We start from the raw sequence: 115,343 nt of genomic DNA on the forward strand, positions 1-115,343 counted from the left end.
AACGGCGATTTTACGCTGGAAGAAAACGACGATGACGAAGTAGACTTCATTGACGAAGTACGGCAAAAAATCAAGAACAGGCGACTGGGGCGGGTTACCCGGGTCGAAATTGAAGCGGGGGCGATCAGCAAAGATGGCGTTTCGGCTCCGGCCTCGCCCTGGATGATCAATCTGCTCAAAAAACGCTGGGAAATAGATGATCTGAATATTTTCGAATCGCGCACGCTGCTCGACTTTTCGGCCTTCTGGCAAATTATCGGTCTGCCCGATTTTAAGGACGACATGCCCCCGCCCCACCCGCCCGTTCCTCCGCTGGGCCTGGGCCGGGATAAAACAGACAACATTTTTGACCTGATCAAGCAGCGCGATCTGTTGCTGCACCACCCCTATAATAATTTCGAGCCTGTCCTGCAATTGCTCGAGCAGGCCGCCGAAGACCCGAACGTACTGGCTATAAAAATTACTGTTTATCGGCTGGCCAAACGCTCCCGAATTACCGAAGCGCTGCTGAAAGCCGCCGAAAACGGAAAACACGTATCGGTACTGTTTGAGGTGAAAGCCCGGTTCGATGAAGAGAACAACATCCGCGAAGCGCAGCGCCTTCAGAAAGCGGGTTGTTTTGTCATTTACGGCATCAGCCGGTACAAGACGCATACCAAACTGCTGCTGGTGGTACGGAGCGAAGGTACCCGGGTTGTTCGCTATGCCCACATGGCTACCGGCAACTACAATGAAGACACGTCTAAACTGTATACCGACATTGGTCTTTTAACTACTAACGAGGTATACACGCAGGACATAGCCGAGTTCTTCAACGTCATTACGGGTCACTCCCTGCCGAACGAATACCAGTATTTGATTACCGCTCCGCGCGACATGCGGGAGCAACTCCTGCGCCTGATCCGTCTGGAAGCCGAAAACGCGCGCCGTGGCTTGCCCAGCGGCATCTGCATAAAAGTAAATTCGCTGGAAGACAAAGAGGTCATTGACGAACTCTACAAAGCCTCCGAAGCCGGCGTGCCCGTGCGGCTCATTGTCCGCAGCATCTGTTGCCTCCGCCCCAAACGCGCGGGTCTCAGCGACAACATTACCGTTCGGTCAATTGTGGGCGATTATCTGGAGCACACTCGTATTTACTACTTCCATAACAACGGCGATCCGAAAGTGTACGGGGGCAGCGCCGACGTTATGGTCCGCAGTTTTGACCGGCGCATAGAATCGCTGTTCTTCCTGGCCGACCAGCGGGTTAAACAACTGGCGATGCTCATTCTGGACTACAACCTGCAGGACAACGTGAACGCCTACGAACTAAACGAAGACGGCTCGTTTACGAAGTGTGAAGTCCCCGCCGGAAGCCAACCGTTTAACATGCACAAACGCTTTTTCGACGTAACAGAAAAGCAGGTTACCGAAGCTCATCTTTTCGACCCGGAAATTAAACCGGCCGAGGTGGCCCAAATTGAAGAAGAATACCAGGAAGGTGCCGAACGGGCTATAGCTGACATTTAACCAGCCCTCCAGAACTAACCATATAAGCCGACAGGATTTGTATTTTCCTGTCGGCTTTCATTTGTTTGCCGGGTTGATATTCTGCACTCGTTCCTGCCTTTTTCTTTCTATCTTCGCCATCTTAACTGCAACTGTGTATTTAACCGAATGGATCGTTTTACCGGCCTGATTGGCATCGTTTTAATTCTGGGCATTGCCTACGCCCTTTCCGACAATCGTAAAGCAATCAATTATCGTACTGTTGGCGTAGGGCTGGGTCTGCAGTTTGGCCTTGCCGTATTTGTCCTGAAAACCGACATTGGCCAACAGCTCTTTCAGGGACTGGGCTATTACGTAGACCGCCTGCTTCAAAAGGCCAACAAAGGAGCCGAATTTGTTTTCTCATCGCTTGTCAGAACTGACGTACTGACCCGGGCATTCGGGCCGGGCAATGACTTTATTTTCTTTTTTAAGGTCATACCAACGATCATTTTTGTAGCGGTACTGGTCAATATTTTCTACCACCTCGGCATCATGCAGCGCGTAGTAGCCGTTATGGCCCGGGCTATGAAATGGCTCATGGGGGTTAGCGGAGCCGAAGCCCTCTCCAACGTTGCCAGCACGTTTGTAGGTCAGGTAGAAGCCCAGATTATGATTAAGCCCTATCTCAACGGCATGACCAACTCCGAGCTGCTGGCCAGTATGACAGGCTCGTTTGCCTGCATTGCCGGTGGTGTACTGGCGGTCTATATTTCGCTGGGTGTACCAGCTCCCTATTTGCTGGCCGCCAGCATTATGGCCGCTCCGGGCGCGCTGGTCATCAGCAAAATCGTTATGCCCGAAACACAGATGTCCGAAACCCAGGGCACCGTTAAGGTCGAGATCAAAAAAGCGCACGCTAACCTGCTCGACGCTATTGCCGCCGGAGCCAGTGAAGGTCTGAAAGTTGGGTTTAACGTCATAGCCATGCTGATTGGCTTCATTGCCCTGATCGCCCTGATCGATAGTCTCTTGTTCCGGCTGGGCTTTTATGTATTCAGCATCGACAACCTGAGCCTGAATTTCCTGCTCGGAAAACTCTTCTCCCTGTTTGCCTGGGCAATGGGCGTCCCGGCCAAGGATATTGAAGCGGCTGGGGCCCTGATGGGTACCAAAATGGTTGTCAACGAGTTTGTGGCTTACCTCGACCTGGTCAAGATCAAACAGACACTCGACCCCAAAACCATTGCTATTGTCAGCTTCGCCCTGTGCGGATTTGCCAACTTCAGCTCGATTGCCATTCAGGTGGGAGGTATCGGCGAGCTGGCGCCCAATCGCCGGAGTGATCTGGCCCGGCTCGGCTTCAAAGCGCTGATCTGCGGCACGCTGGCCAGCTACATGTCTGCCACATTAGCCGGGCTCCTGCTGTAGCGGTAACGGAACGGCTTACTGACCCAGCGTTTTCAGCATGTTGATGTGCGAACTGAGCGCCTGCTGAAAAGAGGGCTTGTTGTTGTATGGGATCCCATACTCTTCGGCCGTTTGCTGCACAATTGGAGAAAGCGCCCGGTAGTGTATGTGCGAGATATTGGGGAAAAGGTGGTGCTCTACCTGAAAGTCAAGCCCGCCAATATACCACGACAGGAGCGCCGGACAGGAGAAGTTCGCTGTTGTATACATTTGATGAATTGCCCAGGTGTTGTATACGCACCCACTCTCGTCCGGCTCAGGCTGGCAGGCTCCCTCCACGACGTGCGCCAGCTGAAAAATCGTACTCAGGACAAGCCCGGCGGTAAAATGCATAACGGCAAACCCAAGCAGCCACTGGCCAAACGTCAGATCGGTGACTGCCAGCGGCAAAACGGCAATAAACAACACATATAACAGTTTACTGGTAATTAGCGTCAGGATATTACGTCGGGTAAACGGCTTCACAAGTTTCTGATTGCCCGAGTGGTTGTACTTGTAGGCCGACCGGAAATCTTTCACGAAAAACGAGAACGTCATCAGCCCGTACAGCATGAAAGCGTAGATATGCTGATACCGATGAATCTTCCAGCGCCGATCCCCCTGCGATAAACGTAGTAGAAACTTACCCGTAATGTCCTCATCGACATCGTGAATGTTGGTGTAGGTATGATGCAGGGTATTATGCTGCACTTTCCAGTTCAGCACATTACCACCGAGCAAGTACAGGCAGGAACTGAAGAATGTATTCACCCAGGGAATGCTGGAGAACGAGCCATGGTTGGCATCGTGCATGACCGACATGCCTACGCCAGCCGTTCCCAGCCCCATCAGTATGGCCAGACACAAATCCACGCCGGGTGAGAACTGGTTGCTGAGAATCAACCCATAGGGTACCAATAGCAACCCTAACATAAAAATGCCCTTCCAAACCAGGAGTTGATCCCCCTGTTTGAGAAGAGCCTTTTCTTTAAAATACTGGTCTATTCGCTCACGCAATACCGGAAAGAAAAGAGACTTATCCTTATTTACAAACCTGATTGTCTCTTTCCTCATAGGTCTACCTGTACCCGCGTTGTATGAACAGTCTTTTTATAACTAAACGTGAAAAAGAAGAATTCTGTATTTAACTAGTAGACTATTAGTGAAGATATAGCTACCGTTTCCGCGGCTCATCACTATTTAATTCACGATCATAAAGTCCGGCTTTGCTGCCATTTTATCTTCTTTGGCTACCGGCAGTCTCATAATCTCGTGTGCATCAACCCGAATGCGGTGCGCCAGCTGGCTCAGCGGCAAATCGTTTCGGTCCGTACCAAAAGGTTCTTCTATTTCGACGCCAATCATTTCCAGACCGATCAGGAAATAAGAGGTGATCAGCATTATTGGAATGGTCATGTAGCCAAACCACTCGATGACCGTAAATGGCAATATGCCTAGATAAAAAACCGTGAAGAGTTTGATAAACAGGCTGTAAGAAAACGGAATGGGTGTACTTTTTATACGTTCACAAATACCCGACACGTCGAGCAACCGGTTTATCTGGTCGTTGAGGTTGATCAACTGCGCATCCGTCAGTATCCGGTTGGCGTATAATTGCTCTACCCGCCCCCTAAGCTGGTTAACCACCTCGTTAGGCCAGTTGTCGACCGACTCGAATTCCTTCTGCTGCCAGTCCTCAACCAGCTCCAGTTCGGCAAGCTGTGGCATCTCGCGCAGATGGTTTTTGAGCGCAACCGCAAAGTTTGAAATCGTTTTTGTCAGAAAAAGCCGGTCGGCACGTACTTCCTGCGGTAGCATGGTATTAAACATCACAGACAGGTTTCGCATGGTATTGACCAAAGCGCCCCAGGTGCTGCGGCCTTCGTAGAAGCGATCGTAGGCCGTATTCGTGCGAAAAAGCAGCAGCAAGCTAAGCAGAATGCCCAGGGCCTGCACGTACTGCGATGGCGTGTCTGTCAGACGCAGGTCGAGGTATCGCAATTCGATTACCGTGACAACTGTAACATAGATGGTAACAACACTTAAACGCTTAAGTAACGAAACCGCCGAACTGCCCGTATGAAAGTGCCAGATGGCATCGAGCCAGCCCTTTGTTTTATAAATGATCATGAGTGCGCTGAGCTTTTGCCAGCTGATGTGCCTGACAGCTACCTTATCAACCTGGTACAGCGCGTAAGTGTTTGTACACTAGCTATAGGTTATAATTTTTGTCTAGCGCACTGAATCTCAGTTAATTGTCTTATATCAAGAGAATATTGTAATTTGCTCCATCCAATACAAACAACTGACGCGCCCGAGCGCAGTCATAACTCACGAGTATGATTCAGACCAAACTCATTCCACGAACGGCCGAGGCCATCGAGCCTCCGATGCTGATTAAAAACCTGCTGGCTCAGTCGCTGAAATACGAACCACACCGCGAAATTATTTACCGCGACCTCTTCCGGATGAACTATGTTGAGTTTAACCGACGGGTTCGTCAGCTGGCCAATGTGTTGACCGAGCGCGGCATAGGACCCGGCGATACCGTCGCGGTATTTGACTGGGATAGTCACCGCTACCTCGAATGTTTTTTTGGGGTGACCAGCCTCGGGGCCGTTCTGCATACGGTTAACGTTCGGCTGTCGCCCGCGCAGATTCTTTATACGATGAATCACGCCCAGGATAAAGCGGTACTCATTCACGAGGATTTCCTGCCGATTCTGAACGCCGTCCGCGACCAGCTAAGCACAGTCGACGAGTTTATCCTATTAAGCGACAAGGTGTATACGGGTGAAGAGCCAGCCATTCCGGCTGGGTTCGCAGGCGAGTATGAGCAATTGCTCAAATCGGCATCCGATGTATATGCGTTTCCGGATTTTGATGAAGATACCTGGGCGACTACCTTCTACACGACCGGCACAACGGGTAATCCCAAGGGTGTGTACTTTTCGCACCGTCAGCTGTTCATGCATACCATGGGGCTGATGACCTATCTGTGTGGTTACCAGGCGGTACCTTTTTCGTCAGTGCAGGACGTGTACATGCCGATTACACCTATGTTCCATGTGCATGCCTGGGGGTTTCCGTTTCTGGCAACGATGCTCTCAACCAAACAGATCTACCCCGGACGCTACGAGCCAGAGATGCTGCTCAAGCTATTGATGAAAGAAGGGGTCACGATTTCACACTGCGTACCCACCATCCTGAACATGCTGGTCAACAGCCCCGTAGCCAAACAGGTTGACCTCAGTCGCTGGAAGGTAATTATTGGCGGCTCAGCGCTGACGAAGGGCCTGGCTAAGGCAGCACTCGATCTTGGTATTCAGGTGTATCAGGGCTATGGCATGTCAGAAACGGCGCCTGTCATGTCAATAACCCACCTGAACGATCTGGAACGTCAGCTGCCTATCGATCAGCAGATCGACCTGCGCACCCGCGCGGGACGGATAGCGCCCTTCATTGAGATGCGCCTGATGGACGATAACGGTAACTTTGTACCACACGATGGGCACTCCATCGGCGAAGTCGTGGCTCGTGGGCCATGGCTTACCCAGGGGTATTACGAAGACCCCGAACGTGGCTCCGAACTTTGGAAAGGCGGCTGGCTTCATACCGGCGACTTGGCCAGTTTAACCCCCGACAACTGGCTTCAAATAGCCGATCGTACCAAAGATGTGATCAAGACCGGTGGCGAATGGGTTTCTTCGCTCGATATTGAAGACTTATTATCGCAGGTCGAGGGCGTTGCCGAAGCGGCAGTAGTAGGCTTTCCTGACGAGCGCTGGGGTGAGCGGCCTCATGCACTCATCGTACAGAAGCCAGACGCCGGTCTGACGGTAGCCGGTATAAAAGCGAGCTTACAGGCTAAAATTGATCAGGGCCATCTTAACAAGTGGTACCTGCCCGACCAGATCGTGTTTGTACCTGAAATCCCTAAAACCAGCGTTGGTAAAATTGACAAGAAGCAGATCAGAAGCGAGATGAAAACCCTCATTTTAGGGTAAAAAGCGGTATTTTAACGCCCATTATGACGCGTATAGGCCTTCTTTCGGATACTCACTCTTATCTGGACCCTAAGCTGTTCGACCACTTCAACGATTGTGATGAAATATGGCATGCGGGCGATGTTGGGGCCATGACTGTTGTCGATGAGTTACGCGCATTCAGGCCCCTGCGCGTTGTATGCGGCAACATAGATCAGGAGAGTAGTGACCTCCAGGCACATCAGCGGTTCACGCTGGAAGGCCTTGACATATGGATTACGCACATTGGTGGTACGCCCCCCAAGTACAACCCAATCGTTCGCCCTAACCTGCAGATAATGCCCCCGGATATCTTTATTTGCGGCCATTCTCACATCCTGAAGGTGACGCGTGATCCGGGTTTAAACAACCTGTTGTTCATCAACCCGGGAGCCGCTGGCAAGACCGGATTCCACCTCGTCAGAACGGCCATTCGATTCACGCTTGACACGGGTCGGATCAGCGATATGCAGGTCATTGAACTCGGTAAAAAATAAAACGGGTGGGAGACTAATCTCCCACCCGTTTTGTATAAGGTATCATGACTTATAAGGGCAATGATTCCGGCTGCGTTTCGGCAGGTTTGGCTTCGGGGCCAATTTCCTCCTTAATCTCTTCAGCCGTCTTTTTGTTCTTGTAAGCCTGGTAAACCGTTTCCCGTTCAAAAGGCCGCTTACCAATCAGACGAACCAGATCGTTTTGGTACAGAATCTCTTTCTCAAGAAGCTCTTTCGCAATGACCTCAAGTGCCTCCCGTTTGTCGGTGAGCAGATCTTTGGTCCGGCTGTAAGCGATGTCTACAATCTTACGCACCTCTTCATCGATAAACTTGGCCGTTTCTTCCGAATAAGGCTTGTTGAAGCTGTAGTCAGACTGCTTGGAGTCGTAGAACGATACGTTACCGATTTTGTCGTTCATACCGTACATGGTCACCATGCTGTAAGCCAGCTTGGTAATCCGCTCCAGATCGCTTAAGGCGCCGGTCGACACTTTGCCAAAGATCAAATCTTCAGCGGCCCGACCACCCAAAGCCATACACATTTCGTCCATGAGTTGCTCCGTCCGATACAGGTACTGCTCACGGGGCAGATACTGGGCGTATCCGAGCGCTGCTACGCCACGCGGCACGATCGTAACCTTAACGAGCGGATCGGCATGTTCGAGGAACCAGCCCGCAACGGCGTGACCCGCTTCGTGATAGGCTACGATTTCTTTCTCCTCGGGCGAAATCAGCTTGTTCTTCTTCTCAAGACCACCAATAACACGGTCCATCGCGTCCTGGAAGTCTTTCATATCCACCGCTTCCTTGTCGCTCCGGGCGGCAATCAGAGCCGCTTCGTTACAAACGTTGGCAATCTCGGCACCAGCGAAGCCGGGGGTCTGAGCGGCCAGCTCTTTCGGATCAACGTCAGCAGCCAGTTTGATTGGCTTCAGGTGCACCCGGAAAATGGCTTCACGACCAACAATATCGGGCTTATCGATGCTGATCTGGCGGTCAAAACGACCAGGGCGCTGCAGGGCTGAGTCCAGTACGTCGGGGCGGTTGGTAGCGGCCAGAATAATAATCCCGGAATCGGTAGCGAAACCATCCATCTCTACCAGCAGTGAGTTCAGCGTATTTTCACGCTCGTCGTTGGCGCCGGGCATAGACCCGCGGCCCCGCGAACGGCCTACCGCATCGATCTCGTCGATGAAGATAATACAGGGCGCTTTCTCTTTGGCTTGTTTGAACAGGTCGCGCACCCGGGCAGCTCCTACCCCGACAAACATCTCGACAAAGTCAGAACCCGACAGCGAGAAGAACGGCACACCTGCCTCACCGGCTACGGCTTTCGCCAGCAGCGTTTTACCGGTACCCGGAGGGCCGATCAGCAGCGCACCTTTCGGGATTTTAGCCCCGAGTTTGGTGAACTTGGTCGGATTTTTCAGGTAGTCGACAATCTCCTTGATCTCTTCTTTGGCTTCATCGAGGCCAGCTACATCGTTGAATGTAATTTTGACCTTGTTGTCAGCGTCGAACAGCGCGGCTTTCGACTTGCCGATGTTGAAGATTTGCCCACCTGGCCCGCCAGCGCCTGACATCCGGCCCAGCAGGAAATACATGGCCAGAATCATGACGATCAGGAAGCCCCAGGTGCTGATGATACTTCCGATATCGCTTCGTTGCTCAAAGCGGTACTCGATTTTTTCATTATCGGGCACCCCCTGCTGAATGGTATCGAGGTCTTTCTTGAATGTTTCTCCAGACGCAACCTGGAACTGAAAATGCGGACCCTGGTTGGTGCCAAAGTAGGGTTTATCGGCAAACAGGCCCCGGTATTTGGGGCTTTGTGCAGCTTGCTGGGAGAGCGTTACTTCGGCAATCTTGTCGTTTACGACCACTACTTCGGAGACTTCGCGGTCTTTCACCATGCGCTCAAACCGCTTCTGAGAAATCTCACGAGTGGCGGAACTGCGGTTAAAGAACGTTATCCCCAAGATAGCGGCAATCAATAGAGCGACAATCCATCCCTGGAAGTTGGGCTTGCGCGGCCCTCCCCGGGGTACTAACGGATTTCTATTATTGTTTTCTGCCATTTCCTCAGGTTGTACAAACGGATTTCAAAGGGTAACACCGTTTTAATGACTAATGTTTCTACCTTAAAACGGTTAGGACAAACGGTTTATATGCCCTACAAGCGGCCCCGAAACGGTAGTGAGTTTATTTCGGTCGGGCAGCCCTTCACTCAGGCCGCTTCCGAAAAAGCGTTATCGTCAATCAGCTGTATCTCGGCGTCGCCCCAGAGCTGTTCCAGGTCATAAAATGAACGCCGATCTTTCTTAAAAACGTGTGCCACTACGTCTACATAATCCAGCAAAATCCACTCGCGGTTCAGTTTCCCTTCCCGATGCCACGGATCCTGATGGCTGGCTTTATAGACTTCTTCTTCAATAGACGTTGAGATGGCATCGATCTGGGTATCGGAAGTCCCCGAACACAGGACGAAGTAGTCACAAATAGCGTTCTTCACATTCCGCAGGTCCATCACAACAATGTCCTGCCCTTTCTTTTCCTGCATGCCTCTGACCACAAAATCGCGGATCTGTTCAGGCGTAAAATCATTGCTTTGCTTAATTCTCATGCTTTCGGTTTAACATTGCACGATAAGCTAATCAGCGGGTACTTTATCGGTAAAGTAGTGAGCATTGCTCACAGCACCATGTATTAGCTTCCTACTACTAAACTAAACAAAGATTTGTACAAAATCCATCCCAAAACGCATTTTGTCGGGCAAATTTACCAATACCTGCCAAGCTGTCAGTCTACGAACGACGAAGCGTCTGCTTTACTCGCTCATTCCGACGTCGTTGAAGGACTTCTCATCGCAACTGACAATCAGACGGGTGGTCGGGGGCAGCGCGGTAACACCTGGGAAGCCCAGCCAGCCCAGAACCTGACCTTCTCTTTGCTATTTAAACCCACCTTTTTAACCGCCACCGAACAGTTCTGGCTCAATATGGCCGTATCACTGGGGGTGCATGACACCATAGCCCCCCTGGTAAATGGAGACTGTCGGGTCAAATGGCCCAACGACCTGTATATCGGCTTCCACAAGACAGGAGGCATCCTGATCGAGAACACGCTCCAAGGCTACAACCTGGCCTGGTCAGTGGTGGGCATCGGTCTCAATGTAAACCAAACCGAGTTCAGTTATTCAACTGCTACCTCGCTCCAGCAGGAAGCCCCCTTACCCAACGGCTACGATCGGGCCGGGCTCCTGACCATGCTGTGCGAAAAACTCGAAAAGCGGTATCTCCAGCTGCGCGCTGGTCAACGTCAGGTGCTGAAGGCCGACTACATGCAGACGCTGTACCGGTACCAGCAGGAAACCCGCTTCAGCACCGAAGACCGGACATTTATGGGTATGATTATCGATGTCGACGAGACGGGCAGGCTAGTCGTTGCCGAAGCCGGACGAACCCATCGCTTTGGCTTCAAGGAAGTGTCGTTTGTACCCATGACCAGCGAGTAGTTAGTCATTACTCGCTGGTCATGGCAAATTGACGGCTTACCGGATTCCTTCGCCTACCGGATCGCCGATGCAGCCGCTTGGCTCAAGAACGCCCAGTAAAGCGGTGATCGTGGGGGCAATGTCGTGGATATGGGTCCGCCGGAACGTCTGACCCGGACGAACGCCCCACCCGTACAACAGAAAAGGCACGTGTGTGTCGTAATTATAAACCGTTCCGTGAGTTGTTCCGCGGTTGCGCCCTTCAAACCAGCCTGCCTGCTGCATCACGTACATATCTCCGCTACGATTGGGGAAATACACGTTACGGAACAAGTTGGTCTGAATATCGGGCAGCGACTCCGCATGTATGTTGTGCAGATTGATTACATTCACAACCCCGCGCTGTTTGAGCAGTACGCTACTGATCAGTTCGTAGACTTCCTGAATCGCAATTTTCTTCTCCACCAGCAGTGGATGATTCAGGTAGATTTGCTGATTGAAGTAGGTCAGCATCCACTTGCCTGGTCCGTACGCCTTTTCGAGAGCGGCTTTAACGGCATCGCTAACTTCTCCATAGGATTTCACATCGGCCGGAATGCGGTACTGCTGGGAGAAACCTGGCACATCGGCAGCGCCATGATCAGCGGATAAAAACGCCAGCCACTCCCCTTTGCCAACGGTAGCATCGAGCTGAGAAAACAGTTCGGCCAGCTGCCGGTCGAGACGCAGGTAATTATCTTCGGTTTCGATCGCATGTGTCCCGAAAGCGTGGCCGATATAATCCGGCGAGGAGAAACTGACACACAGCATATCCGTCACGCCACTCTGGCCCAGCTTTTCGCCTTTGAGGGCCGCCAGCGCAAACTCCTTCGTCAGCTGATCACCATACGGGCTGGTGCGCAACACTTCGTATTTGCTGCTGCCCGCCTGTACAACGAACTCATGCGGAAAAACCGATTTGGATTCGCCGGGCAGAGTTGCCTCATAGGCCTCATCATCAACGGTACTCTCCGTATACTGATCCAGCGGTAATAAGAGCTCCCACTTCTGGCCGATATAAGTCTCGGGCAGCTTCCGGTCGTTGAACGCCTGAACCCAGCGGGGTAGCTCTTTCTGATAAAAAGAACTGCTGATGAACTTACCGTCTTTCGAGTCGAACCAGTAAGCCCCGTTGGCCGCGTGGCCAGCGGGCAGAATAGCGCCCCGGTCTTTGAGCGCTATACCGACTACCTTGGACCGGCCGTCAGTAGCCAGCTTGAGCTGATCGCCAATGGTGGTAACAAGCATATTGCGGGGCGACATCTTGCCGGCAGTACCCGTGTTTCCAATTGTGCTGACGCTGGTATCTTCGGCGCAGTACACCATCCGGCCCAGGTTGCGGTCGTAAAAATCGTTGCCAACAATACCGTTCAGCGCAGGGGCAGAGCCGGTATAAATAGCCGCATGCCCGGGCCCGGTATAGGTGGCCGCATAGTGGTAATGATTATTACGGGCATTGAACCCCTCGTCCATCATCCGGCGAAAGCCGCCTTTCCCAAATTTGTCGTAATACCGGTACAGATAATCATACCGCATCTGGTCAACCACAATACCGACCACCAGCTTGGGCCGTTTCAGGGGCTGGCCGTCGGCGTTGGCTGCCGCCGGCGAAATAACTTTACGAGGACTTGTAGAGCGTTTTGGTTGAGATGGCGTTTGAGCAAAGACCGCTGCCGTGGTCAGTAGCCACCCCAGAAAAGTAAGCAGGCGCATGAAGCCGTATTGTTTATAGGTTCTTGAAACTACCAACAAACATACGAACAAAAGACCGGGCGCCCGTTTATGTATCGTAAACGGAATGTTATCAGCCAGCGCGTATTAACCGAATTTCGTTTACACCTATATCCACCGGTTATACCCGGATATAGTGATTAAACGGGTACTTGTATCAGGAACTGGAAAGGCTGCAAACTTTTTCTAACATTGCCCGTCTTATTACGTTGCTGTACTGGATACAACCCGGGAGCACCTGCTCTCCTACCCCTATGATTCAACTAACCAACCCGGCTACGTTCTGGCTCACCGGGCTATTTTTTTTCCTGGCTATATTTGGGCGGTATGTCTTGTTTTCCCTTGCTTTCTGGTGGCTCTTCAATGTATCTATGAAAGAGCAGTTTGCCAGCCGTGCCGTACAGACCCGGCCCCGAAAAAACGGGCAGGATCGGCGGGAGATTGGGTGGTCGCTCCTCACCTCGCTCATTTTCACGGCCATTGGGCTGAGTGTCATGCTGGCCTATCAGGCTGGGTATACGCAAATCTATACCCGCCTTACCGATTACCCGCTTATCTGGTACCCGGCCAGCATTATACTGACTTTATTTCTGCACGAGACGTACTACTACTGGCTCCATCGGTGGATGCACCGACCGGGTGTTTACCGCTGGGTGCACAAGACCCATCACGACAGTATCACCACATCGCCCTGGACGGCCTTTTCGTTTCACCCGCTCGAAAGTACGCTGCAGGCTATCGTGATTCCGGCGCTGCTGTTCGTGTTTCCGCTTCACGTATCGGCCGTGGGGATTATCCTGATGATCATGACCGTATCGAGTGCCATTAATCACCTCAATACCGAGATTTATCCCCGCGATTTCGATCAGCACTGGCTGGGCCGCTGGCTGATCGGGGCCACGCACCACAGCCTGCACCACGCGCAGTTCCGCTTCAACTACGGCCTTTATTTTACCTTCTGGGATAAATGGATGCGTACGGAGAGTCCGGATTTTCACCGTCTGTTTGGTGAGAAAACGAAGCCGAAGCTGACCAGCGAGCAGGAAATGGTTCATCAAGAATCCTGATCCATCACTTGCTGCGTTCGATCGTATACTGAACCAGCTGATGCAGCGACTGCCGGTACGACGAGTCGGGAAACGAGTTCAGCAACTGCTGCGCTTCGGCTACGTATTGATTCATCGCTTCGGTGGCGTACTCGATACCGCCCGACTGCTTAACGAACTGGATCACCTCGTCTACCTTTTTGGGATTCTCGCTCTCGTTTTTGATGATATTGATAATCCGTCGTTTTTGCAGAAACCCCGCCCGGTTAAGCGCATAGATGAGCGGCAGGGTCATCTTCTTCTCTTTGATATCGATGCCCAGCGGTTTGCCTACTTCTGCCGTACCATAGTCGAACAGATCATCCTTAATCTGAAAGGCAATGCCGACTTTTTCCCCGAATGCGCGGGCCTGCTCGATCCGGTCTTTACCGACGCCCGCCGACCGGGCACCTACGGCGCAGCAGGCGGCAATCAGGGAAGCCGTTTTCTGACGGATTATTTCGTAGTATACATCCTCAGTGATATCGAGCCGACGGGCTTTTTCGATCTGTAGCAACTCGCCCTCACTCAACTCCCGTACAGCCGTTGAAACGATCTGTAACAACTCGAAATCGCCATTATCGACCGATAGCAGTAACCCTCTGGAAAGCAGATAGTCGCCGACCAGTACGGCTACTTTATTTTTCCAGAGCGCATTGATAGAAAAGAAGCCACGCCGGTAGTTCGACTCATCGACAACATCATCGTGAACGAGGGTAGCCGTGTGCAGCAGTTCAATCAGCGACGCCCCGCGGTAGGTCGATTCGGTAATTTCGCCACAGACTCCGGCCGTCAGAAAGACAAACATTGGTCTGAGCTGCTTGCCTTTCCGTTTCACGATATAATTCATGATCTGGTCGAGCAGCATGACATCGCTCTTCATCAAGTCCCGGAATTTGTGCTCGAACAGTTTCATTTCGGCAGCAATCGGGGCTTGGATGTCGGCGACGGTGAGGGGCATCTTCGATGAGTAGTAGGCAGTTCTTACGTAATCAGTTGGCAGACCGTAACTGGATCAGCTGGGTAAAAATCGCGCTGCGAACTGCTTACTGCCAACTAAATTTCCGGCAAGTATAGTAAGGAAAGCGGAGACGGGGAAAAACAAGCATAAAAAGGCCGTTGGGTAAACGCAGAATACCGGGTAGCTCGTTTTGATTGTGGTCTAAAAATCATCAATTTACCCGCCCTGATTTCTTCCATTCATCTGCATATGGTCAATAATCCAACGCCCCCTACTCCAACCCATAGTCCTGCTTTTTCAAACCCCAGACACAAAGCGCTTGTGCTGGGTGGTGGTTCGCTCAAAGGCGCCTTTCAGGTAGGAGCCGTTATGGCCCTGTTTGAGTCGGGCTTTGTACCGGATCAGCTCTATGGTATCTCGGTCGGCAGTCTGAACGCAGCTTTTCTGGCTAACGAAGCGGCTCATCAGCACGCCAGTACGGGGCAGGTCGACTGGCCCAAAGCGGGTAAGGCGCTCATCGAATTCTGGATCCGACACATTACCAAACCCGACGATGTAGCCGTAATCCGCTCCCGGTTTGTGATGGGTTATAACACGCTGCTGAGCCGATTTGACGGCCTGCTCGACAACTCCCCCATTCAGAACCTGATCCGGAACCACCTCGACCTGGAAGCGCTCAAAACCGGCCCTGTCAGAATAAAAGTGGGTGCTGTCGATATTATTGAAGGCGACATGCGTTATGCCGACGCCAGCGACCCGAATTTCCTGGATTATATCTACGCCAGCAGTTCATTGCCCTTTTTGATGCCAGCCATCCAGATCGGGGGCGACCACCGTCGGGCGTTTCTGGATGGAGGCCTACGCGAGGTGGCTCCGCTCCGGGTTGCGATTGAAGACGGGGCGGGCGAGATTGCCTGCGTGGCCTGCCACGCCAAGCGCATCTACAACGAGAAGTTTAACTACCGCAATCTGCTTAACCTGATGGATCGGGTGAAAGACATTACGGTTAATCAGCTCGTTAACAACGACATTGCCTGGGCCGAACGCTATGCCGAACGGGAACACCTGCACGGGCGCCAGCTCCACCTGACTATTATCCGGCCTACCGAGCCACTTCATCTAAACATGATGAAATTTACTTCCGATGACATCGGGCGGCTCATTGTCATGGGGTATCAGGCCGGTACAGACGTCATGAAGCTCAGAAAGGGCGATGGTCAGGCAGCCGTTTTGCCATAGTTATCATTCATTACATAAAAAAGCACCGGCTACATTGTAGCCGGTGCTTTTTTATGTAATGAGTTGGGTTAGTTATGAATAACTACGCCCGCCCCCAAAGAATTGTTGCGACGCAGACCACGGGCATACATCGTATAAATTTTACCAGTTTCCAGCGTCACATTTGGCACCGTCAAAGCGGGAGTTACCGTTGCAGATGTCGGCACGGTTGCACCTGTATACACTTGTACCGTGTATGTTGCCGCTGATACGGGGGTAAAGTTAGCATAATTCGTCACGGCCGTTCCTGAACCTACTGACGTAACCCGATAAGCACGGTTTAAGAAAGCTGGTGTAGCCGTTACAGAGGCAGGGGCTGTAGGCACTAAACGAACCGACACAGCAGGAGCGTCTGGTGCCAGATGGAAGAAACGGACATGCGCGTTTCCAGCAGCGGGCGTAGCCAGGTTATCGGTGACTGTCAAAAACTGCGGCCCACCTGGATTCGTTCCGTTTGTTGTTGTAGGACGGGGCCGATTCAACGTATCTGTTACGAACACAGTATAGTTTGTATTGGCCGCAGCGGCAAAGTTATTCTGGTTGGTAGCTCCTGCCCGGAACAGGATATCTCCGCTTCCTATCACACCGCCAATTTGGCCAGAAGCCGCTTTAGCCCGCAGCTGAATATTGCCAACCTGTGAGGGTATGTAAGCAGAAGCCTGACCGAACCCTAATGACTGGCCTGCCTGGGTATTCTCAACAAAGAAGTTGAGTGCGGGAGCGCCTGGAGCTGCGTTTACAAACAGGAAGCGCGCCTGATTTGTCGACGGAGTTGTTGCGGGCTGCGCAGCCGGATAGTCAGTATCCTCGCAACCACTCAGTAGTACTGCCGAGAGCAGCATTACCGAAGCGACCGTACCAATAAAATTTATATCCTTTTTCATGAAGTCATTAATGTTTTGTCTACAACGAACCCTTAGAAAATATAACGAGCACCTACCTGTAGCTGCCAACGTGACGACAAACCGAAGTTGTTTGTATAGGTAGTTGACAAGGCCTGACCTGGAGACGCTTCCGCAAACGAATAGATAGGACGACCCGTGGTTGCGGCAGTGCCGGTATTCGGCGTTTCGTAACCCAGGAAGTTCAGCAGGCTGGTGCGGTTAGCCGACTGGGCAACACCCCAGTTTGAATTCAGCAGGTTCAGCACGTTTGTCACGTCGGCCGACAGTTGTAAAGTATGCCGACGACCGTTTCCAGCGGAGATGTAGAAATCTTGCAGCAACCGGAAGTTTAACAGGTTTTGCCAGGGCAGATAAGCACCATTCCGCTCGGCATATTGTCCACGGCGCTTGCTCAGATAAGGATCCTGTTCGATGTAAGCATTCAGCTGATCCCAGATTTGCTGCGTTGAACGAGTGTCCTGAGCATTAGTTGTGGCCAGAACAATTTCATTCTGACTACGTGGCACGTAGATCAGATCATTACCGTTTATACCATCGCTGTTTGGGCTGTTCAGATACGTATACGAGAAATTGCTTATGTTCTGACCCGTATAAATGAGCGAAGCTGTTGTGGCAAAATTGCGAAGGTATTCGCGACGATACTGTATAAAGCCAACGATCCGGTGAGGAATCAGGTTGTTCGCATACGACAGGTTCGGCAGGTTGGGCGTACCAACAATAGGCTGACCTGTATAAATAGTACCAGCTGTCGAAGCAGATTGCGCGTTGATATCCTTCGAGTCCGTGAAGGTATAAGCTAATGATCCCTCAAACCCGTTGGAGAAGCGCTTTTGAAGTTGAGCCGTCAGGCTTAGTGCGTATCCCCGGTTAATATTATCGAGCACCAGTGCCTGAACAACGCGATCGTTGATACGACGGTCGAAGGGCGGATTGTCAGCCGTACCGGCAACCCCACCAAATACAGGGCGTCCATCACCAGCCAGCGTGCCGGCCGGAGCTGCCAGGTTGGCATCCCGAATATAAACGGCATTGATATCTTTGGTATAGATAGCATCGAACGTAGCTACCCATCCTCCCGGCAGGGTTTTGTCAACCCCGAAGCTGGTGCGCCACACCTGTGGAAACTTAAAGTTTGGCACCGTAGCATTGATCGAGAACGTCTGTGCCAGCGGAGTGCCGGGCTCGCCGGTTAGTGCTGGTACATAAGTGGCAGGGTCTGGATTGAAGGGGGTGGTAGCGTTGGCGGCCTGACCAACTCGTGCAATCGTTCCGAACAGTACCCCATTGTTGCTGATCTGGTTTGAGATCCACACGAATGGAACACGTCCCGTGAAGATACCCGTACCACCGCGTAGCTGCAGGCTACGGTTACCGAATACATCCCAGTTCACACCAACCCGTGGCGACCACAACAGTGTTGAGTTAGGTAACTTATCAACGTTGATTTTCTCGCCGTTGCTGAAGGTCATAGCGTCTGTGACGGTATTGGCCAGCAGACCGTTGTCATTGAACGTAGGAATATCGACACGCAAACCTGCCGTTAACCGGAACCGTGACGTAACGTTAAATGCATCTTGTGCGTAGAAACCCAGCTGAGCCGACCGGAATTTAGCGATCGGGACAGGCGTACCCGGAATGGCAGAGTAGAGGGTTGTAAAGCCCGTTGGCGCATTAGCGGCCGTAGGCGCAGTTGCGTTGTTGATGAAATCATCAACACTGTTGAACGTATAAATATTTCGGATGGCAGGCGTAAAGCCATTCTCGAAGCTATAAAATTCGTTGGCAGTACCTACTGAGACGGTGTGTTTACCTAGGAAGATATCAAACCGATCGTTCAGCTGAATGACATCCTGATTCAGTAAGTTGTTCGGCGTAAACGGCTCTGCTCCGAAGCTTGTCAGGGTTGTTCCATTTGTTCCGGCAATATCGACCGTTGGGAAGTTAGGGGTATCAACTCCACCTCCGCCCTGACGGAAGTCGCGGAAAGCGGTGTAACCAACCTGCAGGTTATTAGCGTATTTATTGCTGAACGTCGAGTTTAGTTCCGCAATGACTGACTTCAGGTTGTTGTTGATGCGATACCAGGTATTGGAGAATGGAATCGTGTTTACGTTGTTTTGACGACCGCTCTGCGGATTGACCCCGTTTGAGCCTGAGTTGCTCGGTGGAATATCACTGTACGAATTCAACTGATTATAACGAACAGTCAGTTTGTGCTTATCACTGATGTTCCAGTCAATTTTAGCCAGAAACTTGGTGCTCTTGTTGAGGGCATCGAACGGATTCAGCGTACCAGGGTTATATGTCCAGGTTTTGTTCGGCCCGGTCGTCGTTAAAAACGTCTGCAAACGCTCTAAATCGGCAGCGGCCTGCGTCTGCTGAAACGCAACGCCATTAGCATCTGATCCTCCCACCGGGAACAGAACAGCCGGACTTGACCGTTGTTCCTGTTCGGCATTGACGAAGAAGAAAAGTTTGTTTTTAATAATTGGGCCTCCTAAACGGAAACCTGCGTTGTAGAAACTGAAGTTTTGCTGTTGAGCGGCTGGCACATCCAAACCTGCTACTTTTTTACCAACAAAACTTTGATTTCGATAAAACCCGTACGCTGACCCTTCGAAACGGTTCGTTCCTGAGCGCGTTACAGCATTAACACCAGCGCCCGTAAAGGACCCCTGCGTTACATCGAACGGAGAAATCGACACGTTCAATTGCTCGATCGCATCGATACTAACCGGTGTTGCGCTTGACTGACCACCTGGCAGTGCAGATAAGCCAAACACGTTGTTGGCTGTCGATCCATCAATGGAAAAATTATTGTAAAGCTGCGAGCGGCCTCCAAACGAAAAACCTGGACCAGCTTGTGGGGTTAGCGTGCTGAAATCAGTGAAACTACGTGATAGAGTAGGCAAACGCTCGAAGCTCTGGCGGCCAATGTTCGTTGAGGCACCGTTGCGCTCCGAATCGATAATTGAACCCCGTTGTGAGGTAATGACAACTTCGCTCAACTGTTTGCCTTCCTCAGTCAACTTGAAATTAGCCACAGTAGGCGTATTTAGCTCCGCCGACTGGATCGTGCGTTTTTGTTCCTGGAAGCCCACAAACGATACGGTGATTTCATAAGGACCACCAATACGAACCGCCGGAAAATTATAGCGTCCCTGCGTATTAGTCGTAATACCGTACCGCGTGCCAGAAGGTGTATGAACAGCTACAACCGTAGCCCCGGGTAATTCAGCCCCGCTGTTATCCGTAACAACGCCGTTGATCGACGAGGTGGTTACACCTTGGGCAAAAACTCCGCTACCGCTGAGTAAGGCGAATAGCATACTGCAGAACAACGGGAAAGCTGTCCTGAATTGCAGTAGTTTTCTGTACATAGAAGTGTTTGATTTGGTTTGTAGTTCTGCGAAGCGCATACGGTTAGCTCAAGCCTCGATTCGGCCGCAAAGATGGCATAATTTCTCTCGGGTTACAAAGCAAGCCTTCTTTAAAAAGTACCAACTTAAGTTATTATAAAGGCCAGCATCACGGAATAAGCCAAAAAGGGTCGCTTTACGTTCTATTCGCTAATGTTAAGTTTTTGTTAAGTCCAGCATACCAGTCTGGTACTCTTCTGACCAATTTCGAACCAACCTTTCTGTTCAGGCGTATTACTATCGATTTAGTTGCCATTAAGTAGTCCGTTCCGACTTAGTTTTGTCCCTGCTATGACCCCAATCGAAACAACAGCCGTTAAGCTTACTCAGTATAGTCACGGCGCTGGCTGCGGCTGTAAAATTTCTCCAAAAATTCTTGACAAAATCCTGCATACCAACGCCACGGCCTCGCAGCCTCAATACAGTCAGCTGCTCGTTGGTAATGACTCGCGCGATGATGCAGCCGTTATGGATATGGGCAATGGAGAAGCCATTATCAGTACCACCGATTTCTTTATGCCCATCGTAGATAATGCATTTGATTTCGGCCGTATTGCCTCTGCCAATGCCATCAGCGATATCTACGCGATGGGTGGTGAACCGATTATGGCCATTGCCATTCTCGGCTGGCCCATCGACAAACTGCCGCCGGAGGTAGCCGCTCAGGTACTCGAAGGGTCGCGGGCGATTTGCCGCGAAGCAGGTATACCCCTGGCTGGGGGCCACAGCATCGACTCGCCTGAGCCTATTTTCGGACTGGCCGTGACGGGAAAAGTCCGCATCGACCACCTGAAACAGAACAACACAGCAACTGCCGGCTGCAAACTTTATCTGACGAAACCGTTGGGCGTTGGTATTTTGACCACAGCGCAGAAAAAAGGCATCCTCAAGCCTGAACATGCTGACCTGGCTCCGGCTCAGATGGCCAGATTGAACAGTTTCGGAGCCGTACTGGGGCGCCTGCCCTATGTTAAAGCCCTTACCGATGTGACAGGCTTCGGTTTGCTGGGCCACCTGACCGAAATGGCCGAAGGGTCTGGCCTGACGGCTCTCGTTGAGTTCGATGCTGTGCCTACGCTGCCGGTTGTTAACGAGTATCTGGCCCAGAAAAGCTTTCCGGGCGGCACCGTTCGTAACTGGGACAGCTACGGACACAAAATCAGCGACTTGACCGAAACACAGCGGTATGTGCTGGCCGATCCGCAAACGTCGGGAGGTCTACTTATTGCCGTTGACCCGGGCAGTACGGTAGAATTTGAACGCGTAGCCCGGGAAAACGGCTTTACTTTGCAGTCCTTCGGCGAGCTGGTCAACCAGCGCGACAAAGTTGTTTATGTACACTAGACCGCGATGACGTGGCAAAATAGTTGATACTGCTCCGTCATCCACTCGTTACTGGAATGAAACTATTCTTCCGCCAGGTCGGCGATACAGGCCCGGCTATCGTTATCCTACATGGCATCTTCGGCTCGTCTGATAACTGGCTGACCGTGAGCAAGACTATAGCGGCTCAGGGATACCGGGTGTTTGCTCTTGATCAGCGCAACCATGGCCAGTCGCCCCGGGCCGATGAGCAGGACTATCAAAACATGGCCGCCGACCTGCGTGCCTTTCTGATCGACCAGAACCTGACTGATGCTATCCTGCTGGGCCACTCCATGGGTGGTAAAACGGTGATGCAATATGCCATGAGCTACCCGAGCGACGGTAAGCCGGGTTCGTACAGCAAGCTCGTTGTGGTTGATATTGCACCCAAGTTCTATCCCGTTCATCACAGCGATATTATCCGGGGACTGAAAGCCATTGACCTGCTTGGTCTGAAAAGCCGTAACGAAGCTGATACGATTCTGAGTCAGTACGAACCCGCTCTTTCGGTGCGGCAGTTCCTGCTCAAAAACCTGTACCGGAATGAACAGGGCCAATTTGACTGGCGGCTCAATCTCCGCATCATTGAGCGGGAGCTGCATGGTGTGGGCGAAGAACTGACCAACCCGCGCATCGTTACGGAGCCGACGCTGTTTATCCGCGGGAGTGAGTCGCCCTATATCCTGGATGATGACGTACCGTCTATCAGGCGCATTTTCCCGAATGCAACGATCGAAACCATTCAGGGAGCCGGCCACTGGGTGCAGGCCGAGAAACCAGCGGAGTTTGTTGACACGCTGCTCCGTTTTTTACAAGCCTGACCAACCCCCTGCTCTTCTTCAGGGTATTGTACACAAAACCGAATCCCACTTGCCGGATGCCGACGCTTTATCTTATACCGACGCTTCTTGCCGATGACACGGCGGCTGAGGTTCTCCCTCCCTACGTCCGAGAGGTGATCGAAAAAACCGACGCTTACTTTGTTGAGAACGTACGCACAGCCCGCCGGTTCATCAGTGGTCTGAAAACCAGCCGGATCATTGACGAAACAACGTTCTTCGACCTTGATAAGGATACCCCCCCAACGGATACCCGCCGGCAGATCCAGGAACTGATGGAACGCAAACGAAACGCCGGGGTACTGTCTGAAGCAGGCTGCCCGGGCGTAGCCGATCCGGGTTCTGTGGTCGTTGGCATGGCTCATACGCTGGGCTGGCGGGTCGAGCCACTTGTAGGCCCATCCAGCCTGCTGCTGGCCCTCATGGCGTCGGGCCTGAACGGGCAGTCGTTCGTATTCCAGGGGTATCTGCCGATCGAAAAGGCAGACCGGGTCCGGACCATACGGCATCTGGAAAAAGAAGCCCAGCAACGGCAGCAAACCCAGATTTTTATCGAAACGCCATACCGAAACGATGCGCTCATGGCCGATGTGCTGGCCAGCTGTCAGGGGAACACGCGCCTGTGCGTAGCCTGTAATCTGACTGCTTCCGATGCCTTCGTTCGGACCCTGACCATCCGCGAATGGAAATCGCAGGTACCCGATCTGCGCAAAAAACCAACGGTGTTCCTACTTTTGTAGGGCAAAGGCGGAGCTGACTCCGCTCGTTTTTATTCATCAGCACGGGCTTTTCCCACCTGGCAGACTGTCTGCATCGTTTATGATTCAAGCCTTTGAGTTTTCTCCCTTCCAGGAGAACACCTACGTTATTGCTGACGAGACATCGGGCGATGCCATCGTGATTGACCCTGGCTGTTACGAGCAGGCCGAGAAAGAGGCCCTAAGCCAGTTCCTCGACGCTCGCAAGCTTACGCTGAAATACATCCTGCTCACCCATGCTCATCTCGATCATGTATTCGGGCTGGCATATCTGAAGCGCCGGTACAAGGTTCCGGCGTATCTGCATGAGCGCGAACAGGTTATCTATGCCGATGTGCCAACCCGCTGTGCGCTGTATGGTCTGCGCGGCTACGAGCATAGCGAGATCGATGCCTGGCTCAAGGAAGGCGATCAGTTTCGGATCGGTGGTTTGACACTCGACGTTCTTTTTACGCCAGGCCATGCGCCGGGGCATGTTGCGTTTGTCAACCATGCCGATCGGTATATAGTTGGGGGCGATGTCTTGTTTCGGGGAAGCGTTGGTCGCACCGACTTTCCGTACTGCAACCATAGTGATTTACTCAACAGCATCAGAACCAAGTTTTTCACCCTGCCTGACGACTATACGGTCTACGCGGGCCATATGGATCCTACTACCATTGGCCATGAAAAACGGACTAACCCTTTTGTAAAAATCACCTAGCCAGGCTGGGTATCGGTCAACTCCCGAGGGCTGACCGATACCCAGCCTGTTTTTAACCAGCCTGCTCACCAACGAACTCATCCGTTCGTTCGCCCATGAAAGCCCTTCTTAAACATATCCCAAACGCCATGACCTGTGGTAACCTGCTTTGCGGGTGCATTGGTCTGGTCATGGCCCTGCGGGGACAGCTCGAACTGGCTGCGTGGCTGATCGGGCTGGCGGCCATCCTCGACTTTGGCGATGGGTTCGTTGCCCGACTCGTTAACGTGTCGGGTCCTTTCGGCAAAGAACTCGACTCCCTGGCCGATGTCGTTACATTTGGCGTATTACCCGCTACCCTTGTTTTTCAGCTTTGCTGGTTTCAGCAACTGGGTTTAATCTCGTACGGAGCCTTTCTGATTGCCGTACTGTCGGCCCTCAGGCTTGCCAATTTCAACATCGATACCCGTCAGTCCGAATCGTTTATCGGGCTGCCGGTACCGGCAAATGCTATGCTGATTGCGGCTTTTCCGCTCATGGGCCGGTATCAACCCCAGTTCGACGCTATCTGGCAAAATGATATTGCGCTGGGTATGATGATCGCGTTTTCATTCATGCTGGTATCCGACCTGCCTTTGTTCGCGCTGAAGTTCAAGTCATTTGGCTGGGCCGAAAATCGGGCAAAGTTTCTTTTCCTGATCGCATCCGCGCTGCTGCTGCTATTTTTGCAGTTTGCAGCCATTCCGCTCGTTATCTTACTGTACATCGTTGTTTCACTTTTTACCAATGACCAAACCCGTGATCGGGTCACGAAGTAACTCTTGCGTGGACCGTTCACTTGTTCATTCTTTACCATGAAATACATAGCCGAGATCAACATCATGACTCGTCCGGAGATTCTGGACCCGCAGGGGAAAGCCGTACAATTAGGGCTGCACAATCTTCAGATGGATACAATAGACAGCGTTCGGATCGGAAAGCACATCCGGCTTCAGGTCGACGCCGAAACTGAAGAGAAAGCCCGGGAAACCGTCGATGCAGCCTGTCGCCAGCTGTTGGCTAATCTGATCATGGAAGACTATTCCTTTGAGCTTCGGGCCGCCTGATATCCAGACGCAACGGGTTTTATGGGGCTACTAGGTTTAGTACCTTTGCTCCTGTTTTAGCGTCTGCGGTTGCAGACATCAACGAATGAATACACTTCACTCAAAAATTACGGGTTTAGGCTACTACGTGCCCGAAACGATTGTCAAAAACGACGATCTCAAGCAATACATGGACACGTCTGACACCTGGATTCAGGAGCGGACAGGCATACAACAACGGCGCTGGTTCACGTACGGCAAGGATACCAATGCCAGTATGGCCACGGCTGCGTCACGCATGGCTCTCGACAGGGCCGGTCTGGATGCGTCGGCGGTTGACCTTATCGTATACGCAACTCTTTCGCCGGATTATTACTTCCCGGGTTCTGCTTTTCTCATGCAGCGGGAACTGGGCCTGGAGGGGGTAGCCGTTATCGACATTCGTCAGCAGTGTTCGGGTTTCGTGTATGCGCTCTCCATTGCCGATCAGTTCATCAAAACCGGCATGTACAAAACCGCCCTGGTTATCGGGTCAGAAATACAGTCTACCCTGATGGACAAAACCACCGAAGGGCGGGGTGTAGCGGTAATTTTTGGAGATGGCGCAGGAGCCGCAGTGGTTCAGGCAACAACCGACCCCAGCCATCGGATTCTGTCGACCCACTTGCATGCTGACGGTCGATTTGCCGAAGAACTCTACCTGAAAGATCCCGGCAGCAGCCGACCCGATCATTTTATTACCCCGGAAACGGCAACCGAAAGCGGCAGTAGTGTTGTCATGAACGGCAACGCCGTCTTCAAACACGCGGTGGTTCGGTTTATGGAGGTCATCAACGAAAGCCTGACCGCCAACGGGTATCAGCCTGACGATCTGTCGCTGCTGGTGCCGCACCAGGCTAATATTCGTATTTCGAATTACGTTCAGCAGCAGATGGGCCTGCCCGACGAGAAAGTTTTCAATAATATTCAGTATTACGGCAACACGACGGCGGCTTCAATACCGATTGCCCTGACCGAAGCCTTCGACCAGGGACGGGTTAAGTCCGGCGATCTGGTTTGTCTGGCTGCTTTCGGTAGCGGCTTTACCTGGGCCTCGGCCCTCATACGCTGGTGATAAACAAGGGTCGTATCGCGCCTAGTTCAGCGATACGACCCTTTTCCCTCTTGTCTTCAACCAGCCTAATACGTGCCTACCGATAGCATGACCAGCGTACAGGCGTGCAACGGCTCGATTCCTTCCTGTTTCAACACCTGCTCAAACTCGGGGTTTTCTGCGCCCGGGTTAAAAATGACGCGACGCGGCTTAAGCTGCCGGATGTACTCATAGTAATCGGGCTGATTACGTGCCCCAACGTACATCGTCACGGTATCGATGTCCTGAAGCGCCGGGCGACCAGTTTGAATAGGCTGGTTGTCTATAGCTCCCTTTCGTAAACCGATCAGTTCGACAGTATGTCCGTACCGCATCAGGCTACGGGCTGCCCGGTTTGAATACCGGTCTGTCTGTTCGCTGGCTCCAATCACCAGCGTCTTTTTCGTGGCTGCATCCATCGTTTTGTATAACAAGTAGCCTACATAACCCTGCGATTTAGAGCGAGGTTCAGGATTCTCCGTAGCAATTCATTTACTTTGTTGATAGTTTTGCTAACAGAATGAGGGTATACACTATCTTTATTTCTGTTAAATAGATCAGCAAACCTACTTACCAAAACCACTATTTTGTTGATTTTCAACAATTTTATAGCAAAAATGCCCAACCATTTTGTTTTATTTTTGTTATACAATTGTTAAACAGAAATCAGTACATTCGTACTTGCTATCTGTACGTAAACATCCAATTACTACCAGCTATGAACGATAAGAGAGGCCAGGATTATTGGAATGAGAAGTGGGTCACGATACCGTTCGAAGATGTTGAAAACCCTCCTCGATACGACGTATCAAACTACGGCAGATTGCGTAGTTACCAGTCAGATGCATCGGGGAAGCGGACAAACGCCGGTGCTGGTAAAGAAGGAAAGCTTATTAAAGGCTCGGTCATTCAGGGCTACAAGTCGCTTAATATACGGACTGAAGGAAAAACGCTTAACCGGTATATCCACAAACTGGTAGCCGAATATTTCGTTGTTCGCGAGCGAACCGATCAGACATTTGTGATTCACCTTGATCATGATAAGCTCAACAACTACTATCAGAACCTGCGCTGGGTTACCAAGGACGAGATGGTCGAGCACAATCGGGAAAACCCGAATGTCAAGAACCGCCCGACTGTCCGTAATGCCCGGAATTATAAGCTAACAGAAAGCAAGGTCAAGATTATCAAGAAGCTGTTGCGGAATGATAAAAATCGATTGAAAATGATTGCCAAGCAGTTTGGCATAACCCATACGCAACTCAATCGTATCCGGTCCGGAGAAAACTGGCGCCACGTTTCTATTGAAGACGATGCGCCCGCCGTAACCTCCAATGATCGTTCCTGAGTAGTTGCAGCTGATTTTATTTGAGTGATGTTTGAGACAATGAGTTACAGCCGGTTGGGTATCCTGACCGGCTGACTGTTTTTATAGCCTCACCGTTTTTTTATTCCTCAACTCACCGGCTGGTTGATAGAGGGCAACGCCACGCTGGCTAGTGGTAGCGATACAAAAAAGGACGTACCCACGCCTTCGGTCGTTTCAAACCATATACTGCCGCCCGCGTGCTCAACTCCTCGTTTGGCAATGGCTAGCCCCAGCCCGGAGCCGCCCCGCTTGGTACTGAAATTAGGCAGGAACACCTTGGTATGAATTGCCTCCGGAATGCCCGCTCCGTTATCGTGAATCTCGATCTGTACCTCGTCATCGTTGGTGTATAGCCGAAGATCCAGCACGGGTTTACGGTCGAGTGGTACAGACTGAATGCCGTTAATGATCAGATTAGTCAGTATCCGACCGATCAGCTGCCGATCACCAATGGCCATCACGGGTCCGTTAACGACCTGCCGCCGGAGGGTGATCCGCTGATCGTCGGCATAGAGATCAGCCGCCTTGTTAAGCACCGCCGTTACTTCAAATGTTTCGTTGATCGGCAACGGCATTTTGGCAAAGTCGGAGAAGGACGTAGCAATATCGCTCAGGTTGTCAATCTGGTCCAGGAGCGAATCGAACGTACGCTGGATAACCCGCCTTGTGGCCGACTCGTTGGCACCCAGCGACCCGTCACTTCCGTTGGTATTGGGGAATGTGCGCTGCAGGTGTTGCAGCGTCAGTTTCATCGGCGTGAGCGGGTTTTTGATTTCATGCGCAACCTGTTTGGCCATCTCGCGCCAGGCCGACTGTTTTTCATTCTGAGCCAGCGCCTGTTTGCTTTCTTCGAGCTTGACCAGCATCCGGTTATACTCCCGGATCAGCAGCCCAATTTCGTCGTCAGAACGCCACGGAAGCGGGTCGTTCGGCCGGTCGAGGTTCGTTTTCCGGATTTTCTGCGTCAGGAGTCGCAGCGGTTTGGTCAGTACATGCGAAGCGAAATAAGAGAGAACCAGGAAGAAGAGGAACAGGGCCGTAAAGATGCTCAGCGCCGAAGCGATCACCTCAATGATCTGCCGATCGAGCTCCGGGCGGGCGTAGAAGTAAGGTATACTCAACACCCCCAACAGCTTACCGTCGTAGGACTTTATTCCCGCGTAGGCGGTACGATAATGCTTGGTACCCAACGATTCGTCGAGCAGGATCTGGTTTTCTTTCTCCTCAATAACGCGGATGTAGGCTTTCGGGTTGATCTGTTTCGACAAATACCCATTCGCGTACATCAGCGGGCGGGTCGAGGTGTAGAGCCGCCCCTGCGTATCGAACAGGTTTATGTCGATATCCGCATCCCGGGCAATCTTACTCAGCTCCTCTTCCATAGACGCCTTGCTGCGTTTGTTGGCAACCAGGTGCTCATCCAGGTACGTCACAAAATTAGCCGCAATATTGCGGGTATTGCTGATGTACGTACTCTCCTGGTTCGTGATGTAGTTTGAGCTGATTACGCTCAGGATGATTATAATCACCAGCAGGAGCGGCAGGAAAAAGGCCACGTTCAGCAGGATCTGAATACGGGTCGAGTAGTTGATACTGAACTGGGTAAAGCTGTAGTTGATCGCATAGGCTACAATGACCGCAATTACCGTCAATACCAGCAACAGGTACAGGAACGAGAAGTTAGAAAAGATATTCCGAAACGGATACTCGTCCGACGATACCACCAGCAGTCGGCCATCGCGCCCCTGCAGGGCTACGTGCTGATACTGGTTGGTTGCTACCCCTTCAGTATATAAGCGCGGATCATTGAGCAACGAGGCAGGCATTTTTCGCTCGTAGTTGTAGCTGCCTGTACTGTATACCAGCCGGTACTGGGGTAGCCCAGTCGAATTTGTTTTCCTGATTCGGTCAAAAAAGCCGTAGCTGTACTCCTGCTCGTCCGGATCTTTCGTAAACTTCGTATCGACGAGCAGTTCGGGATAAACGCTTTTCACCCGTTCGTTGCGGAGTCGCATATCCAGGACAATATACCCAACAGAATCGCGGGGGGCGGCTTTAACCCCTTCGTCCATGTAAAGGGAGCGTCCGAGCTGCCGAACCGTCATAAAGCACAGATACTGCTTCAGGAACTGATTGTCGGCTTCGTTAACGAAGTAGATGCCGGCGTAATTGGTACGGTAGGCCGGTTTCCGATAGCGGGTCGTCAGGTCGGCGAGCGATACCGCGTTCGGGCTCACATCCAGCGGACGACCATCGGCTTTAAAGGAAAATACTTCAATGTCATATTTGTCGAAATACTTGTCCAGATGAAGCGTTTTTATCCGTTGCTGAATGCGCTCACGAACCAGCAGCGTGTCTGACCGGAGAGCGTGTTCAATTTCGGTATCGCGCACTACCGACTCCAGCGCTTTGCTCATCAGGAACTCGCCGAACTCATCATTTTCAGCCAGCAACTGCGCGGCAAAAGCCCGTTCATGAACCAGCTGTTTCCGAATCTCCTGGGTGTACACCACGTAAGCGGTAGTAACCGCACAGACGAAAGCGGCCAGAAAGAGATAAATTGATGTTTTATAGCGGAAGGTATAAAGCGTACGGGGAAACTTGCCAATGTAAATCAGCATGAAATACAACCCGTTGACTCCATAAATGGTAATCAACGGCCAGCTGAGCAGGTAAGCCAGCAGCGCCGTAACCAGGGTCCCCAGCAGAATGAGAAGTATCCCCCGCCCTACCCGCGCAATCCGGTTATAGCGGAGGAAAAGACTGGCCAGCAGATGAACCAGCAGGAAATAAACGAACGACACACCGATGAACACCAGCAGACACATCACCTTCAGGAAGGAAAAGTGGATGTTCAGGGTTATGTCCAGGGTAAACTGCGACTTCTCGTAAATATTATTCAGTTCGCTGTAGCAGAACGCGAAGACAACATAACTCGCTATGACGCAGCCGACAGAAACAATAGCTTTACCCCATTCCGGCAACCGAAGAAGGGCGGTGTAGGTGGCAGACCGGAAATAGTAGTTTACCCAATACAGAGCCAGAATAGCCACCACCAGCACATTTAACAGTAGATCCCCTAGGGACGGCACCAGTACCGATGATGCGTAGAACTTAGGATTGAACAGGTCGGACTCGATGAACAAGAACGGTACGCCGAAATACAACATCAGCGCCCGCAGCAGAAGCAGGTAGGCCGCCAGCCAGGCAAATCCGAGTTCATACAGCCTGCGCTGCCGAAGTCCCAGAATGACCTGTAGTATATAAAGCCCTAGAAAAATGATGCCAATCGTTGCAAGAATGATGGTATTGACCGGCGTAGAATGGTTTCGGTATACATCGACCCTGGGCGGTTCGACCGAAAACAGAAAGACCGACGCATTGTCATAAATAGCCTGGTACGGCTGTCGGCGCTCGGCACTAACCGACTTGGGATCCAGGGCAAACAGGCTGGCGCTATAACCCGATTTCAGGTAGGCGTTTGTATTGCGATAATACCGATAAACGTTTACAAGCGAAAAGACATCATTGACAACCGAGCCTGACAGAACCCGTCTGTGACTAACCAGGTAACGCCCCTGCTCAAAATCGACCAGTTTAGGATCCCTGACGTCCTGGATTCGTTTGTAATCGGGAATAAACCGGTGATCGGACCAATAGAACAATTGTCCGTTACGAAAAACATAGAAAGGGTATCGGGTAGTCAGATTGAGGGTGGCAAACGGGGCTTTGGGCTGCTGACCCAGCAGGGTAGAAATCCGGTCGAGCTCTTCCGTGCTGACGGCCATCTCTTCCTTCACCCGCTGCTGCACCGTACTCAGATACTGTTCGTCCGTAGCAGCCGGTGCGTTTCGCTCGAGCAGGAAATAGCACAGTACCGACAACCCGACGGCCAGCACCGCCAAAATAAGGAAAATATGTTGCTCGATACGCTTCACTCGATTCGGTACGTTTTTACAAGCTGACTAGACCTAAAATCATGCCAAGTTTTTATCTTCTGGGATAGTTCTGAATATCTAGTTTTCAATCCTCGAAAACAATATACTTAGTAGTTCCCTCAAACTACTTATTGCTATCGATCTTATCGACAGTAAAACCACCCATTTCGTAGCCGATTTCGACGCCTAATACGTAAAGTAAATGCTTGCGGTCAATAATGATGCGCACCCCATCAACGTTATACACTTCGTCGGCCGGCCCGGGCAGGTCGAAGCCCAGTAGCCAAGACGCTCCGCAGCCACCACCGCGCACCCCCACCCGCAGGCCATAGGTGTCCGGAATTTTATTTACCTGAAGCGTATCGATTATTTGTTGACGCGCTTCTGTTTTCACAAAAACAGGATTGTCTAGTAATGACATATGGTACTAACGAGTCACAGATTCTGATATTTTATAGGTAGATATCAACAAAAAGCATCAATTTAAAGACTTATCTATCAATGACCTGCTTGCCAAATTTACTTATTTTGACGCAAATAACCTGTACCAGTTTATGAACTTAGTGAGTGATTTTTTGAAGCTGATCATTCCGGCCGGACTTGTTTTGTACGGTATGTATCTGACGGTTAAACTGCTGCTGGAACGCGAAGCCGATCGCCATCGCTACGATACTAAAAATCGCTATACAGAAGCGGTAGTTCCCATTCGGTTGCAGGCCTACGAGCGAATGACGCTGTTCCTGGAGCGCATCAGCCCCAATAATCTGTTACTCAGACTGGGAGGCAGCTCTACCACCGTGCTCGATTTTCAGCAGCGACTCCTTCAGGAAATCCGGGATGAATACAATCATAACCTGTCGCAGCAGGTATACATGAGCCAGGCCGTGTGGGATCAGATTCAGGCTGCCATGAATGATGTGATGACCCTGATCAACCAGGCATCCGGCGACACCCGCCCCGACGCCCCAGCGCTCGAACTGTCGAAGCGAATTTTTGAACGGATCATTCAGAAAGAAAAACAGCCCACGGCCGATGCGCTCAAAAGCCTGAAAGACGAAATCCAGGGCATGTTCATGTGACGGTAACGGTCAGCAGCTCCGGCCTGCTTATTCATACCGAACTTTTAAGCGCCGAACACCTCATTGGCCAGCCGAAAGGCATCCTGCAACGCTACCTCATCGATAGCGGGTTTCAGTTCCTCGTCGTCACGCAGTACAGCCAGTATGTCTTCGGTGGGTAAGTTACCCGTAAGGCTTTCTGCCGCCATTGGGCACCCACCGTAACCGCGAAGCGCTCCATCAATCCGGCGCACGCCCGCCCGCAGAGCTGCCTGCACTTTAGCGGGTGCCTGACCCGGCAGCGCATGAAGGTGTGCTCCAAACTCCAGCTGTGGAAACGTGTTGATCAGATGGGTAAACAGCTGCTCAATGGCTTCGGGAGTCGACGTACCTACCGTATCCGACGGAGCCACGATACGAATGCCCAGTTCGGCCAGCTGCCCGGTAAATGAGCCTACCCGCTCCGGGCTGTAGGGGTCGCCGTACGGATTACCAAACCCCATGGACAGGTAAACAACAAGCTGTTTGTCGGTAGCGGTACAGAGCGTCTGTATCTGAGCCACTTCGGCAAAAGCCTGCTCAATGGATTTGTTGGTGTTGCGCTGCTGAAACGTTTCCGATACTGACAACGGAAACCCGATATAACGGATCGATGAAAAGCCAGCCGCCTGCTCAGCACCGCGCAGGTTAGCGACAATAGCCAGCAGCTGGGTGCGGCTTTGGGTCAGATCCAGCCCCGCCAATACCTCGGCCGTATCCCGCATCTGCGGAATGGCTTTAGGCGAAACAAAACTGCCAAAATCGAGGGTGTCGAAACCTACCCGCAGCAGGGTATTCAGGTAGCGGATTTTCAGCTCGGTCGGCACGAAATGGGCCAGCCCCTGCATGGCATCGCGAGGACATTCGATCAGCTTCATCGTCGGAGGGGTTGGCGGGTTAGCCAGGCCAGACTACCCATGGCCAGCGCACAGATTAATAACCCACCGGCCTCGCGGGCCAGTTCCACATTCAGGCTTCGCATACCCACCTCGCTGAACATAAATCCTTCAAAAACGGGGGGGCGCTGATACCAGGCCGCTACGAGATACAATAAGGCCATTCCGACAAAAAACCACCACCGCGCCACACCCGCATACGCCATAAAGCAGGCTACCGCAGCGGCTCCGTAAATAGGCACCCACACTTCCGGGTCGGGGTCGTTATACTGAAAGGCAGCAAACAGCAGAAAAAGCAGACCAAAAGTAACCGCAAGTATTTTTCGCATACGTTTATAAACTACATTCCGGAGAACAGAAACGGTTCAGCCTCGTGGTTTCTACTCGATTTTACTGGCAATACTGCGCCAGCGCATTGGCAGCATCGGCATAGCCAAGCGTCTGGGCCTGTTTCAGGCTCAGGCAGGCCGCGTCGCGCTGATTTTGTAGAAGCTGGGCAATGCCTAGTCCGTAAAACGCTTTCCCAAACCGCGGATCAGCCTGAACCGCCTGTTTGAAGTCGGCCACCGCCCCGTCCAGATCCTTCTGCTGATACCGTAAGTTACCCCGGTTATAGAGCGCCAGTGAGTTCCGGTTATCCAGCGTGATTGCCTGCGAGAAATCATTCATGGCTGGTTGCAGCTGGCCCTGCTGGGCAAATAACTGACCCCGGTTCAGAAAGATTTCGGAGCGGGTCCGCTGGCTGGTATCGGGCGCCAGGCGGATGGCATCCGAATAGTCTTTCAGCGCACCACCCAAATCATTCTGGGCTACTTTCAGCAAAGCCCGGTTGTAATAAGGCCGGTAATAGTCGGGCTTGAGCCGGATCGCCTGATCATAATCGAGGGTCGCATTGGCGTATTCCTTCAGTTCAAAGTAAGCCACACCCCGCGAATTGAAGGCTTCTACATTATCATTGTCGGCTTCGACGGCCTGATTCAGCGATTGAACGGCTTCCCGAAACTTGCCGTCGCGCAGGTAGGCCCGCCCCTGTTCTACGTACTGGTCGCCCGAGTTGCAGGCACTCATTATCAGCAGTAGACAAGACGAAACAAGGGCCAGCCGGTAGGTCTGTGATCTCATAATATATAGGTTGTCGTGTAGCCCGGTGACGGGTTTTTCAGGCGATTGATAAACCGTCTGTAGAGTTAGTATGAAATTTAGGACAACAAAGGTACGGGCGAAATTTGGTCGTTTGCCTAACAAATGCTTAACTTTGCATCGGCAAATCGGTGCTACCAGCTCCTGCTGAATCCCCCAGGTCTTGACCGAAGCAAGGGTAGGTGGTCGTAGCGGTGAGACATTGGTTTGCCATTTTTTGTTTCCGGCCAGCATGGACCTGATCTCTTCCCTTACTGACTCTTTTCGTAGCCTTTTCCACGACGAACCTCGGTTGTTTTGTTCCCCCGGTCGCGTCAACCTCATTGGTGAACATACCGATTACAACGAAGGATTTGTTCTTCCGGCGGCTATCGATAAAGCCATTTACCTGGCTATTGGCCCACGCTCCGACAATAAACTGCATATCGTTGCCCATGATCTGGGCAAAACCTACCAGGGCTCTCTCGATCAACTCGAAAAGACCAACACCTGGGCCGATTACCTGCTCGGGGTTCTGGCTCAGCTCAAACAGGCAGGACACTCGTTTGGCGGTCTTAACTGCCTGTTTGGCGGCACCATACCGATGGGCTCCGGTCTTTCGTCGTCGGCTGCGCTGGAGAACGCCGTGGGCTTCGCCGTCAATGAACTGTATGGACTGGGCCTTTCCCGAATCGATCTGGTCAAACTCTCACAACGTGCCGAAAACGAGTTCGTAGGCGCCAAAGTGGGCGTAATGGATATGTTTGCCAGTATGATGAGCAAAGCCGGACACGTTATCAAGCTGGACTGCCGATCGCTTGGTTATACGTATGCCCCCATTCAGATGGAAGGCATCCGGATTGTGCTTTGCGACTCCCGGGTCAAACACTCGCTGGTGAGTTCAGAGTACAACACCCGCCGGGCCGAGTGCGAAGCGGGTGTTCGTTTGTTACAGGCCTTTTACCCATCGATCGGTAGTCTGCGCGACGTAACCATGGCTATGCTGGATGAGCATGTGAAAACCGCGAATCCCCACCTGTATCGCCGATGCGCCTATGTGGTGCAGGAAAACCAGCGACTCCTCGACGGGGTGGCGGCACTGGAATCGGGCGATGTAGCGGCTTTTGGGCAGTACATGTACGGTTCACATGAAGGGTTGAGCCGCTGGTATGAAGTAAGCTGCCCCGAACTCGATATCCTGGTCGACATTGCCCGTCAACAGCCCGGTGTGCTGGGTGCGCGTATGATGGGGGGCGGCTTCGGAGGCTGTACGATCAATCTGGTGCAGGAAGACGCACTAAGCGCTTTTTCGGAGCACATAACAAAAGAATATTTCGCCCGAACGGGTAAAGATACTTACCTTCACACCTGCAAAATACAGGACGGAACGAAGGAGTTGAACTAGTATTCCCTCAAAAAACGATTGCAAAAACATGAAATTCTTCATTGATACGGCAAACCTCGCCGACATTCGCGAAGCTCAGGAAATGGGCGTTCTTGATGGTGTAACCACCAACCCATCCCTGATGGCCAAAGAAGGCATCACCGGTAAAGACAATGTAATGCGTCACTACAAGCAAATCTGCGATATCGTAGAAGGCGATGTTAGCGCAGAGGTGATCTCGGTGAAATACGAAGAAATGATTAAAGAAGGCGACGAACTGGCCGAACTCGATGAGAACATCGTTGTCAAAATTCCTATGACAGCCGATGGTGTTAAAGCCATCAAATACTTCTCCGAAAAAGGGATTCGCACCAACTGTACGCTGATTTTCTCGGCTGGTCAGGCACTGGTAGCTGCCAAAGCCGGTGCTTCGTTCGTATCGCCTTTCGTTGGCCGTCTGGACGATATCTCAACCGACGGTATGGCGCTGATCGAGCAGATCGTTACGATCTTCACCAACTACGGCATTACCACCGAAGTACTGGCCGCTTCAGTACGCCACCCGATGCACATCATCCAGTGTGCCGAAATTGGTGCTGACGTAATGACGGCTCCGCTTAACGTCATCAAAGCGCTGCTGAACCACCCCCTCACCGACAGCGGCCTGGCTAAATTCCTGGCTGACCACGAAAAAGCAAATCTGCCGGTTAAACAATAAGAACAGACGCCAGCAGTTAGCAGTAGACGGGCCCGTTTATCGCTAGCTGCTGGCGGTCTATTGTCCCTGCTACATATTATGTTTTCCTCCGAGCCTGTGCTGACACTCGACAATGCTGATATTTTTCAGGGCCAGAAATTAGTACTGGGTGACGTTTCTTTTCAGGTTCATAAGGGAGAATTCGTTTACCTCATCGGCCGCACCGGTAGCGGTAAGTCGTCCTTGCTGAAAACGCTCTATGCCGACCTCTGGCTCCAGCATGGCAAAGGGCAGGTAGCTGGCTTCACCCTGAACGCCCTCAAACCCCGCGACGTACCGCAACTGCGTCGGAAGATCGGGATTGTTTTTCAGGATTTCCAGCTGTTTTTCGATCGCTCGGTAGAAGATAATCTGAAGTTTGTGCTGAAAGCCACCGGCTGGAAAGACAAAACCAGCATGAACAACCGCATTGCGGACGTGCTGATGCAGGTTGGGCTGGGAACGGCTCAGAAAAAAATGCCGCACCAGTTATCGGGGGGCGAACAGCAGCGGGTTGTGATCGCCCGAGCCATGCTGAACGAACCACAGATCCTGATTGCCGACGAACCAACCGGGAACCTCGACCCGGCAGTCTCCGACCAGATTATGAAGGTTTTCCAGGCGATCAACAATGCCGGAACCGCCATACTCATGGCCACTCACAACTACGACCTGCTCCACAAATACCCGGCCCGCGTGCTGCGCTGCCAGGATGGCCAGGTCATTGAGCTAAAAGGCTAGTTCAATTCCATTTTCGGAAACATCCGTTCATCATTATCCACAGCGGCTGCGCGGCCAGGCTAGGTTGACGTCATCTGGCGTCGATAGGGCTGTCAGGCATCCGTATGCGCACGCTACCCGTTATTGCCGAGTCGGACAGGCGGGCCGCTCTGGTGTTCAACGAAAGAGGTGTAGCCGGTAAAAGCCGCCAGCGACCTTCACGAACTACACCTCTCCTACCAATCGATGATCTGCTTATTTCGCCTTCATATAGGCAAACGGAATAATCATTTCCTCGAGCGAAACCCCGCCATGCTGGAAAGTATTCCGGTAGTGGTTCACGTAGTAGTTGTAATTATTCGGGTAAGCGAAGAAGTAATCCTCGAGCGTGAACACATAGGCTGTAGAGACGTGCGGCTTGGGCAGGAAGAGCCGCTCTGGCTTACGTCCTACAAACAAGTGATTTTCTTCGAAACCGAGGTTCTTACCCTGTTTGTAGCGCAGGTTGGTGTTGGTTTCGCGATACCCCACAATCTTGGCGGGCTTCTGCACGCGAATCATGCCGTGGTCAGTCGTCACGATAAGGCGACCACCCTTGGCCGCAATCTTCTGCACAAACTCAAGCAGGGGCGAATGCAGGAACCAGGACCGGGTAATGCTCCGGTAGGCCGACTCGTCAGGCGCCAGCTCCTTGATCATAGCCATATCTGTACGGGCGTGACTAAGCATATCGACGAAGTTGTAAACAACCACGTTCAGCTGGTTCTGGAGTAAATTGTTGAAGTTGTCGACCAGCGATTTACCCTGGTTTACGTTCAGGATTTTATGGTAAGACATCTTCACATCCAGCCGGCTCTGGGTCAGCTGCCGACGCAGAAACTCGTCTTCGTGGTTATTAAGCCCCTCGTCTTCGTTATCATCGTTGACCCACAGGTCCGGGTGCTTGCGTTCCATCTCGCTCGGCATCATGCCGGAGAAAATAGCGTTCCGGGCAAATCCAGTTGTTGTGGGCAGAATGGAATAATACGATGATTCCTCTTCTACCGAGAAGTAATCAGCCAGAAGCGGCTCAATGGCCTTCCATTGGTCGTACCGCAGGTTATCGATCAGAATAAAGAAAAGCGGAGGCTGGTTGCCACTCTGATCGACCAGCGGGAACACTTTCTTGCGCATCAGCTGATGCGACATGACAGGGCTATCGGCTTTCGGATCGTTCAGCCAGTCTTCGTAGTTGTCCATGACGAACTTACAGAACGTAGCATTGGCTTCGCTCTTCTGCATGTTCATTACCTCCGACATACTTTTGTCCTGTGAGCTATCCAGCTCCAATTCCCAGTATATCAGCTTTTTATATACATCAGACCACTCGCTATGATCCATGCGGTCATTATACTGCATGGAAATATTCCGAAAGTCCTGCTGGTAGCCGATGTTGGTCCGCTCGGTAACGAGCCGTTTGTTGTCCAGTATTTTCTTGACCGATAGCAGAATCTGGTTCGGGTTGAGAGGCTTGATGAGATAATCGGCAATTTTAGAGCCGATGGCCTCTTCCATGATGTGCTCTTCCTCGCTTTTAGTGATCATCACAACCGGCAGGTTAGGCCGCATCTGTTTGATCTGCGATAACGTCTCGAGCCCCGTCATACCGGGCATCATTTCGTCGAGGAATACAACATCGTAATTACTCTGTTCAACCTGATCGAGCGCGTCGGCTCCGCTATTGACCGATGTAACGTCATAGCCTTTGTTTTTCAGGAAAAGGATGTGGGGTTTGAGAAGATCAATCTCATCGTCGGCCCAGAGTATCGAATAGTTTTGCATAGGCATTAGTTGAATGAAAAACACGGACCAGCCGCTTGGCTTTCGGCTGGTTCTGTCAGAAAATCGGCGTACCGATTGGTACAATTCTAAACGTCAAACGTCCAGTTCTGTTTGGGTGGTTCGTTATTTAAAGCCGGATTCCGGTATTTAACAAGAATTAACACCCCCCGCCACCACCGGTTGATAAACGGAAACAGCCTTAAAATCCGTTTGTCGGTAAACACCGCCGTATTTTTACATTAATTTTACCAACGTTACCGTCTTGTCTTACAGCCAGGCAGCGGGCACAGCCCAACCCATGAAGAAACGTATTGTAGTAACCGCTTCCGCTTTGTTGCTTGGCGGGGTTTTGTTTAGTTCAGCAGCGCTTGCCAGCTCTTCGGAGCCAATGCTGACCGACTCGGTCGGCGTCGAAAAAAAGGATGGTAAGCGCTTTATTCTCCACCGTGTTGACGAAGGCCAGACTCTGTTTGCGATCGCCCGTCGGTACGGGCGATCAGTAGCTGAAATCAAGGCCGCTAACCCGGATATGACCGATGCCGTCCGCTACGACCAGCTCGTTCGGATTCCGCTCCCCGACGGCGCCCTCAGCCGAAAGCAGGAAAAAGCGATCGACAAGGCCATCAAAAAAGAAGAGAAAGAACAAAAACGGGTAGCAAAAGCCGAGCCAGACGTCAATAAAGACGCTAAGCGCACCGACGACCCGGCCCGCTCGGGAATTCACGTGGTAGAGCCCGGTCAAACCCTCTACAGCCTGGCCGTTCGCTATGGCGTGTCGCAGGACGATCTGCGCCGTTGGAACAGCCTCAGCGCCAATAACGTACTGATCGGGCAGGCCCTGATCGTATCGGAAAAGGCCTATCAGGCTCGTATTCCAGCCGGTCCTGTTCCAACCGTAGCCGTAAAAACGCCCGACACGCCGGCCCGGACGCCCGCGCGTACCGCCGATACCCGCAAACCTGAACCCGCCCGTACCGATCCGCCCAGAAATGACCCGCCCAAAGAGGATAAACAGCGGCCCGAACCTGCTCCCCCGATAGCCCGAACCGAGCGTCCTACCCCGCCCCCCGCAACCGAACCACGCCGGACAGACACCCCACCCACGCCGGCTGCCAAACCTGCCGAGGCCGAGGTTGAACTGCCCCGCCCGGGCAACGACGCGCCCATGCCTACCCGGGGCCGCCGTCTGTCAGACAGTGGCGTTGCCGAAATTATCGAAGGCGACGGATCGGGTAAGTACCTGGCTCTTCACCGCACCGCCCCCATCGGCACACTGGTACAGGTACGCAACCTGTTCAACAACCAGAGTTTGTGGGTCAAAGTGATTGGGCGGCTGCCCGACACCGGCGTCAACGACAAAATCCTGATAAAACTCTCGGCGCAGGCCTTCGCGAAACTTTCGCCGGAGGACCGACGTTTTCGGGCTGAGGTGAGTTATATTGTTCGGTAGATACCGAGTTATGAAAAAAGAAACCAAAGAGGAACGAATTGCCCGGCGCCATCGGGAACGCGATGAGCAGATGAAGGGAACGGTAGGCTATCAGACCTTCAACGTGATGTTCGTCATGGCTTATCCGTTCATTGCCGTGTTTACGTTTGTGATGTCTACGCTGCTGGCGTTGTTTTCGGGGGTTTCCCGGGCTATGGCGTGGGTGGTGAGCGGAGGAAAAAGCCGATGACCCCAATAACGCAGGCCGCGACACCCGCTGATCCAGCTTTGTTGAAAGATTTTTTAGATGCGAAGGCCGATCATTACAATCGGCCTTCGTTCATTGAACGCGACCCGATCAGCATTCCACACCGGTTTTCGCGCCGGCAGGATATTGAAATCATGGGGTTCTGGGCGGCCGTTCTGGCCTGGGGGCAGCGGCCTGTCATCCTGAAAAAAGCCAATGAGCTGATTGACCTCATGGACGGCGCGCCCTATGACTTTGTCCGTTCCCATCAGGAGAGTGACCTTACCCGGTTCCTGGCGTTTAAACACCGCACCTTCAACGCAACCGACGCGCTTTACTTCCTGCACTTTTTCCGGACCTATTACCAGGCAAACGACTCGCTGGAAGATGCCTTTCTGACCGATTCTACCTCAACGACTGGCACCACGGTTGAGCCGGCGCTGGTTACCTTTCACGACCGGTTCTGCTGCGACCCGTTCTTTCCGGACCGGACCCGTAAACACATTGCCACGCCCGCCCGCAACTCGTCCTGCAAACGGCTGCTGATGTTTCTGCGCTGGATGGTCAGACGAGATGACCGGGGTGTAGATTTTGGCCTCTGGACGCGGTTGAGGCCGGAGCAGCTGGTGATGCCGATCGATGTACACGTCAACCGCGTAGCCCGGTCGCTAGGTCTGCTCAGCCGGCCTCAGACCGACTGGAAAGCAGCCATCGAATTAACCGACGCGCTTCGCCAGTTCGACCCAGCCGATCCTGTCCGTTACGATTTCGCGTTGTTCGGCCTGGGCGTCGAAGGCGAAATGTAATTCATCTTTTCTGAGCGACGTACGGCCTTCGGTACTGCCCGGCACGTAATCCCGGTTCGGCTGAATTATTCAGACAGCTTAGCGACTCAGAGCTTCACTGACCGGAGCCGCAGGCTGTTTGTCACGACCGACACCGAGCTGAGGGCCATGGCTCCTCCCGCAATCATCGGACTCAGCAGGAAGCCGAACGACGGATAAAGTACCCCGGCTGCAATCGGAATGCCAATCAGGTTATAGATAAAGGCCCAAAACAGGTTCTGCCGAATGGTCTGTACCGTTTTCTTCGACAACTGAAGCGCCTTCGGAACGCTGTTCAGATCGGAGGTGATGAGCGTCATTCGGGCTACGTCCATAGCAATATCCGACCCTTTACCCATAGCAATACTCACATCGGCCCGGGCCAGGGCTTCGGAGTCGTTGATCCCATCGCCAACCATCGCCACAACATGGCCCTGCTTCTGTAACTCCGTGATAAATTCGGCTTTTTCTGCGGGCAGAACCCCGGCCTTGTAGCTACGTAGACCTATCTGACGGGCAACAGCCTCGGCCGTATGGATGGTATCGCCCGTGAGCATATACACGGCTATGCCCCGTTGCTGAAGCGTTTCGATAGCCTGCTTCGACGTCGCCTTGATGGGATCGGCAATGGCAATGATGGCCAGGAGCTGGCGGCTGGCGGCACTTGTCCGGCCGAAGAAAACGACCGTTTTGGCCTGCGCCTGTAACTGTTCAGCCTGCTGTTGCTGATCGTCATGAAGATCAATACCGTACTCAGCCAGCAGGTTCTGGTTGCCAATCAGGTAGGTGGTATCGTCATACTGACTGATCACGCCTTTGCCGGTTATGCTGTTGAACGTACCCGCGTGAGCGGGCACCAGGGCCTGGGTTTTCAGGTAGTCGGTAACGGCCGTTGCCAGCGGATGTTCTGACTGCGACTCCAGCTGATACAAAACTCCTCCTTCTCGCTGCTGATCCGCATCGGGTACCAGCCAGATCAGGTCAGTTACCAGCGGTTTTCCTTCCGTAATCGTACCCGTCTTGTCGAGCACGACCGCGTTGACCCGACGGCCCATTTCGAGGCTGCCGGCATCTTTGATGAGAATATTGTTCTCGGCTCCCTTCCCAACCCCAACCATGATAGCCGTAGGAGTGGCCAGCCCCAGTGCGCATGGACAGGCAATGACCAGCACCGTTACGGCGGTCAGCAGTGCCGTTGTGAACGAATCGCCGGTGGGGGCTACCGTATCGCCCAGGGTCAGCCAGAACACAAAGGTCAGCACCGAAATGGCGATGACAATCGGCACAAAAATACCCGCAATTCGGTCGACCAGCTGCTGAACGGGCGCTTTACTACCCTGCGCATCCTGCACCGCCCGGATAATCTGGGCCAGCACCGTATCAGCCCCTACTTTTTCGGCGCTGAACCGAAAACTGCCTTTCTGATTGATGGTTCCGGCGAAGACCCTGGCCCCTGCCTGTTTTTCAACCGGCACCGGCTCTCCCGAAATCATACTCTCGTCGACGAATGACCCGCCCGACTTAACCTGTCCATCGACCGGAATCCGCTCCCCCGGCCGCACAATGAGTACCTGCCCGACGCGCACCTGCGCAATCGGCACGTCATGCTCACCGGTTTCGTCGGCCACCAGAACGGTTTTAGGTTGCAGTCCCATCAGTTTTCGGATGGCCGACGAGGTACTCGATTTAGCCCGCTCTTCGAGTAACTTACCCAGTAGAATAAAGACGATCACCACGGCAGCGGCTTCAAAGTATACGTGCGGATGCAAACCGCGCCGGTGCCAGAAATCGGGGTAGAGTGTATTGAAAGCGCTGAACACAAACGCAATACCGGTGCTCAGCGCTACCAGTGTATCCATATTGGCTTTGCCATGGCGGGCCTGGCGCCAGGCGTTGACGAAGAACGACCGGCCAAAGCCAAAGACGACCGGCGCCGACAAGGCCATCATAATATAGTTACCCCAGACCCAATCCATGAAGAGCATACCGATGATCACGACGGGAGCCGCCAGCGCTGAAGCCCAGATCGTGCGCTCTTTGAGTGCCTGATAGTGCTTCTGCTGCGCTTCATCCTGAACCTGCTGGGCGCTTTCGGGGTCTTCGGCGTCGATAACGATATCGTAGCCCACAGCTCGGACGGCCGTTTGCAGGGCGTCGGGGGTAACGACCTGCGGGTCGAACTCTACCCAGGCATTCTGGTTGGCATAGTTCACCCCGGCATCCCGTACGCCCGCCGTATGTTTCAGCGTCGACTCGACGCTAACCGCGCAGGCTGCGCAGCTCATCTCCAGCACCGGAAACGTTTTCCGAACTGAGGATGCTGACCGGGCCGACGGAACTGGACTTGCATTCATAACTAAGTTGTTGAGGGTACCACGACAGCGGTCGGGGGTGATCAGGACAGCGGCTCCGCTTTGTAGCCAGCCTTCTCGATGGCCTGTGTAACGGCTGCATCACTGGTAGCTGTGTCAACGGTAAGCACCCGGTTTGGGCTTTGCAGATCGACCTGCCAGGCGTTTTCACCAACGGCCTCGTTGAGGAAAGGCGTGACCGCGGCCACGCAGTTTGCGCACTTTATGTTGGTTTTGAATTGCTTCGCGTCCATGATGTTGTGGTTTGTTTGAGATGTATGTATCAAACAAAGGTCTGCACACGGGGGCAGTTTTTCTGTACAGAATTACTACCCTCGTGTGCAGATTCTTTCGATCTCTTTGTAACAAACCTCTGTAGATTAACGCTTAGTTCACGACTCGAATTTCATTTGAATTATTATCCTCATTCGCTCCGCAGACTTTTGACCGGGTTCAGCAGGGCCGCTTTGACGCTCTGGAAACTAACCGTCAGCAAGGCGATACCAACCGACAAAACGGCCGCCAGCGCAAACACCCACCAATGAAGAACGGTGTGGTAGGCAAACCCGCTCAGCCATTGACTCATTGCCCAGCCCGCTACGGGCGACGCAATCAGGATGGCAATCCCAACCAGCTTCAGAAAATCCTGCGACAGCAACGCCACCAGACTGGAGACCGAAGCCCCCAGCACTTTCCGGATGCCAATCTCTTTGGTCCGCTGCTCAGCCATGAACATCGACAGGCCAAACAGCCCCATACACGAAATCAGGATAGCCACCCCGGCAAACACGCTGAACAGCAGTTGCTGGGTTTGCTCGCGGGCGTACAGACGGTCAAAACGCTCGTCGAGAAACTGGTAATCGAAAGGGCGCTCGGGGAAGAACTGTTTCCAGACCGCTTCGACCCGGGCTACGGCCGTTGGCATATGCCCGGCAAGGGGCACCGATATCCAGTTCAGATTGCTGCGGGTCATTGTCAGGGCAATGGCCGATACGTTCTGGTGAAGTGATTCGAAATGGTAATCCTTCGTCACCCCGATGATCTGCCCCTGGCTGGGGCCGTACCGGAACGATTTGCCGATAGCCTGCTCGGGTGTCCAGCCCATCAGCCGAACGGCCGTTTCGTTCAGGATCACCATAGCCGTATCGGTTGGGAACGAGCGGGAGAAATTACGCCCGGCGGCCATACCGATCCGATACGCCGGAATGAAGTCGTAATCGACCCGCAACGAACGCAGGTTGATCGTCACCGGAGCCATGGTATCCCCTTTTTCGTACGAGGCATCGTAGGAGTCGAGCAGGCGCCCCGACGGAATCCGCGACGACCGCCCAATGTCTCCCGCTACACCGGCCCGCTTCAGCTCCTGTTTCAAGGTCTCATAACCCGTCGTTGAATCGCCGATATCGGGCAGGAGCAGCATCTGGTCTTTCTGATAACCCAGCCGGTAGGTCTGTATGTAGTTCATCTGGTTGTAAACCACGGCCGTGCAGATGATGAGCGCCACCGCAATAGCAAACTGCGTCACCACCAGCGTTTGCCGCAACCGGCCCGTCCGAATGGCTGACGTGACCTGCCCTTTCAGCACCCCCAGCGGCCGGAACGAAGTCAGAAAAAAGGCCGGATAGCTACCGGCTACCAGGCCCGTCAGTATCGTGATACCAAGTAGTACACTCAAAAACACCGGATCGACAAGCTGCCTGACCGACAGTTGCTTATGGGTAAAATCGTTCAGCACGGGCAGGCCGATCAGCACCAGAACCAGCGCTATACCCAGCGCAAACACAACGACCAGTATCGATTCACTCAGAAACTGGGCAATAAGCTGGGTACGCAACGCCCCTACCACCTTGCGCATGCCCACTTCACGAGCCCGACTGGCTGAACGAGCCGTTGCCAGGTTCATGTAGTTGATGCAGGCGATGAGCAGAATGAACAACCCGATGGCCGAAAACAGGTAGATATACCGAATATCGCCGGTGGGTTCAACTTCAGAATCGGTATGTGAATACAGGTGAATATCGGTAATCGGCTGTAGCGTCAGCACCGACCATTTTGAGGGCCTGATGCCCCCCTCCTGCGGCACGTGTTTGTCCTGAAAAGCGCCCATGGCCGCCTGCATCCGCTGAGGGTCAGCCCCCTCCCGAACCAGCACGTAGGTGTTGAACGCATTGTTACTCCAGTTGGTCCGCAGCCCGTCGGCCCCATACACCCGCGGGTCGTTCAGCGTAGAGAAGGAAATCAGAAAGCTCGGATGGAAATGGGCCTGGTCGGGCAGGGGTTCAAACACACCCGTCACGGTCAGATCGTACTGGTTGTCGAGCCGCACCGTTTTGCCAATGGGGTTTTCCGTACCAAAGTACTTCTCTGCCATAGGCCGGGAAAACATAATCGAAAACGGGTTCGCCAGCGCCTGATCCGGATTACCGCTCAGCAGCTGAAAACTCAGCACCCTGAACAGGTTACCCTCGGCAAAAAACAGGTCCTGCTCGTTGAACGAATGCTCACCGTATCGGACAAGGCCGTTGTTTTCGAGTGTCCGCACCGCCTGCTCGACCTCCGGAAAATCCTGCTTCAGCAACGGCCCAAAGGGCGGGGCCAGCTGAGCCAGCTTCAGCGTGGGTATTCCTTCCGAAGACAGAAACGTACGCGAGATCCGATACACCCGGTCGGCCTGGGCGTTGTAGCGATCATAGCTCAGCTCATCGCGAACGTAGAGGGCGATCAGCAGAAAGCAGGCCAGCCCAATAGCCACCCCGGCAATGTTGATGAAACTGAACCCCTTATGCTTCGACAGGTTGCGAAAGGCAATCTTGATGTAGTTGCGTATCATAGGTTAATGACGGCTAAACGGTTTATCTCATTACGATCCAATCAGCAGCTGACGCTGAATAGCCATATCTCCCTTTCGCATGAAGGCAATCGGCACAAACGTATCCGTAGGAGCGCCGATGTAGTAGAGCGACCAGTCCTGATCATACTGCGAAATCATCTGGCGCAGACACTCAACCCGATCAAAGGTGGGAACGGTACAGTCGCCCCAGTAAAAAAGCTCGACGCGGTAGTGCAGTTCGTGCTTCTTGCCGTTGATCGTTACGTCGATCTCGATGTCTTGTTTGCCGGGGGTTGAGGGAATAGGAATAGCGATATGTGCCATAGAAACAGAGGAGTTGGCAACAGAATATGTCTATCAGTACAAGCTACTCGTCAGCCACGGGGCCAACAGACCTATAATCCCCAAACGGCGTACCATTTTTACAACCTTCTGACCATCAGATATATATAACGAACCATCAACCAATAGTGTCCGTTAACGGACGCGGGCCGTTCAGTTACGGACATGGTTGGCCGGCCATCCGTAAAGTTGTGACAGTCAGTTGGCGATGTGTTGCGTTAGCATACGTTTTTACTAAAATGTCGAACAATCTAGGTACGTTCAGATTTATTAATCTGTACAGACTGTCCCTCATTCTATGCCGTTCCTGATTACGCAAGAACCATTTGGTCCACTGGCGACCGACTCCCAGCCACTCACTGAATATCTGCTGGAACATACCGAAACCGGTGAATTTATTTCAATCATCCCGGCCTATGGAGGCATTCTTCGGCGTCTTGTGCTCCGGAAGGGAAACGATTTGTATGCCCTGCTGAAAAGTCCAGAATCACCACAGGCACTGCTGGCCGATGAGACCTACGCCAGTGCGTTCCTGTTTCCGTTTGCCAGCCGCATCCGACACGGCATCTACTCGTTTGAGGGGCAGGACTACGCCCTGAAAATGAACGAGGGTAGCCGCGACAACGCGCTGCACGGCTTTGTACACGGCCGCGAGTTCACGGTTATCGACCAGGATACCAGCCCGACCCATGCCCAGCTGACCATCCGTTATACCTACGAAGGCGACACGGTTGGCTACCCGTTTCCGTTTACCATGACGATCACGTACGAGCTGGTTCAGGGCGACCAGCTCCGGCTTGGCAGTAACTACACCCAGGACCGGATGTGTGCGCTGCGGGTCAGCTACGAGATTATCAACACGGGCACTACGGCCTGTCCGGCTGCCTTTGGCTGGCACCCTTACTTCATGTTCACCGAAGAATCGGTCGATAACATGACCCTGTCACTGCCGGCCCGCATGCCGATCGTACTCGATGGCAACATGATCCCCAACGGGCGGCTCGGCCTGCTGAATGCGGAGACCATACCCCTGAAAGATGTTCAGCTCGATAGCCCGTTTGCTATCGAGCCAACCGGCATACCTGCCGAAGGGGACCCTTTCGCCGAAACCATGCTTACCTCCCTCCGCACGGGCGTTCGGCTGATTATAGGTCAGCAAACCGGCCCCGGAAAACTTAACTACCTGGTCTGCTACACCCCCGGCCGGCGCGACAGCGTGGCGATCGAACCCCAGACCAGCAACGTAAACGCGTTCAACAACGGCGAAGGACTTGCCGTGCTGGACCCCGGCGATGCGCTGTCAGGCTCCATGTGGGTGCGACTCGATTAACCAGCTTGGCGGCCAGCTTCCTGCGCGAAACCCACCCCGGTGAGTCAGTCTACTTCTCACCCGGGTGGTACGTCTTTTCGACGTGTTGCTGCACCTCTTCCGGGTAGAACCATACATCTTTGAACTGACCTTCGCAGTAAAGCGGGGCCTGGTCGGTGAAGTGGGTTTCGCCGGGGCGGCTGCTCTGGCCACCCGTAACTACGGAACGGGCTTTCACCCGCTTACCAAACTCGACTACGGCCACAAAGCTGTTCCCTACGCTGCCGTACCGCTTTTTGGTACCGGGATAGGTACGGGCCGCGAAAGCCGCCAGCGACCCCCAGGCCGATGAAGTAAAGCCAACCGGAATGCTGGGCTTCAGATCGTCATACGATTCCTGGGTTTTACCCGTCAGGCGCTGGTAGCGGTTGATGTCGCCCCAGGGCGTTTTCCAGCTGCCGAAGTCGCGCGTGAGGTCTTTGAGTACGTCGGCCAGGGCCGTTACCTTTTCCTGGGGCGTAGTGGCTTTGATGGTGAAAGCACTCAGGCTCAGGTTGTCGAACCGCTGGTCGCCAGCCGCCCGGCTCCGGGCCAGCCGCTGAATCTTCTCGCCCCATAGTATAGCCAGGGTCTGACCAACCGAAGCCGTTCCGTACGATCGGTTCCAGTCTTTGAGTACCTGAACGGCATCGGCCAGGTCTTTCGACTGGTTTACGGCATCGCCCGAAACGCTCTGATAAGCCGTAAACAGAGGGGGCAGGAGATCATCGAAAGCCACCAGGTGCGGATCGTTGGCGGCTGCGATCAGTGTGTCGAGCGTATAAAGCGATTTACGGCTCAGCACCCGGACGGCATTAATACCCCGGTAGTTCTCGGCATCGGGGGCCATATAAGCCGGAAATTTGGTTTTGTCGGGGCTGCTGTTACCCGATACCGTAAAGGGCGTAGCGTTGCAGTTCTGGATCCAGCCGCTGGCCGGGTTACGGACCTGCACAATCTCATCGACCGAGTGCAGCCCTTTCCAGTCGGTGGCGGGATTACTCCCGTCAACGGGCTGTTCCCAGTCGAACCGGGTATCCCGGCGGGGCATGAAATTACCGTGCCAGTACGCAATGGTGCCGTCGCGATCGGCGAATATGGTGTTGTTCGACGCGTTTCCGTTCAGCTTCATCACCTCTTTGTAGCTGGCATAGCCCGTTGCTTTCGTGCGCAGATACGACTGCGACAGTGCATTCAGGGGCGTATTCATCATGTTGATGGCAATCCATTTTCCATCCTTTTCCCCGGCAATGGGGCCGTGCTGGGTGAAATACATGGTGAAGTCTTTATACTGCATTCCCGTACCCGACTTGTAGGGCAGCCGCACTTGCTGCGTCCGTACCCGCTTCAGAGCATCCCCGTATTTGTAGTATAAAGTATTCCCTTTTTTCTCGATCGTTTCCAGGTATTCGTCCATCGAGTCGGCGTAGCTGGTCGTGTGCATCCAGCCGCAGTTTTCGTTGAAGCCCTGATAAATAAAGAACTGGCCCCAGGTTACGGCTCCGTACGCGTTCAGCCCGGCCTGGCTGATCATGTGTACCTCCGACCGGAAGTAGAACGAAGTATGGGGATTTATCAGCAGCAGCGCATTTCCGGTGGCGCTCCGGGCGGGGGCAATGGCGAAGCCGTTCGAGCCGACGGATTCGCGTTCGTAGTGATCGAAGCGGGGGTTCCAGGATGTCGACTTCCGCTGTTCGTAGAATGCTTTCAGTCGTTCGGTCGATACCACGCTGATATTGCCGCCAATACTGCCTTCGCTGAACATGAGTGGCATCCAGGGCTGAAAACGGGTCAGCAGACGGGGCTTAACGTCGGGGTGGGTATAGAGGTAATAGTTGGCCCCATCGGCAAACGCATCGAGCAGCTGCTTCATCCAGACCGGGCTTTTTTTGTAAATAGCGATGGCCTGGGTAGTGTCCATGAACAGCCGCGCCCGCAGATCGTGGTACAGCGCCGACTCCCCTTCTACTTCGGCCAGCCGACCTATTGAGGTAATGTAATTTTCCTCGACCCGGCCAAAATCATCTTCGCACTGGGTAAACAGCAGCCCGAACACGACATCGGCATCCGTTTTACCGTAAATATGCGGAACGCCCCAGGTGTCGCGGGTAATGGTAACCTGTTTCGCTCGTTGCTGCCAGCGCGCCAGCTCGGCTTTGGTAAACGACTGGGCGTGAAGTACGGTAGAACTCAGAACGATGATCAGGCTTCCGGCGAAGCTGATCCAGGTTGATCGAAAGTAACGCATCAGGTTGGTAGTAGTTAGGTATTTGGCAGCTCCAAGCTAACCGATTCCGGACAAACAGTAAAACGTACGAGTTTCTGTCTACTTCGCCAGGACCGGAAACCGGCTGGGCGCCACCCGGTGCTGGGTGGCCTGTTCGTAGCTGTACGTTAGCCGGATCAGGGTGGGCTCGGCAAAGAGTCGGCCCAGGAACTGAATCCCAGCCGGTAAGTTACCCGGAGTGTAGCCCATTGGAATGGTGAAGGCAGGCAAACCCGTTGCGGGGGCAATAAGCTGGCTATTATCTCCTTTATAACCGGCCGTATCGCCTACCCGCGCGGGTGGGTAGTTCCAGGTCGGGTAAATCAGGGCATCGAGCTGCTGGCGGTCCATCGCGGCTTCGATGGCGCTTCGGTAGGCAATCCGGAGCGGATCGGTGAAGGCGTCACCGCAGGGAATTTCAGGATGCACCGGTCGCCCCGAACGGGTTTGCTGGGTCAGGAGCCGGTTACGCACGAGGTCCGAATAGCCGCCTACCCGGATGATGTCTTCCAGCGTTTTGAGCGTATCCCGCTTAACGAAGGTCCGTAGATAGGTTTCTATATCGGTTCGGAAGTCGGCGCACCACTGGTTGGCCCGCAGCGAGTCCAGATTGGGTATGGTGACGTCGACGACCTGCGCCCCTGCCTGAACCAGATCGGCCAGGGCCTGCTCGAAGAGCTGTTTGATTTCAGGATCAATATGGTTGTCGACCAACTGGCGCATCACCCCGATTCGGGCGCCCTGCAGGCCATCCTCCTGCAAAAACTGGGTGTAGTTGTCAGGGATTTTGCCCTGGCTGTGTTTCGTGATGGGGTCGCGGGGGTCGTAGCCCGCCGTAACGGCCAGCACCTTTACGGCATCTTCAACCGTTCGGCACATCGGCCCGCCTACGTCATTGCGGGTATAGAGCGGAATGATACCGTACCGGCTCACCAGCCCCAGCGACGTCCGAAAACCGACCAGTGCGTTGTGCGACGCGGGACCTCGAATGGAGTTGCCCGTGTCGGAACCTAGCCCGATCGTTCCCAGATTAGCCGCTACCGCAGCCGCCGTTCCTCCGCTCGACCCGGCCGGCACATGGGCCAGGTTGTACGGATTCAGCGTTTCGCCCCCGATCGAGCTCTGCGAGTGCATAGGGGTAAACGCCCACTCAGCCATATTCGACTTGGCCAGTACGATGGCTCCGGCGTCGCGCAGTTTCTGCACCTGCCAGGCATCTTCGGTCGGCACGAATCCTTTCAGGGCCACGGAGCCGCCGGTGGTTTGTAGTCCCTTCGTGTTGAAATTGTCTTTAACGATGACCGGAATACCATGCAGTGGCCGCAGCTTACCGGTTTTCCGAAACTCGGCATCCAGCGCCCGGGCGGTAGCCATCGCTTCGGGATTGGTAATGATGATGGAATTGAGTTTGGTCGGCTGGTCGTAGGCTTCAATCCGATCCAGGTAAGCTTTTACCAACTGTTCGCTCGTCAGCGAGCCCGTCCGAAACGCCCGATGAACAGCCGCGATGGTTGCTTCCGGCAGTTCAAATTCAGCTGCGGGCGCTTGTTTACCCTTGCGTTGCCCCTGAGCAACCGGATTCACCAATAAGCTTACCAGAAGAGCTGGCAGGACAATGCATACTGAATGAAGCAAACGTAGAGATGATCGCATACGGGGGGCTGGGCGAACAATATAACCGTATGGTAAAATTAGGGTTTGCAGCCACAACCCCGCCACCCAGGCACGATAAAAGCGGTATTTATTTTGTCCATTGACCTATGGCCGGAATAAATAGTATAGAAGCTGTCCGGGCGTTTCAACAGATTCATCTTCTGCCAGAGCCCTCAGAAAAACCGCAGGTCACCCGACCAAAAAACCGTGGCCGCCGACAGCAAACGCAGTTTCTTGCTGCACGGATGGGATCGGTTGGCCCCACCCGCGCAGGAAGAAACTAGTTACTCCGCCGTTGTCGGATCGATAACGGTCTTTACTTCGTTGACGGCGTTGGCGGGAAAGCCACCCTGTTCGGCATGTTCCCGAACCATTTCTTCATCGGGAGCGATGTAGACGCAGTAAATCTTATCGCCCGTTACGTAGCTCTGTAGCCACTGAATTTGCGGTCCCATGGTGCTGAGCACCCCACACGAGGTTTGTGAAATTCCTTTCAGCTGATCGGCGGATAACGTGCCGGCGCCCGGAATGTCTCGTTCTATTACATATTTCGGCATGGCGTGAACGGTTTGGCGAGGTGTTTACCGAATGCGCGATGGCTCAGGCCTCTTCGTGAATCAGGGACTTGAGCCCTTCGGCCAGTTCGGGCGTTACCGTTACGCCGTGTACGCTGCTGGCATGTTCAGCGGCCTGGGCCAGAATTTCCTCGTCGGTTTCGGCGTGGATTTGGGCGTTGCAGTCGAAACCGGCATCGCGGCAGTTAAGCGTTTTCATGGGTGTCTGGAGATTAGGGTGAGCGGATCGTTTTGGGTGTTTGTCTCCTGCGTATGAAGCGCGGGGATGTACACCGAAAATACGGGTTTGTAACCGATGCCTTCTATCTAACTTATCGAAAGGTCATTGACCAGGCCTCCCCTACCGCTTACTAACAATACACTGACGCCCAGCCGCTAACCTATGAATACTTACTCATTTTACAACCGTTCAGGCGCGGCCTTATCCCTCCACGTAATTCATGTCTTTGCTGAAGGTCTCTTCCAGAAAATTTAGAGCTACCAGCGAGCACAGCACCACTGTCCCACCGATCAGCAAGGGACCGTTGGTGAGCCCCAGCGATGGCTTCAGCGAGACGAACAGCCAGGTAAGCGGCACCGTAGCTCCGCGCACAAAATTGGGAACCGACGTAGCCACCGTAGCCCGCAGGTTTGTGCCGAAAAGCTCAGCCGCCAGCACGATGAACAGCGTCCAGTACCCATTACAGAACCCCAGACCAACACAGATCAGATAAAACTGGCTGGTCTGGCTGATAGGAGCCAGCAGGTAGACCAGCATCATGGCAAACGACAGGAGAATAAAAATCCGGATGGCTTTTTTGCGGCTCTGCAGGCGCTGGCTCAGTAACCCGCTCACAATATCGCCCACCGATTGACCGGCAAAAGCCAGCATCACCGCTTTACCTGCAACGATGGGTTCGGCCAGTCCGGCGTGTCGCCCGAACTCCGGCGAAAACGTAATCAGAATACCGACCACGAACCATAACGGGATACCCATTATAATGGCCAGGGCGTACTTGCGCAGGCTCGGCGGATGGGTAATCAGCTTCAGGAAGTTACCCCGCTCGACCGGCTTCGATTTGAGCGTTTCGAACAGGCCTGACTCAAACACGTTGAAACGCAGCACGAGCAGCAGCAACCCCAGCCCGCCCCCCACGAAGTACGACATGCGCCAGGCGAACAGATCGGCCACAAAATAGGCCGTAATGGCCCCCAGCACCCCCATCGTCGCCACCAGAATAGACCCGTAGCTCCGCAGCTGTCTGGGCAGAATTTCGGCAACGAGGGTGATGCCCGCCCCCAGCTCGCCCGCCAGACCCACACCGGCAATAAACCGCAGCAGGGCATACTGGTTCAGGTCCGTAACCATACCGTTAGCGATATTGGCCAGCGAGTACAGCAGAATCGACCCGAACAGGACCGACAGTCGGCCCCGCTTGTCGCCCAGCACACCCCATAGTACGCCCCCGATCAATAGCCCTGCCAGCTGCATATTGAGCAGAAAAACGCCTTCGGGCAGCAGTTGCTCCTCCGATACACCCAGCGCTTTGAGACTCGGCACCCGAACTACGCTGAACAGAAATAAATCATACATATCGACGAAATAGCCGAGCGCAGCCACCAGTACAGGCAGCTGAAGCAGATGCTGCCGCGTCGATTTGGGCGCGGTCGTGACTGAAGAATCGGGTAAAGTCATGGGGTTTCGGAGTCGTTAGGGACGTACCCGTCTGCCGAGCAGGCGCAGCTGGCGCTGACCCGCCGACGGGGTTCCGTGAAACTAGACGGTGGTAGGTATTACGTAGGGGGCCCTGTATTTGCGGGTGAGCATAGCGTTCGCCTGTTTGTCGCCAATGAATACCTCTTTCTGCGGATCGAAGTCGAGGGTACGCCCCAGCCGGTAGGCAATGTTGCCCAGATGCGCCAGCGAAGAGGCCAGGTGCGCCGTTTCAACGGGACCGTTGAGCATTTTTTTGTCGCGGGCGCGGGCAGCATCGACGAAGTTTTTATAGTGATCGCCACCGGCGTTGCGAGCGGGGCCAGGTTCCCGGTTGCGGCCCAGGTAGGTTTTGTAGTCGGCGTAGCCGTTGATGACCATATAGCCTTTGTCGCCGTAAAAGATATTACCGACTTCCACGCCGTCTTCTTTGTTGGTCATCCAGGGCCGTACCTCAAACTCAATGATCTTGCCCTGCTTCGGGTAGTGATAGGTAGAGGTAAGCACCTCGGGGGTTTCCTTGCAGTCGTTCCACAAAAATTTACCCCCCGCCGAGGTGATCTTTTCGGGCAGCCCCACGTCGAGGCCCCACATACAAAGATCCGTTTCGTGAATACCCTGGTTACCGATGTCGCCGTTGCCGTAATCCCAGAACCAGTGCCAGTTGTAATGAACGTAGTTTTTGCTGAACTCCCTTGCCTGAGCTGGTCCCTGCCACAGATCCCAGTCCAGCCCCTGCGGCACGGGCGAGTTACCCAGATTACCGATGTCGGCCCGCCATTTATACACGGTGCCGCGCGCCATGTAGACTTTACCGATGAGGCCATCGCGCAGGTGCTGTATGGCCTCCTGAATAGCTACCGAACTCCGCAGCTGTACGCCATGCTGCACCATGCGGTTGTATTTGGTAGCGGCTTCGATCAGTTTGCGCCCCTCGAACAGATTGTGGCAACCGGGCTTTTCGACGTACACGTCCTTTCCCGCCTGACAGGCCCAGATAGCCGCCAGCGCGTGCCAGTGGTTGGGCGTGGCAATGCTGACGGCGTCTATATCCTTGTCGTCGTAGACTTTGCGCAGGTCCTGTTCGGTTTTCAGCTTCCGTTTGTATTTGGCCTCAAAATCGGCCGCTCCTTTTTGCAGCACCACATTGTCAACATCGCACAGGGTGGCTACCTCTACGTTATCGAGCTTCGAGAAGCCGGCAATGTGGTCTTTACCGCGCCCGTTGATACCGATAACGGCTACCCGCAACCGGTCGTTGGCTCCGAAGGCTCGGCTTGGAATAATGGTCGGCAGCCCCAGCACCGCTGAGCCGGCCACGGCGGTCTGGATAAATTTACGTCGGGAGTAAGAAGGATTGGTCATGATCAGGAGGTTTAGGAAAACGGGTTGGTATTGAGCAGTCTAAAAGGTTATTTGTCTATCCTCGTCCATCTGCCTACAGTCGGGCCAGCGTCAGCCCGCCGTCAACCATAAACACCTGGCCGGTCGAGTACGGAAACCCGCCGTCGGCAATGGCCGCTACAGCCCGCCCCACATCGTCGGGCAGTCCCCAGCGGGGTTGTACGGTGAGTCCGCCGGCAATCAGTGTATCGTAGCGGGCCGACACACCGGAGGTCATATCGGTTTTTATAATTCCCGGCCTCACCTCGTAGACCGGAATACCAAACTCGCCCAGCCGTACGGCAAACAGCTGCGTAGCCATACTCAGGCCCGCTTTCGAGATGCAGTAATCGCCCCGGTTAACCGACGCCACAGTGGCCGACACGGACGATACGGTAATAATACTGGCCTGAAAATCGGCCGTTGCCTTTTTTTGGGCGATCAGCCAGTTTGCTACGGTCTGCGTCAGAAAATAGGCACCTTTCAGGTTGATGTTCAGCACCTGGTCGAAGCTCGCTTCGGTAGCCTCCAGCACGTCGGCGCGAACGCTGGGGGCTATACCGGCATTGTTAACCAGCAGGTTCAGCTGCCCAAAGTGCGTCCTGATGCGGTCCACCATACCGGCCCGGGCGTCGGCATCGGCAATGCTACCCTGGCAGTAGATCACCTCCGTACCGAACTGCCGCAACTGGTCGAGCACCGCCCCTACCGACGACTCGTCGCGCACGCCGTTGATGCCCAGATCGAAGCCTTTTCGGGCCAGGTGTTCGGCAATGCCCAGCCCGATACCCCGGCTACTTCCGGTGACGAATGCAACCCGTTTTACCATGCTTCCTTGATAGCTTTCAACGTTCCGGCTTCGGGCAATTTTTTGTACAGCGTATCCAGCGGGTAACAGCCCGACACCAGCCCGTTGCGGGGCGCCGTCGTACAGTCGGAAAACGTCCGGCAAATCTGATTGCGGACCAGCGGCCTGCCCGCTACCAGATCGGCGGGCATGGTCGGGTACGACAACACCATCCGTCCGAAGCCAACGCTGTCGGCCATGCCGGTTCGCAGTACATGCTGCGCTACGTTGGGCAGCCACTCCTGCAGGTACGAATAGCCCGACCCGATAATGACCAGTTCTGGAAACGCCTGTTTCAGTTCGGCCGTCACGTCGATCTGCCGCTTCACGCCCCGCAGCGGATCTTCGGGCGGCAGGTAACCGTCGGAGGGTGGAAACAGGGCCGGGCGCATCAGGTGCGGGTTGTAATAAGGGCTTCCTCCCGTTATACAAACCAGCTGAATCCCCAGCGACTGCGCCAGCGCCAGAAACGCCTTCGGTTCAGTCAGATCAATGTCGAGGCCCGACGGCTGCCCCCCAAACGCGAACGGATACGCATCCGTTTTCTCGGGTTCGCCCACCTCATTCGCGCCTTTTTTGAACGGCAATAAATCGAACGCACTCAGCCGGACGGCCATTTCCAGGCCCGGTGCAGCCTGCTGGATACCGGCAACGATGGAGCGCAGGAAGCGGGTCCGGTTCTCGAAACTGCCACCGTATCTGCCGGGTCGGTTTACGGCGCTCAGGAACTCATGACCCAGGTAGCCGTGGCAGTGCTTGATATCGACAAAGTCGTACCCCGCCCGCTGGGCCAGTACAGCCGCGGCAATGTAGTGATCGATGATACCGTCGATAGCCTCGTCGGTCAGGGTTGGGTAGTCGGGCTCCATCCCGAATTTCTGATTGAGGTAGGGATGCGCATACAGTATTTTCGATTCGAATTTTTTGTGGCTATTTGGCTTGCAGAATCGCCCCGAATGGGTGAGTTGGAGCCCGATCACGAGGTCATCGGTACGGCCGAACCGCTGGTTGTGGGTGTCGAGAATGAGTTGACGGAGCCGGATCAACTCATCCAGATTGTCGGAATTGATGACCAGCTGGTTAGGGTTGGCTTTTCCTTCGTGACAGACCGCCACGGCTTCGCAGCCAAACAGTAGCTTGGCCCCGCTCTCGGCAAACTTCAGCCAGCGCCGTCGGGTAAAGTCCGTCGGTTTTCCGTCGGGGGTGCCATCCCAGCCTTCCATGGGCAAAATACACAGGCGGTTACCAATAGTCTTACCCGACCGCAGCGGAATGGACTCGGTAAACGGACTTCCCGATGGCGGCAGCAACTCCTCATCAAAGGCCAGATCGATACCACCCGTTTGCAGGTAACCGGCCAGATCGGAGGCCGTTTTGAGCTGGGCCATTCGGGTGTATTTCGGTTTGTATTTTCCGCTCATACTAGCTGTTCGTGGTTGACAATCTGGCTGAAAAAGGTGTAGTAGGGTGCGTTGTCGATGATCCGCTGGAGGTACAGCGCCACCTCCCGCAGATGGTAATCGCCCCACATGCTCGACTCCCCGCAGGGAACGCTACGCCCGTCGGGAACGTAGTCCCAGCCGTTGGGCCGGTGGTAGACCGAGTGCAGCAGCAGCCCCTGATGCGCCGGGTCGGTACTGAGATAAGGCTCGCTGAGCAGCGTATCCAGCACGGTCAGGCCAGCCTGCCAATACCGCTGACCCGCTTCGACATCGACAGGTTGTGCCTTGCTGATGAGGTAGTTTCCCAGCCGCAGCAGGCCCTGCGCAGCAATGGCCGCGGCCGAGCTATCGACCGGTTCGTACTCGTTATAGGGGTTGGCGGGCTGGTTGAGGTAATCGCCCAGCTTATGCAGGTTGGGAGCACCCGTATCCCAGTACGGCACGCCGTCGGTAGGGGTGTTATCGATGTAGAAGTCGCAGGTAGCGCGGGCGGCCCGGCTCATCATGGCTTCGAGGGCATCGCGACCGCCCAGCGGAGCCAGTTCATCGTCAGAAATTGCAGATAGTGCTTCGAGTTCTTCGGCAAAGCCGCACATAGCCCAGGCCAGGCCGCGGGTCCAGGTGCTGAATCCGGTATAGCCCTGCTGCGAGTTGGGGCAGCGGTAATTGCCATCGGTAACGTTGAAAATACTTTCGTGGGCCGTGCGCCCCCAAACGTCGTACGAATCGCGTCCTTCTCCATAGTAAACGGCGTAGTCGGCCGTAGCCCGGATGTGGAGTAGCGCCCGCTCCAGCAGGTTGATCACCCGATCACCTTCGCCCTGAAACGTGTGCCCCAGCAAATGACTGACCACCAGCGACCGGCACGATCGGATGGTATCGACGAAAAGAGAATGCGGCCCGTTGAACGAATGGATAAACCCGGCCGGGGTTCCGGCTGAGGTGCTTTTGATCGTTGTCCAGCGATTGGCCTGGACCGCTCCCGAAATTTTAAGAGCCAGTTCGTACGTGTTTTTCTCCCATTCGTTGAACGGGATCCTACCCTCGTTCATGAGCCGGAGCAGGTTGCCGTAGGTACTGACGTTGTTGAATCCGTGATCGTGTACGCCCACATGGCTTATGTGCGGGGCCATAGCCGTCAGTGTTTTCTGACGACCAGCCGTCAGGAACTCGGGCGCATCCGTTGCGTCGAACTGAAGAATGGTCGAGCCGTACTGAAAGCCCTGCGTCCATTCGGTCCAGCCGCGGGTGGTGTAACGACCCTGTATGGTAAAAACAGGCGATCCTTTGCCGGGGTCGTAGCCCTGCTCAATCAGGTTAATTTTTTGAGCCGAGATGTCCCAAAACTGCCGGAGTTTGGTGGACAGGTTAGCCGGAGTACGCGACGAATTAAGTTGAACCATGCGGGTTGGAGTAATGCAATTTTTTGTTAGCCTTGCTGTTCAAGGCTGAAAACCAGCATTTGTCCAGATTCTACTTCTGTTTCACATGACAACCCCTACCCCTATGAAAAAAACCGCGTTACTCATCGGCCTGCTTTTTCTTTCGCTCACTGACGCTATAGCCCAAACGTTCCGGGGTCTCGACAAATCGCCGATGGACATGGCCTATTATCCGGACGACTACGCCCATGATCGCAAATTTGCCCCGGCCAAAATCGGCACCGACAAAGCGATGGTTCGGGTCACGTACAGCCGCCCGGCCAAAAACGGACGCGAGCTATTCGGCAAGCTGGCCCCCTACGGAAAAGTATGGCGGGTCGGTGCCAACGAAGCGCCGGAGATCAGATTCTACCAGGATGTAACGATTGGGAACAAGAAAATTCCAGCGGGTACCTACGCGCTGCTGGCCATCCCGAACGAAACAGAATGGACCATCATCATCAGCTCCGACCTTGATCAATGGGGCGCTTATAGCTACAACCAGGCGCTGGACGTAGCCCGCGTAACGGTGCCAGTGCAGAAAAGCGACACCGCCCTGGAAAACTTCTCGATTCAATTCGCGAAGAAAGACCCTAAAACGGCGACAATGTACATGGGCTGGGATACTACCGTAGTCGCTGTACCTATGTCGTTTTGACGAGATTCGTTAGCCATTGAAAAGTGCGGTCTGGCCTGCCAGTGATCGCAGACCCTGACAGTGCCTCACTTGTATTAACGACATTGTTTGGCTGCTACTCCACCACTGTCAGGGTCTGCGACCACTGGCAGGGTGTGTGTCCGGCCTGTCAGTGGTCGCAGACCCTGACAGTGCCTCGCCCGTAATTCCTCTAGTTGGTCGTAGGACCTGGCTGTGTCTCAGCGAAAGACGTCGCTATCAAACAAGGGTTACCGCTTTTTCTTACCGGAGTAGTGCCCGGAAAACTTCGGTTTACCGGTGTTTTCTTTTTTGGCACTGCCCAGCAGCCGATCAGCCAGATCGGGTCGGTTAAGTTTGTTGAGCCGGTTTCGAATCCAGTCTTTGTATTCTGGTTTGTACCAGAAAAAGTATTTGTTCTGCGCCTGCTTTTCTTCCCGCGTTTTCGCCGTTTTTACGGGCTTCAGCGTGTACGGATGAACCCCTGAATAGTAGATAACTTCGGCTACGGTCATAGGCGTAGGCGTAAAGTCCTGCACCTGCTCAAGCTGAAAGCCCAGGTCTTTGGTTTCGGCGGCCAGGTTGGCCATGTCCTGCTCTTCGCAGCCGGGGTGCGACGAAATGAAGTACGGGATCAGGGGCTGTTTGAGATTATACTTCTCCTGAATTTTGTCGTACTTCTGCTTGAACAGCTTGAAATACTTGAACGACGGTTTCCGCATCACCCGCAGTGTATCGTCTGACGTATGCTCAGGGGCTACTTTCAGCCGACCCGACACATGGCGCGTCACCAGCTGCTCCATGTATTCGTCGTGGTTACCGTCGGCGTTGTTCTTGTTAAAATCGTCGACCAGCAAATCGTACCGGACGCCCGAACCCACGAAGGCTTTCTTAATGTTCGGGTTGGCGTCGACTTTGCGGTAGATCTCGGTAAGCGGCTTGTGCGAGGTGTCGAGGTTCGAGCAGATAACGGGATGGATACAGCTCGGGCTCTGGCAGCGGGCGCAGATCGACTCGTCTTTGCCCTTCATCTTGTACATATTGGCCGACGGCCCGCCCAGATCAGAAATATAGCCCTTGAACTCAGGGTGCTTCGTGATTTCGTCCACCTCTTTCAGGACCGAGGCTTCGCTCCGGGAGGCTACGAACTTACCCTGGTGGGCCGAAATGGTGCAGAAGCTACAACCGCCAAAACACCCCCGGTGCATGTTGACCGAGAACTTGATCATTTCGTAGGCCGGAATGGGGCCCCGCTTTTTGTACTTCGGGTGGGGCAGGCGCGTATACGGCAGGTCGAACGATTTATCGATCTCGGCCTCATCCATGGTCTTGAAGGGCGGGTTGATGACCAGCACTTTATCGCCCACCCGCTGAAGAATCCGGTTAGCCTGCCATTTATTAGACTCGACTTCAACGATCTTGAAGTTAGCCGCGTACCTGATCTTATCGGCCAGGCATACCTCGTGGCTCGCCAGCTCGACCGACTCCCAGTTGTTGTAATCGCGTAGTTCGGTGTCGGCATCGTGCAGGAAAGCGACCTGGTTGATATTACGCATCGACGTAAACGGAACCCCCTGACGAACCAGTTTCAGAATTTCGCGAAGGGGCTGCTCCCCCATGCCGTAAACGAGCATGTCGGCGCCCGCATCGACCAGGATCGACGGCATCAGCCGATCCTGCCAGTAATCGTAATGGGTAACCCGACGCAACGAAGCCTCGATACCACCCAGCAATACCGGCACGTCGGGATAGAGCTCTTTCAGAATTTTGGTGTACACGATGGTAGCGTAGTCGGGGCGGAAACCCGCTTCGCCACCGGGCGTGTAGGAGTCGTTGGAGCGCAGACGCTTGTTGGCCGTATAGTGGTTTACCATCGAGTCCATACAACCCGCCGTTACGCCGAAGAAGTATTTGGGCCGGCCAAACTTTTTGAAATCGCGCAGGTCGTCTTTCCAGTTGGGCTGGGCAATGATGGCTACCCGAAACCCTTCGCTCTCCATGATACGGCCAATTACAGCGGTTCCGAAGGCGGGGTGGTCCACGTAGGCATCTCCCGACACCAGCACGATATCAACTTCGTCCCAGCCTCTTTTCTCGACTTCTTTCATCGTCAGAGGCAACCAGTCTGTAAGGGGTCTTTCAATCATCAGTACGCGAGCTTATCTAGTCTGAAAAACATCGAATTTACGAAATAATTCAATGATCGGTCATGAATTATGGGGCTGCTGCTCAACGTATAGCGGTTACGATTGCTTATTTCCGGCGTATTCGGACCACAAATCCACCGCCGGGAGCCAGCTTCAGACCGAGTGTATCAGTAGCCCGAACGGTTTGGGTGCTCAGCTGATAATCGACCGGATTACGATCCGCGTTAGGTCCATCGGTGCACAGGGTAGCCTCAAACGTGCCGTCTCCTAAAAAGGTGAGGGGCAGGTTCATGGGGCGACCCGTCCAGTCGGTCAGCCCACCGATGTACCAGTCGGTGCCCCGGCGCCGGGCCGTAACGAGGTAGTCGCCAAGCTTCGCGTCCAGTACGGTTGTTTCGTCGAAAGCAGCGGGGATAGAGCCGAGAAATTCCATGAAGGCAGGCTCCAGATAAGCCTGCGACGGATTGCCCGAGAAAATCGGTATCGGACTGTCATAGACAACGAACATGGCCAGCTGGTGGCAGCGGGTTCCCTGCGACATAACTTTTCCGGCAATCGGCCTGAACTGCTCCTTGGTAGCATTATCGAGCAGGCCCGGCTCGTAGTCCATGGGGCCGGCAACCATCCGAATGAAAGGCAGTAGCAGATCATGCTCGGGCGTAGGCTTGCTGCTCCAGATGTTATACTCCGAGCCCAGCACCCCCTCCCGTGTAATGGCATTGGGCCAGGTCCGTTCAAACCCCGCCGACTTGTAAGCACCGTGGAACATGATCATGATCTTATGACGCGCGCAGGCCTCGGCCACCCGACTATAAAACCGAACCATGTTCTGATCGTCGCGATCCATAAAATCGGTCATGATGAAATCGACACCCCAGTCGCTGAACTGTTTCAGAGCTGGTTCCAGCTGCCGGTCCAGGGTCGAGCAGAGCGTCCACATGCTAAGCCGGACACCCTGAGAGCGGGCATAAGCCACCAGCTCAGGTACGTTCAGATCCGGGTTGATTTTGAACAGATCGGTATAGTCGGACCAGCCCGCATCGAGCAGGATGCGGTCAAACCCGAAGCGCCTGGCAAAGTCGACGTAGTATTTGTAGGTGGCTGTGTTGATCCCCGCCCGAAACGGCACGTTGAACAGGTTGATATCGGTAATCCACTCATCGGTGCATTTACCGGGCCGTACCCACGACACGTCGCTGACCCGACTGGGCGCGGCCAGCCGGTAAATGAGATCCGTTTCGGGCAGGGTTCGGTCGGTGCCAATCACCAGCACCCGCCACGGAAAGCTGCGTTTGCCGCTGGTTCGGGCAATGAAATCGGCGCGCCGGGTAACGATCAGCTGCGGAAACCCACCCGTTGTCATTCGTTCAGCCAGCGGAACCGGCGCAAAAACCCCTTTCAGGCTCTGCCCGTCGCGGGCCAGAAACATGCCGGGGTAATCGTCGAGGTCTGACTCAGTAATGACGATCCGGGGCACCGATCCCGACCCGGCTACCAGCACCGGCGAGAACGCCAGCGTGGTATCGTGCACCTGACTGAGCGGCTTTATCGAATACAACTCTTCGAAAGAAGTATGAAACCGATCCGCATCGGCCCGCTTCTGTACCGCTGGGAAATATACCGTCGGGTCATCAACCAGCGCAAAACGGGCGGTTTCGTTCAGTATGGTCAGCGAGTCGGCCAGGCTGGTCCGGAATCGGTAAGCCATCCCGTCGTCATAGACCCGAACCAGCAGGGCGTAGTTACCCCGGAAGTCGAGGGCCAGCTCCGTAAAATGATCCCGGATCAGTCGGCGTTTAGTAACCACTTCGGGCACAATACTATCCCGCACGGTGCGTACCCGACTCTGACGAACCTCGTCTCCTACGGCCAGTGACCGCCCCCCTGCCAGCGTCATCGCCACCGCCGAAGGCCTGACCAGCAGCCGCCCCTCGTAGCTAACGGCGTATCGGGTACTGTCGGTAACAGTGACCGTTACCGACAGGCGACCATCGGGCGACGTAATGATTCGTTGAAACGGACGGGGCGCAGCTTTACCCTGAATACTCAGCAGCAAATACCCCAGAAAGAAATAGTAGCGCATGGCAACCGGTAGTTTTACACGAAAGAAACCGGCTTGTCGTCACTACTGTGTCATCCGTATGCCAGACCTGACCCACGCGCGCTCCACCAGCCTCATCGCTGGTCAACCAGCGCACTGATGTAGGCAGGCACTTCGGGCTCACCGGCGAAGAAAGCCCCCTTCTTTCCCTGCGTCAGTGCCCAGCGGTGTATCCAGGAAATACCCGCATTTCCCACGTAGCGGTCGGTTGACCGGTAGGCTTCGTCCGCCAGGACTCTATCGAGCGACACAAACCGGTACCCATCCGTCTGGAGTTGGGCCAGAAGTTTGCCCAGGTAGAACGAGTTGATGGTATTGGCATGGGTCAGCAGCACATGCCGGATCGGGCGGCCAAACAGCGAGTCAGCCTGCGCTTCGTAGTAACGCACCGTTGCCACCATATAGGTCACGTATTCACTGCCGATACGGCTGGCCAGCGCAGTGTCGTTTCGGAGCAGCGCCTTATCATAAGCAGCCGAAAACAGGTAATCTGAATTATCGATCGATACCGGCGCTTCCTGATAGCCCCGCGCTGACAGAAACTGACGAAGCGAGTCCTGCTTACCCGCCGAGTTGCCCCGGTGTAGAAACGGATGGCGAAAATACCGAAACTGTTTGCCAGCCTGTTCGACCAGGGGCTTTACGAAGGCCTCTCCACCCAGCACATCCTGCTGGTAGGCAACCGCCGAAATGGCATTGTAGCCTTTGTGAGCCAGGGTATGGTTGCCCAGTTCCATACCGGCGTTCAGCCACTGGGTCAGGAGGTTCATCTGGCGCTGATCAACCTGCCCGTCTGTCAGCAGCTGCTGCCCAACCACAAATCCAATGGCGGGTACAGTATACTGCCGAAGCTGCGTCAGCAACCGACGCGTGAGCGAGTCCTTGCCGCCCGGGGTCCGATAGACGCTGGAGACGGTGGGCAGATCGTCGATGGTAATACAGATTTCTTTCTGGGCCCGGAGAGGACTGGCCAGGCTAACAGCCAGTAGCAGGAAAATAAACGACCGATGCATGTAGATAAATAAGTGACAAGGGGGTTCAGTCTACCTTGAGCTGAACACTTTTGCCCAGATAAACACCCTGCGGAAGATCAACGATGAACAAGGTACTGTTCTGCCCCTCGTTGACCAGCGTTGTAAAATGATCTCCTTTCGATTTGTAGACACCCGTCACCGACAGCAGGATACGGCTTAGCATTCTCGATGGGTCGGCCAGGGTCAGTTCACTCAGGCGGCCGTTCTTCATTTTCAGCATGGCCATACCCTGACTGTCCATCTGCACGCTGATGCCCTTCTCAACCTCTACGGTGCCGGCTTTGTAGAACGCCAGCTGACTGATGCCCAGCTGACCGTGTCGAACGGCCTGCAGGTCAGGGGTGTTGGCCAGAATCTCGATGGAGCGATTGGAACGGCTGGTTTCGCTCAACTGCTGCTCCGACACGTCCGGCACCACGATGTACTGATACGAAGCCCCACTGGGTTTGTTGCCGTGATTGAACCAGAGCGAAAACACATCTTCCCGAATCAGTTCGTTACTGATATTTTTCTGGTCGGTAATGTCTGACCAGCGGCCCGTTTCGGTCTGGTTAGACAGGCCAACCGTGGCGGGTTCCGGAAATATATAGCCGATCCGGTCGTGGTGTACCCATTTTACCTTGTCGAGGGTTCGGCTGCCTTTCGGTACGGTGGTCAGCTTACCGTCCTGCATCAGACGAACATCGCTCCGCATCATGACCTGGTTCAGGCTGGTTACTACCGGCAGGTTAGGTTTCGAGTTGATATCGGTGCCGAGGCAAACGTACTCCTCGTCGAAGAAGAACCACGATTTTTTGGCCTCCAGTCCGTCGTGAGGGCTCTTGAAATCAAACGCTACGGCCCCGTACATACCGTCCGTAACGGCACCTACAAAATCGGTCAGCCCGTCTTTCTGAATCTCGTCGGGGCCGGGCAGCTGGGCTTTCTGCATGATGGTGGTCCCCGAAATCTTCTGCCAGTTGTAAACGGGCCAGATGTTGTGGTACTCATCCCCTTTCAGCATGATGTAATTGGTGCCATCGGCGCGGTGGTGGGTCGTTTTGCCCGGTCCGTTATACGGCTCTTCCATATTCCGGTTGCGGGTCGAAAACATCCGGACGGTGGTGTAAAAACGGGGTCGCTGAAAAACGAAGTGTTCCGATTGCCAGAAAAATTTCGCGAAGGATGCGGTAGGTTTAGCTTCGCCCTTGCGGAGCCGGATAATCTCGTCCAGCTCGGCTTTTCGATAGTCGGTACTCACCAGCAGCCGTTCGATTTCGAGGGTACTTTTGGGCGTAAATGTGGCACCCCGCTCGGAAATGCTCCGGTTCTTGACGCTGATGTCGTCGTAAACACCGTATACCATCTGCTTGTAGATCCCGTCGAGGTAGTAATCTACGAGCTGGTTGATCTTCTCTTTGGCGAACGCATACTTAGTACCTGCCACGTAGAACGACCACTCCCCGTAGGCGTTGGCGTATTTCCCGTATCCGTACGACGAAGTGTTGTTGACCCGGTCGACCCGGTGATGGAAGCTGTAGTCATGCTGCATACCCCGCTCGCCGGTAGCAAACTTCAGCTCGCCCTCAATGATTTTGATGATAGTATCGAATTCCTGGTAGTTATTCTGAACCAGCAGGTTTTTGGCCAGAATGCCCGCAATGACGATCCGGTCACCACTGGGCCGGGCTCCCGACGCGTTCATGTTGGCCCGCCCAATCATGGGCTGCGCTTTGGCAACCAGCTCTTTCGGCAGCTCATCGGCCATGACCAGCATCAGGTTACCCAGATTGGTGGGGGTGGTAATCTGATTGTCGTGCCAGTTATCGCCAACGAAATCGTGTTTGACCCAGTACGCCAGCCCCTGAGCGATACGGTCTTTGAGTGTTTTGCTGCGGTAAAACTTCGACGATTTGTTTTTATACGCTTTGGCCATGTAGACCAGATCGCGCGTATGGCCCCCGTGCGGAAAGCTGGCCGTTCGGCTGAGGTCGGCATAGTTGATGTTCTGAAAGCTGCCGTCTTCGTTCATCCGGGCCAGGATGGCGTCTACCTGGCTGTCGACAACGGGCGTCGCCATCAGATCGGCTACAATACGCTCCCTGATTAGTTTCACCTCGCTCTGGGCCAGGCAAAACGAGGCCCATAGAGCCAGTACTGGAACAAGCAACAGACGTTGAGTTCTGGATTTCATAAAGAGTCAGCTAGAAGATTCGGGTTTGGTTGCTTCATAAAGCTGACTCATACCGGTTTCTATTGATAGACCAGCGACTTAACGAACACATCGACTACCGGCAGACTGACCAGTAGTCGATGTGTAGACCTGCTGTCATCAACTAAACAACCAACAACATACCTGTTCAAACAGGTTTTGAATTTACACTTCATGTAGTTAATCCTTCATCTACAGAACACGCAATAATTATTTAGCCGTTTCTGTTACTTTTCACACTAAAAACTTACAAACCTTTAGTGTGAAAAGTAACAGAAACATCCACTATAACTAATCGAATTTTATTGCTTAAAATTTTCCGAAGTATTTCGCCATCTATTTTGATTTTCAAATAAAGAAAGAAAGACAATTGTTATCCAACTAATCCTGGCAACAATAGCATCAAATTCCTGACACTATACATTACTTACTAAATCAACGCAATCCTCTACCGTTTTTAGCAATAGATCTGTAGAAATTAACTCGGCACTATGTAGCCTATTTAGCTCGTGTATTTTGATCTTTATAGCCTCAAATTTTACACTACTTTTTTGCCACTGAATGGGTACCTCAACAGGGCCTGCCCGGAAGCCGCTCAACACCCCCCGAACTCACGGGCCCAACTGCTTTCTGACGAGCCGGTTTAGCCCCATTCTGGTAAGGCACCGGCTACGGCCAATCTTACCCCCTGCCCTGTTGGGAGACGATCAGCCGCAGCAGAGCCGGGCCGCTGGTGGCGTACTGGTTTTCACTATCGTTTCGTATAAAGCTGAATCTGTTTGGTTCGGGCGCTGATCCCCACTGCCATATAGGTAGGCCTTGCCTGTAGGACATGCCGCCCCGATACGACCAGTCCTTTGAACCGCCGGACCCACGCATCTACGTCTTCGGGTTTGTAATATTTGGCGTTTCCGAACATCCCAGCCGGTTTTAACCCGAAAGCCTCCCGCAGCCGGTCGAAAGCGAGGGGCGTAATGTTGTGCTTCATGCAAATCAGTGGCTTGCTCAACAGGCCCGATGTCGATACGGCTTTAGGTGGTTTGGCCGGCTCGGCCTTGAGCCGACTTAGGGCTTCCTGATGAAGCCGATCCAGGTCATGTTCGTCGCAGGTAAAGAACCTGAATCGGGCAAAGTTGACCCCTGCAATCCGATGCTCCAGCAGCCGCGATCTCAGATTTAGCGTCTGACCAATGTAGACGACTTCGTTGTTGGCATCTATCAGGTAATAGACGCAGGGCTGCGGTTTGCGAAGCGTTTCGCCCGCCAGAATCTGCCCAAAATTGATGCTTTTCTCGGTTGTTTTTTCGCTGATTTTCATGTCTTAAATATACTACTAACAATACTTATATACAACAAAAAATACATATATTTTTTTACCTTTGTTTCATGGCAGGACGACGAGAAAAAAAGAACACCATTCAGGGAAAATGGCTCAAAGAAGCCCTGGCCGCGCAGGAGATGACGGTCTACCGATTAGCAAAAGAATTAGGATATAGCCGGGAGAAATTTTACCGGCATATCGGAAATAAAACCTATCTCAGCAGCGAATCACTGGCCGAGATAGCGACTAAATTTCCAACGATGAATATGCGTTATGTATTGACGGGAGAAGGAAAACCAATTATATCCTAATAGAATTAATTACCTTTCAATGCATCGCAATTATTTATTCCTTTTAAGATAGCTTATTCTTTTACATTCACATTTTTCAGCCCGAAAGTGTGTTAAAATTTCGTCACTTTATGGAAAATAAGGCTTTTATATAAATGACAAAAGCAAAAAAACGGGCTTCCCGAAGTATCGAACAACCTGGCCCAATAGCTTCAGAAAACCCGTTCTACTTATGTATTGCACTTTACAGCTCGAAGGTGATGCCTTGCGCCAGCGGCATAGTCGTGCCGTAGTTGATGGTGTTGGTCTGTCGGCGCATATACGCTTTCCACGCATCGGAACCCGACTCACGGCCTCCACCGGTTTCTTTTTCGCCCCCAAACGCTCCGCCGATCTCGGCTCCTGATGTGCCGATGTTCACGTTGGCAATCCCACAATCAGACCCCGCCATCGACAGGAACCGCTCGGCTTCGCGCATGTTGAGGGTAAAAATAGACGACGACAGCCCCTGGGGCACGCCATTCTGCTGCGCAATGGCGTCATCGAGGGTCGTATAGCTGAGCAGGTACAGGATAGGAGCAAAGGTTTCGCGCTGCACGACTGGCCATTCGTTTTCGGCTTCGGCAATACAGGGGCGCACGTAACAGCCCGACTCGAAACCCAGTCCATCCAGTACGCCGGGCTCGACAACGAAACGACCGCCCAACTCGCGGATCTCCCTGACCGTAGCCTGGTAAGCCGCCACGGCCTGCTTGTCGATTAGCGGCCCGACATGAAACGATTCATCCAACGGATTACCGATCCGTAGTTGCACATATGCGTTTTTGAGCCGGTTCTTCACGTCGTCATAAATACTTTCCTGCACAATCAGCCGGCGGGTTGTAGTGCAGCGCTGCCCGGCCGTACCAACCGCCCCAAACACGATGGCCGGAATAGCCATATCCAGATCGGCATGGTCGGAGACAATAATAGCGTTGTTGCCGCCCAGTTCGAGCAGGCTCTTCCCCAGCCGGCCCGCTACCGTTTCGGCCACGGCCTTCCCCATCCGGGTGCTGCCCGTAGCCGATACCAGCGCCACCCGCGGGTCGCGCGCCAGCCACTCGCCCGCATCCCGGCCACCCGTTACCAGACACGACACCCCCTCGGGTACATCGTTGTTACGCAGCACGTCACCAATGATCTGCTGGCAGGCCAGCGCCGTTAGCGGTGTTTTTTCGGACGGTTTCCAGACGCAGACATCACCACATACCCAGGCCAGCATGGCGTTCCAGGACCAGACCGCCACGGGGAAATTAAAGGCCGAAATGATACCGACAATGCCCAGTGGGTGCCATTGCTCCAGCATCCGATGGGCCGGACGCTCCGAATGCATCGACAGGCCGTACAGCTGCCGCGACTGGCCCACGGCAAAATCGCAGATATCAATGATTTCCTGTACTTCGCCCAGGCCTTCCTGGAGCGATTTGCCCATTTCGTAGCTGACCAGCGTTCCCAGATCGCGTTTGTAGCGCCGGAACTGATCGCCCATCTGCCGGACGATATCGCCCCGGCGCGGTGCCGGCACCTGACGCCACTCGGCAAAAGCAGACTGGGCGGTCTGAATAACCCGGTCGTAGTCGGCCCGGGTAGAGAGGTGAACGCGGGCAATCAGCTGACCATCGGCCGGCGAGTACGAGTCGATGGTTTTGCCAGTATGATCCCGCTCGGCTGTACCAGGCCAGAACGCCTGGCCGGTACTGGTGCCGGGTTTGACCGGCTGAGTGGGTAAGGGAAGAATAGACTGCATAAACGGTTGTCTGTGATGAGTTATTGATGGGGCAAAGCTATTGGCCTTTGCGGAAACAGCAGCCAGCACCGGGCAAACTTTTTGCACCCATTCCGGTTAAAACATCGACATAAGCATTACTCAACAATCCCGAAACGTTATGAAACCCATCCAAACCTTTGGCCTGTCGGCGCTTGTTCTCGCGCTGGCCGCTACCGCCGGACAGAGTCAGAATACGCCTACCGGTGCCGCTACGTCGACTACCTATCCGCAGGGTGCCGTGGTTCCGGACTCTACTCCTGCATCGGGCAACAGCCGGGCGCAGAAACGGGCCACCCGCCGGAACCGGACCAATCAGAACAGCCGCGACAACAGTTCCCAGCCCAATACCAACACGAGCCCGCAGGATGCGCAGTACCGCCAGAGTTCATCCAGCAGCGGCACGAGCATCAACAACAGCAACACGACGAACTACAATACCAACAATGCGGTCAATGCGCCCACGGGTGCAGGCAGCAACCCCAATACCACCAACCCCAGTTCAACATCGGGCACCCCGCCCGGCACCGATGGGTCTGATAACTCGGCTCGTCGCCAGTCGGCCGGGAGTTCCTCGTCGGCGGGGGTAGCGGCTATAGCCAACGCTCAGACCAGCAAAACCCCCGCTGTTAAAGCCGGCAGCACTGAACGAAACACCAGCATCGGTGATTTTGTAGCCTCGTCGCCCAACTATACGACCCTACAGAACGCGCTGCAGTCGGCCGAAATGGACGTGGCGCTGAAAGGCAATGGTCCTTATACCGTATTTGCTCCCTCCAATGAGGCTTTCAAACGGCTGCCGACAGCGGTGCAGGCTGGCTTGCTCGAGGGCCGCAACCGAGATGCCCTGAAGCAACTGCTGGCCTATCATGTGGTGCAGGAAAACATCGACGCGCAGGAGCTGAACCGGCGCATCAAAGCGGGTAACGGCAAAGCGATGCTGCAAACGATGGCCGGCGCCACCCTGACCGCGCAGGCCACCAACGGTGGGGTAACCCTGACCGACGAACAGGGGCATTCGGTGCGCCTGGGCCAGACGGACCAGTTCCAGGTAAACGGCGTCGTACACAGTATCGATTCGGTTCTAATGAACAAAATGAGTGCTTCGGCGTTCCAGTAATGCCTGTTTTACGGAACACAGCAGCGTGGTCAGTTTGCAGAAATGAGCAAACTGACCACTTCATTCGTTATATTGTCGTACTTTTCGCCTTTGTGTAGACAGTGCCAGCATGATCAAAGGTTACCTAAGCGATAAGAACGGGCCCGTCATCTGTTCGTTTGAATTTCCGCTATATTTGGCTCAATTAACTCTGTTTGCGTGAAACGCCAGTCTTCTTTAGTCTCCGAAAGTGTGCTGCTCGAAAAACTGATCCGGCGTGACCAGCAGGCTTTTCAGTGGCTTTACGATCAGTATTCGGCTGCTCTGTACGGTGTGGTGTTGCGTATTGTGCGTGACGATGAGCAGGCCCAAGATTTGTTGCAGGATATATTCGTTAAAATATGGAAAAACCTGGATGCGTATGATGCCACCAAGGGGCGTCTGTTTACCTGGATGCTCAACGTGTCCAGAAACACGGCCATTGATGCACTGCGCGCGCGCAAGACTCAACCATCCGGCGCAATCCGAACCGACGAAGAGAGCGTACATATAGTTGACCGCCAGCATCACACGGAGCAACCCAACCCTGACCACATTGGCGTACAGGAGGTTGTAAACCGGTTGCGGCCTGACCGGAAACAGTTGATCGATTTGGTTTATTTTGGCGGCTATACCCATGAGGAAGCCGCCGAAGAACTGAACCTGCCGCTGGGTACGGTGAAAACCAGGATACGGGCCGCGTTGCAGGAATTAAAGCAACTATTCAAGTCATGAATGTAACAGAATATATAGCGTCGGGTATTTTAGAATCGTACGTCCTGGGAGCGGTAAGCGATCAGGAACGGCGCGAGGTCGAATGCCTATCTTCTATTTATCCTGAAATCCGGCAGGAGCTTGACCACCTGTCGACGGCTCTTGAACAGTACGCCCAGGCATACAGTGTTGAACCACCAGCGTCCGTTAAAGAGAATCTACTGAAACAGCTCGATTTCGAGAAGCCCGTTGCCCCGGCCGTTGTTCGCCCTCTGCCCGTTGACCCCTGGAAGGACGGAAGCCCTACCTTCCGAACAACCTGGCTCGTAGCCGCATCAGTCGGCATTTTAGTGTTAGGCTTCGCTTTTTTTTTGGTCTCCCAGCTGCGTACGAACCAGCAGACAGTCGCTTCCTTACGAACAGCTAATGACTCCCTCAAGTCAGAAGTTCAGCAATTACACACCCAGCAATCGCGGGCAGAGCAGTCGCTGGCGCTGTTGAGCAAACCCGGCATGCGTACCATCGAACTGCGCGGCAACGACAAAGCACCCAGTGGCCGTATGCTGGTCTTCTGGAACGCCAAAACCCGCGAGGTAGCGGTTGAGGTACGATCACTGCCCCCGCTCCGCCCCGATCAGCAGTACCAGCTGTGGTCGCTGGCGGGTGGTCAGCCAATCGACGCGGGTGTCTTCGAAGCGGGCAGTAACAACCTCGCCATCCAGCGCCTGAACCGCACCATCGATCGGGCCGACGCCTTTGCGGTAACCGTCGAAAAACGCGGTGGCAGCCCCACCCCTACGCTCTCGACCCTCCTGGCGATGTCGCCGGTCGATGCCTGAACGTTCGTCAGATTTCCCTTGTTTTACAGGTAGGCAGCCGGGTTGGCTACGACTCCAGCGCGTACTTTTTTTGCGCACATAACCAGCCGGTTCGTTGCCAAACGGTGGCCGTTCTCAGCCCGTATATCTACTCCCAATTACTTACAGATAACCCATGAAATACCTGTTAATTCTGTTCATTCCGGTTCTCCTTTGGTCGGTCTATAGCGCAGCCAGCCCGTCGGTGGCTCCGGGTGGGGCCCCGGCCTCATTGCAGACTAATAAACCCACCCCTCAGCCCGGCGAGCGAAAAGTGGTGAAGACCAACGCCGAATGGAAAAAGATACTCACCCCCGATCAGTACGCCGTACTGCGCGAACATGGTACCGAACGAGCCTTCACCAGCCCACTGAACGACAACCACGAGCATGGCGTGTTCCGCTGTGCCGGCTGCCGCAATCCCCTGTTTGCGTCCGATACCAAGTTTGACTCCGGAACCGGCTGGCCCAGTTTTTACAAACCGATCAGCAAAAACGCCGTTACCGAAGAGGCCGACAAAAGCTACGGCATGGTCCGTACCGAAATCCAGTGTTCGGTATGTGGCGGTCACCTCGGCCACGTTTTCAACGACGGTCCCAAACCCACCGGTCTTCGTTATTGCATGAACGGTGTGGCAATGATTTTCGAGAAAAAATAGACGTCAGCACGTCTCTACAATCAGGTTACTAAGCCAGTCGGTATGCGTTGTCAGCCGACTGGCTTATTCATTAAAAAACGAGTCATAACCAGCCCGATTGCGTAAACGGACCTGTTTTGGTATATCAGATCGGGCAAAAATCCGTTATATTTGACGCCCACTGAATCAACGCCGGAGTGCGTTTTTAGCGATTCAGGGGCCGACCCCAAAGCCGACGAGTCCGGGCAGTAATGTCTTCCCAAAGCGAGCCTTTCCTGTTCCGGACCTAACCGAGCATTACTGAATAAAACGCATGAGTGAAGACAGGGAGCGATTCCGCGCTATCCGACACGCTTTTGGCGCATTCCGGCGACGAATTCGACACCGTCGGGCGCAGTTTGGCAGTGTGAGACGAGGAGTTAGTCAAACTATTTATAAGCAAACAACCCGCCTGGCGGGCGAAGAACGGGTTAATTCATGGACCCAGACCTACCGGGATTACCGCGAGCGGCTCCGCTCCTTTGTTCATCAGTACATTGATCCCGACGCCTGGTATTATCCGTACCTAAAAAACGGCATTCGCTGGACCCTGATCAGCGCCCTGATGCTGGGGGTTTACGTGTTCATCATCAACTACAATTTTCTGTACCTGACCGGCGAGATGCCGAGCGTGATCGAACTCGCCAACCCGAAGCTGAACCAGGCTTCCGAAATTTATTCGCAGGATGGCGTGATGATCGGTAAATTCTATGCCGAAAACCGAACCCCCATCAAGTACCAGAACATCCCGAAACCACTCATCAACGCCCTGATTGCTACTGAAGATGCCCGGTTCTACGATCATGGCGGCATTGATCCGCGAGCCATTGGCCGGGCTCTGATCAGCCTCGGGCGCGACGGGGGCGGCTCTACCATTACCCAGCAGCTAGCCAAAAACCTGTTCAAGACCCGGCGCAAATCGAATTCGGGGCTGCTGACCCGCATCCCGTTTCTGCGCAAGGTGGTGTATAAATCGAAGGAGTGGCTGATGGCACTCAAACTGGAGCAGAACTTCTCCAAAGAAGAAATCATCACCTACTATTTCAACACGGTCGACTTTGGCAGCAATGCGTTCGGCTTGAAAACAGCCGCCCGAACGTTTTTCAACAAAGCCCCCGACAGCCTCAACATCCAGGAAGGTGCGGTGCTGGTTGGCCTACAGAAAGCAACGACCAACTACAACCCGCTCCGGAACCCGAAACGCTCGAGAGAACGCCGGAACATCGTGCTGGGCCAGATGGCTAAGTACAAATTTCTGACCCGGCAACAGGCCGACTCGATCAGCGCACTCCCCCTCGTAACCGACTACACGCCCGAAAATCCTTACTCGGGCCCGGCCAGTTACCTGAAGAACGCCGTACTCGATTACGTAAAGAAGTGGGCCGAAGAAAACGATAACGGGTACGACCTGTATACGGACGGCCTGCGCATTGTTACGACCATCGACTCGCGCATGCAGACCTATGCTGAAGAAGCCACCAGCGAAAAGATGAAAGCGCTGCAACGGACCTTCGATAACCACTGGCGCGGCCGAAATCCCTGGACCGACGAAGATGGCAACGAACTACCGGGATTTATCGATTCGGTAGCCCGCCGTACCGAGCGCTACAAAGTGCTGGCCAAACGGTTTCCGCTCGACCCCGATTCGGTCACCTATTACATGAAGGTCAAGAAGTACAAGATGCGGGTGTTCAGCTGGAACAGCAAACGCGGGTACGACTCGACCGAAATGACGCCCTACGATTCTATCTCGTATTACAAGCGGTTTCTGCAATCGGGCATGGTAGCTATGGACCCGCATACGGGCTACATTCGGGCCTGGGTTGGTGGCCTGAACTACGATTATTTCAAGTACGACCACGTCAAGCAGGGCAAGCGGCAACCGGGATCTACCTTTAAACCGTTTGTCTACACGACCGCTATCGACGATACGCTGATTAACCTCGGCCCCTGCGACCGTATTCAGGATCGGCCATTCCGGAAGGCTTACCGCGAAAACGGCGAAGAAAAGGTCTGGGAACCCCGCAACTCGACGGGCTATTACACTTATTCGGAAATGACCCTGCGCCGGGCTATGGCCCGTTCGGTGAACTCCATCACCGCTAAACTTACCGACGACGTGGGGCCTGAGCGGGTCGTCGAGTACGCCCACCGGATGGGAATCAAGAGTAAGCTGGCGGCCGTTCCGTCCGTTGGGCTGGGATCGTCGGATGTGTCGCTGTACGAGCTGGTAGGTGCTTACTGTACGTTTATCAACGACGGAGAAGCCATCGAACCCATGATTGTGCAGCGCATCGAAGACCGCGACGGGGTCGTGATCGAAACGTTCCAGACCCAGCGTCGGCGGGCCATCAGTCCTGAAACGGCGTTCCTGATGCGGTATATGCTACAGGGTGGCCTCCAGGAACCCGGCGGCACCTCCCAGAACCTGTGGTCGTTTAACCTGTTCAAGAATCGGCACGAAATGGGCGGCAAAACCGGAACCACATCCAATAACTCCGACGGCTGGTTTGTTGGCGTATCGGATAAACTGGTCGTTGGCGCCTGGGTCGGTGGTGATGACCGAAGTATTCACTTCCGCTCAACCGATCTCGGCGAGGGGGCCAAAACAGCGCTGCCGCTGGTTGGCCGATTCCTGGAAAAGGTATATGCCGATAACAAGTTCCGGAACCTGCAGGGGCCATTTGCCAAACCAGCCGTTCCGATCACCAAAGATTATCAGAACTGCTACTCGTACGAAGACGAAAGCGCTGCCGAATCGGACTCGACCGATGTATCGGGTGAATCGGACTCGACCTTCGTTCCGACTACCCCCGCCCCTGACGCCACTACCCCCCCCGATACAAGCGGGACCCCCTAACTGACCATCTGGTCAATTTATACTGCCGACCGCCGAACCGCATCCCCCATGCGACATCGGCGGTCGGTTGCGTTTGCGGCCATTCTACCTTTCTATATCAGCATAGTCTATATGACAACTAGCTGTTAATCAGACCCCTGCTTTCTCCCTGCTTTTTTTCGATATACGCAAAGTTGGTATCTTGGGCATGAAACCCCTGTATCCTGCACCATGAGCCCTTTCTACTATCTGCTAACAGCCCTGTGGCTATTACCTCTTTCTGCTTTTTGCCAGTCGGATCCTCAACTGGTTCTGAATACCAACGGGCATCAGGGGCTCATTCGGGATATTGCGGTTACCAACGATGGTCGGTTTATTATTTCGGCTGGCGATGATAAGGTTATCCGGATCTGGAACGCGCAAACCGGCCTATTGACCGAAGAAATCAGGGGGCAGCAGAGCGAAGGCAGTTTAGGGAAGATTTTTGCGATGGCCCTGTCGCCCGACAACCGCTGGCTGGCCGTAGGAGGCTGGCTTAAAAACGGCGATTCTGTCGATGATAACTTTCTGCGGCTCTACGATTTTCAGAAACGCGAGTTAAAAGCCCTGCTCAAAGGACATACGGATGTGGTTCACTGCCTGAAATTCTCTAATGACTCCCGGCACCTGGTTTCGGGCTCCAGCGATAATACAGCCATGGTCTGGGACATGACCCAGACTAACGGCAGCAAAGGTACCACGCCTGCACAAGTTTTACGGGGACATACCCGACCAGTCTACGACGTGGCCATGCAAGGAAATTTGGTAGTCAGCGCATCGTACGATAAAACCATCAAATTCTGGACTTTAGCCGACGGCAGGGCTTATGCCAGCAGTGACGTCCACGACGCCCAGTGTGATGTAGTAGCCATCTCTCCTGACGGCCAGACCATTGTTTCGGGTGGTGATGATAACCGGCTTGCTATTCATAATCGAGCCGGGCAGGTAATACAGACCATCGATAACAGAAACTCCCCCAGCGTCATTCGTTTTTCGCCCGATGGGCAACGCTTCTTATGCGGCCGGTACAGCAACTACAACCTCGACCCTGTATGTAAACTGTATAAGCTAAGCAATAAGCGCTGGGAGCTGGAAACAAGTTTTAAAGGGTTTGACAATACAGTTACTGCCGTAGCTTTTCTTGATAATAACACCGTTGTCATAGGCGGGGGCAGCAACCAGGAGATCAACATCGGTAAAACAAGCGGGACAGTGGTTCGCAGACTTCTTGCCATGGGCAAAACGGTATTTGCCACGGGCATTAGCCAGAAGATCCTGGCCTTCACCACCACGTTCACTCAGAATAAAGGACGGTCAACATTAACCACACAGTTCAATCTCATTAACCGGCAGCTAAGCCCGCTGCCCCCTGGTACAGAAGTAGCCGGGCCAATTTTGAATCAAGGTGACTATTCGCTGACCCACCAAGCGGGGGGGCTTTATGGATTCGACGATGCCGTACTGCAGCTCCGTCAGGCTAACAAAACCAGTGTGAGCATCACTCGTGGCAGTACGGACGGATACAGACACAACTGCTATGGATTTGGCGCGAATCAAACCATCGTGTCGGGGGGTAGCAATGGCCGGTTGTATATGTATGACTTCTCCGGAAAGGTGCTGAGCGAGTTTGTAGGGCATACATCCGATCTACGCGGTATCAGTATTTCGGCCGATGGCCAGTGGCTGGTGTCGGGGGGCGAAGATCAGGTGATCAAACTATGGCCACTGGCTGAGGTGGGTAAAAAAACAGTCATTGAGCCACTGCTGTCGCTCTTTGTCGGCACCGACAACGAATGGGTCTTATGGCATCCGTCGGGGTATTACGATGCCTCGCCCGACGGCGAAAAATACATGGGCTGGCATATCAACCGGGGCTATGATCAGATTGCCAGTTATTACCCGGCTACCAGCTTTCGCAAAAAATTTTACCAGCCTCAATTTATCACCCGGTTGGTTGAAACGGGGAGTCTGGCGGCCGCCCAGCAAACGCTCACGACGGGGCGGCTGGAAAATATACGGCTGCTGCATCCGCCGGAGGTCAGCTGGCAAATACCGGCCAGTCGGTTTGTTACCACCGACGCAGCCACCTACCGGCTAACCGCCCTGATCGAATCAGCCTCGCCGGTGCAGCTGGTCAAGGTACTGGTAAACGGGCGATCGGGCTACGAACGGCGGGGCGCCAGCGTAGCGGCCGGATCGACATCGTTCAGCGAACTGGTTTCGCTCACAACGGGCGATAACGAACTCGAAATTCTGGTACGCAATGCCGACGGCGAGGTATCGTCGGAGAAACGGACGGTCACCTACCAGCCCGCCCGAACCGAAGAGTTGTTTAAACCAACGCTCTATGTACTGACAATCGGCGTTTCTTCGTATCAGGAAACCCAGCTGAATCTGCACTTCGCCCACCGCGATGCCGAAGCGCTGGCAACAGCCTTTTCCAAGCAGTCGGGCGGGTTATTCAGGCAGGTCATTTCTACCGCCATAACGAACGAGAAAGCCACCGGCCGGGGCATCAAGAAAGCGCTGACAGAACTGAAGCGAGCCGCTACGCAACGCGATCTGGTCATCGTCAGTCTGGCCGGACACGGGGTCAACACGGCCAATAACACCTTCTATTTTCTCCCCTACGACGTAGAGACGTCAGATATAGAAGCCACGGCCCTGAAATACTCAGACCTGACCGATGTACTGGGCAGCCTGCCCTGTAAAGTGCTGGCTTTTGTGGATGCCTGCCACGCCGGCAACCTGGTCAAAGCCGGCGTACAGCGTCGGGATCTCGAACCTAACCTGGGGGAGTTTGTGCGCGAACTCATCTCCGACGATGTAGGGGTTGTTGTGATGAGTGCCTCAACGGGTAAAGAAACCTCGCAGGAGTCGGCAGACTGGCAGCAGGGGGCGTTCACCAAAGCCGTACTGGAAGGTTTATCGGGTCGGGCCGAGATAACCAAAGACGGTGTCATCAGCTTGAGCGAACTGGACCGTTACGTGACGGAGCGGGTGAAGCAACTCACCAACGGTCTGCAACATCCCGTAACCTATAACGAAGGCCGAATTCCGAACAGCCTGCCGCTATGCGTTATCAAATAAATTTAACCAGGCGGGCCAATCCCCTACTCATTTCGCCAGCCCAATCGGTCCGCGTACGGCGCGCCAGTCCCCAGGGCACAAAAAAGCCCGACTCCTTACTTAGTCGGAGTCGGGCGAACGTTGAACGGGTGTGAATAAAATCGGAAAGCCTCAGATTATCACAAACAGGATCAGGACGATGTGCTTACGACATAGGCTCAATGGCGTAGAGCAGAACCGTTGTGTTTGTGTTACATTTGATTATTCCCGGAGAACAGAAAAAGTAACAGGCCCCCATGAAAAAATGGCCACTTTTTGCATGAAGCCTCTCAACCTACAAGCTAACCTTCTCATTGTCACCGTTTTTTTCTTTCTGAATTTTTTCACAAAACTGCCCGAGCCATCAAGCCAGGCCCAACGGGTCTATGCCAATTTGCTGCGGGCCATGGGCAACCCGCCCCATCCGCCAGTACTCCGCCGGCTGCCGCGGGGATCGGCGCAGCAGGGTGGTTCGCTGGTTTACCGGCCGGGAACGCCGGCCCACATCGACCTCAGCGACGATGTGCTGGATCTGTGCCGTACGTTCGGGCCTGATGCCGATGCGGCCCTGGCCTGTCTGCTGGGCCACGAGCTGGCGCATTTTCAGTACCGGCATGGCCAAAAGCAAGGCTTCTTCTCACCCGTTGTCATGCCCAACGGAGCCGCCTATTCGTCAGAAAATCTGGAAGCGCTGGCCGACCGATCGGGCGTCTTTCTGGCCTATCTGGCCGGGTACGATGCATTTACGATTGCGCCCGCCGTATACAGAAAACTATACGATACCTTTCGGCTCCCTAACCAGATAGCGGGCTACCCCAGCCGCAGCCAGCGGTTGCAGATGGTAAGCGACACCACGGCTCGCGTACGCGAACTGGCCCATTATTTCGAACTGGGTGAAATTCATTACCTCCTGCTCGACTACGCAGCGGCCGGCCAGGCTTTTTCTACGCTGGTAGCCCGCTACCCTACGGCTACGATTCTGAATAACCTGGGAGCCATCAAGCTCAACCAGGCGCTGGCTCAGATGGCGCCCGCGCGGGATGATCCGCGCTTGCGGTTTGCTTTTCCGGTCGAGTTTGATGCCGATAACCGACTGCTGGCCAATCCGCGCCGGGGTGAGCCGGTACCATACCGCCCGCTGCTGGCCGACGCCCGGCATCTGTTCAGTACCGCCCTGGCCCGGCAGCCTGGTTACCAGGCCGCCACCCTCAATCTGGCACTCACGTTTTATCTGCTGAACGAAACCGAAAAAGCGTACCAAACCCTGATGGCGAGTCGCACCGCCAGTCGGCCCCTGTCGGCTAATGGATTGCTGCTGCTGGCCGTCATTGAGGCCGACCGCAGCAAACCCGCCGAGGCTCAGCGGCTGTTTCGCCAGGCAGCAGCGCAGGGCGCTTTTCGGGCAACCGACAACATGCGGCTCTACGAAGAATCACAAAAACCCGGCTGGCAACGCTACTGGAACCGGCTCGTGGCCAACCGCCAGTCGACCCAAACCGCCAGCAGGCCCTCGCCGGTCGATCGGCTCCGCCCGGCTCCCCGGTTACCGCTACAGCCGCTCCCCTCTGGCGGACGGTATGCCCGCACCGATTCACTGACGCTGTACGAACTGTCTATTGAAGAAAACAACAAACCACGGTGGTACCGCGTGGTTAAAAGCAATCGGTTGGGGCTGGCCGACTTACCGATTGGCAGCCCTCGTTCGCGCCTGTCGGCCTACGGACCGCCCTCGGCCGACGTAGCTGGCGCGCGGGGAAGCCGATTCTACGGATACCGCCGGGGTAACAGTCGCCTGTTTCTGGAATTCAGGAGCGAGCAGCTGGTGAGCTGGCTGGCCGTAACCCCTATTTGATCGGCACCAGCGGTTTACGCCCACCGTACGTATCGCGGTCGAGCCGGTACGTGCGGCCCTGTGGGTCGGTCAGCAAAAAGCCGCCCTGCTGCGGGTCGTCGCGCAGCTGCCACCGGGCCTCGCTGGCAGGCAGCTCCGTCAGGTGCAGGTGCAGTCCGTCCGGATCGCTGCTGTATTCGCCGGAAGCCGGACCGTCGGTGCTGAAGGTAACCGGAAAGGTGGTCAGCTTATCGGGCGCCGGAGTACCGTCTACCCCAAAGCCACGCTGCGCATAGGGAATCTGGGTCGAGAGCGTGTCTGGTCCGGACAGATACCGGAACCCCAGCCAGCCGAGTCCTGCCACCAGCAACAGCGTAGCCACCGCCCGCAACCAGGTTTGCTGCCACCACGGGCGCACCGGCCGGGACCGACCCGGCCCCGACGATACAGGCGTGGTTAGCCCTTCGCTGATCAGTCGATCAACCAGATCGTAATCCTTGCTGGTCTGCTCCCGGTCAAACTGCTGATTCAGGGCAGACTGCATGAGTACATCGGCCCTGAAATCGGCATCGTCGGTCATTTTCTGCCTGACGGCCTGCCGCCCCGACTCATCGAGTTGTCCGGCCAGATACGCGTCAATAATAGCCCATTTGTTCTGGTCGGTAATCATAATGCTGCGTTCTTCATTTTTTCTGTCAAACAATCCCGCAACCGGCTACGGCTTTCGTTCAGCCGAACGCTGGCCGTGTGCGCATTGGTATAGCCTGCTCTGGCGGCAATTTCGGTCATATCCAGGTCATCGAAGACCGCCTGTACCTCGTCCATTGACATAGTTTTCAACTCCTGCTCACTCCAGTATTTGTACCGCAGGCGAAACAACAGCTGACGGGCCGCACCGAGTCGGCTGAAACAATCGGCCAGCCAGGTCCGGAACCTCGAAACTTCAATTTGGATGGTGCCGGAACGGCCGTCGGTTGTCGTCACCGGCAGGTCAATGCTGATCGGTTCGTCATCGGCGGTTGTCAGGGGCCAGGTCATAGTACCCATATCGGCCTCATCGACAGTAAGGAATGTGGTTTCCAGCCAGTTCGTTTGCTCAACCGGGTCAGTGCGTTCCTGCCGAAGCTGATGCAGGGCTTTGAAACGGGCAATGCTGATCAGGCAGGTCGACAACAGCGCTTCGACCGGCTTTCTGTCGGCCAGGTTGGTGAAGAAGGCAGCAAACGAGTCATTGAGTACTTCGTCGGCAACGTCGGTCGTCCGGAACCGGAACTGCGCCAGGTAGCGGGCTACGGCCTCCCGGTTTTCGGCCATGATTCGGCTCATCGCTGACGTTTGCTGAGCCGGACTTCCGTCAGCGGCCAGCCAGCTCAGGACCTGCTCGCGGGTAACGCGCCGGGCAAACAGGGATGGATTCAGTCGTTGTTTGGTTGCCTTCCGTCGAATGATCAGGCAGGTGGCCAGGGTCTGACGAAGAATAGCCGCAGCAGCCTGGCCGGGCAGATCAGCAAATTCATTGGCCAGTGTTTTGGTAACAACGGGCGCAATCTGACGAACAAAGGCTTCGTCGGAAGGTACAGATGTGGACATCAGGTGTGGAACAGAAGGCTACTGTCCAAAGCTACTAAAAAAACCGCCATACTACACTCCCGTAGTATGGCGGCTATCGTTAACTAACCTCCACCTGGAGGTTTTGTTGGTTTTTCTGGGGGGTCTTCGTCGAAAGTCGTTGTTCTGACGGCTGGTTTAGCCTCACCCGGAGCGGGGTCAACCGCAACTGATTCACAGGCACCCATGGCCAGCATCAACACGACCCCGAACATACCCACCCAACCCGAAGCCGAAGCCAATGGTCGTTTGTTCATGTTATTACCCTTGCGGGCGTTTTGGGGTTTGTTGAAGGCTGGCTCCGGGGACGTCCGCTAAAAAGCTTTCGGAGCTGGCTTTCGAGAGTAGATTGCAGGGGGCGGAAAAAAATCACACCCCCCACTCACTATTTCCGTTACTTTTCCGGCAAAAGGAGAATATCCCAGTAAACAGTCACCCTACCGCATGTCGAGTGCCGATCAGACCTTATACGAAGCCATATGCTCCGACGACAAACGTCGGGTTGAGTGGGCCACCCACCAGCTAACCCATAAAGTCAAAGCGGTCATTCGTCGGCATGTGCTGGACAACTCGGGCAGTGAAGAAGATGCTGCTGATCTCACCCAGGAAACGGTACTGGCGGTATGGGCTCAGCTGCGTTCGGGCCACTACCAGCCCCGGGCAGAGGCAACGCTGGATGCGTACGTGTATAAGGTGATGCGCAACAAATGGCTCAAGGTCCTCAAGCGTCGGAAACAGGTGGGCCTGCTGAGCCAGTTCGACGACCTGACCGAAGAGCCCACGGCCGAGGATAAACCCGAACGGCTGGCTACACTGCAGCAGGCCTTCAGCCAGTTGGGCGAAGCCTGCCAGGAGCTGTTGCAGCTGTTTTACTGGGACGATTTATCGTTCGATGAGATTGCTCACCGGGTCAACGCTTCGGCCAAAGCGGCCAAAGTGCGTAAGTATCGGTGCATGCTATACCTGGGGGCGCTGCTCCGGGGCGAAAAACGGGACGGCAACGAATAAAAAGGCGAAAAACCTGTAATCGATGAAGTACTTCAGTACTATTGATCTGAACCAGCTAGTATCTATCCAACATGCGACCAACTAATCAACTTGAGCAATGGGAGTGGATGGAAGCCTACCACCGGGGTACGCTATCCGCCGACGAACGACTTATTTTCGAGCAGGAACTCAAACGCGACCCTGATTTCAGCCGGGAGTGTGCTCAGCTGCTCGCAGCCGATAAAGCGCTGCGTGAACTGGCCCTGGCCAAAACAGTCCGGAACGCCGTTCGTGCCGAACTGGCTGCGCCCCCTAAACCCATCCAGCGTCTTCGGCTCGGGCGGGGCAGGCTGGCCAGTGTGCTGGTAGCCTGCGTCCTGCTGGTCATCAGCTACCTGACCTTCAGCCAGGTCGATCTGGAAAGCTACCGCCAGGATGTGACCCTGACGCAGCGCTACCGCGAATCGGAAGACGATGTAGCCGGGCCTGACCTTACGCCCCAGCAGCGGACTTTTTACCGCGAGTTCTTCGATGCGCAGGCGTATCTGGCCAATGGTCAGCCCCAGCTCGCTATCGGTAATCTGGAAAAGCTGGCGCGGGTAGACAGTCTCCGCCCCTATTTCAAACAGGCCGTACAGTGGCACCTGCTGAATGCCTACCTGCTCAACCGGCAGCCCGACAATGCCGACGCCACGTTCCAGCTGCTCGACCAGAGCGGCCAGTCCGTTTATCCCATCAGTACATCGGATCGCTGGAAAGTGTGGTGGCAGATCCGCTGGCAGAAACTCGGCCGCTCAGCGTGAACGACGCCGACGGTACCGGATGTAGCCAGCGATAGCCAATAGCCCGGTTCCCAGAGCAGCCAGCCAGCCGGTTGGCCAGGGACCGGGAACCGGAAAAACGGGCTGGTTAGTCCCCATCAGGACCAGATGCGCCCAGAAGTGGGGCGGGCTAAACGCCCCACCGGACGATTGCTGCTCAATGAACCGCAGCTTGGCCCGCTGTAGGGCCACATCGGTTGGCAGGCCCGACGCCAGCTCTTCGTATAACAGTTGCGAGAGCCGGGCCGTAGTACCATCATGCGCATTCCAGAGTGAAGTGATAACCTGCGGACAGCCCGCCGATGCAAACGCCCGGCTCAGACTCAGCAGGCCCTCGCCCCCGTGCAGACTGCCACTACCCGTTCGGCAGGCAGACAGCACGGCCAGCCGGATATGGCGCAGGTCCAGCAGGCCCAGCTCGTGGGCATACAGCCGGTGTGACGAATCCTGCGGGAAAAACGCGATGTACGAATCGCCGGGGTCGTTGTCGCTGGCCCGGGCGTGGGTGGCCAGGTGAAGAACCTGATGGTCGGGAAATAGTGACAGAAAGGTGGCTTTGCTGGCATTGGCGGCCGTTGAGCGCGTGCCGGCAGCAGACCCGATTTCGGCTTCCGACCGGTCGAGAGACTGGTACCCCCGTTGCTGGATAAGGGTAAGCGTAGCCTGATCAACGGCAAAAGGAGCCATACTGAGTACATCGGGCGAGCCGTCGGGGCGCTGGCGGGGGCTTCTAACGTAGCTGTCCATCGAGTAAGCGTAGGTGATGGCTGCATGCCTGAGCAGGTAATCATCGGGACGCTGTCCCGTCTCCAGCACTTCGAAAGGCAGGTAATGCAGGGGTCCGTCGCGCACAATAACCAGCCGCCGAACGCCGGCCAGGTCGGCCCAGACCGGCCCCAGCACCCGCCTAAACAGAGCCCGGGCAGCGGTATGTCCCGTATACTGAAACGGATCGGGATTTCGGTAGGCTTCATGCCGAACGGTTTCGGCCAGCTGGTTCAGCTGGGCACCGCTGATCGGGAGCAGCATCACCCGAATCTGGTGTTTCTTTACGACAGTCAGCAGTAGCGAGTCAGATGTCAGGCTATACTGTAAAAAAGCCATATCCGGGGCGAGTTGCTGTTGCAGGCGGCTCAGATTGTCGGCTCCCGGTTGGGCCGACGTATAGGGCCGCAGCTTTTGGTACGCCCGATTCCAGACCAGCTCGGCGTTGACCAGTTCCGCATTGACAGCCACGATTCCGGCCCCTGTAGAATGCGCCACATCTCGTTCGGCCCAGGCCGTTTTGGCCGCAGCCAGCCGGTTTTTGGCCCGCTGCACTTCTTCGAGCAGATAGCCCGGCACCCCTGCATAGTCGCGCTGTAAGGCCTGCAGGGTTTCACGCAGTACGGCCGCGCTACCCTGCTCCTGCCGGTGTAACAGTGCGGCCAGGGTGGCCTTGTCGGGCCGTTGTCGGTACTGGGCATACGCTACCGCTACCGCTTCCCGGTAAGCCGGGCGGAGCTTTTCCTGCACGAACAGCTTGGTCAGTTCGGCACTGTAGGATGCCTGCAGCAGATCACTCAGGGCAAAGGCCCGATCATAGGTGAGGTTGGCCAGCTGCAGCGAGTTAGGCATCGTTTTGGCGGCATGCAGCAGGTGGGCTTTCCAGCAGAGCGACTCGAACAGGTCAGGCCCGTTCAGGAAGTCGGTCAGGGCTGGGTTTTGCGCCGGATCGGTAGCCCGAAAGCGCAAACTGTTGGCCTGCATAGCCTGCTGGATAAACGTTAGCGCCCCCGATACGTCCTGCTGCAGCCAGGCCATCCGGCTCAGCGCCATCAGCCCCCGCCACCCGACCCGGCTCGACCCGCCCAGCCGCTGCCCTGTGGCAACAGAGCGCGCAAAAAATGTTCGGGCGCGGCCTAACTGCTGCTGCTGCTCCCAGTACTTACCCAACGACTGATCGAGGTAGGCAGACAGTTCGGCGCCGTCGGTACCGGCCTGTTTGACCAGCCGCTCCGTTTCGCGTATGAACACCCAGACAGAATCGGTCCGTTGCCGCTGTAGCCGACACTCGATCAGGCCCAGCAATAGCCAGCCCCGATTCAGGTCGGGCGTTTTATAGTGACGGACCGATGCGGTATAGAGCGAGTCGGCCCGACCGAGCTGCCCCAGTTGCCGGTAAAACAGCGCGAACTGATTCTCGGCAATGGCCTGCCGGGCCGGGGTGGTGTGGCGAGCCAGGAGTAGCAGCCGTTTCTGGAAACACCGCTCGGCCTGTCGGTAGTCGCCCTGCTCTACGGAAGCGGTACCCCGATTGCCCCAGTAGGCAGCCACATAAGTGCGGGCCTCACGCTCCAGCGCCGGGCGAACCAGCAGCAGCGAATCGGCGCGTTGCCAGAACCAGCGCAGCGAGTCGGGGCGGTTTCGCTGGTGGTACATTTCGCCCAGACTGGCCCATAGTTTGAAGCGGGTGCTATCGGCCAGCGGAGTCAGCGGCAGACCCGCCCGGCAGACAGTAGTAGCCCGGCGATAGTCATCGTTTACGTAATAGACCGTAGCCTCGTCGACCAGACTATTGGCCGCCAGGTCAAATTTCCCCTGCTGCCGGGCCAGCTTCTGAACCTGACCAAACAACCGCAGGGCTTCGGCAGGCTGCTGTCGATAGATAGCATTAGCCCGCTGCCGCAAACTGTCGGCCGACTGACCATGCCCGGCCATCGACCCCAGGCATAGCAGTACGAGGACGTACCACGTCCAGCCAGAACCACTGCTATTCATAAGCGTACGCAAAGCAATATAAAGAGAGGCTGTTCCCGTGGGTGAAATTAAGCAATAGTCCAGTACGCTGCATAGCCCGCAGCAGGTCGCTTCTGTTATAAATATTTAATCTACATAAATACCAGTCTATATCCACCCACCCCATCAACGCCGGATAACCCGATGCCTGGACGAAAGGAGCAGGCTATAATCAGCCGTATTACAGATAGTGATTATAACTGATAGAGAAAGTATAGTTAACATATTAATTACCAAAGGAATAGCTGTTACTTTTTTGTCGATTCCGGTATTTACAGGCAGAAACACAACGCTTACTCAATTCACCAGTCTGTTTTTTGCATTCTTGTCTGATTACGTGCTTCTTACGCCGATCAAATCCCGTTTCTATCTATTACCTTATCTAGTTTACTCCATGAAAGCACAACTCGTTTTTATTGCCTGCCTGCTGATCGCTCTGGTCGGCAGCACCACCGTTGCGCAGGACAAGCCCGACAAAAATGTGACCGTAACGGGCAAGGCTGTCCCGAAAACGCGGGGCGCCAATCCTAACATCAAAAAAGACGTGCCCACCACGGATGTACCCGTTCCCAGACCGGCCAAAACCCGGGGCGCCTTATGCCGGGTTAAGTTTGATAACTATACCGGCCTGTACATCAAGATTTACGTCGACGGTGACTACAAAGGCACGCTGGCCCCCTGGGACGACGGCACGGTAACGGTTGGGTCAGGGTATACGACCATTTACTGCGTCTCTACGGGCGGCACCCGCGAGTGGAGCGCATCGGGCGACTGCCGCGAAAATTACGTCTACACCTTGCGCTAGCATCCGCCAGCGCAGTATGCACGATTTTCTGTCGGGAAGGGGGCCTGCCTCCTTCCCGATCCTCCTGTACCGCTCATCTCAATCCGTATGAATCTCCACCCGAACCGCATCGTGCGAGCTGGCTGGGCGGCTTTGGTCGGCCTGCTGCTCCTGGTAACTCCCCTGTTTGCGCAAACTAAACGAGCCCTCGTCATTGCTATTGGCAAATACCCGGGAGCCAGTGGCTGGCAGTCGATCAGCTCGGCCAACGACATACCGCTGATCCGGGCGGCACTGGCCTATCAGAAATTCACGGACGTAACGGTGCTGCAGGATGACAAAGCGACCAAAACCGGTATCATCAACGCCCTCAACACGCTGATTGGTCAGTGCCGGCCCGGCGATCAGGTCGTTATTCATTTTTCGAGCCACGGGCAGCAGATTTCCGACGACTCGAACGACGAACTCGACGGGTACGACGAAGCAATTGTCTGTTACGGAGCCCCTGCCAGCGCCAGCGCCAAACCCAACTACGACGGTAGTCAGCACCTGCGCGACGACGAACTGAACCAGCTCATCGAGACACTCCGCGGCAAGCTGGGAGCTTCGGGCGATATCCTGCTCATTGCCGACGCCTGCCATTCCGGCACCATCAGCCGGGGCGGTATCGCCAAAATACGCGGCAATAGCCAACCGTTCAACCTGTCGGGCAAAGCCCCCCAGGTCCGGTCAGCGCCGGGTCGTCAGGTGGCCAAACCGTTTCTGGCTCCTTCTCCGGCCCGGGGTGGCGTGGCAACCGGCCTGGCGCCTTACGTGGTGATCTCGGCCGCCAAAGCCGGTGAACTGAATTACGAATACATACTGCCCGATGGGAGCGACAAAGGGGTGGGTTCGCTGTCTTACGTGATCAATAAGGTACTGCGTAGCGTTAACCCCAGCGAAACCTACCGACTGTTATTCAACCGCATCGTTGCCGAAATGAAACTAGTGGCTCCGCAGCAAACCCCGGAGATCGACGGCGACTACGACCGCCAACTGTTTGGTGGCAAAGCGGTGCAACAAGTCCCTTACTACCCGATTCAGCAACTCACCGACAGCGGAAAACAGCTCATCATTGCGGCCGGCCGGCTGGAAACGGTCAACGTCGACACCCAGGTGCGGGTTTGCCCGGCCGGCACGACTGACCCCATGCAGGCTAGTTCGTTTCTATCCGGCACCGTAGTTCAGGCGGGTATGTTTTCGGCCACCATCCGACTCGAAAAACCACTCCCGGCCGATCAGCAACTTAAGCAGTGGGTGTTCGTGACCGAGCGTTCGTTTGGCGACCTCTCCGTAGCCCTCAGTCTGGACAGCCTCCGCAACGGTCCGCTGCGCACGGCCGCCGAAAACGTTCTTAAGGCGCTGCCCCTCGTTAAGCTGACGTCTGTCAAAGCTTCTGAGCTGTACCTGTCCCAGCTCGACTCGGCGGGGGTCAGCTACGCGCTGGTTCGTAAAACAACCGATGGGTTTGTTGTCGGTAAGCCCATACCCGTGAACCGGCCAACCGACGGCGAGACGATCAGCCTGCGGGTCCAGAACTACGCACAGGGCAAATTCCTGCAAACCTACAACCCAAGCTATCCGGGTATCGGCCTCAAGCTGGAACTTATTCCCAGCAAGCCCGGAGGTCGCGACGCCACCGATACCCTAAACCGGGCTGGCTTTTTACAGAACGGATTGATGATGTTTTCACCGACGGACAAAGCATCTGTCAGAATTACCAATACCGGCTCCCTGCGCGTCTATTTCAGCCTGATCGATATCCAGCCCGACGGTGGCGTAAGCGTCGTGTTTCCAACCAAAGAAACATCCGTCAATCACGACCTACCCGAGAATTACGTGATCGAGCCGGGCAAAACGCTCATCATTCCGCGCCGGCTGGACTTCTCGCCCCCCTACGGTACCGAAACGTTTAAAGTATTGGCTGCGCTGGAAAAGTTTGACCTGCGCAACGTTGTCGGCCTGCGCAGCCTCGATCGGGGCACCCGCGGTCTGAGCAACGTCCTCGAAAAAGTATTTGGCATAGCCCAGCTCTTTGTGCGCGGTACCGAAGGCGAGGGAACCCTTCCCGAAACGGCCGTTGGCTCCTTTTCATACCCTTTTCTGATCGTTCCAACCCGCCCGCAATAAGCATTGCCTGACCCGTATGTATCGTCTTTTTCTCTTTCTTGCTCTGCTCATACTGTCGGCCCAGACCCGGGCCCAAAGCTCGTCTGATGTTCTGGAAGACGCGTTGTCAGGTGTTGTTACCGTAGCCGTCTACCAGACGGCCGGTGTCAGTGTCCGGCCCCTGGGCGTGCGGGGCCGGACCGTAAACCCCGAACAGGCCTACGCCAAAGCCCTGAGTCTGGCCGGAGCCAAAAGCAGCGGGTCGGGCTTTGTCATCGAGTTGAATGGCCAGAAATACGTACTCACCAACGCGCACGTTGTCGAGTCAGCCACCGACGCAGCCGGCAGCCTGGCCGTTTTTTCGATCAACCAGCAGAAATACCCGGTCCGGGTGGTGGGGGGCGATGCGCTCTACGACTTTGCGGTACTGGCGTTCACGACTCCACCCGGTCCCGAGTTGACCGCGCTTCCCCTTCGGTCGGCCCCCGCCCGGATCGGCGAGCGCGTTTACGCCATCGGCAACCCGCAGGGCGAGTATCCATATACGGTCACCGACGGTATCATAAGCGCCAAAAACCGGATACGCGGTGGCCTGACGGGTAAGTTTGGCTTCTTACAGACAACGGCAACCGTCATCTGGGGCAACAGTGGCGGCCCCCTGGTCGACGAGCGGGGGGCTGTGTTGGGCATCAACTCGCAGATTGCCTTCGCCAACGGCCCCAACGGGTCGTCGGTATGGCTCTCCCAGATCAATTTCGCCCTGGAGACCTCCGTTGTGCTGCGTCTGCTGAACGACGTGCTCACCAACGACGGGCTGGTCAGGCGTGCGTATCTGGGCCTCGAATTCTCGGAGACGACCCGTATCAGCGACGACGACGAACGCCCCCAGGCCACCACCACCCAACCCGTACCGGTTTTATCGGGTATCCTGCCCGACTCGCCCGGCAAGGAAGTACTCAAAGGCTATGTGGGTCAGACCGTTACGGCCATCAATGGCGAAGGGGTCCGTAACGTGCAGGAAGTGCTGGGCATCCTGGAAACCGTACGCCCGGGCAGTAAGGTTGCCCTGACGTTTGGCCATGGCCCATCGGCCACTACGGTTTCCGTGAAAAGCAGCACGCTGACGCCTGTTGAACTGGAATCGGTAGCCCGCTACGTACTGACGTCGAACCGGCTGTCGCTGACGGAGGCCCCCGATGGGATCGCCATTCGTTTTATGCAGAACAACAACACGTATGAACTTGATCGGGAGCGTCGGTACCAGAAAACCCCGGCTGGTTTTGGGCAGAAGCAAATAGCCAGCCCGTCGGCCAATACGCCCAGGGCCGTCACCTACCGGGTTGTGGCAGCGGGGATTCAGTCAGAGCGGGGCAGTAAACTCTGGCGGGTAAGCAAGCTCAGCTACCTCGGTGCCGTTTGTCGGCTGATGGGACTGTCGGGTGTGGTAGATATGGCCGTGGCAGACCCCGACAATCCCGACGACGTGCGTTTTACCCGCCATATGCTATCGGGCGAGCAGGACGTGATCAAAGCCTGTTTGTGGTACTGACTCCGGCCCATTTCTGATCAGGTTCCGGCCCAACAAGGATCAGGGCCGTAGCTGACTCAGGTCAGTACCGGAGCAGGCCCGCCGGTGTTGCTTTGTGGTGTCATACAAACCCAACAACAACCATGGCAACGCTCTCACACGCCACCACCGCAACATCCTCTTCATCGGCTACCACCTGGCTCGCATCTTATCAGCATTTTGTGGCCAGCAACGAGTTTTATCGGGTCGGCTGGGCCGCTGCGGCTCTTATCATTCAGGGCTGTATTCTCTCGCCCGCCCTCCTGCTGACCATGTTCTATTTCGGCGGGGGCGACTGGCAGCTGCTGGTCAGCAACCTCAGCTTTCTGCTGGTGCTGGTCCCTATTTTGTCGGCAATGCCGGTTAAATACATCCTGCCTACCTTCGCGTTCAGCTTTGTGCTGCATGTAGCCATTATCCTGATCAACGTACTGTAGGTCTGCCAATCGCTTCGGTATGAAAACCATCGTTCTGGCTACCGACTTTTCGACCGGGGCCAATCGGGCAGCTCATGTTGCCGCCCAGTTGGCCCGTGACCAGGATGCTTCGCTGGTCCTGGTTCACGTATTCCATTTCTGGCCGGCCAATCCGCCCGAGCTGAACGGCGACTTTCCGCTGAGTGCCACGGCCATGCGGGACGAAGGCCAGCAAGCCATCAGTCAGCTGGCCCACGAACTACACAGCCAGTACGGAGCCGGCTTACCCATCCGATCTCTGGTTCGGGAGGGCTACGTGATCCCGACTATTCAGGAAATAACCCGGCACGAAAAGGCGGACCTGCTGGTCATGTCGACGGTAGGGTCGGCTCCGCAGAGTGCGCAGCTCATGGGTAGTATCGCCAGTGCCATGGTATCCGAAACAAATGTCCCGCTGCTGCTGATTCCGCCCTCGGCAGGTTACGCGGCCATTAAGAACATCGTACTGGCTGTCGATCTGAACAATCCCCCCGATGCGATCGTCCTCGAAACGGCCCTTCGCTTTGTTCGCCAGTTCGACAGTGTGGTCAATATGTTGTCTATCCACGAAAGACCGTCAGACGAAACGGTCAGGAGCCGGGCCGAGCACCTCCGCCGACTGCTGGCGTCGGTGCCCCACACGCTGACCATTCTGCCGGGTGATGCCGTTTATGAAACGCTGCTCACCTTTGCCCATGCCAACAAAGCCGACCTGATTATGATGCTGCCGCAGCCGCATAACTGGTTCGTACGGCTCTTTAGCGAGGGCAATACCGAACGTATGGCACGGCTTACCGATATTCCGCTGCTGGCTGTCGTTTAACGACCGGCCTCTATACAACAGACCCGGCACCTGTCTTTTCAGCGTTAGGTGCCGGGTCTGTTGTCTCCTATTGTATGCTCTGCGGGTTCGCCAGGAGGTTATTCACCGGCCCGGACCCAGGAGGGTAACGATCCGGCAGCCCTATATTCAGATCAGATTCAGCCCCATCAGCTCGGCCAGGAACGCATGGCAGCGGTTTTTAAGCTGGGTATATTCTGCCGACAGGCTAGTCAGCAGCGTAGGGCTGGAAACGGGCAATCCATACCGCGGATCGGTGCAGGCAGCCGTTGTGGCCGTTGCCGATGTGCAGCGGTCGCCGGAACAGACCACATCGGCACGCAGGTGATGGATACGGTGTTTGAGCCGGCCGAGTGCCTGGGCGTAGTCGGCCGAGTAATCCCGCAGGCTCCGGTAGTTATCGTTGGGCAGGTCAGACAGGAGTATCAACAGCTGATCTATTTCCTGTTCGCTTTCCACCAGGGAGGCCGCCCAGTTCTGATGCTGGCTGCGGCAGGTTTGCAGGGACTCGATAGTGTTGTTCATAAATAAGCGGAGCGAATGGTTTTTCGTAAAATTGATAGCTCCTCCCGATACCGCGACTGATCGAAGTCAGTCCCCAACCTGATAAAAATCAGCTTCCCGTTCATCCGCTCTCTTATGCTTACTTCCGCAACCCCATCGGTAACCGGCCTGTCTGCAACCGACGTACAATTGGCACGGCAGCGCTATGGCCTCAACCTGGTAGCCACGACCGAATCCCGAACGAGCTGGCGGCTGGTCATTGAGATTGTATCAGAGCCAATGTTCATCCTGCTGGCGATAGCCTGCCTGCTCTACGTGCTGCTGGGGCAGTGGCAGGAAGGAATCGTACTGGGAGTCGCGATGGGGCTGGTGGCCAGCATTTCGGTCTATCAGACCGTTCGGAGCGATCGGGCGCTCCGGTCGCTCCGACAGCTGACCCAGCCGGCCGTATCGGTGCTTCGCGATGGCCAGCTCCAGTCGGTTCCCATCGAGCAGCTTGTTCCGGGCGATGCCTGCTGGCTTACCGAGGGCCAGACCGTACCGGCCGATGGGTTGCTGATTCAGGCCAACGACTGCACCGTCGATGAATCGATCCTGACGGGCGAATCGGTGGCGGTGGCTAAAACGCAACCGAACACAGACCGTTTCTACGCCGGAACGGTACTGGCCACGGGCAGCGCCTACCTGCGAATCAGCGCCATCGGCGAGTCTACCGAACTGGGTAAACTGGGTCGGTCACTCGCGCAGATAGACGTAGAAAAAACGCCACTCCAGCAACAGATCAGTCGGTTTGTACAACGTATGGCGTTCACTGGCAGTGCTGCGTTCGTGCTGATATGGGCAGTCAACTTTGCCCGTTCCGGCGACTGGGTGTCCTCGTTGTTACTGGGACTGACCATTGCGATGGCTGTGGTACCCGAAGAAATACCCGTCGCGTTCAGTAGTTTCATGGCGCTGGGGGCCGCCCGCATGGTCCGTTTCGGGGTACTGCCCAAACAGCCTCAAACCGTCGAAAGTCTGGGGTCGGCCACGGTCATCTGCACCGACAAAACCGGCACCATCACGCAGGAGGGCATGGCCGTGGCCCAGGTATACGACCACCGTACCCAGCAGCTGACAGCAATAACCGGCGTGCTTTCGGCACCGGCTCAGGAAGTACTGGCGTATGCCCGCTGGGCCAGCGAACCCGAGCCGTATGACCCCATGGAGCGGGCCATTGCCACAGCCTGCCAGGCCCAGTCCGAAACCGACAGGCTACCGCTGCAGTACGAGTACGCACTCGACGGAATACCCCCCATGATGACCCATGTCTACGCTGCCGCTGCGGGTTCGTTTCGGGTAGCCGGAAAAGGCGCCGTTGAACGGATCATCCGGGTTTGCCGGTTACCCGATGCCGATGCGGAGCAAATTCGTCAGCAGGCCAATACCCTGGCAGCCCGGGGCTATCGGGTACTGGGCATAGCCGGGAGCGAGTGGGGCGATGCGCCATTTCCGGCCAGCCAGGACGACTTCACCTGGACCTGTAAAGGTTTAGTCGCGCTCGAAAACCCGCCCAAAGCCAACGCCAGCGCTGTTATCGGCCAGTTCAGCCGGGCGCATATTGCGGTCAAAATGATTACCGGCGACTCGCCCGAAACGGCCAGCGCCATTGCCCGGCAGGTGTCAATGCCGCTGGGTAACCGTATTCTGACCGGCCCGGAGGTGATGGCAATGACAGAAGCTGACCTTCAGCAGCAGGCCCGTGAGACGACGATTTTCGCCCGCATGTTTCCCGAAGCCAAACTCCGGGTAATCCGGGCGCTGAAAGCCAACGGCGAGGTAGTAGCCATGACGGGCGACGGTGTTAACGACGGCCCTGCCCTCAAAGCGGCTCACATCGGTATTGCCATGGGCCGTCGGGGTACCGAACTGGCTAAACAGGCAGCCTCGCTGGTACTGGTCAACGATGATCTGGGTGGTATGGTCAGCGCCATTGCGCAGGGCCGTCGTATTTATCAGAATCTCAAGAAAGCCATTGGGTATATCATCTCGATCCACATTCCCATCATTCTGACCGTAGTGCTGCCGCTGCTCTTCGACTGGCCGTACGTGAATCTTTTCAGTCCGGTACATATCATCTTTCTGGAACTGGTCATGGGGCCAACCTGCTCAATTGCGTTTGAAAACGAACCCGCAGCGCGTAATCTGATGCGAGAGCGGCCCCGTCGCCTGACCGATACCTTCTTTACCACCCATGAACTTGGGCTGAGTATCGGGCAGGGACTGGCCATTGCCGGGGCCGTTCTCCTCGTCTACTACTTCAGCATGCGCACCGGGTCGACTCAGGACGAGGTTCGGACGCTGGCTTTTTTGACCCTGGTCATAAGTAATATCTGGCTCACGCTGATGAGCCGCTCAACCCGCGAATCGATTCTCACCACCCTGCGCCGGCCCAACTGGCTGCTCTGGCTGATGCTGGGCCTGACAGTGCTGCTGCTGGTAATATCCCTGCTGCTACCAGCCGCCCGCCAGCTGGCCCGGTTCAGTCGACCGGATCTGCCTGAGCTGGGCTACTGCATGCTGGCATCGCTGGCGGGCGTTTGCTGGATAGAAGGGTACAAATACTGGTTACGGCAGACATCTACCTCAGGTCTCCAGTAGCTGCTGGGTCGTTTCGGCCAGCCGGGCAGCCTCGGCGGTGGTTCCCTCCTGGCGCCATAGTTCGATGCCCTGCCGAACGAGGATGAACGCGGGCAGTTTTTCGACGTCGAAACTACGCATGACCTCAGGGTGAGCGGTTTCATCGATCTTAAGCACCCGTACGGCATCGCCCAGCATCGTCTGCAACGAATCAGCGAGTATCGTCAGCGACACCCGCTGCTGACGACTGTCGGCATCCGAAGGCATAAAAATCAACAAAACCGCTGTTTTAGCGGGGACCAGAAAGGGTCGTGTATCGCTTGATTGCATAATCGATGAATAAACTATATCCACCTGTTTGTCCAAAAAAACAGAAAGTGTGCCGTTCCGTAAAGATCAATCCCCGCTGGCACATCTGTACTGACAAAAATCAGCCAGTCACCTGATAAATCCCCAACGCGTATACCATCAGACCGGCCCAATCATGTATAGTTTTTCCATATACTCAGCAGCCATTCGATCCGAATCGAAGGTCGGCTGCACCTCCCGAACGCTGGCTTTCAGGATCGCCATCCACTCGGCGGGACGGTCGTAGTAGAGCGGCAGAATAACCGTTTCCAGGAGCTGATACAGGTTTTCGGCATCAAAAGCGCAGATGGGTGGGCTGCAGAAAGCTGTAGTGCTTTTCCATAAACAGCACATCCATCGTCTGATCAGGCTTGCGAGCCTGGTCGTAATAGCCATACTTCCATAAGATACCGATGGCCACCAGCGGCTGTCCCAGCGCCCACGCACTGCGCATGTGCGAACCCGCCAGAAAACCCAGCCCACCCGAATAGGTCTTGAGGGCCTGCACGAAAGCAAACTCCATTGAAAAATAAGCAATTCGCCCGCGATCGGGAGACAACGCCACATCCGAAACAGCCTGCATACAATCAGTAGTATCAATACGTCCCGAAGGTCACCCCCCGGCCCGGACTTACGACTGAAGAAAATCACCCACCAGGCTGATTCTTGCCCCGGCTATCGACCCGGGGCCGCGCTGACGGAAGCCGCTGGCGTCGCGCTCAGACTTGTTGAGCCACGCCCCGGCTGGTGCTGACTGTATCCTGTATAGCCAGCACCAGCTGGGTCCCTAGCCGGGCTACCGACACCTGACAAACCTGCACAACCCCAACGATGTCGAACGGGGTGGTACAGGTTTGCGGTTCGGCTCGTTCATAACCAGCTGTGCATCGACAGAGAAACCCTGACTCCCTGGCAGTGGCAACTACGTTCGTCAGGAGCTGCCCCACCAGATCAGGGCGCCCAAGCCAGTTCGCCAGTCGAGCGTTTGCCTGATCGATTCGGAAATCGACAATAGGAGACAACAGGTCTGACGAACTACGAATGGGCTGCAATACCGCCACGCCAGCGGGTACGCGCAGGAGTACATCCTGAACCTGTATGCCCGGCTGCTGAATGATGTCGCGGAGTTTCCGGCGAACGGTACTGTCGGCATACCGAACCAGGATTCCGCCATCGACGGGAACCACGGTGATATCGCGCCAGCAGTCATACTCCGGGTAATAATGTTCGCCGGTGTAGGGCTGATTGGTCTCGTAAACCGATACGTACTGATGAAACATGCCGTTGATACCCGTAGCGGGGTATAGCTGCCATAAGGTACGGCCCAGCAACTCCTCCCGGCTAAACCCACTCATCCGCAGACCGGCCTCGTTGATCAGGGTGAAGCGAAAATCACAGATTCGGCCGTCGGCATCACGAACGACATCCAGCACGGAAATACCCGTATTATCGATATCGAAGGCCTGCTGCAACACCGCTTTCAGCCGGGCGGCTTCGGCTTCGGCCCGGCGTTGGGTCATGTCTACATACGACGCCAGGAGGTATTCGTCGACCCGCACCACCGTCATGTCGAGCCAGGCCAGCCGGTTGCTACCTGGCCAGCTGATCCGGGTGGTAAAATGAGCCCCCCGCCCCGTTTCAATCACCGGCCGAAACTGCGCCATCAGTTCCGTCTGAACCAGTTCAGAAAATAAGCTGCTGAACGGTTGCCACAGCAGTTCGTTGGCCGGTTGCCCCATGTCCTGCTCCGCTACGGCATTGACCATCGTCAGCCGCAGGTCCGTGAGTACTCCACGGGCATTACGAATTATCTGATACACAAAGACACCATCCTGCGCCACGCTCAATACGCGCTGTAACAGGGCAGGTGCCAGTTGCTGGGTAGAATGCATTGATTTTACACGTTAGGATAAAGAACAAGGGCAGATTAAGCCATACAAACTAACGAAACAACGTTACCACATGTTTTAATATAGTAACAAAAGAAACCAAAATCCCCGGTCTAACTGGCACAGGCCGGTTAAGCTGTCGACGATACGCGGATCGAGCCATCTAGTAATTATTACTCAACGCATACCAGTTCACATGAAGCGCTGGTATTGGTCCAGATTGATTCGTTAAATCCACTTCATTTTCATAAAGATAGGCGCTAGGGTAATTGCTGCTGCGTCTCTTTGAGGCACTGGTTCAATCTAACTTACCATTTGGTAACAAATTTCACAATCAATTACATAATAATAAATACTTAGTCCGACAAACTGCCTAAAGTCAGGCTGGGCAGTGAGTATGGTCAGGGCTTAAGTGTCGAACTAATCTCAATTTTGGTACATCAACTTAGCCAGTCGCCTGCTCATGACTATCGCCTTTTACAGCGCCCAACCTTTCGAACAACGCTGGTTCGACGAACTGCGCGGCCACCATCAGATCACCTACATACCCGAAGCGCTGACCCTCGAAACGGCATCGAAAGCCGCTGGTCACCAGGCCGTATGTGCCTTCGTCAACGACGACCTGAGCCGCCCCGTCCTGCAACAGCTGCGGAGGCTGGGTATTGGCGTACTGGGTATGCGGTGCGTCGGGCTGGATAACGTTGACCAGCACGCCCTCTGCGATCTGGACATGACCCTCCTGCACATTCCGGGCTACTCCCCGTTTTCAGTGGCCGAACAGGCCATAGGTTTACTCCTTGGGCTGATCCGGCACCTGCCCGAAGCTCATAACCGGGTCACTACCGGTAATTTCTCGATCAACGGGCTGGTTGGCACCGACCTGCACGGCAAAACGGTGGGGGTAATAGGCACCGGCCGGATTGGCAAGGCCTTCCTGCATATCGTACAGGGCTTCGGCTGCAAGGTACTGGCCTATGATATCGGTCCAGACCGCCGGCTGGTAGAATCGGGCGTCGTTTATGTGCCCCTCCGTGAGCTGCTCCAGCAGGCCGACATCGTCTCCCTGCACTGCGCGCTAACGCCCCTGACAACCTACCTGATCAACGCCAAAACGCTGCCGCTGCTAAAGCCGGGGGCTTTTCTGGTCAATACCGGACGCGGCAAACTGGTTCATACCGAAGCCCTGCTCGACGCCCTGGATGCGGGTCAGCTGGCGGGCTACGCAGCCGACGTGTACGAAGGCGAACGGACGTATTTCCACTACGACTATGCCGACCAACCCATTACCGATGCCCTGCTGAATCGTTTACGAACGCACCCCCGGGTACTGCTGACTGCCCACCAGGGATTCCTGACCGACGAGGCACTGCGGCAAATTGCCCGCAGCATGCTTAACCAGTTCAGCTTTTACGACAACCAGCAAACGGCCCTGATCACCAGGGCGTCGATGTGCTGAACGACGTTCTAAAACCGGCAAAACGGCAGCCTGCCATGCTACACGACCTCTCGCCCGAACTGACCGAACACCTGCTGAGTACGCAGTTCTTTGGCCGCATTGGCTGCGCTGCCGACGGGCAGGTGCTGGTTTTACCCGTTGCGTACCTCTACGACGGCCATGCCATCTACGGTCAAACCCGCGAGGGCACCAAAACCCGTATGCTGCGCCAAAACCCCACGGTATGTTTCGAAGTCGATGAAGCATGCAGCCCAACCTCCTGGCGGAGCGTAGTGGTACAGGGCGTGTATGAAGAACTGAACGGCGACGATCGGGTCTACGCCGAACAGCGCCTTGGCCCCGGTCGGGTAGCGCCCCGCAGCGACATGGTTTCGTCCACGGGCGAGGTACCCCAGCCTCCACCGCCGGTTGTTTACCGCATCCGAATCCTCAGCAAGACCGGCCGGAGCGAAATCAAAGAGTAGTTCGTCCTAACGCCTAATGCCTTATGAAAACGCTCGATACCCTCCTCCTGGTTGCTTATTTCGTTGTCAATGGGTTTGCGGTTGTGCAGGTCATTGGCAGTTACCGGTGGCCTACCGTGACGCGCCTGGTGTTCTGTCTGCTGTTTCTGGCAGCCGCCCTGGTCAACACCCGAACCGCGCTCAATACCCCCTGGGTCTACCAGAACTATGCCGATTACGCCATTCCGCTCTACAGCCGGTTTATTCTGGGCGGGTTCGAGCCGATTATTACCCCTATGGTGCTGAGTATTGCGGTCGGGCAGGTGGGTGTTGCGGCCGCGATGTTTATGAAGCGACGCTGGTTCCGGCTAGGTTGCGCAGGTGGTATTGTTTTCTGCCTGGCCATCTCTCCGCTGGGTCTGGGCGCGGCCTTTCCGGCTACCCTGCTGATGGCCCTGGCCTTCTACCGGCTACTTAGCCATGACAAACGGGAACCCGCTACCCGCTCCGATCACCGTCCGATAAAATCACCCCGGACAGCGGCAGTATAAAACTGACCAGACCCGATCAGAGCGAACGTACTCTGAACAAGACCAGGCAAAACATAACGAGATCAGACCTGATCGTTCGGTGGTCGTAGCTGCGTTCATCGGCTGGCATAATCCGCACCCGGCAGCGTTGCCGATCAGGTCTGTCTCCAGGTAAACCCTTCCGTGTAGGGGGTTAGTTGGTTGCAAAGAAGAGAGCAGTGTAATAGATAACCCCGTAGTGATGTTCGCTACGGGGTTTTTGTTGGCGGCAACACCACCCTACAAAGGCAGTCGCCACCAGCCGTACACATCGCGGTAGACCCGAATGGCATTGCTCTCATCGATATCGAGTACGTTATAGACGACAATGACCGGCACCGGCTCAGGGAACCGTATGCTTTTCGGGCTGGCGTTGGTGGGGCAGCTGGTCAGAAACGACGGGCCGAACCGCGTATAGCCGAGCAGCAGATTGGCCAGGTGTATGGGTTTCTCGACCCGAACGCAGCCATGGCTCAGGCTCCGATTCGACCGGGTGAAGAGCCGACGGGCGTTGGTATCGTGGAGGTAAATATCATACGGGTTATCGAGGTTAAACTTCAGTAGCCCCAGCGCGTTATCGCAGCCGGTCGATTGCCGAAGGCGGTACGGAAACGGCTTGGCCAACCAGTTCACCCCGGCCGGATCAACCACCCGCCCGCTGGCATCGATGACCTGGAGCTTCAGGGCATCCAGCGTGGCGACCGGGTTTTTCCGTATGGCGGGCAGCATTTCGTTTATCATGATGGAGCGCGGCACGTTCCAGTACGGGTAAACCACCACACTGCTGATTTCGGCCGTAAAGCTGGGGGTTGGGGTGGCGGGTTTGCCTACAATTACCCGGCTGTGGAGCAGCGTTTGCCCGGCCGGATCGATGACCCGAAGCGTAGCCGACGGTAAATTCACCACCACTCGCCTGGAAGCCGAAAACCGGTTCAGCCAGCGGTAGGTGTTCAGCGTTTCCCAAACTTGCTCCAGCGTGAGCGAGTCGGTCATGTAATCGTCGATCAGGCAACGCTGGCAGTACTCTTTCAGCTGCCGATAGGCCGGGTCGGGCGACTCGAGCGAATCGAGTAGCGGGCACCAGTCGGCACCGGTCCGAAACTGTTGCGTCAGACGGCTGATCCGGCTGGTGTCGATTCGTTCGGCCACCCCCTGGTAGCCCAGCCGGCGGGGTCGACGGCCATACACGATCTGCGTAAAATAGCGGGTCAGGCAGGCTTCGTCGGGCTCGGCACACAGGCTGTCGACACCAATGGTCTGGCCATATTGCCGCAGCCGCAGCCAGTCGCCGGCTACCTGGGCGCGGGCCGTACCGGAGGCCAGGATTATCCATACAATACACCAGCGATAACGCATATCCGTCTTTGGTTTGGGGGGAAGAGAGCCGTTCAGCCACCGGCCGACACGGCTGGCCGGGGCGGGTTTCCGACGCCAGCAAAAATGCGGATTACCAGACGGGCGCCCGGTGACTGAGTTCAGGAGCGGCTCTGAAGTCTATCAGCGCCCGGGCTGATACCCGTCATACCCCAACCGGGCCAGTCCGGCCAACTTTGTTGAGTCAATTCTTTCGTTGACGCCCCCGGACATGACCTTTGAACCATCCTCCCATCTACTGGCCTTTGTGTTGCCCGTCTCGTTCCGCAAAGGTGACGTCATCTTCAGCACCGCCACTACTGATGAGGAAGTTCGGGTAGCTATCACCCCTACCGATCGTCCCCGACACGTCGTTTCAACGGCTCAGCTATCGAGGGGGCGCTGGCGGGCGCGGCTCAACTGGTCCGATGGTCGTCAGCAGTATCTGGAAGAAAAGGAAATTTTTGTCGATTAACCGGATCGCGCATGAAAACGCAACGCTTCATTCTGACTTACACGGGCCGGGGCACCATGCCCACCACCGACCTTGCCTTTCTGAACGAACATATTCCGGTACTGGACCATAGCCGCCGGAGTCTGCTGGTAGAAGACGCGCCGGAGCACATCCGCCACCTGCTACGGTCGATGCCCCGCTGGCAGTGCCGACCCGAACGCATGTACCAGCCCTTACGGCAGGCCGGCTCGCTGATTGCCTTGCCCGCGGTGCGCCGGGTTGTGATCATGGTGGTAGTGCTGTCCCTTTTCAGTTCGTTTCCGCTTTCCTGTATCAACTAACCGGGGTTTCGACCTTGCTAAACGGGGTGTAACCAATGAAAAAAATCTTACTGCTGACCGACTTCTCGGAAGCGTCTCGCCAGGCTCTTACCTATGCCCGCGCCTTCTTTGGCGATACCGTCGCTGATTTTCATTTACTCTGCGCGCACCCGGTCGAACCTGACAGTTTTTACGGCGCCAAACACGTATCGACAACCGCCCGGGCGGCCTTTACCGACGCCTTGTGCGATCTGGTGGCCAGCCTGCGCCGGGAAACCGCCAACGACTGGCACACATTCCGGTCGTCGGCCTGTCCGGGTCCACTCCTCGATGCGGTCACCGATGTCTTAGCCAACGAAACCTACGATTATGTTGTCATCGGGGCCAAAAAAGACGGGACCAACGAGCTGTTCGGCAATACCGCTACTACGCTTGTCCGGTACCTGAACGCGAACCTGCTGGTGGTGCCGGTCGACTCGCAGATCAGACCCATCCGGCGGGTCGTGCTGGCTACGGACTTTGCCAGCCTGACAGACTGCAAACTGCTTTGTCCCGTTAAGGATATCGTTACGCTGAAAGGAGCGACCCTGACCCTGCTGACCATCGACACCCCGCATAAACAGGTAGTCACCACCGAGCAGGAGCTACGCATCCGGCAGTTTCTGACGCCCGTTGAGCCACGCACCGCCCGGCTGGAAGCGCCTACCGCCAGGCAGGGTATCGATGCCTACGTGGCCGGTCACCCAATCGACCTGCTGATCAGCATCCCCAAACACAAAGGCTGGACCGACATTCTGACCAGCAACAGCGTAACCCGATCGCTGGTCTTTGCGCCAGCCGTACCTACGCTGACCCTCTACGACAGCGGAAGCCGCGATAAGCCACAGGCTATCGACGACCTCTCCAACCTGGATTACGCCCTCTAACGACAAGCCGATCAACTCACCTTTCCTCACAACCATGTATAAGATCCTGTTATTAACCGATTTTTCGGCGGCCTCACGCCATGCCATCGCCTTTACGCAGGCGCTGTTTGCCGACACGGCGGCCAGTTTTTCGCTCCTGCACGCGCTCCCGCTCGAACCGGACCTGAGCCATAACGGGGCTTTTCTGCTGGCCGAACAGCGCGAATCCGCCGAGCAGGCGTTACACGACTTGCAACAATCGCTCACGCAACCAGCCGTACCGAGCTACCACACTTATCAGAAGCTGGTAGCGCTGGGCGGGCCGGTAGGGGTTGTGGAACAGCTGCTGGCCGACGAACCGTTCGATCTCGTCGTGGCCGGCACAACGGGGGCTGGCTTCAGCGAGTTTATCGGCAACGTCGCTACCGGGCTGGTTCGGCATGCCGCCACCAACGTGCTGGTCGTACCTCTGTCGGCCCCTATTCGCCCGGTCGAACAGGTCGTACTGGCCACCGACTACCGCTCCGTCAACGATGCCGAGTCGCTCCGGTTCCTGACTGATCTGGCGGCCCGGAAAGCAGCCGCGCTTACCCTGCTCACCATCGAGAATCCCGCCGAGCCCGACAGCCACAGCAGTGAGGTAAACCGCCGGTATGTCGAAAAAGCGCTGGAAAACCTGTCTACTCTTCGCTATACCATTCACGACGACGAGGTGCGCCACGGCATCTACGCCTACCTCGACGCCCATGCCGTTGATCTGCTGGTGATGCTCCCCCACCACAAAACCATGCTGGATGTGCTGCTGACCAACAGCATAACGCGGTCGATGGCCTACCACCCCCGGGTGCCCCTCCTCACCCTGTACGATACGGTTACCGTGAGCACCGCCGATGTGACCCAGCCAGCGGTATCGGTCCAGCCGTCGAGTCTGGACAGCCTGTCCGTTGCTACCTATCTCTAACCGACCCCGCGTATGAAACCAGCAAAATATCGCCAGTTAACCGAGGTTCACCTCCTGCACCGCATCTGGCGCAACGAGCTCGAACTGGCCCTGCAGGAGGTGAACTTTTGGGAAGAGCTGCTGGGAACGCTGAATGAGATCACCGTTGCCGGCGCCGAAGCCGACACGACCTGGACGGCCGAACTCAGCCAGCTGCACCATTTCCGCCGACTGAGTAAACGGCTGCTGCACGAAATCGACACCCTGGAAAGCGAGGTCGCCAAAGGCGTACGACTGGGCCGCATTCTCGACGCCGAAACCCGGCTCGACCACCAGTATCTGCGCAACGAAATGGACAGTTTCCACGCCGACTTCCGGACGTTCAAGACCGACATACGGCGCTACATGACTGAGCTACCCGCCTTTCAGTAGCCAGCTAACGATTTGGGGCAGAAAAAGAGGCCATCGGCTCCTTCTTCTGCCCCAAATCGTTGTTACGGGTTGCCCCTGTACTACCTACGACAACTTCATCTGACGTTGTTGATTGATCCAGTCCAGAAGACGGTCGGCGTCGGCCCGGTAGAACAACTCCGTGCCGGGGTTCATCGTAGCGGCCGTTCCGCAGGCCACGCCCTGACGGAGCGCGTCGGCATAAGATTTTCCCTGGGCCAGTGCGTGAACCATACCGCCCACCAGACTGTCGCCCGCCCCTACCGTACTCATCTTTTTAACGGGCGGTGCCTGCACAAACTCATGCCCGTCGGCGGTGACCATCAGCGCCCCGCGCGGCCCCAGTGATACTACCACCACTTCGCAGTTTCCTTCGTTGATCAGATTCATAGCCGCCTGGTTGATCTCGTCCGTTTCGAGTCGATCAACACCGACCAGCCGCGCCAGCTCGCCCAGGTTCGGCTTTATCAGAAATACCCCTTCGTCCAGAGCCGCCCGCAGCGGTTCACCCGAGGTATCGAGCACCAACCTGACATGCCGCGCTTTGGCGAACCGGGCAATCGTGGCATACAGGTCGGCCGGCGAACCAGGCGGCAGGCTGCCACTGACTACCAGATAGTCGATGGGTTCGGCCAGGGTCTGCACGTGGGCCAGGCAGGCGCTGACTTCGGCACCCGTCAGTACCGGCCCCGGCGTTCCAAACCGAAACTGCTGGTTGGTGGCGGTTTCGGCCACCACAAAGCACTCGCGGCTCGGCTCCTGAATACCGATGATCTGGTACGAAATACCTTCCTGTTCCACCAGCTCCTGCAACCGAATACCCGTGGCTCCACCGGAGGTGAAGACCGCCAGCGACTGGCCACCCAGACGACGGATTGCTTTCGATACGTTAATACCGCCCCCGCCGGCATCGTAGCTGGGTTGGGAGCAGTGCAGCTTCTGTTCGGGGATTAACCGATCAACGGTCATGCTGATGTCCACCGCCGGGTTGAGCGTGAGAGTTATGATCATAACAAATAGGTCTGTATCGGTAAAAATAAGTAGCTCTGCCTACCCACCCCATGAGGTCCGTCAGCCCCGGTCTTGATCAGCCTTAGCCTCTTATTCAGCGGCTGGCCAGCAGCGCATGAGCCTGCTGGGTCATGCCGCGCCGGGCCAGAAACAGCGCCAGCCCATCGCGAAACAGCACGTTGGCCGGGGCCAGCCGGTACGCCTGAAAATAGGCCCGGTACGCTTCCGGATAAAACCGGTTTCCTTCGTACAGGGTAGCTCTGACGAACGCAGCCAGGGCCGCACTGGTCTGCATCTCCTGGTCCAGGGCTACCAGTTTCGTCTCCAGCGTACGCAACGCATCGGGTTTTGGCAGCGAGAACGTATACCGGGCGCAGTTGGGCTTACCGACCGGATAAACAGACCAGTAGTAGGTTACCTCTTTTTCGATGAAAGGTTTGTCGAGCCTAAAAGCCAGGGTAGTATCGGCGGTTTCGGTTGTGAAAAGGGTGTTGGCTTTTTCGTCGTAGTTGTCATAGATGGCCAGGGTATAGCGCCGGGCCGCCGGGTCGCGCTTCCAGCCAAACTGCATCGACGTATCGGATGCCAGCACCGCGCCGTAGTCGGGCGTCAGCATGAGCGGTACGGTACAGCCCCGGCTCACCACCCCTTTGCGCTTCATATACCCCTGCGCGTACGAGTCGATCGTTTCGTGATGGTGGGTCAGGTTACGCCACAGATACCGGAAATAGTCGGCCAGCGCCAGCCCGATCCCGTCGCTGGCCGACGACTGCAACAGGGTGGTCACGGTAAACTCACCCGGCCGGTTGCGGATCACGACGGGCGCTTTGCCGGGTTGTTCCAGCACCAGAATACTCTGCTCGTTCAGTTTTATGGTATACGCAGCCGCCAGCGCCGGGTTCTGACTGGCCGGGCCGATGGATACCCAGGGCGAGCGGGCCGATGTGCGGTACGAAACGGGGCCGTCGGCATAAAGTACCCGACTCGCTGCGGGCGCGGTTTGTTTCGTTGATTGAGCCGAAAGAACCGCCGGACTTAGCAGGACGACCAGCAGGAAGAGGAGCTTAGTGGTGTGCATGACTATCGTCGAAATAGGTTGTATACGGAATGCGTTTGGGAAGCCAGGATCGTTTGGTCAGCCAGCGGGCAAACCCTTCGTAGAAATACAGCACATCGACGGCCAGAGCCATCGGAGCCAGCAACGGGAGCGTGTTCATTTCGATATGCCCGAACCGGAACAGCAACAGCGCCACCAGCACGATCAGCGCTGCGGTGATAAACTGTACGGTCTTGAAAACGAGATGAAACCAGATATGATACCGCTGAAACTGCCAGGCAAAAAACATCATAAGCACCCAGCAGAGCGGGAACGATACCAGCCAGAGTACCCAGTCGGGAATTTTTCGCAGATGGGTGCCGTCCAGCAGCATTGCCAGAATATTAGCGTGAATCTCCAGCCCGGTCAAACGAGTCCCGTCGCCCAGCGGCACCTGATGAACATCTTCCGATACGTACGGGTCGGCCGCGCCCGCCATCGACCCCAGCAGGACAATTTTGTTGCGCAGCTCGGGCAACCGGGCGCTGCCGGGGGCCAGATCCGTACTGTCGAACCGGCTAAACAGCCGCTGGTCCTGCTGGTACAGAATCCAGTCGGGTTCGTTGGCCTTCATGGCGGCCCGGTGGTTACCGTACTGCTGCCAGGTAGCCGGCGCCACGATCGACACGATCCGGGCGGCAAACGACAGCGTATCGCCGGGGGCGTCGCCCAGGGGGGGCAGAGCAGGCAGGTGATGACGCACCACCCCGTCCGACTCTTCGGCTACGAAATTGGTATAGCCCGTTGGTCCCAGCCGGAACGGCGCGTCAGACTCGTGGAGTTCGCTGCGGGCGTGGCCCGCTTCTCCTTCGATAGCCAGCCACGAGGCCATAACCAGCTTACGCTGTTGCTGGAGCTGGGCCAGCGCCCGTTGCAGACTGGTATCCGACGGGGCTTTTTTCCGGTCGAATACCACATCGACCGCCACCAGCCGGGGGTTCTGCCGCGCAATGGCAGTCAGCATGGCAGCAATCCCGGACCGGTTGGCTTTGCCGATATCGACCAGGCAGATCGACGAAGACGAGGGCCCCAGCGGGGCGCGGGTCTGGCCATGGATGTGATTGTCGAACTCAAGCCCGACATGATGCAGCGCGCTATGAACGGGGTCCAGGAACCCAATGCTGAAGACAGCCAGTTTGAGCAGGCCGCATACCAGAAAAACGGCGATGGTAGCGCCGAGCGAATCAACCAGGAGAGATCGGGACATAGTAGAAATTAGTAACGAAGGTTGGTGTAGAAGCCTTTGGCATCGCCCTTGACCGACTCAATTTCGGCCAGGAGCTGCGAGATGCGGATTTCGAGTTCAATGCGGATGCGCTGGATGCGTTCCGTTCGTTCGCGTGGTTTGAATTTACCGCTGGCCACGTCGTTGATTTGTCTGAGGGTTTCGTTGAAGGGCAGCAGAAAAGTTCGGTGCATCTGATCGAGCGACCGGCTGAAAAACTGATCGGCGTCGGCATTCAACTTTTCATTGCCCCACAGACTACGAATCCGCTGTTTGAAGGGTTCTTTATTCAGCAACAGCTTCTCATACGCTTCGTTGGTTCTCTGGATCTGCTGATCGAGCCGGATAAGATCGGTGCGGCTCTCGAAAGCCCGTTCCCCGAAGTTTTTAAAAGCCGTTACTTCATTATAGACCTGCTCCAGGTAGGTGTCGGTCTGTCCCGTCAGCTCGTTGTATAACACCGCCCGCCGGTCGGCCAGCGACAGCGGAGCCGCCACCTCCTCGGCGCCCCGGCTCACGGCCGCGCTCCCTTCGACGGGAACGGCCGTCAGGGTGAACGTAATATGATCGCCCACCAGCTCGGGAACGTCGTCGGTCACGTGCCAGACGATCTGCCGATCGGGTCCGTCCTGAGCCCGTACCCGTCCCACGCCATTTCCCTCCGTATGGTTCAGGGCAATGGTTTGCGTACCGTTCTGACAAATTGCCTTGACCAGAAACTGCTGGCTGGGCCGGGTGCCGGTCAGTTGATACTGAATCACGACATCGGACCCGAACGCTTCGTGGCGCAGGTTCTCTATTTTCTGACCGGCCACTACCATCGGTAATAATACCAGTCCCAGCAGTCTACCTACCATTTAGTAAAGTTGCGGTTATGTGTGGATCATTCGCCGTCTAATTAGGTACATTTCCTTTAGTAAATCAACCCATTACCAGGTTCCTACATGCGTTCTGTGATTTTTACCCTGCTTTTGACGCTTAATTTACTCAGTGGTGACGGTGTCTATGCTCAACTCATTCAGGCTACGTCGGCACCCGGATCGTACCAGATTCGAGGTGGGTCGGCGCAGGCTGCCCGGGTCGACTACGCCCTGCTGATTGCCAACGACACCTTTACCGACCCGGCCTACCGCCCTCTCACAAACCCCACCTTCGACGCCCGCGAAATCGAAGCCCTGCTGCGCGATAAGTTCGGTTTCCGGACCACATTGCTCGCCAACGTAACGAAAGACAGCTGTGTTCGGCAGATCCGGCGGCTGGCCAGCCAGTCGTACGGGCCTTACGATCAGCTCTTCATTTTCTTTGCCGGCCATGGCGATTTCGATCCTGTATTGCAGCAGGGATACGCCGTTATGACCAATTCAAAAGCCGGCGACGATGGGTATACCAACCACCTGTCTTTCGCCTACCTGCAGGACTTACTCGCCAAATTCCGCTGCCGTCACGTACTGCTCACCCTCGACGTATGCTACGGCGGAACGTTCGATAGCTATTTCGCCACCCAAAACCCCAACGAGCTAAAACGCGATGGCCCCGAACGCGGAGTCCGGGCCGACGTAGAAGAGCTGGGCGGACAAACGCCCTTTATCCTCACCAAACTGAAACCCCAGACCCGTAAATACCTGACGTCGGGCGGTAAAGAAACCGTGGCCGACGGCGAGAAAGGAAAACACTCCCCTTTCGCCCGGTTTTTTATTCAAAAGCTGAACGAGGCCGCCGGCAGCGACTACCGCATTCTGCCCGCTTCTGACCTGAAATCCTACATCGAACGCCAGAGTGCGATCACCCGCATAGGAGCCAGTGTAAAAATGGGCTCCTTCGGTTCCGACGAATCCAATAGTGAATTTCTGTTCATTGCCAGGTAGTTGACTACTCTTTCTCCCGATGAGAAGGTCAGGTACGTATTAATTGTATTGCGTTTCAGCTTATCACACCCTCCTCCACACCATGAACCGTTTCGTAGTAGTACTCGGACTGGCTATCGGTCTGTTCAGCACCTGCCAGGAAAAGAAATACCCGCCCCAGCTGACCGCCGTTAGCCCCACGGCCGCGCCCATCGGCGCCGACATCACCCTCTCGGGCAGCCAGTTCGGCGAGGACCCTGCCGTCACCATCGCCGGCCAGACCGTACCGACCAAAACCCGCGCCGACAATACCATCACACTCACCCTGCCCCAACTGCCGATTGGGGCCACTACAGTTCGGGTTCAGAACGCCGACGGCACCTCCAGCCCCCTCCCCTTTACTGTACTCCAGCCCCTGCCCTTCGTCTCCGGCTTCAGCCCATCGTCGGGTCAGGCCGGCAGTGAAGTACTCATCAGCGGCACCTTCCTGAACGATGTAACGGAGGTGCGCTTCGGCAACGGAACCTCTTCGGCGGCTGCGTTTCAGACATCGGGTAACGCGCTGCGGGTGGTCGTACCGGCCAATGCGGTTACGGGGAGCATCTGCCTGCGCAACAGCGGGGGGCAGTTCTGCAGCCTGTCTGTTTTTACCGTCACGGTTCCGCAGCCAGCGCCCACGATAACCAGCGTTGTGCCCGAAAAAGGATGCGCCGGCACCGAGATCAGCATACGAGGCCAGAACCTGCAAAACATCACAGCGGTCAGATTCGGGAGCCAGACGGTTCCGGTCAGGAGTAATGCCAACAATGTAGTCACTGTTATTGCGCCCGAGTTCGGGTCTGTCCAACCCGTAGCGATTACGATACAGACCGCGGGCGGGCTATCGAACGAAGGTCGGTTCATGGGCGCTCCGCAGGCAACCATCAGCCAGACGCCCGTTCCGAATGGATTGATTCCTGGCGGGCCGCTTACCCTGCGCGGCACTCATTTCTCGTCGGTGACGGGCATCGATTTCATGAACGGCAACGGAGAAGTTACCGCCACGGTAAATGCCGCCAGCTTTTTGTCAAACGAGTCGGGCAGCTGTATGATCAAAGTCCCGGTCGAGGCCACGGCGACGTCTGTCCGGGTGAACAACGAGTACGGTCATGGCAAGCCATACAGCATCAGCAAACTGTCGGGCAGCGATGCCATCAACACCGGTAATGTTGCCACCAATGTTGGGTCCATAACGACGGGGGTTATTTCGGACGGTTGCGATCCGGCTTCGTTTTTTTACTGTTCGCCCAACCGCGGCTACGAGATCGGCTTCAAATATTTCTCCTCCCGCTGCAACATGAAAGGCTACGTGCCTGAGCAACTACAAGGGCGCTTGTTCGAAACCTACGTAGCGTACCGGTACACGACCGGGGCTGCCCTGATCGCCACCGACGACCTGCTGAAGCTGGAACGCAACAGCCAGAATACGGCCTACACGGGTACGGTAATCGTTGTTGCGGGGAACAACGGTAAACCCGTCACCTACGTCGGGAACATGACAAAGACCGGCGACATCTACGCCTATTCGGTACAGGACGGCGCCCTCTTCAAGATGTGCAAGAAAGATTTGAAGTATTTCTCCTACCCAACCCCCACGATTTGTAGTGACTGTAAGTGACGCCTTTACGTCCATGTAATGCCTGTTGATTCCCCACCTGCCTATGAACAAGTCTGTCCTACTGATCCTGGTCAACCTGCTGATCCTATTCTGTACAGTCTCCTGCAAAGAAAAGAAGTACCCACCCCAGCTGACCGCCGTTAGCCCCACGGCCGCGCCCATCGGCGCCGACATCACCCTCTCGGGCAGCCAGTTCGGCGAGGACCCTGCCGTCACCATCGCCGGCCAGACCGTACCGACCAAAACCCGCGCCGACAACGCCATTACACTCACCCTGCCCCGGCTGCCGATCGGGCCCACCACGATTCGGGTTCAGAACGCCGACGGCACCTCCAGCCCCCTCCCCTTTACCGTACTCCAGCCCCTGCCCCAGCTCAGCAGCGTCGAACCCGCCAACGGACTGCCGGCAACGACCGTCCGCATCCGGGGCGACTACCTGGATCAGCTCAAAGCCGTTCGGTTTGGCAACACCACCGCCGAGTTGGTCGGCACCGGGTCGGCCACCGAAATCAGCGTTAAGGTACCCTCGCTCGGCCGCGGCCCGGTACCGATTAGTGTAGAAACGGCCGGCGGAACCAGCCAGGCCAACTTCATCGTGGCCGCCACGCCCGAGCTAACCGGCTTTTCGCCCAAACGAGCCATTGTTGGTCAGGAAATCACCCTCTCGGGCAAAAACCTGCTCGATGGCGTCGTGAGCCTCAACGGTCAGCCCATCGATAAGACCAAAACGTCCGTTCAGGATAACCAGATCCGCTTCAGCCTGCCCCCTACCGCCAGCTCGGGCCGGCTGACGGTGACGGTATTCGACAAGCTCAGCGCAACCACGCCCGATAGCCTGATCATTATTCCGCCCCCGCTCATCGACGCCACCGGCCTCAGCCTGACCGAAGGCATCCGGGGCGACAAGCTCACCCTCACGGGCCGGAACCTGCTCGACGTAACCACCGTCAGCTTCGGCGGCACGCCCGCTACCGGCCTGCGCGTTCTCAGCAACTCCCAGCTCGAACTGACCGTACCCGAGCGCAGCCAGTCGGGCGAGACCCCGCTGACCGTTACCTCGCCCGGCGGCACGACCGAAGCTCCTCAGAAGTTTCTTATGCTGCTGGCGCCGGCCGAGCTGACGGCTGATCCTGACCGCCAGGGCCGTGGTAAAGACATCACCGTACGGGGTCGAAACCTGCATCGCATTACCCAGGCCAGCCTCAACGGCAAAGCGGCCACCATCACCGGCCGCACCGAAGGCAGTGAACTCAAACTTACCGTCCCTGCCGATGCCACCACCGGGCGACTTATCCTGACCAACCGGGCTGGCAGCGGCACGTCGGGCCGTAACCTGACGGTAGTTCTCAAACCCGTACTCACTGAACTAAGCCCAACCCGGGCGCCTGTGGGCGGGCTGGTTACCATACGGGGTAATTACCTGCTCGGAGCCCGCGTCTTCTTCGCCACCGATCAGACCCCTACGGCCGTCGCCCTGGAGAAAAACGACGATGACGAGATCAGTTTCCGCGTGCCCGCCTTTGCCAAAGACGGGGCTATTCGGGTCTGGAACAACGAATCGGGCGAGTATACCGACACCCCCG

97 protein-coding genes and 1 pseudogene (2 of these 98 cut by a window edge) are annotated in these 115,343 nt (G+C 55.3%); 51 read left to right on the forward strand and 47 right to left on the reverse strand.

Annotated features, from left to right (window positions below; genetic code table 11):
* Positions 1 to 1,509, forward strand: the 3' portion of a protein-coding gene (ppk1, locus tag B1C80_RS14750; RefSeq protein WP_077921951.1) for a polyphosphate kinase 1. It extends 843 nt beyond the left edge of the window; only the last 1,509 of its 2,352 coding nucleotides appear in the window; its start codon lies off the left edge, out of view; the stop codon is at positions 1,507 to 1,509.
* Between the two features lie 147 nt (positions 1,510 to 1,656).
* On the forward strand, positions 1,657 to 2,898 hold the full coding sequence (locus B1C80_RS14755; protein WP_077921952.1) for a NupC/NupG family nucleoside CNT transporter: 1,242 nt from the start codon (positions 1,657 to 1,659) through the stop codon (positions 2,896 to 2,898).
* A gap of 15 nt (positions 2,899 to 2,913) precedes the next feature.
* Here B1C80_RS14755 and B1C80_RS14760 read toward each other — a convergent pair whose 3' ends face one another.
* Both B1C80_RS14760 and B1C80_RS14765 read right to left on the reverse strand, forming a co-directional pair.
* Positions 2,914 to 3,849: an acyl-CoA desaturase gene (locus B1C80_RS14760; protein WP_236648798.1), complete on the reverse strand. Its 936-nt coding sequence runs from the start codon at positions 3,847 to 3,849 to the stop codon at positions 2,914 to 2,916.
* Between the two features lie 267 nt (positions 3,850 to 4,116).
* The gene (locus B1C80_RS14765) at positions 4,117 to 5,046 is read right to left on the reverse strand and encodes a bestrophin family protein (protein WP_077921954.1); all 930 of its coding nucleotides are present in this window, start codon (positions 5,044 to 5,046) and stop codon (positions 4,117 to 4,119) included.
* Between the two features lie 209 nt (positions 5,047 to 5,255).
* Here B1C80_RS14765 and B1C80_RS14770 point away from each other — a divergent pair, with 209 nt between their 5' ends.
* Positions 5,256 to 6,923: a fatty acid--CoA ligase gene (locus tag B1C80_RS14770; protein WP_077921955.1), complete on the forward strand. Its 1,668-nt coding sequence runs from the start codon at positions 5,256 to 5,258 to the stop codon at positions 6,921 to 6,923.
* Positions 6,924 to 6,946: 23 nt separating this feature from the next.
* Positions 6,947 to 7,438 carry a metallophosphoesterase gene (locus B1C80_RS14775; protein WP_077921956.1) on the forward strand — a complete coding sequence of 164 codons (492 nt, stop codon included), beginning with the start codon at positions 6,947 to 6,949 and terminating at the stop codon, positions 7,436 to 7,438.
* 49 nt (positions 7,439 to 7,487) lie between these two features.
* On the opposite strand, the gene ftsH is transcribed toward B1C80_RS14775, so the two are convergent.
* Both ftsH and rsfS read right to left on the reverse strand, forming a co-directional pair.
* Positions 7,488 to 9,518: an ATP-dependent zinc metalloprotease FtsH gene (ftsH, locus tag B1C80_RS14780; protein ID WP_077921957.1), complete on the reverse strand. Its 2,031-nt coding sequence runs from the start codon at positions 9,516 to 9,518 to the stop codon at positions 7,488 to 7,490.
* 149 nt (positions 9,519 to 9,667) lie between these two features.
* Complete coding sequence (rsfS, locus tag B1C80_RS14785; RefSeq protein ID WP_077921958.1) at positions 9,668 to 10,063, reverse strand: ribosome silencing factor; 396 nt, start codon at positions 10,061 to 10,063, stop codon at positions 9,668 to 9,670.
* A 114-nt stretch (positions 10,064 to 10,177) separates the two neighbouring features.
* Between rsfS and B1C80_RS14790 the strand changes: the two genes are divergently transcribed.
* Positions 10,178 to 10,954, forward strand: coding sequence for a biotin--[acetyl-CoA-carboxylase] ligase (locus tag B1C80_RS14790; RefSeq protein ID WP_077921959.1), 777 nt, complete (start codon positions 10,178 to 10,180; stop codon positions 10,952 to 10,954).
* Positions 10,955 to 10,990: 36 nt separating this feature from the next.
* Here B1C80_RS14790 and pafA read toward each other — a convergent pair whose 3' ends face one another.
* A complete protein-coding gene (pafA, locus tag B1C80_RS14795; protein ID WP_077921960.1) occupies positions 10,991 to 12,685 on the reverse strand; it encodes an alkaline phosphatase PafA in 1,695 nt (564 codons plus the stop codon).
* A gap of 272 nt (positions 12,686 to 12,957) precedes the next feature.
* On the opposite strand from pafA, the gene B1C80_RS14800 reads away from it, so the two are divergent.
* Positions 12,958 to 13,770 (forward strand): sterol desaturase family protein, encoded by an 813-nt coding sequence (locus B1C80_RS14800; protein ID WP_077921961.1) that lies wholly within the window; start codon positions 12,958 to 12,960, stop codon positions 13,768 to 13,770.
* Between the two features lie 4 nt (positions 13,771 to 13,774).
* Here the strand turns inward: B1C80_RS14800 and B1C80_RS14805 are convergent, their stop codons facing one another.
* Positions 13,775 to 14,749, reverse strand: a complete 975-nt coding sequence (locus B1C80_RS14805; protein WP_077921962.1) for a polyprenyl synthetase family protein — start codon at positions 14,747 to 14,749, stop codon at positions 13,775 to 13,777.
* Positions 14,750 to 14,998: 249 nt separating this feature from the next.
* On the opposite strand from B1C80_RS14805, the gene B1C80_RS14810 reads away from it, so the two are divergent.
* The gene (locus B1C80_RS14810; protein WP_077921963.1) at positions 14,999 to 15,988 is read left to right on the forward strand and encodes a patatin-like phospholipase family protein; all 990 of its coding nucleotides are present in this window, start codon (positions 14,999 to 15,001) and stop codon (positions 15,986 to 15,988) included.
* Positions 15,989 to 16,056: 68 nt separating this feature from the next.
* Here the strand turns inward: B1C80_RS14810 and B1C80_RS14815 are convergent, their stop codons facing one another.
* Positions 16,057 to 16,911, reverse strand: a complete 855-nt coding sequence (locus B1C80_RS14815; RefSeq protein WP_077921964.1) for a DUF4397 domain-containing protein — start codon at positions 16,909 to 16,911, stop codon at positions 16,057 to 16,059.
* A gap of 32 nt (positions 16,912 to 16,943) precedes the next feature.
* Positions 16,944 to 20,261 (reverse strand): TonB-dependent receptor, encoded by a 3,318-nt coding sequence (locus tag B1C80_RS14820; RefSeq protein ID WP_077922059.1) that lies wholly within the window; start codon positions 20,259 to 20,261, stop codon positions 16,944 to 16,946.
* 381 nt (positions 20,262 to 20,642) lie between these two features.
* On the opposite strand from B1C80_RS14820, the gene selD reads away from it, so the two are divergent.
* The 7 genes from selD to B1C80_RS14855 all read left to right on the forward strand — a co-directional run bounded on the left by selD (position 20,643) and on the right by B1C80_RS14855 (position 26,194).
* Positions 20,643 to 21,695, forward strand: coding sequence for a selenide, water dikinase SelD (gene selD, locus B1C80_RS14825; RefSeq protein WP_077921965.1), 1,053 nt, complete (start codon positions 20,643 to 20,645; stop codon positions 21,693 to 21,695).
* Positions 21,696 to 21,751: 56 nt separating this feature from the next.
* Entirely contained in the window at positions 21,752 to 22,537 is a 786-nt protein-coding gene (locus B1C80_RS14830; protein ID WP_077921966.1) for an alpha/beta fold hydrolase, read from the forward strand.
* Positions 22,538 to 22,593: 56 nt separating this feature from the next.
* The gene (locus B1C80_RS14835) at positions 22,594 to 23,295 is read left to right on the forward strand and encodes an SAM-dependent methyltransferase (RefSeq protein WP_077921967.1); all 702 of its coding nucleotides are present in this window, start codon (positions 22,594 to 22,596) and stop codon (positions 23,293 to 23,295) included.
* Between the two features lie 79 nt (positions 23,296 to 23,374).
* A complete protein-coding gene (locus tag B1C80_RS14840) occupies positions 23,375 to 24,016 on the forward strand; it encodes an MBL fold metallo-hydrolase (protein WP_077921968.1) in 642 nt (213 codons plus the stop codon).
* 95 nt (positions 24,017 to 24,111) lie between these two features.
* The gene (gene pssA / locus B1C80_RS14845; RefSeq protein ID WP_236648799.1) at positions 24,112 to 24,813 is read left to right on the forward strand and encodes a CDP-diacylglycerol--serine O-phosphatidyltransferase; all 702 of its coding nucleotides are present in this window, start codon (positions 24,112 to 24,114) and stop codon (positions 24,811 to 24,813) included.
* Between the two features lie 36 nt (positions 24,814 to 24,849).
* A complete protein-coding gene (purS, locus tag B1C80_RS14850; protein ID WP_077921969.1) occupies positions 24,850 to 25,101 on the forward strand; it encodes a phosphoribosylformylglycinamidine synthase subunit PurS in 252 nt (83 codons plus the stop codon).
* A gap of 85 nt (positions 25,102 to 25,186) precedes the next feature.
* Positions 25,187 to 26,194 carry a 3-oxoacyl-ACP synthase III family protein gene (locus tag B1C80_RS14855; protein ID WP_077921970.1) on the forward strand — a complete coding sequence of 336 codons (1,008 nt, stop codon included), beginning with the start codon at positions 25,187 to 25,189 and terminating at the stop codon, positions 26,192 to 26,194.
* A gap of 65 nt (positions 26,195 to 26,259) precedes the next feature.
* On the opposite strand, the gene B1C80_RS14860 is transcribed toward B1C80_RS14855, so the two are convergent.
* On the reverse strand, positions 26,260 to 26,631 hold the full coding sequence (locus B1C80_RS14860) for a CoA-binding protein (RefSeq protein WP_077921971.1): 372 nt from the start codon (positions 26,629 to 26,631) through the stop codon (positions 26,260 to 26,262).
* A 299-nt stretch (positions 26,632 to 26,930) separates the two neighbouring features.
* Between B1C80_RS14860 and B1C80_RS14865 the strand changes: the two genes are divergently transcribed.
* On the forward strand, positions 26,931 to 27,560 hold the full coding sequence (locus B1C80_RS14865; protein WP_077921972.1) for an HNH endonuclease: 630 nt from the start codon (positions 26,931 to 26,933) through the stop codon (positions 27,558 to 27,560).
* Between the two features lie 107 nt (positions 27,561 to 27,667).
* On the opposite strand, the gene B1C80_RS14870 is transcribed toward B1C80_RS14865, so the two are convergent.
* Together B1C80_RS14870 and B1C80_RS14875 are read right to left on the reverse strand one after the other, a co-directional pair.
* Complete coding sequence (locus B1C80_RS14870; protein WP_077921973.1) at positions 27,668 to 31,519, reverse strand: HAMP domain-containing sensor histidine kinase; 3,852 nt, start codon at positions 31,517 to 31,519, stop codon at positions 27,668 to 27,670.
* Between the two features lie 124 nt (positions 31,520 to 31,643).
* Positions 31,644 to 31,940 (reverse strand): adhesin, encoded by a 297-nt coding sequence (locus B1C80_RS14875; protein WP_077921974.1) that lies wholly within the window; start codon positions 31,938 to 31,940, stop codon positions 31,644 to 31,646.
* A 133-nt stretch (positions 31,941 to 32,073) separates the two neighbouring features.
* Here B1C80_RS14875 and B1C80_RS14880 point away from each other — a divergent pair, with 133 nt between their 5' ends.
* Positions 32,074 to 32,598, forward strand: coding sequence for a hypothetical protein (locus tag B1C80_RS14880; protein WP_077921975.1), 525 nt, complete (start codon positions 32,074 to 32,076; stop codon positions 32,596 to 32,598).
* A gap of 44 nt (positions 32,599 to 32,642) precedes the next feature.
* Here B1C80_RS14880 and B1C80_RS14885 read toward each other — a convergent pair whose 3' ends face one another.
* The 3 genes from B1C80_RS14885 to B1C80_RS14895 form a co-directional block, all read right to left on the reverse strand.
* Complete coding sequence (locus B1C80_RS14885) at positions 32,643 to 33,494, reverse strand: hydroxymethylglutaryl-CoA lyase (RefSeq protein ID WP_077921976.1); 852 nt, start codon at positions 33,492 to 33,494, stop codon at positions 32,643 to 32,645.
* Complete coding sequence (locus B1C80_RS14890) at positions 33,491 to 33,841, reverse strand: transmembrane 220 family protein (protein WP_077921977.1); 351 nt, start codon at positions 33,839 to 33,841, stop codon at positions 33,491 to 33,493. The genes B1C80_RS14885 and B1C80_RS14890 overlap by 4 nt, the downstream gene beginning before the upstream one ends.
* Positions 33,842 to 33,902: 61 nt before the next feature.
* Positions 33,903 to 34,634, reverse strand: coding sequence for a tetratricopeptide repeat protein (locus tag B1C80_RS14895; RefSeq protein ID WP_236648800.1), 732 nt, complete (start codon positions 34,632 to 34,634; stop codon positions 33,903 to 33,905).
* A 250-nt stretch (positions 34,635 to 34,884) separates the two neighbouring features.
* Between B1C80_RS14895 and galK the strand changes: the two genes are divergently transcribed.
* The 3 genes from galK to B1C80_RS14910 all read left to right on the forward strand — a co-directional run bounded on the left by galK (position 34,885) and on the right by B1C80_RS14910 (position 37,492).
* Positions 34,885 to 36,036, forward strand: coding sequence for a galactokinase (galK, locus tag B1C80_RS14900; RefSeq protein ID WP_077921979.1), 1,152 nt, complete (start codon positions 34,885 to 34,887; stop codon positions 36,034 to 36,036).
* Between the two features lie 28 nt (positions 36,037 to 36,064).
* The gene (gene fsa / locus B1C80_RS14905) at positions 36,065 to 36,733 is read left to right on the forward strand and encodes a fructose-6-phosphate aldolase (protein WP_077921980.1); all 669 of its coding nucleotides are present in this window, start codon (positions 36,065 to 36,067) and stop codon (positions 36,731 to 36,733) included.
* A 78-nt stretch (positions 36,734 to 36,811) separates the two neighbouring features.
* Positions 36,812 to 37,492: a cell division ATP-binding protein FtsE gene (locus B1C80_RS14910; RefSeq protein WP_077921981.1), complete on the forward strand. Its 681-nt coding sequence runs from the start codon at positions 36,812 to 36,814 to the stop codon at positions 37,490 to 37,492.
* 234 nt (positions 37,493 to 37,726) lie between these two features.
* On the opposite strand, the gene B1C80_RS14915 is transcribed toward B1C80_RS14910, so the two are convergent.
* Complete coding sequence (locus B1C80_RS14915; protein ID WP_077921982.1) at positions 37,727 to 39,292, reverse strand: bifunctional response regulator/alkaline phosphatase family protein; 1,566 nt, start codon at positions 39,290 to 39,292, stop codon at positions 37,727 to 37,729.
* 298 nt (positions 39,293 to 39,590) lie between these two features.
* On the opposite strand from B1C80_RS14915, the gene B1C80_RS14920 reads away from it, so the two are divergent.
* Genes B1C80_RS14920 through B1C80_RS14930 form a run of 3 tightly spaced genes read left to right on the forward strand, consistent with a single transcriptional unit; the run spans position 39,591 to position 41,774 of the window.
* Positions 39,591 to 40,742 (forward strand): LysM peptidoglycan-binding domain-containing protein, encoded by a 1,152-nt coding sequence (locus tag B1C80_RS14920; protein WP_077921983.1) that lies wholly within the window; start codon positions 39,591 to 39,593, stop codon positions 40,740 to 40,742.
* A 10-nt stretch (positions 40,743 to 40,752) separates the two neighbouring features.
* Positions 40,753 to 40,971, forward strand: coding sequence for a hypothetical protein (locus B1C80_RS14925; protein ID WP_077921984.1), 219 nt, complete (start codon positions 40,753 to 40,755; stop codon positions 40,969 to 40,971).
* A complete protein-coding gene (locus B1C80_RS14930; RefSeq protein ID WP_077921985.1) occupies positions 40,968 to 41,774 on the forward strand; it encodes a TIGR02757 family protein in 807 nt (268 codons plus the stop codon). The genes B1C80_RS14925 and B1C80_RS14930 overlap by 4 nt, the downstream gene beginning before the upstream one ends.
* An 86-nt stretch (positions 41,775 to 41,860) precedes the next feature.
* Here the strand turns inward: B1C80_RS14930 and B1C80_RS14935 are convergent, their stop codons facing one another.
* From B1C80_RS14935 to B1C80_RS14950, 4 genes are all read right to left on the reverse strand, one after another.
* Positions 41,861 to 44,146 (reverse strand): heavy metal translocating P-type ATPase, encoded by a 2,286-nt coding sequence (locus tag B1C80_RS14935; RefSeq protein ID WP_077921986.1) that lies wholly within the window; start codon positions 44,144 to 44,146, stop codon positions 41,861 to 41,863.
* A gap of 41 nt (positions 44,147 to 44,187) precedes the next feature.
* Positions 44,188 to 44,397: a heavy-metal-associated domain-containing protein gene (locus B1C80_RS14940; protein ID WP_077921987.1), complete on the reverse strand. Its 210-nt coding sequence runs from the start codon at positions 44,395 to 44,397 to the stop codon at positions 44,188 to 44,190.
* 170 nt (positions 44,398 to 44,567) lie between these two features.
* Positions 44,568 to 46,973, reverse strand: coding sequence for an ABC transporter permease (locus tag B1C80_RS14945; protein WP_077921988.1), 2,406 nt, complete (start codon positions 46,971 to 46,973; stop codon positions 44,568 to 44,570).
* A gap of 30 nt (positions 46,974 to 47,003) precedes the next feature.
* A complete protein-coding gene (locus B1C80_RS14950) occupies positions 47,004 to 47,297 on the reverse strand; it encodes a hypothetical protein (protein WP_077921989.1) in 294 nt (97 codons plus the stop codon).
* Between the two features lie 316 nt (positions 47,298 to 47,613).
* On the opposite strand from B1C80_RS14950, the gene B1C80_RS14955 reads away from it, so the two are divergent.
* Positions 47,614 to 48,645, forward strand: a complete 1,032-nt coding sequence (locus B1C80_RS14955; RefSeq protein WP_077921990.1) for an aldose 1-epimerase — start codon at positions 47,614 to 47,616, stop codon at positions 48,643 to 48,645.
* A 49-nt stretch (positions 48,646 to 48,694) separates the two neighbouring features.
* On the opposite strand, the gene B1C80_RS14960 is transcribed toward B1C80_RS14955, so the two are convergent.
* The 9 genes from B1C80_RS14960 to B1C80_RS15000 form a co-directional block, all read right to left on the reverse strand.
* Positions 48,695 to 50,911, reverse strand: a complete 2,217-nt coding sequence (locus B1C80_RS14960; protein ID WP_077921991.1) for a penicillin acylase family protein — start codon at positions 50,909 to 50,911, stop codon at positions 48,695 to 48,697.
* 78 nt (positions 50,912 to 50,989) lie between these two features.
* Entirely contained in the window at positions 50,990 to 52,582 is a 1,593-nt protein-coding gene (locus tag B1C80_RS14965) for an amidase (RefSeq protein WP_077921992.1), read from the reverse strand.
* Positions 52,583 to 52,866: 284 nt separating this feature from the next.
* Positions 52,867 to 53,139: a DUF4242 domain-containing protein gene (locus tag B1C80_RS14970; protein ID WP_077921993.1), complete on the reverse strand. Its 273-nt coding sequence runs from the start codon at positions 53,137 to 53,139 to the stop codon at positions 52,867 to 52,869.
* 43 nt (positions 53,140 to 53,182) lie between these two features.
* Positions 53,183 to 53,356, reverse strand: a complete 174-nt coding sequence (locus tag B1C80_RS14975) for a DUF1059 domain-containing protein (protein WP_077921994.1) — start codon at positions 53,354 to 53,356, stop codon at positions 53,183 to 53,185.
* Positions 53,357 to 53,578: 222 nt separating this feature from the next.
* A complete protein-coding gene (locus tag B1C80_RS14980) occupies positions 53,579 to 54,832 on the reverse strand; it encodes an MFS transporter (RefSeq protein ID WP_077921995.1) in 1,254 nt (417 codons plus the stop codon).
* Positions 54,833 to 54,913: 81 nt separating this feature from the next.
* Positions 54,914 to 56,215, reverse strand: coding sequence for a Gfo/Idh/MocA family protein (locus B1C80_RS14985; protein WP_077921996.1), 1,302 nt, complete (start codon positions 56,213 to 56,215; stop codon positions 54,914 to 54,916).
* A gap of 73 nt (positions 56,216 to 56,288) precedes the next feature.
* Entirely contained in the window at positions 56,289 to 57,062 is a 774-nt protein-coding gene (locus tag B1C80_RS14990) for a 3-ketoacyl-ACP reductase (RefSeq protein ID WP_077921997.1), read from the reverse strand.
* Positions 57,056 to 58,501, reverse strand: a complete 1,446-nt coding sequence (locus tag B1C80_RS14995) for an NADH:flavin oxidoreductase (RefSeq protein WP_077921998.1) — start codon at positions 58,499 to 58,501, stop codon at positions 57,056 to 57,058. The genes B1C80_RS14990 and B1C80_RS14995 overlap by 7 nt, the downstream gene beginning before the upstream one ends.
* Entirely contained in the window at positions 58,498 to 59,925 is a 1,428-nt protein-coding gene (locus B1C80_RS15000) for a glycosyl hydrolase (RefSeq protein WP_077921999.1), read from the reverse strand. Before B1C80_RS15000 ends, B1C80_RS14995 begins: the two co-directional genes overlap by 4 nt.
* Positions 59,926 to 60,028: 103 nt before the next feature.
* Here B1C80_RS15000 and B1C80_RS15005 point away from each other — a divergent pair, with 103 nt between their 5' ends.
* Complete coding sequence (locus B1C80_RS15005; protein ID WP_077922061.1) at positions 60,029 to 60,601, forward strand: DUF2911 domain-containing protein; 573 nt, start codon at positions 60,029 to 60,031, stop codon at positions 60,599 to 60,601.
* Between the two features lie 248 nt (positions 60,602 to 60,849).
* On the opposite strand, the gene B1C80_RS15010 is transcribed toward B1C80_RS15005, so the two are convergent.
* From B1C80_RS15010 to B1C80_RS15030, 5 genes are all read right to left on the reverse strand, one after another.
* Positions 60,850 to 62,745 carry a YgiQ family radical SAM protein gene (locus B1C80_RS15010; protein ID WP_077922000.1) on the reverse strand — a complete coding sequence of 632 codons (1,896 nt, stop codon included), beginning with the start codon at positions 62,743 to 62,745 and terminating at the stop codon, positions 60,850 to 60,852.
* A 106-nt stretch (positions 62,746 to 62,851) separates the two neighbouring features.
* Positions 62,852 to 64,828: a glycoside hydrolase family 97 protein gene (locus B1C80_RS15015; RefSeq protein ID WP_077922001.1), complete on the reverse strand. Its 1,977-nt coding sequence runs from the start codon at positions 64,826 to 64,828 to the stop codon at positions 62,852 to 62,854.
* 92 nt (positions 64,829 to 64,920) lie between these two features.
* The gene (locus B1C80_RS15020) at positions 64,921 to 65,859 is read right to left on the reverse strand and encodes a polysaccharide deacetylase family protein (protein ID WP_077922002.1); all 939 of its coding nucleotides are present in this window, start codon (positions 65,857 to 65,859) and stop codon (positions 64,921 to 64,923) included.
* A gap of 25 nt (positions 65,860 to 65,884) precedes the next feature.
* Positions 65,885 to 68,053 (reverse strand): polysaccharide lyase family 8 super-sandwich domain-containing protein, encoded by a 2,169-nt coding sequence (locus tag B1C80_RS15025; protein ID WP_077922003.1) that lies wholly within the window; start codon positions 68,051 to 68,053, stop codon positions 65,885 to 65,887.
* 769 nt (positions 68,054 to 68,822) lie between these two features.
* Positions 68,823 to 69,389, reverse strand: coding sequence for a GIY-YIG nuclease family protein (locus B1C80_RS15030; RefSeq protein ID WP_077922004.1), 567 nt, complete (start codon positions 69,387 to 69,389; stop codon positions 68,823 to 68,825).
* A 68-nt stretch (positions 69,390 to 69,457) separates the two neighbouring features.
* Here B1C80_RS15030 and B1C80_RS15035 point away from each other — a divergent pair, with 68 nt between their 5' ends.
* Entirely contained in the window at positions 69,458 to 69,703 is a 246-nt protein-coding gene (locus tag B1C80_RS15035; protein WP_077922005.1) for a helix-turn-helix domain-containing protein, read from the forward strand.
* 223 nt (positions 69,704 to 69,926) lie between these two features.
* Here B1C80_RS15035 and B1C80_RS15040 read toward each other — a convergent pair whose 3' ends face one another.
* Positions 69,927 to 71,468: an aldehyde dehydrogenase family protein gene (locus B1C80_RS15040; RefSeq protein WP_077922006.1), complete on the reverse strand. Its 1,542-nt coding sequence runs from the start codon at positions 71,466 to 71,468 to the stop codon at positions 69,927 to 69,929.
* Positions 71,469 to 71,607: 139 nt separating this feature from the next.
* Here B1C80_RS15040 and B1C80_RS15045 point away from each other — a divergent pair, with 139 nt between their 5' ends.
* The 7 genes from B1C80_RS15045 to B1C80_RS15075 all read left to right on the forward strand — a co-directional run bounded on the left by B1C80_RS15045 (position 71,608) and on the right by B1C80_RS15075 (position 82,709).
* On the forward strand, positions 71,608 to 72,606 hold the full coding sequence (locus tag B1C80_RS15045; protein ID WP_077922007.1) for a fasciclin domain-containing protein: 999 nt from the start codon (positions 71,608 to 71,610) through the stop codon (positions 72,604 to 72,606).
* Positions 72,607 to 72,804: 198 nt separating this feature from the next.
* On the forward strand, positions 72,805 to 73,359 hold the full coding sequence (locus tag B1C80_RS15050) for an RNA polymerase sigma factor (protein WP_077922008.1): 555 nt from the start codon (positions 72,805 to 72,807) through the stop codon (positions 73,357 to 73,359).
* Positions 73,356 to 74,177 carry an anti-sigma factor domain-containing protein gene (locus tag B1C80_RS15055; RefSeq protein ID WP_077922009.1) on the forward strand — a complete coding sequence of 274 codons (822 nt, stop codon included), beginning with the start codon at positions 73,356 to 73,358 and terminating at the stop codon, positions 74,175 to 74,177. Before B1C80_RS15050 ends, B1C80_RS15055 begins: the two co-directional genes overlap by 4 nt.
* 154 nt (positions 74,178 to 74,331) lie before the next feature.
* On the forward strand, positions 74,332 to 74,853 hold the full coding sequence (gene msrB / locus B1C80_RS15060) for a peptide-methionine (R)-S-oxide reductase MsrB (RefSeq protein ID WP_077922010.1): 522 nt from the start codon (positions 74,332 to 74,334) through the stop codon (positions 74,851 to 74,853).
* Positions 74,854 to 75,145: 292 nt separating this feature from the next.
* Positions 75,146 to 77,731: a penicillin-binding protein 1A gene (locus B1C80_RS15065; RefSeq protein WP_077922011.1), complete on the forward strand. Its 2,586-nt coding sequence runs from the start codon at positions 75,146 to 75,148 to the stop codon at positions 77,729 to 77,731.
* Positions 77,732 to 77,941: 210 nt separating this feature from the next.
* On the forward strand, positions 77,942 to 80,839 hold the full coding sequence (locus B1C80_RS15070) for a caspase family protein (RefSeq protein WP_077922012.1): 2,898 nt from the start codon (positions 77,942 to 77,944) through the stop codon (positions 80,837 to 80,839).
* A 298-nt stretch (positions 80,840 to 81,137) separates the two neighbouring features.
* The gene (locus tag B1C80_RS15075) at positions 81,138 to 82,709 is read left to right on the forward strand and encodes a hypothetical protein (RefSeq protein WP_077922013.1); all 1,572 of its coding nucleotides are present in this window, start codon (positions 81,138 to 81,140) and stop codon (positions 82,707 to 82,709) included.
* On the opposite strand, the gene B1C80_RS15080 is transcribed toward B1C80_RS15075, so the two are convergent.
* Both B1C80_RS15080 and B1C80_RS15085 read right to left on the reverse strand, forming a co-directional pair.
* Positions 82,702 to 83,358, reverse strand: coding sequence for a hypothetical protein (locus tag B1C80_RS15080; RefSeq protein WP_077922014.1), 657 nt, complete (start codon positions 83,356 to 83,358; stop codon positions 82,702 to 82,704). The two genes, B1C80_RS15075 and B1C80_RS15080, sit on opposite strands and share 8 nt — an antisense overlap.
* On the reverse strand, positions 83,355 to 84,278 hold the full coding sequence (locus B1C80_RS15085) for a sigma-70 family RNA polymerase sigma factor (RefSeq protein WP_077922015.1): 924 nt from the start codon (positions 84,276 to 84,278) through the stop codon (positions 83,355 to 83,357). The genes B1C80_RS15080 and B1C80_RS15085 overlap by 4 nt, the downstream gene beginning before the upstream one ends.
* Positions 84,279 to 84,740: 462 nt before the next feature.
* On the opposite strand from B1C80_RS15085, the gene B1C80_RS15090 reads away from it, so the two are divergent.
* Positions 84,741 to 85,304, forward strand: coding sequence for an RNA polymerase sigma factor (locus B1C80_RS15090; RefSeq protein WP_077922016.1), 564 nt, complete (start codon positions 84,741 to 84,743; stop codon positions 85,302 to 85,304).
* Positions 85,305 to 85,375: 71 nt separating this feature from the next.
* Positions 85,376 to 86,086 (forward strand): hypothetical protein, encoded by a 711-nt coding sequence (locus B1C80_RS15095; RefSeq protein WP_129605991.1) that lies wholly within the window; start codon positions 85,376 to 85,378, stop codon positions 86,084 to 86,086.
* On the opposite strand, the gene B1C80_RS15100 is transcribed toward B1C80_RS15095, so the two are convergent.
* Positions 86,078 to 88,864 carry a CHAT domain-containing protein gene (locus B1C80_RS15100; protein ID WP_077922018.1) on the reverse strand — a complete coding sequence of 929 codons (2,787 nt, stop codon included), beginning with the start codon at positions 88,862 to 88,864 and terminating at the stop codon, positions 86,078 to 86,080. The genes B1C80_RS15095 and B1C80_RS15100 overlap by 9 nt on opposite strands.
* A 412-nt stretch (positions 88,865 to 89,276) precedes the next feature.
* On the opposite strand from B1C80_RS15100, the gene B1C80_RS15105 reads away from it, so the two are divergent.
* The 5 genes from B1C80_RS15105 to B1C80_RS15125 all read left to right on the forward strand — a co-directional run bounded on the left by B1C80_RS15105 (position 89,277) and on the right by B1C80_RS15125 (position 94,659).
* Positions 89,277 to 89,687 carry a hypothetical protein gene (locus B1C80_RS15105; RefSeq protein ID WP_077922019.1) on the forward strand — a complete coding sequence of 137 codons (411 nt, stop codon included), beginning with the start codon at positions 89,277 to 89,279 and terminating at the stop codon, positions 89,685 to 89,687.
* A gap of 87 nt (positions 89,688 to 89,774) precedes the next feature.
* A complete protein-coding gene (locus B1C80_RS15110) occupies positions 89,775 to 91,835 on the forward strand; it encodes a caspase family protein (RefSeq protein WP_077922020.1) in 2,061 nt (686 codons plus the stop codon).
* A gap of 16 nt (positions 91,836 to 91,851) precedes the next feature.
* Positions 91,852 to 93,363, forward strand: coding sequence for a S1C family serine protease (locus tag B1C80_RS15115; RefSeq protein ID WP_077922021.1), 1,512 nt, complete (start codon positions 91,852 to 91,854; stop codon positions 93,361 to 93,363).
* Positions 93,364 to 93,485: 122 nt separating this feature from the next.
* A complete protein-coding gene (locus tag B1C80_RS15120; protein WP_077922022.1) occupies positions 93,486 to 93,818 on the forward strand; it encodes a hypothetical protein in 333 nt (110 codons plus the stop codon).
* 19 nt (positions 93,819 to 93,837) lie between these two features.
* Positions 93,838 to 94,659, forward strand: a complete 822-nt coding sequence (locus B1C80_RS15125) for a universal stress protein (RefSeq protein ID WP_077922023.1) — start codon at positions 93,838 to 93,840, stop codon at positions 94,657 to 94,659.
* Between the two features lie 147 nt (positions 94,660 to 94,806).
* On the opposite strand, the gene B1C80_RS15130 is transcribed toward B1C80_RS15125, so the two are convergent.
* Entirely contained in the window at positions 94,807 to 95,202 is a 396-nt protein-coding gene (locus B1C80_RS15130) for a hypothetical protein (protein ID WP_077922024.1), read from the reverse strand.
* 114 nt (positions 95,203 to 95,316) lie between these two features.
* Between B1C80_RS15130 and B1C80_RS15135 the strand changes: the two genes are divergently transcribed.
* Entirely contained in the window at positions 95,317 to 97,821 is a 2,505-nt protein-coding gene (locus tag B1C80_RS15135; RefSeq protein WP_077922025.1) for a cation-translocating P-type ATPase, read from the forward strand.
* Here the strand turns inward: B1C80_RS15135 and B1C80_RS15140 are convergent.
* The 4 genes and pseudogenes from B1C80_RS15140 to B1C80_RS15150 form a co-directional block, all read right to left on the reverse strand.
* On the reverse strand, positions 97,807 to 98,130 hold the full coding sequence (locus B1C80_RS15140; RefSeq protein WP_077922026.1) for a thioredoxin domain-containing protein: 324 nt from the start codon (positions 98,128 to 98,130) through the stop codon (positions 97,807 to 97,809). The two genes, B1C80_RS15135 and B1C80_RS15140, sit on opposite strands and share 15 nt — an antisense overlap.
* A 138-nt stretch (positions 98,131 to 98,268) precedes the next feature.
* On the reverse strand, positions 98,269 to 98,502 hold the full coding sequence (locus tag B1C80_RS28530; protein WP_139361659.1) for a hypothetical protein: 234 nt from the start codon (positions 98,500 to 98,502) through the stop codon (positions 98,269 to 98,271).
* Positions 98,447 to 98,731, reverse strand: a pseudogene (locus B1C80_RS15145) (hypothetical protein); the annotation flags it as partial. The pseudogene B1C80_RS15145 and the gene B1C80_RS28530, both read right to left, overlap by 56 nt.
* Before the next feature lie 136 nt (positions 98,732 to 98,867).
* Positions 98,868 to 100,040, reverse strand: a complete 1,173-nt coding sequence (locus B1C80_RS15150; RefSeq protein WP_077922027.1) for a PAS domain-containing protein — start codon at positions 100,038 to 100,040, stop codon at positions 98,868 to 98,870.
* Positions 100,041 to 100,500: 460 nt separating this feature from the next.
* Here B1C80_RS15150 and B1C80_RS15155 point away from each other — a divergent pair, with 460 nt between their 5' ends.
* Genes B1C80_RS15155 through B1C80_RS15165 form a run of 3 tightly spaced genes read left to right on the forward strand, consistent with a single transcriptional unit; the run spans position 100,501 to position 102,487 of the window.
* Complete coding sequence (locus B1C80_RS15155; protein ID WP_077922028.1) at positions 100,501 to 101,493, forward strand: 2-hydroxyacid dehydrogenase; 993 nt, start codon at positions 100,501 to 100,503, stop codon at positions 101,491 to 101,493.
* 35 nt (positions 101,494 to 101,528) lie between these two features.
* Positions 101,529 to 101,957, forward strand: a complete 429-nt coding sequence (locus tag B1C80_RS15160) for a pyridoxamine 5'-phosphate oxidase family protein (RefSeq protein ID WP_077922062.1) — start codon at positions 101,529 to 101,531, stop codon at positions 101,955 to 101,957.
* Positions 101,958 to 101,980: 23 nt separating this feature from the next.
* Positions 101,981 to 102,487, forward strand: coding sequence for a hypothetical protein (locus tag B1C80_RS15165; protein WP_077922029.1), 507 nt, complete (start codon positions 101,981 to 101,983; stop codon positions 102,485 to 102,487).
* A gap of 258 nt (positions 102,488 to 102,745) precedes the next feature.
* Here the strand turns inward: B1C80_RS15165 and B1C80_RS15170 are convergent, their stop codons facing one another.
* Positions 102,746 to 103,861 carry a L,D-transpeptidase family protein gene (locus B1C80_RS15170; protein ID WP_077922030.1) on the reverse strand — a complete coding sequence of 372 codons (1,116 nt, stop codon included), beginning with the start codon at positions 103,859 to 103,861 and terminating at the stop codon, positions 102,746 to 102,748.
* Positions 103,862 to 104,090: 229 nt separating this feature from the next.
* Between B1C80_RS15170 and B1C80_RS15175 the strand changes: the two genes are divergently transcribed.
* Genes B1C80_RS15175 through B1C80_RS15195 form a run of 5 tightly spaced genes read left to right on the forward strand, consistent with a single transcriptional unit; the run spans position 104,091 to position 106,909 of the window.
* Entirely contained in the window at positions 104,091 to 104,333 is a 243-nt protein-coding gene (locus B1C80_RS15175) for a hypothetical protein (RefSeq protein WP_077922031.1), read from the forward strand.
* An 11-nt stretch (positions 104,334 to 104,344) separates the two neighbouring features.
* Positions 104,345 to 104,653, forward strand: a complete 309-nt coding sequence (locus B1C80_RS15180) for a hypothetical protein (protein WP_077922032.1) — start codon at positions 104,345 to 104,347, stop codon at positions 104,651 to 104,653.
* A 35-nt stretch (positions 104,654 to 104,688) separates the two neighbouring features.
* Positions 104,689 to 105,558 carry a universal stress protein gene (locus tag B1C80_RS15185; protein WP_077922033.1) on the forward strand — a complete coding sequence of 290 codons (870 nt, stop codon included), beginning with the start codon at positions 104,689 to 104,691 and terminating at the stop codon, positions 105,556 to 105,558.
* A 34-nt stretch (positions 105,559 to 105,592) separates the two neighbouring features.
* Positions 105,593 to 106,498, forward strand: coding sequence for a universal stress protein (locus tag B1C80_RS15190; protein WP_077922034.1), 906 nt, complete (start codon positions 105,593 to 105,595; stop codon positions 106,496 to 106,498).
* A 12-nt stretch (positions 106,499 to 106,510) separates the two neighbouring features.
* Entirely contained in the window at positions 106,511 to 106,909 is a 399-nt protein-coding gene (locus B1C80_RS15195; protein ID WP_077922035.1) for a hypothetical protein, read from the forward strand.
* Between the two features lie 84 nt (positions 106,910 to 106,993).
* On the opposite strand, the gene B1C80_RS15200 is transcribed toward B1C80_RS15195, so the two are convergent.
* The 4 genes from B1C80_RS15200 to B1C80_RS15215 all read right to left on the reverse strand — a co-directional run bounded on the left by B1C80_RS15200 (position 106,994) and on the right by B1C80_RS15215 (position 111,116).
* On the reverse strand, positions 106,994 to 107,938 hold the full coding sequence (locus B1C80_RS15200; RefSeq protein WP_077922036.1) for a 1-phosphofructokinase family hexose kinase: 945 nt from the start codon (positions 107,936 to 107,938) through the stop codon (positions 106,994 to 106,996).
* Between the two features lie 94 nt (positions 107,939 to 108,032).
* A complete protein-coding gene (locus B1C80_RS15205; protein ID WP_077922037.1) occupies positions 108,033 to 109,016 on the reverse strand; it encodes a hypothetical protein in 984 nt (327 codons plus the stop codon).
* On the reverse strand, positions 109,003 to 110,241 hold the full coding sequence (locus B1C80_RS15210; RefSeq protein ID WP_077922038.1) for a CHASE2 domain-containing protein: 1,239 nt from the start codon (positions 110,239 to 110,241) through the stop codon (positions 109,003 to 109,005). Before B1C80_RS15210 ends, B1C80_RS15205 begins: the two co-directional genes overlap by 14 nt.
* Positions 110,242 to 110,249: 8 nt before the next feature.
* Positions 110,250 to 111,116, reverse strand: coding sequence for a hypothetical protein (locus B1C80_RS15215; protein ID WP_077922039.1), 867 nt, complete (start codon positions 111,114 to 111,116; stop codon positions 110,250 to 110,252).
* Positions 111,117 to 111,203: 87 nt separating this feature from the next.
* On the opposite strand from B1C80_RS15215, the gene B1C80_RS15220 reads away from it, so the two are divergent.
* The 3 genes from B1C80_RS15220 to B1C80_RS15230 form a co-directional block, all read left to right on the forward strand.
* Positions 111,204 to 112,124, forward strand: coding sequence for a caspase family protein (locus tag B1C80_RS15220; RefSeq protein WP_077922040.1), 921 nt, complete (start codon positions 111,204 to 111,206; stop codon positions 112,122 to 112,124).
* 82 nt (positions 112,125 to 112,206) lie between these two features.
* Positions 112,207 to 113,760, forward strand: a complete 1,554-nt coding sequence (locus B1C80_RS15225; protein ID WP_077922041.1) for an IPT/TIG domain-containing protein — start codon at positions 112,207 to 112,209, stop codon at positions 113,758 to 113,760.
* A 43-nt stretch (positions 113,761 to 113,803) separates the two neighbouring features.
* On the forward strand, positions 113,804 to 115,343 hold the start of the coding sequence (locus B1C80_RS15230) for an IPT/TIG domain-containing protein (protein WP_077922042.1). Its footprint extends 1,901 nt past the window's final position; 1,540 of the gene's 3,441 nt are visible here — the first part of the coding sequence; its start codon is at positions 113,804 to 113,806; the stop codon falls past the right edge of the window.

Origin of the sequence: Spirosoma sp. 209, from assembly GCF_002006735.1 — a bacterium.
Taxonomy (GTDB): domain Bacteria; phylum Bacteroidota; class Bacteroidia; order Cytophagales; family Spirosomataceae; genus Spirosoma; species Spirosoma sordidisoli.

Excerpts from the sequence above, each read along its gene's own strand:
- B1C80_RS14755 (WP_077921952.1), top strand. The coding sequence starts at position 1,657 with ATGGATCGTTTTACCGGCCTGATTGGCATCGTTTTAATTCTGGGCATT.
- B1C80_RS14760 (WP_236648798.1), bottom strand. The coding sequence starts at position 3,849 with ATGTTAGGGTTGCTATTGGTACCCTATGGGTTGATTCTCAGCAACCAG.
- B1C80_RS14765 (WP_077921954.1), bottom strand. The coding sequence starts at position 5,046 with ATGATCATTTATAAAACAAAGGGCTGGCTCGATGCCATCTGGCACTTT.
- B1C80_RS14770 (WP_077921955.1), top strand. The coding sequence starts at position 5,256 with ATGATTCAGACCAAACTCATTCCACGAACGGCCGAGGCCATCGAGCCT.
- B1C80_RS14775 (WP_077921956.1), top strand. The coding sequence starts at position 6,947 with ATGACGCGTATAGGCCTTCTTTCGGATACTCACTCTTATCTGGACCCT.
- ftsH (WP_077921957.1), bottom strand. The coding sequence starts at position 9,518 with ATGGCAGAAAACAATAATAGAAATCCGTTAGTACCCCGGGGAGGGCCG.
- rsfS (WP_077921958.1), bottom strand. The coding sequence starts at position 10,063 with ATGAGAATTAAGCAAAGCAATGATTTTACGCCTGAACAGATCCGCGAT.
- pafA (WP_077921960.1), bottom strand. The coding sequence starts at position 12,685 with ATGCGCCTGCTTACTTTTCTGGGGTGGCTACTGACCACGGCAGCGGTC.
- B1C80_RS14800 (WP_077921961.1), top strand. The coding sequence starts at position 12,958 with ATGATTCAACTAACCAACCCGGCTACGTTCTGGCTCACCGGGCTATTT.
- B1C80_RS14805 (WP_077921962.1), bottom strand. The coding sequence starts at position 14,749 with ATGCCCCTCACCGTCGCCGACATCCAAGCCCCGATTGCTGCCGAAATG.
- B1C80_RS14810 (WP_077921963.1), top strand. The coding sequence starts at position 14,999 with ATGGTCAATAATCCAACGCCCCCTACTCCAACCCATAGTCCTGCTTTT.
- B1C80_RS14815 (WP_077921964.1), bottom strand. The coding sequence starts at position 16,911 with ATGAAAAAGGATATAAATTTTATTGGTACGGTCGCTTCGGTAATGCTG.
- B1C80_RS14820 (WP_077922059.1), bottom strand. The coding sequence starts at position 20,261 with ATGCTATTCGCCTTACTCAGCGGTAGCGGAGTTTTTGCCCAAGGTGTA.
- selD (WP_077921965.1), top strand. The coding sequence starts at position 20,643 with ATGACCCCAATCGAAACAACAGCCGTTAAGCTTACTCAGTATAGTCAC.
- B1C80_RS14830 (WP_077921966.1), top strand. The coding sequence starts at position 21,752 with ATGAAACTATTCTTCCGCCAGGTCGGCGATACAGGCCCGGCTATCGTT.
- B1C80_RS14835 (WP_077921967.1), top strand. The coding sequence starts at position 22,594 with ATGCCGACGCTTTATCTTATACCGACGCTTCTTGCCGATGACACGGCG.
- B1C80_RS14840 (WP_077921968.1), top strand. The coding sequence starts at position 23,375 with ATGATTCAAGCCTTTGAGTTTTCTCCCTTCCAGGAGAACACCTACGTT.
- pssA (WP_236648799.1), top strand. The coding sequence starts at position 24,112 with ATGAAAGCCCTTCTTAAACATATCCCAAACGCCATGACCTGTGGTAAC.
- purS (WP_077921969.1), top strand. The coding sequence starts at position 24,850 with ATGAAATACATAGCCGAGATCAACATCATGACTCGTCCGGAGATTCTG.
- B1C80_RS14855 (WP_077921970.1), top strand. The coding sequence starts at position 25,187 with ATGAATACACTTCACTCAAAAATTACGGGTTTAGGCTACTACGTGCCC.
- B1C80_RS14860 (WP_077921971.1), bottom strand. The coding sequence starts at position 26,631 with ATGGATGCAGCCACGAAAAAGACGCTGGTGATTGGAGCCAGCGAACAG.
- B1C80_RS14865 (WP_077921972.1), top strand. The coding sequence starts at position 26,931 with ATGAACGATAAGAGAGGCCAGGATTATTGGAATGAGAAGTGGGTCACG.
- B1C80_RS14875 (WP_077921974.1), bottom strand. The coding sequence starts at position 31,940 with ATGTCATTACTAGACAATCCTGTTTTTGTGAAAACAGAAGCGCGTCAA.
- B1C80_RS14880 (WP_077921975.1), top strand. The coding sequence starts at position 32,074 with ATGAACTTAGTGAGTGATTTTTTGAAGCTGATCATTCCGGCCGGACTT.
- B1C80_RS14885 (WP_077921976.1), bottom strand. The coding sequence starts at position 33,494 with ATGAAGCTGATCGAATGTCCTCGCGATGCCATGCAGGGGCTGGCCCAT.
- B1C80_RS14890 (WP_077921977.1), bottom strand. The coding sequence starts at position 33,841 with ATGCGAAAAATACTTGCGGTTACTTTTGGTCTGCTTTTTCTGCTGTTT.
- B1C80_RS14895 (WP_236648800.1), bottom strand. The coding sequence starts at position 34,634 with ATGAGATCACAGACCTACCGGCTGGCCCTTGTTTCGTCTTGTCTACTG.
- galK (WP_077921979.1), top strand. The coding sequence starts at position 34,885 with ATGGACCTGATCTCTTCCCTTACTGACTCTTTTCGTAGCCTTTTCCAC.
- fsa (WP_077921980.1), top strand. The coding sequence starts at position 36,065 with ATGAAATTCTTCATTGATACGGCAAACCTCGCCGACATTCGCGAAGCT.
- B1C80_RS14910 (WP_077921981.1), top strand. The coding sequence starts at position 36,812 with ATGTTTTCCTCCGAGCCTGTGCTGACACTCGACAATGCTGATATTTTT.
- B1C80_RS14915 (WP_077921982.1), bottom strand. The coding sequence starts at position 39,292 with ATGCAAAACTATTCGATACTCTGGGCCGACGATGAGATTGATCTTCTC.
- B1C80_RS14920 (WP_077921983.1), top strand. The coding sequence starts at position 39,591 with ATGAAGAAACGTATTGTAGTAACCGCTTCCGCTTTGTTGCTTGGCGGG.
- B1C80_RS14925 (WP_077921984.1), top strand. The coding sequence starts at position 40,753 with ATGAAAAAAGAAACCAAAGAGGAACGAATTGCCCGGCGCCATCGGGAA.
- B1C80_RS14930 (WP_077921985.1), top strand. The coding sequence starts at position 40,968 with ATGACCCCAATAACGCAGGCCGCGACACCCGCTGATCCAGCTTTGTTG.
- B1C80_RS14935 (WP_077921986.1), bottom strand. The coding sequence starts at position 44,146 with ATGAATGCAAGTCCAGTTCCGTCGGCCCGGTCAGCATCCTCAGTTCGG.
- B1C80_RS14940 (WP_077921987.1), bottom strand. The coding sequence starts at position 44,397 with ATGGACGCGAAGCAATTCAAAACCAACATAAAGTGCGCAAACTGCGTG.
- B1C80_RS14945 (WP_077921988.1), bottom strand. The coding sequence starts at position 46,973 with ATGATACGCAACTACATCAAGATTGCCTTTCGCAACCTGTCGAAGCAT.
- B1C80_RS14950 (WP_077921989.1), bottom strand. The coding sequence starts at position 47,297 with ATGGCACATATCGCTATTCCTATTCCCTCAACCCCCGGCAAACAAGAC.
- B1C80_RS14955 (WP_077921990.1), top strand. The coding sequence starts at position 47,614 with ATGCCGTTCCTGATTACGCAAGAACCATTTGGTCCACTGGCGACCGAC.
- B1C80_RS14960 (WP_077921991.1), bottom strand. The coding sequence starts at position 50,911 with ATGCGTTACTTTCGATCAACCTGGATCAGCTTCGCCGGAAGCCTGATC.
- B1C80_RS14965 (WP_077921992.1), bottom strand. The coding sequence starts at position 52,582 with ATGCGATCATCTCTACGTTTGCTTCATTCAGTATGCATTGTCCTGCCA.
- B1C80_RS14970 (WP_077921993.1), bottom strand. The coding sequence starts at position 53,139 with ATGCCGAAATATGTAATAGAACGAGACATTCCGGGCGCCGGCACGTTA.
- B1C80_RS14975 (WP_077921994.1), bottom strand. The coding sequence starts at position 53,356 with ATGAAAACGCTTAACTGCCGCGATGCCGGTTTCGACTGCAACGCCCAA.
- B1C80_RS14980 (WP_077921995.1), bottom strand. The coding sequence starts at position 54,832 with ATGACTTTACCCGATTCTTCAGTCACGACCGCGCCCAAATCGACGCGG.
- B1C80_RS14985 (WP_077921996.1), bottom strand. The coding sequence starts at position 56,215 with ATGACCAATCCTTCTTACTCCCGACGTAAATTTATCCAGACCGCCGTG.
- B1C80_RS14990 (WP_077921997.1), bottom strand. The coding sequence starts at position 57,062 with ATGGTAAAACGGGTTGCATTCGTCACCGGAAGTAGCCGGGGTATCGGG.
- B1C80_RS14995 (WP_077921998.1), bottom strand. The coding sequence starts at position 58,501 with ATGAGCGGAAAATACAAACCGAAATACACCCGAATGGCCCAGCTCAAA.
- B1C80_RS15000 (WP_077921999.1), bottom strand. The coding sequence starts at position 59,925 with ATGGTTCAACTTAATTCGTCGCGTACTCCGGCTAACCTGTCCACCAAA.
- B1C80_RS15005 (WP_077922061.1), top strand. The coding sequence starts at position 60,029 with ATGAAAAAAACCGCGTTACTCATCGGCCTGCTTTTTCTTTCGCTCACT.
- B1C80_RS15010 (WP_077922000.1), bottom strand. The coding sequence starts at position 62,745 with ATGATTGAAAGACCCCTTACAGACTGGTTGCCTCTGACGATGAAAGAA.
- B1C80_RS15015 (WP_077922001.1), bottom strand. The coding sequence starts at position 64,828 with ATGCGCTACTATTTCTTTCTGGGGTATTTGCTGCTGAGTATTCAGGGT.
- B1C80_RS15020 (WP_077922002.1), bottom strand. The coding sequence starts at position 65,859 with ATGCATCGGTCGTTTATTTTCCTGCTACTGGCTGTTAGCCTGGCCAGT.
- B1C80_RS15025 (WP_077922003.1), bottom strand. The coding sequence starts at position 68,053 with ATGAAATCCAGAACTCAACGTCTGTTGCTTGTTCCAGTACTGGCTCTA.
- B1C80_RS15030 (WP_077922004.1), bottom strand. The coding sequence starts at position 69,389 with ATGAAAATCAGCGAAAAAACAACCGAGAAAAGCATCAATTTTGGGCAG.
- B1C80_RS15035 (WP_077922005.1), top strand. The coding sequence starts at position 69,458 with ATGGCAGGACGACGAGAAAAAAAGAACACCATTCAGGGAAAATGGCTC.
- B1C80_RS15040 (WP_077922006.1), bottom strand. The coding sequence starts at position 71,468 with ATGCAGTCTATTCTTCCCTTACCCACTCAGCCGGTCAAACCCGGCACC.
- B1C80_RS15045 (WP_077922007.1), top strand. The coding sequence starts at position 71,608 with ATGAAACCCATCCAAACCTTTGGCCTGTCGGCGCTTGTTCTCGCGCTG.
- B1C80_RS15055 (WP_077922009.1), top strand. The coding sequence starts at position 73,356 with ATGAATGTAACAGAATATATAGCGTCGGGTATTTTAGAATCGTACGTC.
- msrB (WP_077922010.1), top strand. The coding sequence starts at position 74,332 with ATGAAATACCTGTTAATTCTGTTCATTCCGGTTCTCCTTTGGTCGGTC.
- B1C80_RS15065 (WP_077922011.1), top strand. The coding sequence starts at position 75,146 with ATGAGTGAAGACAGGGAGCGATTCCGCGCTATCCGACACGCTTTTGGC.
- B1C80_RS15070 (WP_077922012.1), top strand. The coding sequence starts at position 77,942 with ATGAGCCCTTTCTACTATCTGCTAACAGCCCTGTGGCTATTACCTCTT.
- B1C80_RS15075 (WP_077922013.1), top strand. The coding sequence starts at position 81,138 with ATGAAGCCTCTCAACCTACAAGCTAACCTTCTCATTGTCACCGTTTTT.
- B1C80_RS15080 (WP_077922014.1), bottom strand. The coding sequence starts at position 83,358 with ATGATTACCGACCAGAACAAATGGGCTATTATTGACGCGTATCTGGCC.
- B1C80_RS15085 (WP_077922015.1), bottom strand. The coding sequence starts at position 84,278 with ATGTCCACATCTGTACCTTCCGACGAAGCCTTTGTTCGTCAGATTGCG.
- B1C80_RS15090 (WP_077922016.1), top strand. The coding sequence starts at position 84,741 with ATGTCGAGTGCCGATCAGACCTTATACGAAGCCATATGCTCCGACGAC.
- B1C80_RS15095 (WP_129605991.1), top strand. The coding sequence starts at position 85,376 with ATGCGACCAACTAATCAACTTGAGCAATGGGAGTGGATGGAAGCCTAC.
- B1C80_RS15100 (WP_077922018.1), bottom strand. The coding sequence starts at position 88,864 with ATGAATAGCAGTGGTTCTGGCTGGACGTGGTACGTCCTCGTACTGCTA.
- B1C80_RS15105 (WP_077922019.1), top strand. The coding sequence starts at position 89,277 with ATGAAAGCACAACTCGTTTTTATTGCCTGCCTGCTGATCGCTCTGGTC.
- B1C80_RS15110 (WP_077922020.1), top strand. The coding sequence starts at position 89,775 with ATGAATCTCCACCCGAACCGCATCGTGCGAGCTGGCTGGGCGGCTTTG.
- B1C80_RS15115 (WP_077922021.1), top strand. The coding sequence starts at position 91,852 with ATGTATCGTCTTTTTCTCTTTCTTGCTCTGCTCATACTGTCGGCCCAG.
- B1C80_RS15120 (WP_077922022.1), top strand. The coding sequence starts at position 93,486 with ATGGCAACGCTCTCACACGCCACCACCGCAACATCCTCTTCATCGGCT.
- B1C80_RS15125 (WP_077922023.1), top strand. The coding sequence starts at position 93,838 with ATGAAAACCATCGTTCTGGCTACCGACTTTTCGACCGGGGCCAATCGG.
- B1C80_RS15130 (WP_077922024.1), bottom strand. The coding sequence starts at position 95,202 with ATGAACAACACTATCGAGTCCCTGCAAACCTGCCGCAGCCAGCATCAG.
- B1C80_RS15135 (WP_077922025.1), top strand. The coding sequence starts at position 95,317 with ATGCTTACTTCCGCAACCCCATCGGTAACCGGCCTGTCTGCAACCGAC.
- B1C80_RS15140 (WP_077922026.1), bottom strand. The coding sequence starts at position 98,130 with ATGCAATCAAGCGATACACGACCCTTTCTGGTCCCCGCTAAAACAGCG.
- B1C80_RS28530 (WP_139361659.1), bottom strand. The coding sequence starts at position 98,502 with ATGTGCTGTTTATGGAAAAGCACTACAGCTTTCTGCAGCCCACCCATC.
- B1C80_RS15150 (WP_077922027.1), bottom strand. The coding sequence starts at position 100,040 with ATGCATTCTACCCAGCAACTGGCACCTGCCCTGTTACAGCGCGTATTG.
- B1C80_RS15155 (WP_077922028.1), top strand. The coding sequence starts at position 100,501 with ATGACTATCGCCTTTTACAGCGCCCAACCTTTCGAACAACGCTGGTTC.
- B1C80_RS15160 (WP_077922062.1), top strand. The coding sequence starts at position 101,529 with ATGCTACACGACCTCTCGCCCGAACTGACCGAACACCTGCTGAGTACG.
- B1C80_RS15165 (WP_077922029.1), top strand. The coding sequence starts at position 101,981 with ATGAAAACGCTCGATACCCTCCTCCTGGTTGCTTATTTCGTTGTCAAT.
- B1C80_RS15170 (WP_077922030.1), bottom strand. The coding sequence starts at position 103,861 with ATGCGTTATCGCTGGTGTATTGTATGGATAATCCTGGCCTCCGGTACG.
- B1C80_RS15175 (WP_077922031.1), top strand. The coding sequence starts at position 104,091 with ATGACCTTTGAACCATCCTCCCATCTACTGGCCTTTGTGTTGCCCGTC.
- B1C80_RS15180 (WP_077922032.1), top strand. The coding sequence starts at position 104,345 with ATGAAAACGCAACGCTTCATTCTGACTTACACGGGCCGGGGCACCATG.
- B1C80_RS15185 (WP_077922033.1), top strand. The coding sequence starts at position 104,689 with ATGAAAAAAATCTTACTGCTGACCGACTTCTCGGAAGCGTCTCGCCAG.
- B1C80_RS15190 (WP_077922034.1), top strand. The coding sequence starts at position 105,593 with ATGTATAAGATCCTGTTATTAACCGATTTTTCGGCGGCCTCACGCCAT.
- B1C80_RS15195 (WP_077922035.1), top strand. The coding sequence starts at position 106,511 with ATGAAACCAGCAAAATATCGCCAGTTAACCGAGGTTCACCTCCTGCAC.
- B1C80_RS15200 (WP_077922036.1), bottom strand. The coding sequence starts at position 107,938 with ATGATCATAACTCTCACGCTCAACCCGGCGGTGGACATCAGCATGACC.
- B1C80_RS15205 (WP_077922037.1), bottom strand. The coding sequence starts at position 109,016 with ATGCACACCACTAAGCTCCTCTTCCTGCTGGTCGTCCTGCTAAGTCCG.
- B1C80_RS15210 (WP_077922038.1), bottom strand. The coding sequence starts at position 110,241 with ATGTCCCGATCTCTCCTGGTTGATTCGCTCGGCGCTACCATCGCCGTT.
- B1C80_RS15215 (WP_077922039.1), bottom strand. The coding sequence starts at position 111,116 with ATGGTAGGTAGACTGCTGGGACTGGTATTATTACCGATGGTAGTGGCC.
- B1C80_RS15220 (WP_077922040.1), top strand. The coding sequence starts at position 111,204 with ATGCGTTCTGTGATTTTTACCCTGCTTTTGACGCTTAATTTACTCAGT.
- B1C80_RS15225 (WP_077922041.1), top strand. The coding sequence starts at position 112,207 with ATGAACCGTTTCGTAGTAGTACTCGGACTGGCTATCGGTCTGTTCAGC.